Consider the following 115,343-nt stretch of genomic DNA (forward strand, 5'->3'; position numbering starts at 1 on the left):
CGCCGATGGTACTGCCCTGGAGACGGGGTGGGAGAGTAGGACGCCGCCGGACAACCATTCACGAAGGGCCCCAGCCACCAGGCTGGGGCCCTTCGTCGTCTCCTCACCGCCGCCGTCGCCTCGGACGGCGGCCGTGTAGCAGGCGCGGCCGGGAGAGCGCCGGAGCCGATGCCGCGGTCAGCGCCGGCGGGGCTCCTTGGTGGTGGCCCCGACGTTGTCCGCGAACCAGGCGTTGAGCGAGCGGAGGTCGCGCCACGCGTCCCGCACCCGCTCCAGGGCCTCGGGTGTGTGCAGCCACCCCTCCGGGGCCCAGTGGCGCGCGGCGTGCAACGTCTTGTGCTTGAGCAGGTCGGTGCGCGGGTCCTCGGCCCGAGTAGCCGGCGGGCACGCGCACCAGGCGCTCGCCCTCGATCCGCCAGCCGGCGGCCCGCAGGCGGGAGACCTCCTCGGCGAGGCGGGTGCCCTGCAGCGGTTCGGCCACCGCTCGGCGGTTCCTCGCCACCTGGTCGGACTCCAGACGCCAGCAACCACCGGCGACGGTGAGCCCGTCCGCGGAGATCTGCACGTACCAGGCGCCCGCGCCGCGCCCCTCCGGGTTCACCACCGCGCCCTGGTGGTTCTTGTACGGGGTCTTGTCGTGGCTGAAGCGGACGTCGCGGTACGGCCGGAACACCTTGGCGGTCCCGAACTCCTGCGCCAGCGCCTCCACCAGCGCCGTCATGGGGGCGCGGACGTGGGCCTCGTACGCGGTGCGGTGCGCCGTCCAGTACGCCTTGCTGTTGTCCGCCTCCAGGCCCTCGTAGAAGACGAGCCCCTCGTCGGGGAAGCCGTCGAAGGTCATCGGTCCACGCCCTCCGGGTCCAGCGCGACGTGCCACCGCAGCTCCCGCAGCGGCGCCGCCCCCGTGTCCAAGGTGCGGGCCCAGCCGTCGGGGGCCCAGCCGGCCGACTCGTAGAAGCTCGCGGAGGCCTGGTCCGATTCCGCGAGCCAGACCTCGAGCCGGTCCGTGCCCTCGGCGGAGGCGAGGTCGGTGACCGCGGCGAGCAGCCGGCTGCCGTGGCCCCGGCGGCCCCACCGCGGCTCCACCAGCAGCGTGCTGATCTCGCCGGTGCCGGTGCCGGTCGCGACGGCCGCGAAGCCCACCACCGCGCCCTGCTCCACGGCGACCAGGACCCGGTGGTGCGCCGACGGTGGCGTGGTGACGGCCGAGCGCCAGGTCTCGGTGACCGCGGCCTCGTCCCACCCGTCGAGGACCTCCGGAGGCAGCAGGGAGCGGTACGCGGTCCGCCAGGTGATGCCCTGCACCCGCGCGATCGCGGCGGCGTCCTCGGGCCGCGCCGGTCGCACCGACACGTCCGCGGAGCCCGTGAGCCGGGGGAAGGGGATCGAGGTCACCCGGGCAGCGTAGGGGTGCCGGCCGGGGCGGCGGGTGTCGTACCGGCCGGGCAGGATCTCCGGTCGTGACGCCCGTCGAACGGTTGCCCGCCGCGCTGGCCCGGCGCATCGCCCTCGCCGCGCAGGGCTTCGCCGAGCCACGGCCGGCGACCGCCGTGGGGACGCGGCAGCTGCGCCGGCTCACCGAGCGGCTCGCCGTCGTCCAGATCGACTCGGTCAACGTGCTGTCCCGGTCGCACTACCTCCCGGCCTTCAGCCGGCTGGGGCCCTACCCCCGCGAGGTGCTGGACGCACTGGCCAACCGGCGGCACGACCTGTTCGAGTACTGGGCGCACGAGGCGTCGTTCCTCCCGGTGCGACTGCACCCCTTCCTGCGCTGGCGCATGGCGGCGGTGCAGCAGGAGGCCTGGGGCAGCATGACGAGGGTGCACCGGGAGCGGCCGGAGTACGTCGCGTCGCTGCTCGACCGGGTGCGCCGCGACGGGCCCCTCCGGGCCGGCGAGCTCCAGGAGCAGCGGCCGAACCGGCCGGGCAGCATGTGGAACTGGCACGCGGGCAAGGCGGCGCTGGAGTACCTGTTCTTCACCGGCGAGCTGACGGCGTCCTGCCGGACGGCGGGGTTCGAGCGCGTCTACGACCTGCCCGAGCGGGTGCTGCCCGCGGACGTGCTGGAGGCGCCCACGCCCCCCCGTCCGGACGCGGTGCGGGAGCTCGTCCGCACCGCGGCCCGGGCACTGGGCGTGGCCACCGAGGCGGACCTGCGCGACTACTTCCGGCTGACCCCGGCCGACGCCCGGACGGCGATCGCCGAGCTGTCCGACGCCGGTGAGCTGCTGCCGGTCGAGGTGGTCGGCTGGGGTCGTCCGGCGTGGCTGGACCCGGGGGCGCGCCGCCCCCGCTGGATCCGGGCCCGCGCGCTGTTGAGCCCGTTCGACTCCCTGGTGTGGGAGCGGCCGCGGGTCGAGCGGATCTTCGGCTTCCGCTACCGGCTGGAGATCTACACGCCGGAGCACCAGCGGGTGCACGGGTACTACGTGCTGCCCTTCCTGCTCGGCGACCGGCTGGTGGGGCGCGTGGACCTCAAGGCCGACCGGAAGGCCGGCGTCCTCCGCGTGCAGGCCGCACACGCCGAGGACGGGGTGGACCGCTCGGCGGTCGCGGCAGAGCTGGCCGCCGAGCTGAGGCTGATGGCCGGGTGGATGGGGCTGGACCACGTCGCCGTCGGGGACCGGGGGGACCTCTGGCCCGAGCTCAGCCGCGCGCTGGCCGCCGCGGCGTGAGCCCGGCGAGCCGGCGCACCACGGTGAGACCGCCCGGCTCCCCGGGCCAGTGCCGCACCAGCGCCTCGTCGCCTGCCCGCCGCACCACCGACCGCAGCACCCACGCGACGACCACGACGTCGTCGGCGTGGCCGAGGACCGGCACGACGTCGGGCACCAGGTCGACGGGGGAGAGCAGGTAGGCGAGCAGCAGCCAGAGCCGCACCCGCAGACCGGCCGGCAGGGACCGGTCGGCGGCCAGCCGGCGCACCAGCCGCACGACGTCGGGCAGCAGCCGCAGCCCGTCCCGCACGGTCAGCTCGTCGGGCCGGCTCCGCCACAGAGCCGCCAGGAGCAGCAGCCAGACGAGCAGCAGGCCGCCGGCGAGGGCGAGCAGCGGGCGCCACCACTCCACGCGCCCCAGTCTGCCCGGTCGCCGGCCGTAGGCTCGACGGGTGCCAGAGATCGCGCCGCTCCGGGTCCAGGTCGTCGCGCAGACCCAGTTCACCGCCCCCGCGGACGTCCCGTGGGAGACCGACGCCGACGGCGGGCAGGCGCTCGCCGAGTTCGCCGGCCGGGCCTGCTACGAGTCCTGGGACAAGCCGAACCCCGCGACCGCGACGAACGCCGGCTACCTGCGGCACATCCTGGAGGTCGGGCACCTCGCCGTCCTCGAGCACGGGACCGTGAGCATGTACCTCACCGGCGTCTCCCGGTCGCTCACCCACGAGCTGGTGCGCCACCGGCAGTTCTCCTACAGCCAGCTCTCCCAGCGCCACGTGCCCGAGGATGCCGCCGTCGTGGAGCCAGCGGTCATCGCCGCGGACCCGGAGCTGCACGCGCGGTTCGTCGCGGCGACCGGCGCGGCCGCGACCGCCTACGCCGAGCTGCTCGAGGGTCTGGAGCAGCGGCTGGCCGACGTCCCCAACGCCACCCTCCGGCGCCGGCAGGCCCGCCAGGCGGCCCGGTCGGTGCTGCCCAACGCCACCGAGTCGCGGATCGTCGTCACGGGGAACTACCGGGCGTGGCGGCACTTCGTCGCCATGCGGGCCAGCGAGCACGCCGACGTCGAGCTCCGCGAGCTGGCGATCGCCTGCCTGAGGGAGCTGCAGCGGGTGGCCGGGAACGTCTTCGGCGACTTCCGGATCAGCCGGCTGGCCGACGGCACCGAGGTCGCCGCCAGTCCCTTCGTCACCGAGGGCTGACCACCTCGGCGGCACCTCTGGGCACGCCCGTCGCCGGGGTCCCGGCACGTCGGGAGGCGGCCGTACCCTCGGGGCCGTGGCAGCCCCGATCGACACCCAGTACGAGGACCTCCTGCGCCGCATCCTGGCGCAGGGCGCGCCGAAGGACGACCGGACCGGGACGGGCACCCTCAGCCTGTTCGGCGAGCGCCTGCGCTACGACCTGTCCGAGACCTTCCCGCTCGTGACGACGAAGAAGGTGCACTTCAAGTCGATCGCCGTCGAGCTGCTGTGGTTCCTGCGGGGGGAGGGCAACGTCGGCTGGCTGCGGGAGAACGGCGTCACCATCTGGGACGAGTGGGCGTCCGCCGACGGCGAGCTCGGCCCCGTCTACGGCGTCCAGTGGCGGTCGTGGCCCACGCCCGACGGCGGGCACGTCGACCAGATCGCCCAGCTGCTGGAGACGCTGCGCACCGACCCGGACTCGCGCCGCATGATCGTCTCGGCCTGGAACGTGGCTGCGCTGCCCGAGATGGCGCTCGCCCCCTGCCACGCCTTCTTCCAGTTCTACGTGGCCGGCGGGAAGCTCTCCTGCCAGCTCTACCAGCGCAGCGCCGACATGTTCCTCGGCGTGCCGTTCAACATCGCCAGCTACGCGCTGCTCACCCGCATGATCGCCGCCCAGGTGGGGCTCGAGCCGGGCGAGTTCATCTGGGTCGGCGGCGACTGCCACATCTACAGCAACCACGTCGAGCAGGTGACCGAGCAGCTCTCCCGCGAGGTGCGGCCCTTCCCCACGGTGGAGCTGGCGCCGGCGCCGTCGCTGTTCGACTACACCTACGAGCACTTCGCGGTGCACGGCTACGAGCCCCACCCGGCGATCCGGGCAGCCGTGGCGGTGTGACCGGCCCGGCGAGCGAGCGAGCCGGCCGGGGCGGCCTGGCGATGATCTGGGCGCAGGCCCGGGGCGGCGTCATCGGGGCCGACGGCGGCCTGCCCTGGCACCTGCCCGAGGACCTCGCGCTGTTCCGCCGGCTGACCACCGGGTCGACGGTGGTGATGGGCCGGCGCACCTGGGAGTCGCTGCCGCCGCGGTTCCGCCCGCTGCCGGGCCGGGTCAACGTCGTGCTCACCTCCGACCCGGGCTGGTCGGCCGAGGGCGCCCTCGTCGCGCGTTCGGTGGACCAGGTCCTCGCCGAGCACCCGGCGGCCTGGGTGATCGGCGGGGGCACCGTCTACGCGGCGTTCCTCCCGCACGCCGACCGGGTGGTGGTCACCGACGTGGACACCGACGTCGGAGGAGACACGTTCGCGCCGTCCCTGGACGGCGGCTGGGTGCGTGCCGCGCGGACACCGGCCGAGGGCTGGTCGGTCTCGGCGTCGGGCGGGCTGCGGTTCGCGGTGTCGGAGTACGTGCGGGATCCCGTCGGCTCCGCTGGGTAGATTCACCCCATGACCTCCGACCCCGCCCGGCCGTTCGGGCGCCTCCTCACGGCGATGGTCACCCCGCTGGCCGAGGACGGGTCGATCGACCTCGCCGGCGCCCAGGAGCTCGCGGCGCACCTGGTCGACCGGGGCGGCAGCGACGGGCTGGTCGTCCTCGGGACGACGGGGGAGTCGCCGACGACCAGCGACGCCGAGCAGCGCGCCGTCCTCGAGGTGGTGCTGGACGCCGTCGGTGACCGCGCCACGGTCGTCGCCGGCGTGGGCACCTACGACACCGCGCACTCGATCGAGAAGGCGCGGACGGCGGCGGAGCTCGGCGTGCACGGGCTGCTGGTCGTCACGCCGTACTACAACCGCCCGCCCCAGGCCGGCCTGCTGCGCCACTTCACCTCGGTCGCCGACAGCACCGACCTGCCGGTGATGCTCTACGACATCCCGATCCGCACCGCGACGCCCATCGAGGTCGACACGCTCGTGCGCGCCGCCGAGCACCCGCGGATCGTCGCGGTGAAGGACGCCAAGGGCGACCTGGGCGCCATGGCCTGGACCCTCGCCCGCACCGACCTGGCCTACTACAGCGGCGAGGACATGCTGAACCTGCCGATCCTGGCGATGGGCGGCGTCGGCATGGTCAGCGTCGTCAGCCACCTCGTCGGCCCCCGCCTGGTCGAGCTGGTGGCCGCGGTCGAGGCGGGTGACCTGGTGAAGGCCAGGGAGATCAACGACAGCCTGCTCCCGGTGTACACCGGGATCTTCCGCACCCAGGGCGTCATCACGGTGAAGGCCGCGCTCAACGCGCTCGGCCTGCCGGCCGGGCCGGTCCGGCCACCGCTGGTCGACGCCACCCCCGAACAGCTCGCGCAGCTGCGCGACGACCTCGCCGCTGGAGGCGTCACCCTATGAGCGGCCAGGTCACCCAACCGCACCTCGACCTCAAGGCACCCCCGCCGCTGCCCGAGGGCGGCCTGCGGGTCATGGCCCTGGGCGGGCTCGGCGAGATCGGCCGCAACATGGCCGTGCTGGAGTTCGACGGCAAGCTGTTGGTCATCGACTGCGGCGTCCTCTTCCCCGAGGCCGAGCAGCCCGGCGTCGACCTGATCCTCCCCGACTTCGGGGTCATCGAGCACCGGCTCGACGACGTGGTCGCCGTCGTCCTCACCCACGGGCACGAGGACCACATCGGCGCGATCCCCTACCTGCTCCGGCTGCGGGAGGACATCCCGCTGGTCGGCTCGCGGTTCACCCTCGCGCTGGTGGCGGCCAAGCTGCGCGAGCACCGGCTGGACGCGACGCTGGTCGAGGTGGCCGCCGGCGACGACCACCTGGCCGGGCCGTTCCACTGCGAGTTCATCTCGGTGAACCACTCGATCCCCGACGCCCTCGCGGTGGCGGTGCACACCCCCGCGGGCGTGCTCGTGCACACCGGCGACTTCAAGATGGACCAGCTGCCGCTCGACGGCGTCCTCACCGACCTCGGGGCCTTCGCCCGGCTCGGGGTCGAGGGCATCGACCTGCTGCTCGCCGACTCCACCAACGCCGAGGTGCCCGGCTTCGTCACGCCGGAGCGGTCGATCGGCCCGGTGCTCGACGACGTCTTCGCCCGCGCCTCGCAGCGGCTGATCGTCTCCAGCTTCGCCAGCCACGTGCACCGCATCCAGCAGGTGCTCGACTGCGCCGACAAGCACGGCCGCAAGGTGGCCCTCGTCGGCCGGTCGATGGTGCGCAACATGGGCGTCGCCCGCGACCTCGGGCTGCTCAAGGTCGCCCCCGGGCTCATGGTCTCGCTCGACGACGCCGCGTCGATGCCGCCGCACCAGGTGGTGCTGGTCAGCACCGGGTCGCAGGGCGAGCCGCTGTCGGCGCTCGGTCGGATGGCCCGCGGCGACCACCACCAGGTGACCATCGAGGCCGGCGACACCGTCGTCCTCGCCTCCTCGCTGGTGCCCGGCAACGAGACCGCCGTCTACAAGGTCATCAACGGCCTCGCGCGGCTCGGCGCCACGGTGGTGCACAAGGAGACGGCGCGGGTGCACGTCTCCGGCCACGCCCCGGCCGGCGAGCTGCGCACGCTGCTCAACGTGGCCAAGCCGCGCTACCTGATGCCGGTGCACGGGGAGTGGCGGCACCTGCGGGCCCACGCCAAGCTCGCCGAGGAGACGGGCATGGCGACCGACCGGATCCTCCTCGCCGAGGACGGCGTGGTCGTGGACCTCGTCGACGGCAAGGCCGCCATCGTCGGGTCGGTCCCGGTCGGTGACGTGTACGTCGACGGGCTCAACGTCGGTGACGTGGGTGAGGAGTCGCTGCAGGCCCGGCGCATCCTCGGCGACGAGGGCTTCGTCGCGCTCACCGTGGTGATCGAGCCGTCGACCCGGACCATCGTGCGCCCGGTGCACCTGTCCACCAAGGGCTTCTCCGACGACCCGGCCGCGTTCGACGAGGTGCTCGCCCTGGTCGAGGGCAACCTCAAGCGCGCCCTGGCCGACGACGAGGTCGACGCGCACCGGCTCTCGCAGATCATCCGGCGCACCGTCGGCAAGTGGGTGTCGGACAAGCACCGACGGCGCCCGATGATCATCCCGACGGTCCTCGAGGTCTGAGACCGTGAGCAGCCAGGACGTGCTCCGGGAACCGCTGAGGGCGCAGCTGGAGGCGTTCCTCGACGAGCACCGGGAGTCGCTCCGCGGCTGCCTCGACGGCCTCACCGAGGAGCAGGCGCGCCGCTCGCTGGTGCCCTCGCTCACCACGCTGCTCGGCCTGGTCAAGCACGCGGCCTTCGTCGAGCGGGTGTGGTTCGACGAGGCGATCTCCTGCCGCTCCCGCGCGGAGATCGGCATCCCGGAGACCGTGGACGAGTCCTTCACCCTCAGCGACGAGGACACCATCGCCTCGGTGACCCAGGCGCACCGGGAGGCCTGCGAGGCGTCCCGGCGGGCGACCGCGCACCTGGACCTCGACGACGTCGTGCACGGCAACCGTCGCGGGCCGCTGCCGCTGCGCTGGGTCTACCTCCACGTGCTCCGGGAGCTCGCCGAGCACGGCGGGCACGCCGACATCCTCCGCGAGCAGGTCACCGCCGGCCGGCTCAGCTGATCGGGACCGGCGTGATGCCCTCGTCGGCCGGCAGGTCGAAGCCCCACACCTGCGCGTAGAAGGACAGCTCGCCGTCCAGGGCGGTCCGGATGTTCCCCGCCCTGCGGAAGCCGTGCTGCTCGCCGGGGAACAGCAGGTAGGCGTGCGGCACGCCCTTGGCGCGCAGCGCGGCGACGATCGCCTCGGCCTGCGACGGCGGGACGACGGCGTCCTCCTCGCCCTGGAAGACCGCCAGCGGGGTGTCGAGGGCGTCGACGTGGTTGATCGGGGAGCGCTCGTCGTACACGGCCCGCCCCGACGGCCACGGCGCGACCAGCCCGTCGAGGTACCGGGACTCGAACTTGTGCGTCTCGGCGGCCAGCGCGCCCAGGTCGGCGACGCCGTAGTGGCTGGCCCCGGCCGTGAAGACGCCCGGGCGCATCGACAGCGCGGCCAGCGTCGTGTACCCGCCGGCCGAGCCGCCGCGGATCGCCATGCGCGCCGGGTCCACCCGGCCGGCGTCGGCGAGGAACCGCGCACAGGCCACGACGTCGTCGAGGTCGACCACGCCCCACCGGCCCTGCAGCGCCTCGCGGTAGCGGCGGCCGTAGCCGACCGACCCGCGGTAGTCGACGTCCGCGACGCAGAACCCGCGGGAGGTCCAGTACTGGATCTCCAGGTTCAGCACCGGGACGGCGGCGGCGGTGGGGCCACCGTGGACCACCACGACCAGCGGCGGGAGGCTGCCCGCCGGGGCCGACGCCTGCGGGTTCGTGGGCGGGTAGACCAGCGCGTGGGCCTCGCCGATGCCGGTGCCGCGGTCCTCGGTCGGGAACGTGACGTGCTCGGGCCGGGAGAACCAGGCCGGGTGCAGCCCCAGCTCCCGCGCCGGCCGCAGCACCTCGGTGGCGCCGCTGCCGGCGTCCACACGCAGCACCACCGGCTCGCTCGCCGGGCCGCCGGCGACGCAGACGACGCCCGTGCCCTGCGCCGTGACGTACCGGAAGGTGCCGTAGGGCAGGTCCAGCTCGCGCGGCTCCCCGCCCGGGGTCAGCACGGCGAGGCGGTCGCGGCCCTCCCGGCCGTAGGCGACCACCACGCGCCCGTCCGCCAGGAGCGCGTAGCGGGACTGGCCGAACAGCCACTGCGGGCCGCCGATGTCGCTGCCGACGTCGACGACGAGCTCGGGCTGCTCGTGCGGCGGTCTCCGGTACAGCGACCAGAAGTTCGTGCGGTCGTCCAGCCACCACAGCGCGAGGTCCGCGCCCCAGGCCGGCTGGACGACGGACTCGCCGGGACCGCCGGCGAGCACGTGCTCGGTCCCGTCGGCCGCCCGGACGACGAGCTGGGCGCTGTCCCACGGCATGTCGGGGTGGTCCCACTGCAGCCAGGTGAGCGTGACGCCGTCCGGGGCGAGCCGCGGGCCGGCGACGAAGTCGGGGCCGGAGACCAGCACCTCGGTGGTGCCGTCGAGGCCCACGCGCACGATCTCGTCGACCACGTCGGCCGCGGCGCCCGACGCGGCGTGCGTCTCCCGCACGGCGAGCACGCCGTCCGGGACGACGGCCAGGTCGGCGTACCGGACCCCCGCGGGGATCGCCGGCTCCGGGGTGATCGCGGCGGGGGCGCTCTCGCCGGGGGCCAGCCGGTACAGCCGCTGGTCGGAGAAGTCCGTGAACCAGAGGACGCCCTCGGAGACGGTCCAGGACCCACCGCCGTACTCGTGCACCCGGGTGCGGGCGTTCCACGGGGCCGGCAGGGCGTCGGTGACCACGCCGTCCGGGGTCCGCCGCACGAGCGCGGTCCGGCCGCCCTCGGCCGGGCGGGACTCGGCCCACCAGACGTCCGGGCCGTCCACCACCACCTCGCCCAGGCGGGCCGCGGACCGGACGACGAGCCCGGAGGTGACGGGCGTGGGCCAGCTGCCGTGGGGGAGCGGGGTGCTCATGCGTGTGACGTTATGGGACGGCGGTGAGCGGGACACGACATCCGGCCTGCCTGCCGGGGGGCCGTCCCGGGATTACGGTCTGACGCATGCCTGCCCGCACCACGCCGAACCGCCGGCCGGCCGCCACCCGCAGCCGGTCGGGCTCGACGGCGGCGAGCAAGAAGCGCCCCGCCGCCAAGCGGGCGCCCAACCGGCGGCAGCCGGCCCGCTCGAAGTCGTCGTCGTCCGGCGGCTCGATCTGGCGCATCGCCAGCGGGGGCTGGAACCTGCTCGCGCGCGGCGCCGGCGGGCTGGCCCGGTCCGTCGCCCGGCCCGAGGAGGCCGAGCCGCTGGCCCCCGAGCACCGCCGCGACGGGGTCGGCCTGGCCGTGCTCGGGCTGGCGATCGTGCTGGGCGCCGCCGCCTGGAGCAACGGCATCGGGCCGGTCGGCGCCGCGCTGACCGACGGGGTGCGCTGGATCATCGGCTCGCTGGTGATGGTGCTGCCCGTCGTCCTGCTGTTCGCCGCGCTGCGGCTCCTGCGGCGCGGCCCCCGCCCGGAGGCGCGCGGCCGGCTGGCGATCGGCTGGCTGTGCACCGTCGCCTCGGTCCTCGGCATCGCCCACGTCGTCGGCACGCCGGCGGTCCCGCAGGGCGGCGAGCCGGGCTCCGGCGGGCTGGTCGGCTGGGCCGTCGGCACGCCCTTGACCGCCGGCGTGGGGGCGGCGGTCACCGTCGTCCTGCTCGGGCTGCTGGCCTTCTTCGGGCTCCTGGTGATCACCGCCACGCCGGTGCACCAGATCCCGGAGCGACTGCGCGAGGCCACCGACCGCCTCCTCGGCCGGGACGACTCCTACGAGTACGACGAGGACGACGAGGACGAGGAGGAGGAGCCCGCGCCGAAGAGCCGCCGGCGCCGCTCCTCGCTGTCGGAGGACCTGCTCACCACCGGCCCGATCGACCACGGGGCCTACGCGGAGGCGCCGGAGGCCACCCGCACGACCGAGCCCGAGCACACGGTGCTGGCCGCCCCGACGCCGCCCGTGCCGAGCGTCCGCCGCCCCGTCGAGGACCGCACCTCCCCGCCGGAGGACCTGCCGCCCATCACCGAGCCCGAGCAGCTCTCCATCCAGCCGGTCGAGGGCGACTACGTGCTCCCGGCGCTGTCCACGCTGCGGCCTGGCGACCCGCCGCGGGCGCGGTCGAAGGCGAACGACGTCGCCATCGAGGCGATCAGCGGCGTGCTCGAGCAGTTCAACATCGACGCCGCCGTCACCGGCTTCACCCGGGGCCCGACGGTCACCCGCTACGAGGTCGAGCTCGGCCAGGGCGTGAAGGTCGAGAAGATCACCGCGCTGACCAAGAACATGGCGTACGCGGTGGCCAACGACAACATCCGCATCCTGGCGCCGATCCCGGGCAAGTCCGCCGTCGGCATCGAGGTGCCCAACACCGACCGCGAGAAGGTCAGCCTCGGCGACGTGCTGCGCTCGCAGGCCGCCAAGCAGGACCCGCACCCGATGCTGGTCGGACTCGGCAAGGACATCGAGGGCGGGTTCGTCTGCGCCAACCTGGCGAAGATGCCGCACCTGCTGGTGGCCGGTGCGACCGGCGCCGGCAAGTCCAGCTGTGTCAACTCGATCCTGACCTCGCTGCTGCTGCGAGCCACCCCCGACCAGCTGCGGATGATCCTGGTCGACCCCAAGATGGTCGAGCTCACGCCCTACGACGGCATCCCGCACCTGATCACGCCGATCATCACCGACCCGAAGAAGGCCGCGACCGCGCTGGCCTGGCTGGTCGAGGAGATGGAGCAGCGCTACCAGGACATGCGGTCCACCGGTGTGCGGCACATCGACGACTTCAACCGCAAGGTCGAGAAGGGTGAGATCACCGCCCCGCCCGGCAGCGAGCGGGTGTACCGGCCCTACCCGTACATCCTCGCGATCGTCGACGAGCTCGCCGACCTGATGATGGTGGCCCCGCGCGACGTCGAGGAGCACATCGTCCGCATCACCCAGAAGGCGCGTGCCGCCGGCATCCACCTGATCCTGGCGACGCAGCGCCCGTCGGTCGACGTCGTCACCGGCCTGATCAAGGCGAACGTGCCCTCGCGGCTGGCGTTCTCGACCTCCAGCCTGACCGACAGCCGGGTCATCCTCGACCAGCCGGGCGCCGAGAAGCTGATCGGCATGGGTGACGCGCTCTTCATGCCCATCGGTGCGGGCAAGCCGATGCGCGTCCAGGGCGCCTTCGTCACCGATGCCGAGATCGAGGCGGTCGTCGAGTTCACCAAGCGCCAGGCCGAGCCGGAGTACCGCGAAGAGGTCTTCACCGCGGGGGGCGGCGGCGAGAAGAAGGAGATCGACGAGGACATCGGCGGTGACCTCGACCTCCTGCTGCAGGCAGTGGAGCTGATCGTCACCTCGCAGTTCGGCTCGACGTCGATGCTGCAGCGCAAGCTGCGGGTCGGGTTCGCCAAGGCCGGCCGGCTGATGGACCTGATGGAGAGCCGCGGCATCGTCGGCCCCTCCGAGGGTTCCAAGGCACGCGACGTCCTCGTCAAGCCCGACGAGCTCGAGGCCACGCTGTTCACCCTCCGCGGCGGAGGGGACGTCGGGTGATGGTCCGCCCTGCGTCCGGCCTCCCTGCCGGGCCCCGGCCCGAGCCTGCGACGGCCGGGGGAACCTGACGGTCGGGAAGGGCTCCCGGGCAGGGTCCCGTCGCGAGTTCGCGAGTGACGGGGGGCACGGCGGTCCTTCACCTACGATGGTCCGGTGACAGCCACGCCCAGCCCTGCCCGGACCGTGGCCGTGGTGACCCTCGGGTGCGCCCGCAACGAGGTCGACTCCGAGGAGCTGGCCGGCCGGCTCGCCGCCGAGGGGTACGAGCTCGTCGAGGACGCCGACGGCGCGGACGCGGTGCTCGTCAACACCTGCGGGTTCATCGAGAGCGCCAAGAAGGACTCCGTCGACGCGATCCTCGCCGCCACCGACTCCGGCGCCTCGGTCGTCGCCGTCGGGTGCATGGCCGAGCGCTACGGCACCGAGCTGGCCGACGCGCTGCCCGAGGCCACCGTCCTCGGCTTCGACGACTACGCGCAGATCGGCGGGCGCCTCGACGACGTCCTCGCCGGCCGCCCGCTCGTGCCGCACACCCCGCGGGACCGGCGCACGCTGCTGCCGATCAGCCCGGTCGAGCGCTCGGCGGTCCTCGCCGGGGCCGGAGGCCGTGTCGAGGACGCCGGGCCCGCCATCCCCGGCCACGACTGGCTGCGCCGCCGCAGGCTGGCCGCCGGGCCGTCCGCCGCGATCAAGCTGGCCTCCGGCTGCGACCGGCGCTGCGCGTTCTGCGCGATCCCGGCCTTCCGCGGTGCCTTCGTCTCCCGCCCGCCGGCCGAGGTGCTCTCCGAGGCCGCCTGGCTGGCCGGGCAGGGGGTCACCGAGCTGGTGCTGGTCAGCGAGAACTCCACCTCCTACGGCAAGGACCTCGGCGACCTGCGCTCGCTGGAGAAGCTGCTGCCGCAGCTGGCCGCCGTCGAGGGGATCGCCCGGGTGCGGGTTGCCTACCTGCAGCCGGCCGAGCTGCGGCCGGGCCTGCTGGAGGTCATCGCCGGCGGGGGCGGGCCGGGCGCGGTGATAGCGCCCTACTTCGACCTGTCGTTCCAGCACTCGTCGCCGGCGCTGCTGCGCCGCATGCGGCGGTTCGGCGGCACAGACGACTTCCTGCGCACCATCGCGCGGGCCCGCGAGCTCGCGCCCGGCGCCGGGTTCCGCACCAACGTCATCCTCGGCTTCCCGGGCGAGACGGAGGACGACGTGGCCGAGCTGGAGCGCTTCCTCACCGCGGCCCGCCTGGACGCCGTCGGTGTGTTCGGCTACTCCGACGAGGAGGGCACCGAGGCCGTGCGGCTGCCGGGCAAGCTCGACCAGGCCGAGATCGACACCCGGGTCCGCCGGATCACCGACCTGGTCGAGGAGCTGACCGCCCAGCGCGCCGAGGAGCGCATCGGCGAGCACGTCGAGGTGCTGCTCACCGAGGACCTCTCCGCGGAGGAGGGCCCCGGCACCTGGCTCGGGCACGCCGCCCACCAGGACCCGGACGCCGACGGCACGACCACGGTCAGCGGGATCCCGGCCGGCTCGGTCCCGGGGCAGGTCGTGCGGGCCGAGGTCGTCGGCACCGAGGGCATCGACCTGGTCGCCGTCGCCCGCGTGCCGTCCGCCACCGTGGCCGGGCGGTGACCCGGGTGGCGGACGTGGCCCCCGACCCGGCAGCGACGCCGCCCCAGTCGGTGCGCCTGGTCAACCTCCCCAACGCGCTGACCGTGCTGCGGCTGGCCCTGGTGCCCGTCTTCGCCGTCCTGCTGCTCAGCGACGACAGCCTGGACGACACCAGCCGCTACTGGGCCACGCTCGTCTTCGGCCTGGCGATCCTCACCGACCGCTACGACGGCCTCATCGCGCGGCGTACCGGCCAGGTCACCGAGTTCGGCAAGCTGGCCGACCCGATCGCCGACAAGGCGCTGACCGGTACCGCGCTGATCGGGCTCTCCGTGCTGGCGCTGCTGCCCTGGTGGGTGACCGCGGTGATCCTCGTGCGAGAGGTGGGGGTCACCCTGCTGCGCTTCTGGGTCATCCGGCACGGCGTCATCGCCGCCAGCCGGGGCGGCAAGGCCAAGACCGTCCTGCAGTCGCTGGCCATCGGCCTGTACATCCTGCCGCTCAGCGGGGCGCTGGCGACCACCCGCTGGTGGGTCATGGCCGCGGCCGTGCTGCTGACCGTGGTCACCGGCCTGGACTACGTCTACCGCGCCGTCACGCTGCGGCAGACCAGCGCCCGCGCCATGCGCGCCGCCGCCGCGCGGCGGTCGGCCGGGGCCGGCCCCGGCGCCCGCAGCGACACCGCGGCCTGATGGCGGCCCCGGCCACCGGGGCGGCGCTCGAGGAGCTCGCCGCCGAGGTGCACCGGGCGCTGCTGGCCCGCGGCGCGACCGTGGCGGCCGCCGAGTCGCTCACCGCCGGCCTGCTCTGCGCCACCCTCGCCGCGGTGCCCGGCGCCAGCGCGACGCTGCGCGGGGGCGCCGTCGTCTACGCCACCGACCTGAAGACCACGCTCGCCGGGGTGCCCGCCGACCTGCTCGCCACCCACGGGCCGGTCAGCCCGCAGACGGCGGCGGCGCTGGCCGAGGGCATCCGCACCCGGTGCACGGCCACCTTCGGAATCGGGCTCACCGGCGTCGCCGGGCCCGACCCGGTCGACGGGCACGGCCCCGGCACCGTCTACCTCGGCCTCAGCGGCGGGGAGCGGACCGACGTCGTCCGGCTGGACCTGCCGGGCGACCGCGCCGCGGTGCGCGCCGGCGCGGTGGCCAGCGCGTTCGCCGCGCTCCGGGACCGGCTCGCCGGGAACGCCGACCGGGTGGACGGCGTTACGCCATGAGCGGACTCGGCCCCGTCGGTGGGCCGTCGGCGCATGCGCCGCGTACCGTGAGCGCACGGTGCCCGACGGCACCGCCGCTTCCCCGCTCGCAGGACAGGAGACGGCCATGACGCTGCTGCGCACCCAGCTCGGGAACACGCTGCGCGGCCACCGGCTGCGTCAGCACCGCACGTTGCGCGACGTCTCCGGTGCCGCCCGGGTCAGCCTGGGCTACCTCTCCGAGGTGGAGCGGGGGCAGAAGGAGGCCTCCTCCGAGCTGCTCGCCTCCATCTGCGACGCCCTCGAGGTGGAGCTGGCCGACCTGCTCGCCGAGGTGAGCCTCGAGCTGCGCGGTGCCACGGCGGACGTCCGCCCGCTGGCGAGCCCGGCCGAGGCGGCGCCCGCCGACGGGACTTCACCCGCGCCGCAGCCCTCCGACGCCGCCGAGCCCGCCCTGGCGCTGGTCGGCGCCGGGCAGGGTCGCACCGCTCCGCGGCGCGACGCGGTGTCGCTCGCCGCCTGACCCGCCCGCACCGGGCGGAGTGAACCGCACCCGGGCCGAGCTCCTCGCGGGGGCCGCCGAGGCCTTCGCCGCCCAGGGGCTGCGGCGCGCCACCATGCAGTCGGTCGCGGCCGCGACCGGGGTCGCCAAGGCCACGCTCTACAACTACTTCCGCACCAAGGACGAGGTGGCGCGGGCGCTGCTGGCCGCGGAGCTGCAGCGGCTCGCCGACCTGGCCGGGGGCCTGCCCCCGGCTGCCGGGCTGGCCGTGCTCGCCGACGAGCTCGCCACCCACCCCGTGCTGCGCCGGCTCGCCGCCACCGAGCCGGACCGGCTGGTCGAGCTGCTGGCACCGGGCGAGCCGGCATGGGCGGCGCTCACCGGACGGCTGGCCGCCGTGCTCGGCACCGACGACGACGGGGCGCAGCTGGCCGGCCGGTGGCTGGTCGGCGTGGTGCTGCAGCCGGGGCTCACCACGCAGCGGCGCCGGCAGGCGGCGCTGCTGGGTCAGCTGCTGGGTCCCACCGGCTGAGCGAGGGGCAGCCGGCGGGTGAACACCACCCGGTCGGCGCCGGGACCGGCGTGCCCGGGGGAGGGGGCCGGGGAGGCCCCGAACCGGGCGGCCAGCGCGGTGGGCCCGGCGTCCCCGGGCAGGGCGACGCCCTGCGCGACGCGCGCGCCCACCTCCGAGGCCAGGCCGGCGAAGCGCTCCAGCAACCGGGTGGCGACGCCGCGCCCGCGCCAGGACGGGTGGACGGCGACGGCCTGGACGACGGCGAGGCGGTCGGCGCTCACGACGCCGAGCAGGTAGCCCGCGTCGTCGTCGTCCGGCGTGAGGGCGACCGCGCCGAAGCCGCCCAGCTGGTGGAAGAACACCGGGTCGTGCAGCGCCGCGACGGCGTCGCCGTCGAGCGGGGAGCCCGCCCAGAACTCGGCGCGACGGGTGAGCAGCCGGCCGCGCAGGGCACCGGCCGCGAGCTCCTCGAAGCCCACCAGCCGCAGGTCGCCGGCGATCACCCGTCGCCCCGTGCCGCCGCCAGCTCCGCGCGCGTGGGGGGATCGGCGCCGACCCGGGTGCAGTTGACCGCGGCCACGAGTGCGGCGTCGTCGACCAGCGCGAGCAACCGGTCGTCCGTGACGGCGTCCAGGTCGGCGCGCGTGGTGAGCCCGGCGGCCAGCAGGCCGGTCAGGAGCCCGGCGGCCAGGGAGTCGCCGGCCCCGACGGTGTCGACCACGGGCACGCGTGGGATCTCCCGGCGCAGCACGGGCCGACCGGGCCGGGCGATGCGCAGCGGCGCGCCACCGTCGGTGAGCACCACCAGCGCGGGCCCGCGGCCGGCCCAGCGGCTGGCCGCGTCGTCCAGGTCGGTGGCGTCCGGTTCCAGCCAGGCGAGGTCCTCGGCGCTGACCTTCACGACGTCGGCCCGGCGGACGAGCTCGTCCAGGCGGTCGGTGACGGCGGCGCGGTCGTTGCCCAGCGAGGCGCCGACCGGACCGTCGGCGAGCGGGGGGCGGACGTTGGGGTCGACGCTGATCAACGCGTGGCCCGACAGCCGGCGGACCAGCCGCGCGATCGCCCCGCTGCCGGGCTCGGTCCAGCTGGAGATGGAGCCGACGTGCAGCGCGCCGACTGCCTCGGGGAGGACCCCGGCGAGCTCCTCGTCGGTCCACTGCCAGTCGGCGGCACCGAGCACGTGGAAGCCGTAGTCCGGGGAGCCGTCGGCGCCGACGCCGACCACGGCCAGGCTGACCGGTTCGGTGGCGTCGACGAAGCCGGCCGTGTCGACGCCGGCCGCCTCGGCGTGCCGGCGGAGGTTCAGGGCGAGCGGGCCGGTGCCGAGCCGGGCCAGCAGCCGCACCGGGGCCTCGAGGCGCGCGGCGGCGACGGCGACGTTGAGCGCGTTGCCACCCGGGCGGGCGACGTAGTGCGGTGCGGTGCTGCCGGCCGCGGCGCCGGGAACGGGCAGCAGGTCGACGACGAGCTCCCCGAGGACGCAGAGGACAGGCGTGGCAGGCGGCACGCTGGGCACCCTAACCGCGGCGCGGACGGCCCGCGTCGGTTGCCGACGGTGATCACCTGGGACGATGCTGGGTGACGAGCATCGCCGGGCCGGCAACCGCCGGAGCAGGAGGACCCCATGCCCAACCCGTTCGTGAAGCTGTGGAAGTACCTCACCGCTTCGGCCAACGCCCAGATCGACCAGCGGGCCGACCCGAAGATCCAGATCGCGCAGGCGATCGAGGCCGAGCAGCAGCGGCACCAGTCGCTGGCGAACCAGGCCGCCGCGGTGCTGGGCAACCAGCGGCAGCTGGAGATGCGGCTGAACCGGCAGCTGAGCGAGGTCGAGAAGCTGCAGGCCTCCGCCCGCCAGGCGCTGGTGCTGGCCGACCAGACGCGGGCCAAGGGAGATGCGGCGAAGGCGGCCGAGTACGAGCAGGCCGCGCAGGCGTTCGCCACCCAGCTGGTGGCTGCCGAGCAGTCGATGGAGGACCTCAAGCGCAGCCACGACGAGGCGCTGCAGGCCGCCGAGCAGGCGCGCGGCGCGGTCGAGCAGTCCCGCATGCGGCTGCAGACGACGCTGGCCGAGCGCACCAAGCTGATGAGCCAGCTGGAGCAGGCGAAGATGCAGGAGCACGTCGCCGCCTCCATGAAGCAGGTCAACGAGCTCTCCGCGCCGGGCAACACCCCGAGCCTGTCCGAGGTCCGGGACAAGATCGAGGCCCGCTACGCCAACGCGCTCGGCCAGGCCGAGCTGGCGCAGTCGTCGGTCGAGGGGCGCATGCTCGAGGTGCAGAAGGCCACCCTCGACGTGGCCGGTGCCTCGCGGCTGGACCAGATCCGCGCGTCGATGGGCGGCGGCACGCCGGCCGTCGAGGGCAGCAGTGCCGCGGGCGCCATCGAGCAGGGGACGCCGGCACCGGAGCAGGCCACGCAGCCCCAGGCACAGCCCGCGGAGCGGCCCGACCCGGCCTGACCCGACCGGCCACGTCCGGCCCCGCGGCCCCGTGCGGGCGGCGGGGCGGACGGCGTCTCAGCCGGGGGTGGCGACCGGCCGGGGCCTCCCCGGTTCGCCGGTGCGCGCCGTCGGCGAGATGGCGGAGTCCGCCGCCTGGCAGTGCGGGCACCAGTAGGTGACCCGCTCCTGCAGGTGCGGCCCCTGGTCGCCCATGAGGATCGGCGTGCCGCAGCGGCGGCAGGGCTTGCCCTTCCGCCCGTAGACCCAGTGGTCGTGGCCGCGGCGCAGGTCACCGGTGGTGCTCTGCTCGGGGTGCTCGAGGTTTGCCCGCATGAGCCGCTGGGCCCGCTCCAGCAGGGGCGCCAGCCGGGCGTCCACGTCGGCCACGCGTGCCCACGGGTGCAGGCCCAGCAGGAACAGCGACTCGACCTTGTAGAGGTTGCCGATGCCGGCCACGTTGCGCTGGTCGAGGATCGCGACGCCGACCTGCTCGTCGGGCCGGGCGCGGATGCGGCGCAGCGCCTCGTCGAGGCTCCAGTCGGGGGACAGGATGTCGGGGCCGAGGTGGCCGACGAGCCGGTCCTCCTCGGCCGTCGGCACGATGTCGACGTCGTGCAGCCGGTAGCCGACGCACTCCCACTCGTCGGTGGCCAGGACGACGCGGACGTCGTAGCCGGGTCCACCCCGCCAGCGGGCGCCCGGCCGGTAGATGTGCCAGCTGCCGTCCATCCGGAAGTGGGTGCGCAGCGTGCGACCGTCGGCGAGCCGGATCAGCAGGTGCTTGCCGCGGGGGACGACCTCGGTGACGGCCGCGCCGGCGAGGTCGAGGGCGGCCAGCTGGGGGAGCCGGAACTCGCCGCGGCGCAGCGTGCTGCCGGCGAGCGCGGTGTTCATCCGCTTCGCCGCCAGCCAGACGGTGTCTCCCTCGGGCACGCCGACCATGATCCCCGGCAGCGCACGGACCCGCCCCCTGGGTGTGAGAGGCCCGACAACCGGGAAGCGGCAGGTCGCGCCGCGTGCTGCTCCCTGCCGTGAGCGTGCCCCTGCGACTGCGCACCCGGCTCGGGAGCGCACCCACCGCCCCCGACCACCAGCCGGTCACCGTCACCGTCGCCCGCGTGGTGCGACCGGACCGGCGGGCGGCGTTCGAGCGGGCGGCCCGCGCAGTGCTGGCCGAGGCAGCGAACTTCTCGGGCAACCTGGGCGCGTCGCTGCTGCACCCGGGCGAGGGCAGTTCCGAGTACCACCTGGTCTACCGCTTCGCCGACGCCGACTCGCTGGCCGCGTGGGAGCGCTCGCCGGAGCGGCAGGCGTTCCTGGCCCGGTTGCCGGGGATGGTCGAGGACGAGCGGGTCGCGCGGGCGGTGGGGCTGGAAAGCTTCTTCGCCGTTCCGCCGCGGCCGGGGCCGGCCTGGCGCAGCTGGCTGCTCACGGTCCTCGTCGTGCTCGCGTTCACCTCGAGCTTCCAGGTGCTCGCCCTGCCGCTGGTCGAGGGCTGGCCGTGGCCGCTGCGGCTGCTGCTGTCCGCGGTCTACGTCGTCACCGCGCTGCGCCTGCTCATGCCGCGGCTGAGCCGCTGGTGCGCCCCCTGGTTGCAGGGCTCCCGCCGCCGCTGACCCTGGTGCGGCGGCTCAGCCGCGCAGGCGCAGGCCGCGCGGGGTCGCGGCGAAGCCGGCCGCCTGGAGCGCGCCGCTGAGCGGCGTCGACTCGTGCACCGAGGCGCCGTCGGCCTTCTGCACGACCATGCGGCCGAGGGCTCCGGCCGAGACCGCCCCGGACAGCGCTGTCGCCGCCTCCTTGAGCACCTGCTCCTCCTCGGTCCACGACAGCAGCGTCTTGCCGCCGCGCTCGACGTACAGCACGAGGTCGCCGTCGACGAGGACGACCAGCGCGCCCGCCTTGCGCCCGGCCCGGTGCCCGCTCTTCCGGCCGGCGCCGGCGCCCTCGCCGATGTCGACGGCCGCCTCCTCGCTCCCGGGCCGCTCCGGCCACGGCAGGGCGGCGCCGTAGACGTTGGCCGGGTCGGTGGCGGCCAGCACGACGGCGCCCGCCGGCACCCGGTCGGGCGAGGCGAAGCTGCGCAGCCGGTCCACCGAGCCGGGGGTGCCGAACTGGGCCGCGCCGAGGGTCTCCACGAAGTAGCCGCGGCGGGCCCGGCCGTTCTCCTCGAACGCCCGCAGCACCGGGTAGACCGCGGAGAACCCCCCGGCCACCTGCTCCGCCATGACCGCGCCACGGGTGAGGACGCCGTGCCGCTCCAGCAGCGCCTCGGCGCGCGCGGTGGTGCGCCGGGTGGCGTTGGCCTCGCGGTCGGGCAGCCGCGACCAGCGCCCGGCCACCGTGGGCGGCCCGCTGCGGGTGGGCAGGGCGGCGCGGCTCAGCCGCGGCCGCCCGTACCGGGTACGGGTGACCCGCGGGGCGGAGGCCGCCCGCTTGTGGGTGCCGCCGCCTGCCAGCCGGGTGCGCAGCGGGGCCAGGGTGTCGTTGGTCAGGGCGCCGGCCCACACCAGGTCCCAGACCAGGTCGGCCAGGGCGGCGTCGTCGGTGGCGCCGAGGGCGTCGGAGAGGCCGCGGAAGAACAGCGCCTGGCCACCGGCGAGCAGGTCCAGCACCGGCTGACCCTCCCCGGGCACCTCGAGCTGCTCGGGCAGCAGCAGCGGCGCGAGGTCGGCGGGCACCAGGCTGAGCCAGCCGTCGCCGCCAGGCAGGCCGCCGGCCCCGGCCCACAGCACCTCACCGGCGCTGGTCAGCTCGTCCAGCATGGCGGGCGAGTAGTCGCGCACCCGGGCCGGAAGCACCAGCGACTCCAGGGCGCTGGCCGGCACCAGCGCCCCGGCGAGCTGCTCGACGACCGCCAGCACGCCGTCGGCCCCGCGCAGCCGGCTGCCGACCGCCTGCCAGGACGGGGTGAAACGGGCGAGCGTGCCGGTGGGCACCGGCTCGACCTCCTGGCGCAGCTTGGCGAGGCTGCGCCGGCGGATGGACCGCAGCACGTCGGCGTCGCACCACTCCTGGCCGGTGCCGCCGGGGCGGAACTCGCCGGAGACCAGCCGGCCGGTGCCGGTGAGCCGCTGGACCGTCGCGGTCACCACGGCGACGCCGAGGCCCAGCCGCGCGGCCGCCTCGGCCGGCTGGAAGGGTCCGTGGGTGCGGGCGTAGCGGCCGACCAGGTCGCCCAGCGGGTCGGCGACGGGCTCGGTGAAGACCTCGGGCACCCCGACGGGCAGTGCGGTGCCCAGGGCGTCGCGGAGCCGGCCGGCGTCCTCGATGGCGACGTATCGCTCCTCGCCCGCGATGCGGACCACCAGCGCGCGCCGGGCGGCGACGAGTTCGTCGAGCCACTCCTGCGGCACCCCGCGGCGCGCGGCTTCGTCCGCGGTGAGGTCGCCGACCACCCGGAGCAGGTCCCCGGCGCCGTCGACGTCGCGCGGGTGCCGTGACCGGGGGAGCCGCTGCAGCTCCGCCTCGATCTCGGCGATCGCCTCGCCGTCGAGCAGCTCGCGCAGCTCGGAGCGGCCGAGCAGCTCGGCGAGCAGACCGGTGTCGAGCGCGAGCGCCTGCGCCCGGCGCTCGGCCAGCGGGGCGTCGCCCTCGTAGAGGAACTGGCCGACGTAGCCGAACAGCAACGACTGGGCGAAGGGGGAGGCGGTCTCGGTCTGCACGTCCACCACCCGCACCCGCCGGGCCCGCACGTCCGCCATCAGCTCGATCAGCCCGGGCACGTCGTAGACGTCCTGGAGCACCTCGCGGGCGGCTTCGAGGGTGATGGGGAAGGACGAGAACTCGCTGGCGACCGAGAGCAGCTGGGCGGCGCGCTGGCGCTGCTGCCACAGCGGTGTGCGGCGCCTCGGGTCGCGCCGGGGGAGGAGCAGCGCGCGGGCGGCGCACTCGCGGAACCGGCTGGCGAACAGCGCCGAGCTGCCGACCTCGGCGGTGACCTCGCGCTCGACGTCGTCGGGGTCGAGGACGGCCAGCTCGCCCTCCGGCGGCTCGCCGGTGGTGTCGGGCAGCCGCAGCACGATGCCGTCGTCGGAGTGCATGGACGACACGTCGACGCCGTACCGCTCGCGCAGCCGGGCAGCCAGCACGAGCGCCCACGGGGCGTTCACCTGCGCGCCGAACGGGGAGTGGACGACCAGCCGCCAGTCGCCCAGCTCGTCGCGGAAGCGCTCCACCAGCAGCGTGCGGTCGTCGGGGAGGTGGCCGGTGGCCGCCTTCTGCTCGGCGAGGTAGGCGGCCAGGTTGGCCGCGCCCCACTCGTCCAGGCCGGCGGCGCGCGCCCGCTCCAGGCCGGCCTCCGGGGTCGCCGAGCCGACCTCGCGCAGGAACGCGCCGAGCGCCCGCCCGAGCTCCAGCGGCCGGCCGGGGGCGTCACCGTGCCAGAACGGCATCTTGCCGGGCTGGCCGGGCGCGGGGGTGACCAGCACGCGGTCGTGGGTGATCTCCTCGATCCGCCAGGAGGAGGAGCCCAGGAGGAACACGTCGCCGGTCCGCGACTCGTAGACCATCTCCTCGTCCAGCTCACCGACCCGGCGGCCGCCGGTGCCCTCGCCGCCGACGAGGAAGACGCCGAACAGCCCGCGGTCGGGGATGGTGCCGCCGCTGGTGACCGCCAGCCGCTGGGCGCCGGCGCGCGCCGTGAGGGTGTCGGTGACGCGGTCCCAGGTGAGCCGCGGGCGCAGCTCGGCGAACGCGTCGGACGGGTAGCGCCCGGCCAGCATGTCGAGGACGGCGTGCAGCGCCGGCTCCGGCAGCGAGGCGAACGCCGCGGACCGGCGCACCAGCGCCCCGACCTCGTCGACGGTGCGCGGCCGCTCGGAGACGATCGCGACGATCTGCTGGGCGAGCACGTCCAGGGGGTTGCGCAGGTAGCGGATGGACTCGATCGCGCCGGCCTGCATCCGCTCGGCGACCAGCGCACACTGCACGAGGTCGCCGCGGTACTTCGGGAACAGCACCCCGCGGCTGACCGCACCGACCTGGTGGCCGGCCCGGCCGACGCGCTGCAGGCCGCTGGCGACCGTGGGGGGCGCCTCGACCTGGACGACCAGGTCGACCGCGCCCATGTCGATGCCCAGCTCGAGGCTGGAGGTGGCGACGACTGCGGGCAGCCGGCCGGACTTCAGCGCCTCCTCCACGATGGCCCGCTGCTCGCGGGAGACCGAGCCGTGGTGGGCCGCCGCGACGGGTCGGAAAGCCTCCGGCAGCCCGCCGCCGGAGCCGGCCTGCGCCATGAGCGCCGCGGCGTTGGTGCCCGGCGGCACCGGTTCGCCGGTCTGCCGCTCGTAGGCGAGCTCGTTGAGCCGGCTGGTCAGCCGCTCGGCGAGCCGGCGGGAGTTGGCGAAGACGATGGTGCTGCGGTGCGCCTGGACCAGGTCGAGCACCCGTTCCTCGACCGCGGGCCAGATGGAGTTGCGCGGCTGGTGGCCGGCCGCCGAGCCCTCCAGCTCCCCGGTGGGCTGGCCGAGCTCGCTCATGTCCTCGACCGGGACGACGACCGAGAGGTCCCACCGCTTCGTCGAGCCGGGGGAGACGACCTGCACCGGGCGCCCGCCGGCCAGGAAGGTGGCGACCTCCTCGATCGGCCGCACGGTGGCCGACAGCCCGATCCGCTGCGCCGGCCGCTCGAGCAGCTCGTCCAGCCGGTCGAGGGAGACGGCGAGGTGCGCGCCGCGCTTGGAGTCGGTGACGGCGTGCACCTCGTCGACGATCACGGTGTCCACGCCCCGGAGCGCCTCCCGCGCCTGGCTGGTGAGCAGCAGGAACAGCGACTCGGGGGTGGTGATCAGGATGTCCGGCGGGCGGCGGGCGAAGGTGCGCCGCTCGTCGGCCGGGGTGTCGCCCGAGCGGATGCCGACCTTGATCTCCGGCCGGGGCAGGCCCAGCCGTGCGGCGGCCTGGCCGATGCCGGCCAGCGGCGCGCGCAGGTTGCGCTCGACGTCGACGGCCAGCGCCTTCAGCGGCGAGACGTACAGCACCCGGCACCGGGTCCGCTCGTCGGCCGGCGGGGCGGCGGCCAGCCGGTCGAGCGACCACAGGAAGGCCGCGAGCGTCTTGCCCGAGCCGGTCGGTGCCACGACCAGGGCGTGCTCGCCGCTGCTGATCGCCTGCCACGCACCCTCCTGCGCCTCCGTCGGCTGCTCGAAGGCGCCGGTGAACCAGGCGCGCGTCGGCTCGGAGAAGCGGGCCAGGGCGCCGGGCCCCGCGGAGGGGCCGGAAGTCGGGCGGGCGGGCACGCGCTCAGTGTCCCCGCCGTGTACGACACTTCGCTGGTCGGCGGGGGCGCCGGCGGGCGGGGAGCACCTGCCCGGGGAGACGGGAGCGCACGTGGGACCGCTGCAGCAGCCGGAGGTCACGGTCGACGTCGCCCGCGTGCAGCGCCGCACGCTGGGCGTCCTCAGCGGCGGCGTGGCGCTGGCGGGGCTCGGCGTCACCGTCGGCATCACCGCCGGCGGGCTGCTGGCCCGCGATGTCGCCGGCACCGACTCCGCGGCCGGGCTCGGGCAGACCGCCGGTGTCCTCGGCGCGGCGGTCCTGGCGGTACCGCTGGCCCGGATCAGCGACGGCGCCGGCCGGCGGGCGGGGCTGGCCGTCGGCTACGGCCTCAGCGTGGTCGGCGCCGTGCTGACCGTCGTCGCCGCGGCGGCGTCGTCCCTGCTGGTGCTGCTCTGCGGGCTGTTCCTCTTCGGCGCCGCCACCGCATGCGGTCTGCAGTCCCGGTACGCCGCTGCCGACCTCGCGGAGGCCGAGCACCGCGGCCGGTCGCTCTCGCTGGTCGTGTGGGCCACGACGGTCGGCTCCGTCGTCGGCCCGAACCTGGCCGCGCCCGGTGCCGAGCTCGGCGAGGCGCTGGGGCTGCCCGCCCTCGGCGGCGTCTTCGTGGTGTCGGCGGTCGTCTTCGCCGTGGTGGCGGCGGGGTTCCTCCTGCTGCTGCGGCCCGACCCGCTGCTGCTGGCCCGGTCGCTGGGCGGCGGCGCCGGCGGGCCCCGCCCGCGGCAGGCCACCGGCACCGCCCTGCGCGCGGTGTGGGCGACCCCGGCCGGGCGGCTCGGGCTGACCTCGGTCGTCGTCGCCCACTCCGTGATGGTCGGCGTCATGGTGATGACGCCGGTGCACATGGGCCATGCCGGCGGCCCCGAGGGGGCGGTCCTGCGCCTGGTCGGCCTGGTCATCAGCGTGCACGTCGCCGGGATGTACCTGTTCTCCCCGCTGGTCGGGATGCTCGCCGACCGCGTCGGTGCGCCGTCGGTCGTCGCCCTGGGCGCCGCGCTCCTGCTGGCCGCGGCGGCGGTGTCGGGGACGGCGGCCCCCGAGGACTCGGTGCAGCTCGGTGCCGGGCTGCTGCTGCTGGGTCTGGGCTGGTCGTGCGGGCTGATCGCGGGGTCCGCGCTCGTCACCGGGTCGGTGGGGCCGGACCTGCGGCCGACCGCGCAGGGCGGCACGGACATGCTCATGGGCCTCGGGGCCGCGCTGGCCGGCGTGGTCGGCGGCCCGCTGCTGGCCTGGGGCGGCTTCGGCCTGGTGTCCGGCGTCTCCGCGGCGCTGGTGCTCCCGCTGGTCGCGGTGTGGCTGGGGGCGCGGGTCAGCGCCCGCGGTAGTTCCTGATCAGCAGCACGACGAGCGCGACGAGCGCGATCACGATGGCGATCTCGAGGACGGTGTCGAGCGTCGCGGAGCCGGTGCCCGGGATCATGCGCGCAAGGGTAGGGCGGCAACGGCGCGGCCGGGGGCCGACGGGTTAGCGTCGTGGTGTGCGGCTGCAGGAGTTCTGGTCCCGTCTGGACGGTCAGTTCGGGGCGATGCGCGCCCAGAGCGTGGCGCGCGACCACGTGTTCTCGGAGCTCGGCGGGCGCACCGCCGTGGACGCCATCGAGGCGGGCCTGCCCGTGCGCAAGGTCTGGCTGGCCGTCTGCGAGGCCTTCGACGTGCCGGTCAAGGAGCGCTGAAGGCCGACCGGGTGCCGGCCCGGCGTGTCGGCCTGGCGATCGAACACCTGTTCGGCCTACTGTGGCGTCCACAGGCCGGCTGGTCCTCCCCAGCCCGCCCCACGAACCGAAAACTGTCGGTGCCTCGCCCTAGCGTCGGTCCCGACCCGCTTCCCGCGAACCGAAGGTGACGCACCATGGCAGCAACGCTCGACCGCGACAAGGCCCTCGACATGGCCCTCGCCCAGATCGACAAGCAGTTCGGCAAGGGCTCGGTCATGCGCCTGGGCGACGAGACCGCCCAGGCGATCAAGGTCATCCCGACCGGGTCGATCGCCCTCGACATCGCCCTGGGCATCGGCGGCCTGCCGCGCGGCCGGGTCATCGAGGTCTACGGGCCGGAGTCCTCCGGTAAGACCACGGTCGCCCTGCACGCGGTGGCCAACGCCCAGGCCAACGGCGGCATCGCGGCCTTCATCGACGCCGAGCACGCGCTCGACCCGGAGTACGCCCGCGCCATCGGCGTGGACACCGACGCCCTCCTGGTCAGCCAGCCCGACACCGGTGAGCAGGCCCTCGAGATCGCCGACATGCTGATCCGCTCCGGCGCGCTCGACATCATCGTCATCGACTCGGTGGCGGCCCTGGTGCCCCGGGCCGAGATCGAGGGCGAGATGGGTGACAGCCACGTGGGTCTGCAGGCCCGCCTGATGAGCCAGGCGCTGCGCAAGATCACCGGTGCGCTGAGCAACTCCGGCACGACGGCGATCTTCATCAACCAGCTGCGCGAGAAGGTCGGTGTGGTCTACGGCTCGCCCGAGGTCACCACCGGTGGGCGCGCGCTGAAGTTCTACTCCTCCGTCCGGCTCGACGTCCGCCGCATCGAGACCCTCAAGCAGGGCACCGACGCGATCGGCAGCCGCACGCGGATCAAGGTCGTCAAGAACAAGGTGGCCGCGCCCTTCAAGCAGGCCGAGCTCGACATCCTCTGGGGTCAGGGCTTCAGTCGGGAGGGCGGCATCGTCGACGCCGGTGTCGAGCAGGGCATCGTGAAGAAGTCCGGCGCCTGGTACACCTACGAGGGCGACCAGCTGGGCCAGGGCAAGGAGAACGTCCGCAACTTCCTGCGGGACAACCCCGACCTGGCCGACGAGATCGAGAAGAAGGTCAAGGAGAAGCTGGGTATCGGCCCGAAGCTCGACGCCCCGGCGCCGGTCGACGCCCCCGACTTCTGACCTGCCGGTGGACGAACGGCCACCGAACCGCCGGCGCGGCCCCGGGGAGACCCGGGCCGGCCGGCGCCCGCGGACGCCGGGCGGCGACGATCCCCTGACCCCGGACGTCGCCCCCGGTTCCCCGGAGGATGACCTCGGTGACCCGGAGCAGGCGGCGCGGAACATCTGTCTCCGCGCGCTGACCGGTGCGCCCAAGACCCGGCAGCAGCTGGCCGACCTCCTCGCGAAGCGCGGTATCCCGGACGACGCCGCCGAGGCCGTGCTCGACCGGTTCACCGAGGTCGGGCTCATCGATGACGCGTCCTTCGCGCGGGCCTGGGTCAGCAGCCGGCAGGCCGGCCGCGGGCTCGCCCGGCGGGCGCTGTCCGCTGAGCTCCGGGCCAAGGGCGTCGATCCGGAGACCGCCGCGGAGGCGGTGCAGCTCGTCGGAGACGACGACGAGCGGGAGGCGGCCCGGCGGCTGGTGGAGCGCCGGGCGCCGGGCATGCGCCGGCTGGACCGCCAGACGGCCACCCGGCGGCTGATGGGCATGCTGGCCCGCAAGGGGTACAACGGTGGCCTCGCGGCGGCCGTGGTGCGCGAGGTCCTCGACGAGGTCGGCGCGGCGGAGGACGACGGCGCGGACGTGGAGTTCGACGAGGAGAGTGCGCTGCCCTGAGCGGCGGCTCCTCACCCCGGTGCGCGACGAGGCGGCCCGGATCGCCCGGGCCGCCTCGTCGCGTCTCCGCCGTCGCCCCGGCTCAGCCCGTGGCGAGCCAGGCGGTCACGTCGACGGCCAGCCCGTCGGAAGCCTCCTCGTCGTCCACCAGCCAGGCGGGGTCCCGGCGCTGGCCGTCGGCGAGCCACCGGGTGATCTCGCCGTCCAGCGCGCCGGCCGCCGGAGCGTCCGGCCGCCGCCGCTCACCGACGAAGGTCAGGTCGGTCTCGGTGCCGTCCGGGTAGCGGAACACCACGCGGCAGCGCGAGCGCCGGTGGCGGGCCGGCGGCACGACCTCCCGGACGACGGCGCTCTCGGCCCCGGCCGCGTCCGCGAACGCGGCGGCAGCGGCGCGGAGCCGGGTCACGAATTCCTGGCCGGCGTCGAGCCGGGCGGCCGCGGCCAGGACCGTCGGGACGGCCGCCTGCTCGGCGGGCGGGGTCGTCTCGGCCGAGGTCCGGGGGACCGGGGGCAGGTTGCGGCGCCCCGCCGCGTGCATCGTCTCCATCGTGAGGACCAGTGTCCCGACAGTTCCGCCCGTCAGCCGTTCGGCGCGCCCGGCTGGGACGAGTGGGTCGGACGGGAAAGTGCAGGTCAGCGCGGCGAGCCGCGCCGGTCGTCAGGCGCCGTCGCGTACCGGTGCCAGGTCTCCGCGGGCGGTCGCCTTCACGGCGGAACCGCCCCTCGCCTGCCGGGCCTGGATCCACTGGGCCAACCGCCCCAGTGCGTAGTTGATCGCGATGTAGAGCACCGCGATCACGAAGAACGTCTGGATCGGGTTCCCCAGGTTGCGCTGGATGCTCTCGCCCTGGCTGAGCAGCTCGTCGAAGTTGGCGATGAAGGTGACCAGCGAGGTGTCCTTGAGCACGACGATGAGCTGGCTGATGATCGCCGGCAGCATGGTCCGGAACGCCTGCGGGAGCAGCACGATGCGCATCGTCTGCCAGGACGTGAGCCCGGTCGCGAGCGCGGCTTCCCGCTGCCCCTTGGGCAGCGAGGCGACACCCGCCCGCACGATCTCGGCGAAGATCACCATGTTGTAGACGGTGAGCCCGATGACCAGGCCCCAGAAGACCTGCCCGCCGGGCAAGCCGCGCAGGTCGACGCCCACGTCGGGCAGCACGCGGACGCCGATGTACACGAGCACGACGACCGGGATGCCGCGGAAGAGCTCCACCAGGCCGATCAGCGGGATCCGGCCGACCCGGCCGAGCGAGAGCCGGGCCACCGCGATCAGCGTGCCGAGGACGATCGACAGCACCATGGCCACCGTGGCGGCCTTGAGCGTGTTGACGATGCCCTCGCCGATCAGGCGCCAGACGGCGTCGAAGGCGTCGTTGCCCGGATCGATGAGCGGTCCCCACTCCTCCATGGAGAACTGGCCGCGCTCGTCGAGCCGCCGGTAGACCACGAAGGCCAGGCCCAGGAGGGCGATGACCGCCACGACGGTGCCGATCAACGTGCGCCGGCGGGCACGCGGCCCCTGGGCGTCGTAGAGGACGGTCTGCTGCTGGCTCATCGGGCGATCGCCACCCTCCGCTCGAGGACCTGCAACAGCGCACCGGCGGTGAGCGTGATGATCAGGTAGCCGACGGCGACCCCGCCGACGAAGATGGGAAAGGTCTCGTAGCCGAGCGCGCTGGTGAGCCGCTGCCCGGTGCTCCACAGGTCACCGCCCACACCGAAGGCGCCGACGACGGCCGAGTTCTTCATCATGGCGATGACGACGCTGCCCAGCGGCGGGACCACGGTCCGCAGCGCCTGGGGGAGCACGACGTAGCGCAACCCCTGGGTGAAGTTGAGCCCGATCGAGCGGGCGGCCTCCGCCTGGCCCGCGGGGACGGAGTTGATCCCCGAGCGCACGGCCTCGCAGACGAACGCGGACGTGTAGAGCACCAGACCGAGCACGCCGAAGAAGAAGAACGACCGGTTGATGCCGAGTTCGGGGAGACCGAAGGCGCAGAAGACGAGCACCACGGTCAAGGGTGTGTTGCGGAACGTCGTGACCCAGAACGTGCCGAAGGCGCGCAGCGGCGGGATGGGGGAGACCCGGCAGGCGGCGATCAGCACCCCCAGCGGGAGCGTCCCCGCCAGCGCCCAGAGGATGATCTCCAGGGAGGTCAGGAAACCGTCGACGAACAGGTCGATGTTGTCGAGGACAGGACTCACTGGCTCTCTCTCGGCGCCGGCGCTCTCGGATCAGGACGGTGCCCCGCGGCCGGCCGGCGTTCCGGCCGGCCGGCCGCGGAGCGATCAGACGGTCAGGCGCACTCGTCGAACTCGGGCAGCTCGGGGGTCTCGGTGCCCTCGACCTGGCCCGCGGTGGCCTCCCACGCCTCCGTGTAGGCGTCCTCGTTCTCCCGGAGCGTCTCGTGGATGAACTCGCAGAAGGCGACGTCGCCCTTGGGGATGCCGATGCCGTAGGGCTCCTCGGTGAACTGCTCGCCGACGAGCTTGAACTCGCCGTCGCTCTCCGACACGAACCCGAGCAGGATGACGTTGTCGGTGGTGACGGCGTCGACCTGGCCGTTGCTCAGCGAGTCGGCGCACTGCGAGTACTCGTCGAAGAGGACCAGCTGGTCAGGGCTGGCGAGGTACTCGGTGATCTGCTCGGCCGGGGTGGAGCCGGTGACCGAGCACACCGTGGCGTCGGGGTTGTCGGTGAACGACTCCGGCCCGGTGATCTCGTCGTTGTCGGCGGCGACCATGATCTGCTGGCCGGCCGTGTAGTACGGGCCGGCGAAGGAGATCCGCTCCTTGCGGGTGTCGTTGATCGTGTACGTCGCGACGACCATGTCGACCTCGTCGCCCTCGAGGACCTCCTCGCGGACCGCGGACGGCGTCTGCACCCACTCGATGTCCTCCGGTGCGATGCCGAGGCCCCCGGCGATGATCTTGGCGATCTCGACGTCGAAGCCCTCCACCTCGCCCTCGAGGTTCTCCAGGCCGAAGCCGGGCTGGTCGAACTTGGTGCCGACCCGGATGGTGCCGGCCTCGGCCAGCTCCGCCATGGTCGTGCCGGCCTCGAACTCGGGAGCCTCGGCGACCTCGGGCTCGGGCGCGGCCGTGTCGTCCCCGCTGCCGCCGCAGGCGGCGAGGACGAGGGCGGTGGCGGTCATCGTGGCGGCGAGCGCACCTCTGCGGAAGCTCACGGGACGGGTCCTCTCGATCGTTCGTGCGGTCGGTGGTGTCAGTGGGTGAGGATCTTGGACAGGAAGTCCTTGGCGCGGTCCGAGCGCGGGTTGGTGAAGAACGACTCCGGTTCGGCCGCCTCCACGATCCGGCCGCCGTCCATGAAGACGACCCGGTTCGCCGCCCGCCGGGCGAAGCCCATCTCGTGGGTGACCACGACCATCGTCATGCCGTCCTTCGCCAGGCCGACCATGACGTCGAGGACCTCGTTGATCATCTCGGGGTCGAGCGCAGAGGTCGGCTCGTCGAAGAGCATCACCTTGGGTTCCATGGCCAGCGCCCGGGCGATCGCCACGCGCTGCTGCTGGCCGCCGGAGAGCTGGGCGGGGTGCTTGTCGGCCTGGCTCGCCACCCCGACGCGGTCGAGGAGTTCCCTGGCGCGCTTCTCGGCGTCCGCCTTCGACTTCTTGCGCACCTTGGTCGGCCCGAGGGTGACGTTCTCGAGGACGGTCTTGTGCGCGAAGAGGTTGAAGCTCTGGAACACCATGCCGACGTCGGCGCGCAGGCGGGCGAGCTCCTTGCCCTCCTCGGGCAACCGCTCGCCGTCGATGGTGATCTCGCCCTTCTCGATGGGTTCGAGGCGGTTGATCGCGCGGCACAGCGTCGACTTGCCCGAACCCGACGGCCCGATGACGACGACGACCTCGCCCCGGGCGATGTCGAGGTCGATGTCCTGCAGGACGTGCAGTTCGCCGAACCACTTGTTGACGCCGGACAGGCGGACGAGAGGCTCTCCGTTGGGACGGCTGGTCACCCTGGGGACCCTAAGGGCGCGAGGTCGCGGTTCCCGCACTGCGGGATCACGAAGGCGTAACGAACGCGGGCGGGCCGGGCGGTCAGCGGCCGGAGTCCGCCCGTTCGGGTGATCGCCCACCCCGAGTGGTCCCGCCGGTCCACGGGCAGCGGCGTGACGCCTCGGGCAGACTCGAGACGATGACCCCCCGACCGGCAGGCGCCGCCTCGGCGGCCGGCACGAACGCGACCTCGATCGGTGGGCCGCGCGCCGCTCGGCGGTGGACCTCCGTCGCGGGGGCCGTGGGTGCCGTGGTCCTCGCGGCCGGACTGATCCTCAACTACGCGCACATCAACGTCGCGCCCGAGCCCTCGTTCCGGCGCGCGCTCCTGGCAGAGGGGGCCCGCCTCTTCTACGCGGATGCGGAGGGCAACGCCTGGTCCTGATTCTCGGCGGCCTTGCTGGCGGTCCTGGCGGCTGCTCTCGCCGTGCTGTCGATCGCCGCCCGGTCGGAGGGTGGACCTGCGTCGCGGTACCGGGTCCTCGCCGGCGTCGCGCTCTTCCTCTCGCTCGACGAGGGGGCGCAGGTGCACGAGTTCCTGAACCAGGTGGGCGTGCGGGTGACCGACCGGCTGGGAACCTTCAACGCCTGGTTGATCCCGGGCGCGGGTGTGCTGCTCGTCGTCGGCGTGCTGCTCCTGTGGTTGGCGCGGGGCATCGAGCCGGCGCTGCGGCGACGGCTGGTCCTCGCCGGCGCCGTCTTCATGGCGGGTGCGGTCGGCATGGAGGCGCTCGGTGCCGCCTTCGCCCTCTCCAGCGATCTGCCGAACCCGTGGTTGACGGGTCGGTACCACCTGCTCGTCGCCGCGGAGGAGGGGTTGGAGATGGCCGGTGCGCTCATCGCCGTGCACGCGGTCGTGGCGAGGATCCGGGTGGACGTCCCCGGCGACGACCGGCGCCACCGCCGGTCGCGCTGACGGCGGTCGCGGGCAGTCTCGGCGCTACCCACCGGACCGTGGCGGCGCGACGGAGAAGAGCTCGGCCGGCTGGCAGGCCAACGCGTCGCAGATCGCGGTCAGCGTGGAGAAGCGCACCGCGCGCGCCCGCCCGTTCTTGAGCACGGAGAGGTCGACCACGGAGACGCCGACCCGCTCGGAGAGCTCGACGAGCGTCATGCCCCGCTCCTCCAGCAGCCGGTCGAGGTGGCACACCACCCGCTGGGCGGCGTCGTCCGGCGCCAGCGCCCGTCGTGGCGCGGGGTCACGGGGCGGTTCGTCGTCACTCCGCGGACCGTATCGACCGTCGATGGCAACGACCGGCGTTGCGCCCGCCGCGACGTACCCTTCCTCCTGTCATGAGCAGCGCAGCGCAGAGCCCCGCCCGCACCTACCGGGTGCGCACCTACGGGTGCCAGATGAACGTGCACGACTCCGAGCGCCTCTCGGGCCTGCTCGAGGCGGCCGGCTACACCGCCGCGGCGGAGGGGGACGACGCCGACATCGTCGTCCTCAACACCTGCGCGGTGCGCGAGAACGCCGACAACCGCCTGTACGGCAACCTCGGGCACCTGCGCCCGGTCAAGGACGCCCGCCCCGGCATGCAGATCGCCGTCGGTGGCTGCCTGGCGCAGAAGGACCGCGGGGAGATCGTGCGGCGCGCTCCCTGGGTCGACGTCGTCTTCGGGACGCACAACGTCGGCTCGCTGCCTGCGCTGCTCGACCGCGCGCGGCACAACGCCGAGGCCCAGGTGGAGATCGTCGAGTCGCTCGAGGTCTTCCCGTCGACCCTGCCGGCCAAGCGCGACTCCGCCTACTCGGGCTGGGTGTCGATCAGCGTCGGCTGCAACAACACCTGCACGTTCTGCATCGTCCCGGCGCTGCGCGGCAAGGAGAAGGACCGCCGACCCGGCGAGATCCTGGCCGAGGTGCAGGCGCTGGTGGACCAGGGCGTGCTCGAGGTGACGCTGCTCGGCCAGAACGTGAACAGCTACGGCAGCGACTTCGGCGACCGCGGCGCGTTCGCCGACCTGCTGCGGGCCACCGGCCGCATCGAGGGGCTGGAGCGGGTCCGCTTCACCAGCCCGCACCCGGCCATGTTCACCGACGACGTCATCGCCGCCATGGCCGAGACGCCGGCGGTGTGCCACCAGCTGCACATGCCGCTGCAGTCGGGGTCCGACGACGTCCTCAAGCGGATGCGCCGCGCCTACCGGCAGGAGCGCTACCTGGGCATCATCGACCGGGTCCGCGCCGCCATGCCCGACGCCGCGATCACCACGGACATCATCGTCGGCTTCCCGGGCGAGACCGAGGAGGACTTCCAGCAGACGCTGGAGGTGGTCCGGCGCGCCCGCTTCGCCAGCGCCTTCACCTTCCAGTACTCCAAGCGCCCCGGGACGCCGGCCGCCGAGATGGACGGGCAGCTGCCCAAGGAGGTCGTGCAGGAGCGCTACCTCCGGCTGACCGCGCTGCAGGACGAGATCAGCTGGGACGAGAACCGGGAGCTGGTCGGCCGGCGGGTGGAGCTGCTCGTCGCGGCGGGCGAGGGCAGCAAGGACGCCGCGCGCGGCCGGCTCTCCGGCCGGGCCCGCGACGGGCGCCTCGTGCACTTCACGGCGGCCGGGGGCGTGCGGCCGGGTGACGTCGTCGAGACCGTCGTCACCCAGGCCGCGCCGCACCACCTGGTCGCCGACGGCCCGCTGCTGTCCCACCGGCGCACCCGCGCCGGGGACGCGAGCGAGGCCGGTACCCGGCCGACGACGCCAGGCGTCTCGCTCGGCATGCCCCAGGTCGGCGTCCCCGCCCCGCTGCCGGTGCTCTCCAGCGGCTGCTGACCCCGGGTGCCTACCGGCGGGCGGACTTCTCCGCCTCGGCCAGCCACTCCCGGCGGGTCGCCAGGTTGGCCTGCGCCTCCGCGATCCGGCGCTCGTCACCGGCGGCCTCGGCCTTGGCCAGCTGCTCCTCGGCCTTGGTGACGGCGGCCCGCATCGAGGCGACCATCGGGTTCTCCGGGGCGGTGCGCACCCGGCCGGCGTCGGCGGCGCCGCGGACCTTCTGCTCCACGGCCATCATCCGGTCCTCGAGCTGGCGCATCACCGCGCGCGGCACGTGCCCGATGGCGTCGTAGCGCTCCTGGATCTTCCGGAGCGCGTTCTGCGCGCCCCGCAGGTCCTTCCCCGGGTCGAGCTGCTCGGCCTCGGCCAGCAGCTCCTCCTTCGCCTGCTGGTTGGCCACCTGCTCGGCGTCGCGCGCCTTGTCCTGCTCGGCGCGGGCGCTGAAGAAGACGTCCTGCGCCGCGCGGAACTGCTTCCACAGGTCGTCGTCGCCGTCCCGGCCGGTGCGCGGCACGGCCTTCCAGCGGTCCATCAGCGACCGCATGGCGGCGCTGGTGGGCCCCCACTCGGTCGACGTCGACAGCCGCTGCGCCTCCTTGATCAGCTCCTGCTTCGCCGCGCGGGCCTCGCCGCGCTGGGCGTCGAGCTGCGCGAAGTGGGCACCCCGGCGGCGGCCGAAGGCGTCCCGGGCGGCGGCGAAGCGCTGCCACAGGGCGTCGTCGGTCTTCCGGTCGATGCCGCGGATGGTCTTCCACTCCTCGACGATCGCCTTGAGGCGGTCGCCGGCTGCCTTCCACGACGTCGACTCGGCGGCGATCTGCTCGGCCTCGGCCGCGAGCGCCTCCTTGCGGGCCACCTGCGCCGCGCGGGCCGCTGCCTTCTCGGCGCGGTACTCCGCGGCGGCGGACTCGGCGGTCGCCACCATGGCGTGCGCCCGGGCGGCGAGCCCCTCCAGGTCGCCGACGGCGGCGGCGGTGGGGATCGACGACGCGAGCGCTTCGGCCTTGGCCTTGATCTCGCCCGGGTTGCCGGTGTGCGCCTTGAGCCGCGCCTCGAGCAGCGCCACCTCGGTGGCGAGGTCGTCGTAGCGGCGGCCGTAGTGGGCCAGCCCGGCCTCGGCGTCCCCGGCCTGCCAGGAGCCGACCTCGCGCTCGCCGTCGGGGGTGCGCACGAAGACGGTGCCCTGCTCGTCCACCCGGCCCCACTGCGACGGGTCGCTGACCACGGTCTCCGCCGGTGCGGCGGGCGGCGCGGGGGCGGGCGCCGGGGTATGAGCCGCCGGCGGTGCCGGCTCCGCGGCGGGGTCGGCGAGCGCCGCGTCCGCGGGCGCGGGTGCCGCCGGTGTACCGGCCTCGGGGGTCACCGCCTCGGAGCCGCCGGGCGGCGTCGCCACCTCGGGGGCGGGGGTCTCGGGGGTCTCCGCAATCGGCGGAGCGGCCTGCTGCACCCCGTTGCCGGGGTCGTCCGTGCTCGACACGTCCCGCAGTGTCCCACGTCGCATCGGCGACACTGCTGCCGTGACCTCCCTCCCCGGCGGCGTCCCGGCCCCGGCGCCCCGTCCGTCGGCCGCCGTGGCGTTCTGCCCGTGCCCGCCGCTGCTCGTCCCGGCGGTGGAGGGGCGGCCCGCGCCGGAGACGACGGCGCTGCGTGCGGCCTGCGTCGAGGCGGTCACCGCGCTGCTCGGCGCCCGCCCGGAGGTCGTCGTCGTCGTCGGGCCGGGTGCGGCGCGGGGGGAGCGGTTCGGTGCCGGCGACGGCGGTGCCCTGCGCGGCTTCGGGGTCGACCTCGAGCTGCCGTTCGACGGACGGCTGCGGCCGGGGAGGCGCCGGCTCCCGACGGCGCACCTCGTGGGTGCCTGGCTGCTCGACCAGGTGGCGTTCGCGGGCACCCGTGTGGGGATCGGCCCCGCAGACCTGGGCCAGCTGCTGCGTGACCTGCCCCCGACCGTCGGCGTCCTGGCGATGGGCGACGGCTCGGCGCGGCGCACCGTCAAGGCGCCCGGCTACCTCGACCCGGCGGCCGAGCCGTTCGACGCCGCCGTCGCCTCCGCCCTCGCCACGGGGGACGCCGCCGCGCTGGCCGCGCTGGACCCGGCGGAGGGGGCGCGGCTGCTCGCCGCGGGGGTGCCGGTCTGGCGCGCGGTGGGCGCCGCGCTCGCCGGCCGGCACGTCACCGCCCACCTGCGCCACGACGCCGCGCCCTTCGGCGTCGGCTACCCGGTCGCCGACTGGGTCGTGGCGTGACGCCGCCGGTCGTCGCCGTCGTCGGGCCGACGGCCACCGGCAAGACCGCGCTCGCCGTCGAGCTGGCCCGGCGGCTGGGCGGCGAGGTGGTCAACGCCGACTCGATGCAGCTCTACCGCGGCATGGACATCGGCACCGCCAAGCCCGACCTCGCCGAGCGCGCTGGGGTGCCGCACCACCTGCTCGACCTGTGGCACGTGCGTGAGCCGGCGTCGGTGGCGGAGTACCGCCGCCGTGCACGAGCCGAGATCGACCGGCTGCGGGCGGCCGGGGTGGTGCCGCTGCTGGTCGGCGGCTCCGGGCTGTACGTGCGCGCCGTCCTCGACGAGCTGGACTTCCCGGGCACCGACCCCGCGGTCCGGGCCCGGCTGGAGGCCGAGCTCGCCGAGGCAGGCCCGGCGGCGCTGCACGCGCGCCTCGCGGCGGTCGACCCGGCGGCCGCCGCGGCCGTCCTGCCCAGCAACGGACGGCGGATCGTGCGCGCGCTCGAGGTGGTCGAGCTGACCGGAGGGCCGTTCCGCGCCCGGCTCCCCGAGCCGCGCCCGCACTACCCCGCGGTGCTCCTGGGCCTGGACCGCGAGCCCGCCGAGCTCGACGAGCGGATCGCCGCACGCGTGGACCGCATGTGGGCCGCGGGCTTCGTCGAGGAGGTGGCCGCGCTGGCCGCCGACGGCCTCCGCGAGGGCCCCACGGCCTCCCGCGCGCTCGGCTACGCCCAGGTGCTGGCGCAGTTCGACGGCGCCCTGTCGGCCGAGGAGGCGCGCGAGCGCACGGTGACCACGACCCGCCGGTTCGTCCGCCGGCAGCGCTCCTGGTTCCGCCGGGACACCGGCACCTCGTGGCTCGACGCCGGGCGGGCCGACCTGGCCGACGCCGCGGTCGCGGTGATCACCGCGCATACGATCGACCGGTGAGCTCCTCGCCCCGCGTGCTGATCGGCCACGGCACGGAGAACGACTTCGTCGTGCTGCCCGACCCCGACGGCGAGGTCTGGGCCGGCGACCGCCTGGACGCGGCGATGGTCCGGCGGCTGTGCGAGCGCCGGGCCGGGCTCGGGGGCGACGGCGTGCTGCGGCTGGTCCGCAGCGCGCACGTGCCCGACGCGCACGCCGTGCTGGGGGAGGACCTCGACCGGTGCGAGTGGTTCATGGACCACCGCAACGCCGACGGCTCCTACGCCGAGATGTGCGGCAACGGCATCCGGTTGTTCCTGCACGCGCTCGTCGCCGAGGGGCTGGTCGACCGCGAGGGGTGCGCCGACGGACTGCTGGTCGGCACCCGTGGTGGGCCCCGGCGGGTCGGGGCCGGCGCGGACGGTGGCTACTGGGTGGAGATGGGGCCCGCGCGGCCCTTCGGCGAGGGCTCGGCGGAGCTGGACGGCCGGACGTTCGAGGGGGTGGCGGTGAGCATGGGCAACCCGCACCTGGCCTGCCTCACCGACGTGCCCGTCGAGCAGCTGGACCTGACCGGGGCCCCGGCCTTCGACCCCGTGCTGTTCCCCGAGGGGGTCAACGTCGAGCTGGTCAACGTCCTCGAACCGGGCGCGCACGTGCGGCTGCGGGTCTCCGAGCGCGGGGTGGGGGAGACGCGGTCGTGCGGGACCGGCGCCTGCGCGGCGGCCTACGCGGCGCTGCGGGCGGAGGGGGCCACCGAGGGGACCGTCGTCGTCGACGTCCCCGGGGGCCGCCTGTCGGTGCGGGTGGCCCCCGGGACGACGGTGCTCAGCGGGCCGGCGGTCCTGGTGTCGGCCGGCGCGCTCTGCCCGGAGTGGCTCCTCGGCTAGCTCTCGCCTCGCCGGTCACGAGCTGTCGCGGCGGTCGTCGTCGGGCGCCATGGGCACCATCGCGTCGTCGTCGTCCGTGGGCGGAGGGGTCGGCGGCGCGCCCCGGCCGCTGTCCTGGTCCGCCCCCGCACCCAGGGGGTTCCGCGGTGGCCCGCCGATGCCCTTCGGGTCGCGGCCGGGGTCCTCCACGTCGCCGTCGGCACCCAGGCGGGTCGATCCGTGCTCGGTCATCGGTTCCTCCTCGTCGCGGGGCGTCTCGTCGCCGGGACCCCTACCCGTGGCGGCGACCGGGATGCATCCGGGTGCTCCGTGCGTTGCACCGGGCGATGACAACTCAGGTGCTCTCGCCGAAGGACCGTGCCACGCTGGAGACGATGACGACCGCCCCCGATGCCCTGCCCGTGGACGAGCAGGCCGACCCCGCCCCCACCCCCGCTCCCGCCGGGCGGTGGGACGAGGCCGATGACACCACCGGTTCCTACGCGCTCGAGGCGCGCGGTGCCCTCCGCCGGGTGGCCGGCCTCTCCACCGAGCTCGCCGACGTCACCGAGGTCGAGTACCGGCAGCTGCGGCTGGAGCGCGTCGTGCTCGTCGGGGTGTGGACCGAGGGGACCCAGGCCGACGCCGACCGTTCCCTGGCCGAGCTCGCCGCCCTCGCCGAGACCGCCGGGTCGCAGGTGCTCGAGGCGGTGAGCCAGCGCCGGGACAAGCCCGACGCCGCCACCTACGTCGGCTCGGGCAAGGCCGCCGAGATCCGCGACATCGTCGCCGCCACGGGCGCCGACACCGTGATCTGCGACGGCGAGCTGACGCCCGGCCAGCTCAACCAGCTGGAGAAGGTGCTCAAGGTCAAGGTCGTCGACCGGACGGCGCTGATCCTGGACATCTTCGCCCAGCACGCCACCAGCCGGGAGGGCAAGGCGCAGGTCGAGCTCGCCCAGATGCAGTACATGCTGCCGCGGCTGCGCGGCTGGGGTGAGTCGATGTCCCGCCAGGCCGGTGGCCGGGTCGCCGGCGGTGGCGGGATCGGTACCCGTGGTCCGGGCGAGACGAAGATCGAGACCGACCGGCGGCGCATCCGCGCCCGGGTGAGCAAGCTGCGGCGCGAGATCGCCGGCATGGCGACCGCCCGGGCGACCCAGCGGGCAAGCCGCGGCCGCAACGCCGTGCCGAGCGTGGCCATCGCCGGGTACACCAACGCCGGCAAGTCCAGCCTGCTCAACCAGCTGACCGGTGCCGGCGTGCTGGTGGAGAACGCGCTGTTCGCCACCCTCGACCCGACGGTGCGCCGGGCCCAGTCGCCCGACGGCCGGGAGTACACGCTCACCGACACCGTGGGGTTCGTGCGCCACCTGCCGCACCAGCTCGTCGACGCCTTCCGCTCCACGCTGGAGGAGGTGGCCGCGGCCGACCTGCTGCTGCACGTCGTCGACGGCTCCGACCCGGATCCGCTGGGCCAGATCGAGGCGGTGCGCGTCGTGCTCGGGGAGATCGACGCCGCGTCGGTACCCGAGCTGATCGTCGTCAACAAGGTCGACGCCATGGGCGAGGAGGAGATCCTCATGCTCCGGCAGGCGCTCCCGGGTGCCGTCTGGGTGTCCGCGCGCACGGGGACGGGGATCGACGGCCTGCGTCGGCTGGTGGCCGAGCGGCTCCCGCACCCCGACGTCGAGGTCGACGTGCTGGTGCCCTACGAGCGGGGGGACCTGGTCTCGCGGGTGCACCGCGACGGCGAGGTGCTCGGCGAGCGGCACGAGGCCGGCGGGACGCGGCTCACCGCACGGGTCGACGGCGCGCTGGCGGCGGTGCTCGAGCAGTTCGCGGTTCCCGTCGGCTGAGAGCCGACGCGTCGACCGCCGCGGATCACGATCCGGTCACGGGCCGGTACCGTGGCGGCGTGACCAGGGGTGCGGTGCGGGAGACCGGTCCACCGCGCGCGGCTCCCGTCGTCCCGGTCGGCCGGCCACCGTGGTGGCTGGTCGCCGCCGCGCTGCTGGTCACGGTGCTCGTCTCCGCAGACCTGGTCACCCACGGGCCGTCCGAGCGGCTGGACCTGCGGGTGTCCGAGATCGTCAGCGACTGGGGGCTGCGGGACACACCCGGTTACCCGGCGGTCTGGGTGGTCACCCAGATCGGCGGGCGCGTCACCATCCTGGTCGTGCTCGCCGGCCTCATCGGCTACCTGCTGTGGCGGCGCGGGACCTGGCTGCCGGCGGTCCGCGTGCTGCTGGCCCTGGGGCTGCTGACCGCGGGTGTCTATGCGATGAAGCACGGGTTCGGGCGCACGGCGCCGGCGTTCCCCGGCTCCTACTTCTTCCACTCCGACGGCGTCTCGTTCCCCTCCGGCCACGTCGCGAACGCGGTGCTCATGTGGGGCGTGGCCCGGTGGCAGGCCGTCGAGTACGGATTGCCTCCCGCGGTGCAGCGGACCTTCTGGTGGCTCAGCGTCGTCGGGCCGGTCGCCACCGGCGTGGCCATGGTGTCGCTGGACTTCCACTGGGTCAGCGACGCGGTGGTGGGCGCCGCCGTGGGGATCGTCCTGTTGGGCGTGGTTCATGCACTGGACGAGTTGGTTCTGTCACGCTGGGTACGTGCCCGAGCAGGCCGTCCCGGTTCCTGACCGTGCCCGGCGGTGCCGGGCCGTCGCCACGAGCGCCCTGGTGGGCGGCGCGGCCGTGCTCGCCCCCGCCCCGGCGCTCGCGGAGGTGGCGGCGCCCGCGCCCGAGGTGCGGTGCTCGATCACCGATCCACGGCTCGCCGAGCTCTCGGGGCTGGTGGACGTGGGGGAGCAGGTGCTCGCGCTGAACGACGGCGGCGAGCAGGTGGCCGTCCACGGGCTGGACTCCTCGTGCGCGGTCGTCGACGTCCGGACCGCGGCGGCCGACCCGTTCGACCCCGAAGACCTCGGCGTGGCGCCCGACGGGAGCGTCTGGGTGGCCGACATCGGCGACAACGGCACGGTCCGCCCGACCGTGGCGTTGCACGTCCTCCGACCCGACGGCACGGCCGCGCTGCACCGGCTGACCTACCCGGACGGCGCGCACGACGCCGAGGCGCTGCTCCTGGCGCCGGACGGCACCCCGTACCTGGTCACCAAGGAGGTGCTGGGGTCCAGCGGCGTCTACCGCCCCGCTGCGGCGCTGGTGGACGGCGGCACGGTGCCGCTGGAACGGGTGGGCACGGTGAACGTCACGCTGACCGGGACCCCCGGCGGGCCGGTGGGCCGGGCGGGGCAGCTCCTGGTCACCGGGGGCGCGGTCGCCGCGGACGGCAGCGCCCTGGCGCTGCGCACCTACACCGACGCGTACGTGTGGCCGCTCACCGGATCCGACGTCCTCGGCGCACTGGCCGGGGAGCCGGTGCGGGTGGCGCTCCCGGAGTCCCCGCAGGGTGAGGCCATCAGCTTCACCGCCGACGGCCAGGCGCTGGTCGTCGCCAGCGAGGGCCTGCCCAGCGCCGTCGCCGTGGTGCCCGTCCCGGCCGGGGTCGCCGCGACGAGCCCGGCGCCCACCGGGGCGCCGCTGCCCTCCCTCGCCGAGCTGACCACCAGTTCGGACCGCTCGCCGATCGCCGCGGCGGTGATCGCCGCCACCGTCGCCACCGTCGTGGTCTGGCTGACCGGGCGGCTGCGCCGCCGGCCCTGACGGTCAGGCCGGGCGCCCGCCACCGAGTTCCCGGCTGCACTCCTCGGCGGCCCGGGCGACCTGCTCGCCGTAGACCGGCCACAGCCGCCGGGGGAGCCGCTGTGCCGGCAGGGACAGGCTCAGGGTCGCCACCGGCCGCCCTGCCCCGCCGAGGACCGCGGCACCGACGGCCGCGATGTCCGGGTGCCGCGTGCCGACGGTGACCGCGTAACCCTGCCGGCGCACCTGCTCCAGTTCGCGCAGCAGGGCGTCGGCATCGGTGTCCGTGTGAGGGGTCAGCGCCTCGAGCGGCGCTGCCCGGAGGAGGGCCGCCGCCTGGGCCTCCGGCATGGCGGCGAGCAGCGCCTTGCCCGACGCGGTCGTGTGCATGGGGGCGCCGTGCCCGACGACGGCGTTGGTCCGCACGGGGTGGACGCCCTCGATCTTCTCCAGCAGGACGATCCGCCGCTCGTCCGGGACCGACAGGTGCACCGTCTCGCCGGTCGCTGCGGAGAGCCGGTGCATGGCGGGCAGGGCGACGCGCCGGATCTCCTCGTCCCCCCGGTGCCGGGACCCGATGGCCATCGCCTTCGCGGTCAGGGACCACCGGGTCGGCTCCTCCCCGCCGGCCCGTATCCACCCCAGTTCGCCCAGGGCCAGCAGCATCCGCTGGGTCGTGGACTTCGGCAGGCCCATGGCCCTCGACAGCTCGCTGACGCCCACGGGTTGGCGCTCCGACACGGCCTCGAGCACGGCCAGCGCCACGGACACCGACCTCATGTGGTTGACGTCACCCTTCTCGACTCCCTACTGTGGCCGGCGTCATACCGTGCCACTACACGGTTCACCGTTCCACACAGTGGCACAACCGTCAACAGCAGGGAGCGCACGTGTCCGAACCCGTCCAGCCGGGCGCCCTCGCGGGGGTCCGGGTCCTCGACCTCACCCAGGTCATGGCGGGGGCGTACTGCTCGATGCTGCTGGCCGACATGGGTGCCGACGTGATCAAGATCGAGCGGCCCGAGGGCGGGGACGACACGCGGCGGATGTCGCGCGGTCCCGACGTGGAGCTGTCGCCGGCGTTCAACGCGATGAACCGGAACAAGCGCGGCCTGGCCGTGGACCTGAAGGATCCGCGGGGGGCCGAGGTGGTCCGCCGGCTGGCGCGCGACGCCGACGTGCTGGTGGAGAACTTCCGGCCCGGTCTGCTCGACCGGCTCGGCCTCGGGCAGGAGGCGCTGCGGGCGGAGAACCCCCGGCTCGTCTACTGCTCCATCTCCGGGTTCGGTGCCACCGGCCCCTACGCCGGGCGCGGCGGCTACGACCTGGTGGCGCAGGCGATGAGCGGGCTGATGAGCATGACGGGCGAGCCGGGGCGCCCGCCGGTGAAGGTCGGCGTGCCCATCTGCGACCTGAACGCCGGCGTCTTCGCGGCCTACGGGGTGTTGTCGGCCTACATCCACCGGTTGCGGACGGGGGTGGGGCAGTTCGTCGACACGTCGCTGCTGGAGGCGGGGATCGCCTACACCGTCTGGGAGACGGCGATGTTCTTCGGGCTCGGTGACGTGGCCCGGCCGATGGGGTCGGCGCACCGCCTGTCCGCGCCCTACGAGGCGCTGCCGACCGCCGACGGCTGGATCGCCGTCGGCGCGGCCAACCAGCGGAACTGGGAACGGTTGTGCGAGGCGCTGGACTGCCGGGCCCTGGCCCTGGATCCTCGCTTCGCCGACAACCCGGGGCGCATGAAGCACCGGATCGAGCTGGCGGGCGAGCTGGCGACGAGGCTCCGCACCCGCCCCACCGCCGCATGGCTCGAGGTGCTGGAGACCGCGGGCGTGCCGAGCGGTCCGCTCTACGACATCGAGCAGGTCTACTCCGACCCCCACGTGCGGGCCCGGGACATGGTCGTCGAGACGGTGCACCCCCGGATGGGCACGGTGCGCCACATCGGGGCCCCGGTGAAGCTGTCCGGCACCCCGGCCGCGATCCGCCGGCCGGCGCCGCTGCTCGGTCAGCACAGCCGCGAGGTCCTGGTGGAGGCCGGCATGTCCGCCTCCGACATCGACGAGCTGCTCGCCGACGGCGTGCTGCTGACCACCTCCGCGGGGGATCACCCCGGTGCCGCGTCGGAGGCCCCCTCTCCCGAGCCGACGGAGGTATCCGCGTGACCCACCTCGTGATGTCCGGACTGACCAAGAGCTTCGGCGCCGCCCGCGTCGTCGACGGGGTCGACCTCTCCATCGAGGAGGGTGAGGCCGTGGTGCTGCTGGGGCCCAGCGGCTGCGGCAAGACCACGTGCCTGCGGATGATCGCCGGCTTCGAGCGCCCGGACGCCGGCGAGATCCGGCTCCGCGACGAGGTCCTGGTCGGTGGGCGCACGTTCGTGCCACCCGAGCGACGGCGGATGTCGGTGGTCTTCCAGAGCTACGCGCTGTGGCCGCACCTGAGCGTGCGCGAGAACGTCGGCTACGGACCCACGACGGCGAAGGTGGGCCGCGCCGAGGTGCGGCGGCGGACCGACGAGGCGCTGTCGATGGTCCAGCTGGACGGGCTCGCCGACCGGTACGCCCACCAGCTGTCCGGCGGCCAGCAGCAGCGCGTCGCGCTGGCGAGGGCCCTGGTCAACGACCCCGCGCTGCTCCTGCTCGACGAGCCGCTGTCCAACCTCGACACCCGGCTGCGGGAGGAGATGCGGTCGGAGGTGAAGCGGATCCAGCGGTCGCTGGGCGTGACCATGGTCTACGTCACCCACGACCAGGCGGAGGCCCTGTCGCTGGCCGACCGCCTGGTGGTGATGCACGACGGTCGCATCGTGCAGGTCGGCAGCCCCGAGGACGTCTACCGCCGGCCGCGCACCGGGTTCGTCGCCCGCGCCCTGGGAGCGACCAACGTGCTGCCGGCCACCGTCCGCGGTGCCGTCGGCGGAGCTGTCGCCCTCGAACTGCCCGGCGGCGTCCCGGTCGAGGCGGACGCGCCGGCCGACGGCCCGCTGGGCGAGGGCCAGGCCGTCATGGTCTCCGTGCGCCCGGGGGACGTCCGGCTCACCCCGGCCGACCCCGGCGACACCTCCGGTGCCGTGGTCCGCGAGGCCCTGTTCTTCGGCGATCACGTCCAGTACTCCGTGGAGCTACCCGGGCTCACCGAGCCGATCAAGGCGACCGGTCCCAGCGTCGGACGGCTCCAGCCCGGCCAGGCGGTGTCGCTCGGGGTCGACCGCGGGGCCGCCGCCGTCCTGGGCGACCGCCCCGCGGCCGCCACCGAACACGTCAGCGCCGTCCCGGCACCCGTTCCCGGCCGGTCCGCGGCGTGAGCGCCGCCGTCTCCCGATCCCCCCGTCCGAACAGCGTCACCCACCCGAGAAGAGGCCCTGTGTTCTCCCACTGCTCCGCGCGCCGCCTGCTCACCAGCCTGACCGTCCCCATGGCCGTCGTGCTCGTCGCCGCCTGCGGCAACGGCTCGACCACACCGGCGTCGGACGCCGGATCCGGCGGCGAGCCGGCCGCGGTGGAGGGGATCGACCAGGAGCTGGTCGAGGCCGCGCAGGAGGAGGGCGGCGTCGTCCTCTACGCCGGAGGGCACACCCGCCCCGGCCTGGAGCTGCTCCAGGAGCGGATGCAGGAGCTCTTCGGCATCCAGGTCACCTTCACCCGCGAGGACTCGGGCGCGATCGCCAACTCCATCTCCGCCGAGCTGGCCAGCGGGTCGGTCAACGCGGACGTCGTCAGCCTCACCGATCCCGGCACCATGCAGGACTGGGCGGACGAGGGCGTCATCGCCGATGCCGACGTGCCCAACCTCGCCGACATCAGCGAGGGCCTGGACAACCCGGACAACCCGCAGGTGCCCTACAGCCTCGTCCCGCTGGGGATCATGTACAACTCCGCCAACACCGACCCGGCAGACCTCCCCACCACATGGGAGGAGCTGGCCGGCGAGGACCACGGCGCCATCATCAGCGCCGACCCGGGTGCATCGGGCACCGCGCTGGCCTACTACACGATGCTCACGGGCCTCCACGGCGAGGAGTGGCTGGAGCAGCTGGCCGAGCGGCAGGTCTCCGTCACCGACAGCAGTCTCGCCCTCGCACAGCTGGTGCTCACCGGTGAGGCCGACATCGGCATCCCGGCCATCGAGTCGGCCGTGATCAGCGCCGCGGAGGAGGGCGAGCCCCTGGAGATCGCCTTCATGGAGGACGGGGTGCCGTCCTTCGCGTCCGAGCTGGCGATGCTCGCCGACGCGCCGCACCCGAACGCCGCGAAGCTGCTGGTGCAGTACCACCTGAGCGAGGACTTCCAGCAGGCCCTCGCCGACCAGGGCGGGCGCAGCGTGCTCCAGGGTGGTCCCCAGCCGCCGACCGGCGCCGACCTCTCCGACGCCACGCTCCTGACCGCGGACCTCTCGGAGATCGAGGAGCGCGGCGAGGACGTCGTTGCCCGCTTCGCGGAGCTGTTCAACCGATGAGCCGCCGACCGAACGGCTCCACCGCACCCCCGGGCCGCCCGTCATGGCGCTGACCAGCTCCGCCGCCCCGGCCGCGTCGGGCACCGACGCGGCCGGGGTGCCCCGGGACACCGGGGCTCCGCCCCGCCGCCGACGGCAGGCCCATCGGCGCGGCACCGGCTTCGAGCGCGCCATGCGCTGGGTGTGGGTGGTCGCGATCGTCGCCCTCATCGGCTACCCGGTCGCGCAGGTCTTCGGCCAGAGCTTCGTCGCCGACGACGGCGGGTTCACGCTCGGCAACTACGGGCTGCTGGCCAGCGAACCCCGCTTGGTCGAGGCGATCCTCAACTCGCTGTGGATCGCCTCGGGCACCGTGGTGGGCAGCCTCCTGCTCGGCCTCCCCGTCGCCTGGTTCGCGGTGCGGACGGATCTGCCGTTCCGGCGCTTCTTCCGCGGCACCGCGGTCCTCACCTTCGCCGCGCCCAGCTTCATCGCCGCACTCGGGTGGATCCTCCTGCTGGGGCCGCGCAACGGGCTGCTGAACACCACCTTGATGTCCCTCTTCGGCCTGGAGTCCGCGCCGTTCGACATCTTCAGCCCGTGGGGGATCATCTTCGTCCTCTCCCTCTTCCTCTACCCCCTCGTCTTCCTCCCGGTGTCGGCCGCGCTCGAGGGCATCGACCCGGCGCTGGAGCACGCGGCGGCCAGTCTCGGTGCCTCCCGGGCCCGGGTGCTCCGGACGGTGACGTTCCCGGTCATCGCGCCGGCGCTGATCGCCGGGTCGATCCTCGTCTTCGTCAGCGCCGCGGTGATCTTCGGCCCGGTCGCCATCCTGGGTGCGCCGACCGGGTTCCAGACCATCCCGACCGTCCTGCTGAGCCTCATGCAGTTCCCGCCCCGGATCGAGGCGGCGGCGGTCATCTCCGTGCCGATCCTCGTGATCATCGCGGGACTGCTGCTGGTCCAACGGCGTCTCGTCGGGGGGAAGAAGTTCACCGTCATCGGAGGCAAGCCGGGGCGGCAGGAGCTGACCCACCTCGGTCCCGCCGGCCGGGTCGCGGGGCTGGCCTTCTGCACGCTGGTCGTCGTCCTCAGCATCGTGCTGCCGTTCGGCATCCTGCTGGCGACGTCGTTCCGCGAGGCCCTCGGGCGACCGTTCGGGGCGGACAACTTCACGCTGACCGGCAACTACGAGCAGGTGTTCAGCCAGCCGCTGATCACGGCGGCCATGGGCAACAGCTTCTTCCTGGCCGTGGCGGCGACGGTGCTGGCGCTCGCGCTCGCGCTGCTCGCTTCGTGGCTCGTGCACCGGACCAGGGCGCGCAGCAACGCGGTGATCGCACCGGCGATGGCGGCCCCGCTGGCGTTCCCGGGCGCCGTCCTCGGTATCGGGCTGATCATCGCCTACGCCGCGCCGCCGTTCGGTCTGGGCGGGTCGCTCACCATCCTCCTCATCGCCTACGTCGGCAGCGCGCTACCGCTGACCTTCGCCTACGTGCACGCGGGCATGGGGCAGATCGGCGCCGAGGTCGAGGAGGCGTCGCGGAGCCTGGGCGCCTCGTGGGCTCGCACCTGGCGGCGCATCACCGTGCCGTTGCTGCGCCCGTCGCTGCTGGCGGCGGGGCTGCTCAACTTCGTCCTGCTGTTCCGGGAGCTGGAGATGTCGGTGTTCCTCTACACCGGCGCCAACCCGACCATCGCCACCGTCCTCTACAACCTGTCCAACGAGTCGCTGTACCAGCGGGTGGGTGCTCTCTCGGTGGTCATCCTGCTGATCAACATCGTCGTGGCGGTCATCGCCATGCGACTGCTCGACCACCGGCCCGGCGAGTCCCGCCGTCGCCGGACGACGCCCCGTCCAGACGCCCACGCATCCTCGGAGGAAGCCGCATGACCGTGACCACGACCGACGTAGGCCCCGGGGTCCACCTGCGCTACGAGACCCCGCACATCGCCGTCCTCAGCCTGGACAGCCCGCCCTCGAACACCTTCAGCTGGGAGAGCCGGCGGTCGTTCATGAGGGCGCTCGACATCCTGGACGCCGACGAGCAGGTGCGCTGCCTGGTCATCACCGGGGAGGGGCGGGCGTTCACCGCAGGTGCCCACCTCGGCGAGGACCAGTCCATGAGCGACGAGCAGCTCGAGGACTACCTGGCCGGGTTCGGCCGGGTGCTGAACGGGGTGCAGAACTTCCGGGCACCGGTGATCGCCGCGATCAACGGGGCGACCATCGGCGGCGGGCTGGAGTTCGCGCTCTGCTGCGACATCCGCATCGCATCCACCGAGGCGTTCTTCGTGGCTGCCGGGGTGAACGTGGGGCTCATCGTGAGCTTCTGGCGTCTTCCGCGTGTCATCGGCCTGGGGCCGGCCAAGGAGATCCTGCTGACCGGGGCCCGGTACACCGCGCAGCAGGCGCTGAACTGGGGCCTGGTCACGGAGGTGCACGAGCCGGCCGACCTCATGACGGCCGCGCTCGCGAAGGCCCAGCGGATCGCCACCCGTGCGCCGCTGTCCGTGGAGGCGACGAAGGAGGCGGTCACCGGGGCGTTCGAGATGGACTTCGCGCAAGGGCAGGCGCTGCAGACCAAGCGCTTCCTCGAGATGTTCCGCACCGACGACCACCAGGAGGCGCTGCAGGCCTTCTTCGAGAAGCGGGACGGGAACTACCAGCGGCGCTGATCACCGCGCCCGTGCACGTCGGTGGCCGGCCGGCACGAAGCCCCGGCCGGCCACCGACGTCGTGTCGTCAGACCCGGCGCAGGACCGAGACCACCCGGCCGAGGATCGTCGCCTCGTCGCCCGGGATGGGCTCGTAGGCCGGGTTGTGCGGCAGCAGCCACACGTGACCGTCCCGCCGCTTGTAGGTCTTGACGGTCGCCTCGCCGTCGATCATGGCGGCGACGATCTCCCCGTTCTCGGCAGTGGGCTGCTGGCGGACGACGACCCAGTCGCCGTCGCAGATGGCGGCTTCGACCATCGAGTCGCCGGCCACCTTGAGCATGAAGACGGTCCCCTCGCCCACGAGCTCGCGGGGGAGCGGGAAGACGTCCTCCACCGCCTGTTCGGCCAGGACCGGGCCACCGGCGGCGATCCGCCCGACGAGCGGGACGTACGTGGGGGCGGAGGCCTGCTCGCCGTCGGCGACCACCGGCGGCTCGGCATGCGTGGCCGCGCCCCGGCCCGTGTCACCGGGGAGCCGGACGTCCAGCGCGCGGGGCCGGTTGGGGTCGCGCCGCAGCCAGCCCTTTTTCTGCAGCACGGACAGCTGGTGGGCGACCGAGGACGCCGACGACAGCCCCACCGCCTCGCCGATCTCCCGGACCGACGGCGGGTAGCCCCGGCGGTCGATGGAGTCGCGGATCACCTCGAGGACCCGCCGCTGCCGCTGGGTGAGCCCGTCGCCGTCAGCCGTGCGATCGGGGAAGGTGCGCACCGACGCGGTGCCGCCCGCCTCCGGGGTCGCCCCGCGCGTGCCGCGCCCACCGCCGGAGGTCCCGCTCGAGTCCGCCACGTCTCCTCCTCGCCGGCTGCCCGTGCAGCGCTCGACCGTCGTCGTCCGCTGAACGGTAGCGCCGATCCCGGGCCAGTTCAAACACACGTTCGAAAGTTCTCCGTGTCGCATCGCTTCTGTCGGCATCGTCCGGTAGACATCGGACAGGCGTTCGAATCGAACAGGTGTTCGGGCCGGCGGGGTGCCGGCCAGGAGGGCGGGAGACATGGACAGCGGTGCTGCGTTGCGCGTCCGCGCGGAGTCGTCGGTGGGCGTGGCGCACGGCAGCGCGGCGCGGGTGCCCGCGCGCCACCTGAGGGTCCTGCCACCGCCCCGCGCCTACGCGGAACCCGTCGCGCCCGCGACCCGCCAGGGGGAGTCCCGGCCGGCGGGCCGCGCCCGGACGGTCGCCGGCCGGGCGGTGCCGCCGCCGGTCCCAACGCTCCGGCTGACGGCGCGCGGGCGCCGCGTGGTCGCGGTGGCCGTCCTGCTCCTGGGTCTCGGGGTGGTCGCCCTCGTCGGCGCCGCCCTCGGCGAGGACGGGGGCGGGCTGGAGCTGATGGGCACGACGAAGGTGATCGTGGAACCCGGGGACACGCTCTGGTCGATCGCGGGTGCAGCAGCCGGGGGGCGCGACGTGCGCGACGTCATCGTCGACATCCGCCGGCTCAACGAGCTCGGGAGCGCGGCGATCGCTCCCGGTCAGGTGCTGCTGCTGCCCTGATCGGCCGGTCCCGTGCAGCCGCGCGGCCATGGCGAGAGGTTCACAATGCCCGTTCGACGACTTCGTCAACCCTCTGTGTCGGCGCGTTCACGCAGTGTGCTCATGGCCCGCCTACGGTCATCCCGTGTCCAGCGTCATGGAGAGTCGCGCCGCGGTGTTCACCAGCCAGCCCCAGGTCGTCGAGGTCCACCAGGCGGGGAACTGGTGCGCCGGCGAGCTCCTGGGCTGGCGGCACGACGACGCGGGCGCCTGCCAGATGTGGGTCCGCGTCGTGGTCGACGGTGTCGAATGCACGGCCTGGACCGATCTGGCAGCGGTGCGACTGCCCGAGCCGCCGCCCGCCGAGGCCGTCCCGGCGACGCGGGTGATGCCCGCGCAGGCGCCTTCCCCGTCGCAGGAGGCCGGCCCGGTCGCCCATGACGAGACCGCCGGTCTGCCGCTGGAGCGGGATGCGGGCGTCCGCCCGGCCACCGCTCGCCCCGAAGGGCGTCGGCGAGCTCCCGAGGTCGCCGAGAGCCCGGCCACTCCGAGGCCGGCGACCGCGGCCGGTCGTCACCGGGCCCCGGCGACCGCTTCCGCCCCTGCCGTCGGTCGGCACCGGGCCGCCGACACCGGTCACCTCGAGCCGGTCGTGACGGGTGGGCCGGTCGTGGCGCGTGGCAACCGGTCCGGCGCGTGGGCGGTGCCCGCGGCGCGCGCCGCCCACCCGGTGGAGCGGCGTCCGGCCGGGCACGGCTGGACCCCTCCCGCGGACGTCGAGCCCGACCTGCTCACCCGGCCGATGCGCCTGGGGAACCAGGTCCCGCACTCCCGGCGGCCCCGGTTGGACGGCGCCGTCCACGTCTGACCCGCTCGCGCCCCGTGACGGAGGCCCGGCGGCCGGCCTCGCCCTGCTGCCGTACATGGCCTCCGGGTGGTCGTCGGCCGGGTGGCCGGCGCGCTCGCGGTGTGTCGGGTGTGCGGTCGACCGTGCCCGGCGCGACGGGTGCCCTCCCGCGGGGCGTTCGTCGGCGTGTCGCCGCGGTGCCGCTGTGACGGCTGGGGGCCGCTGTTCCGCCTGCGCACCGCAGTGTCGGGGCGGAACACGCCGGAGAAACGATCACTTGCACATCTTGTGGGCGCCGTCCTAGGGTTCCCCTACATCTAGTAGTTACACAGCTGTAAGCCCGTCCACAGGCCCATCCTCAGGTTCTCCCCGCGGCGTCCACCGGATGTCCCCAGGGAGCTCCACAGGCAGCCGGTGGCGGGCGCCCGGCGGAGGAGGTGAACCATCGTGCGCTGCCCGTTCTGCCACAACGCCGACAGCCGGGTGATCGACTCGCGGGAGGCCGACGAGGGCGCCACGACGCGTCGTCGCCGCTCGTGCCCTGCGTGCGGCCGGCGGTTCACCACCGTCGAGGAGGCGGTGCTCGCCGTCGTCAAGCGCAACGGCGTCAGCGAACCGTTCAACCGCAGCAAGGTCGTCGCCGGCGTCCGCCGGGCCTGCCAGGGCCGGCCGGTCGACGAGGACCAGCTCAAGCTCCTCGCCCAGCAGGTGGAGGACGCCATCCGCGCCAGCGGCGCCGCGGAGGTGCCGAGCCACGAGGTCGGCCTGGCCATCCTCGGCCCGCTGCGCGAACTGGACGAGGTGGCCTACCTCCGGTTCGCCAGCGTCTACCGCTCCTTCACCTCGGTGGCCGACTTCGAGCGGGAGATCGCCGAGCTCCGGGCCCGGCAGTCCGGCGGCGCGCCGCCGGGGGAGGAGGGGCCGCCCGCACCCCGTCAGCCGGTGCCGTCCGGCACCCCCGCCGGCACCTGAGAACTGTCGGTGCCACCCGATAGACAGCAGTTCGAGCAGTTACCGATCGCGGCTCTTCCCCAGCCCCCGATCCGCCACCGCGCAGCACCACCGCGCAGCCCCGCGATGCACCACGCGACACACGACCAGGGAGAGCTCCACACCATGACCGAGACCGACGACCGCGTGGCCGGCGCCCGCACCCGCCGCAGCGCCAAGACGCCCAGCCGTGCCAAGGGCCTCAAGATCAAGCGCGTCTTCACCACCGCTGGTGTGCACCCGTACGACGAGGTGACCTGGGAGCGTCGCGACGTCGTCATGACCAACTGGCGGGACGGCTCGATCAACTTCGAGCAGCGCGGTGTCGAGTTCCCGTCCGAGTGGAGCATCAACGCCACCAACATCGTCACCACGAAGTACTTCCGCGGTGCCGTCGGCACCCCGCAGCGCGAGACGAGCCTGCGCCAGCTCATCGACCGGGTGGTGCTCACCTACACCGAGGCCGGCCGCGAGCACGGCTACTTCGCCTCCGAGGGCGACGCCGAGATCTTCGAGCACGAGCTGACCTGGATGCTGCTGCACCAGTACTTCAGCTTCAACTCGCCCGTCTGGTTCAACGTCGGCACCAGCGCGCCGCAGCAGGTCAGCGCCTGCTTCATCCTCGCCGTCGACGACGAGATGGACTCGATCCTCAACTGGTACCGCGAGGAGGGCCTGATCTTCAAGGGCGGCTCCGGCGCCGGCCTGAACCTCTCCCGCATCCGGTCCTCCAAGGAGCTGCTCTCCTCCGGCGGCACCGCCTCGGGCCCGGTGTCCTTCATGCGCGGCGCCGACGCCTCCGCGGGAACCATCAAGTCCGGTGGTGCCACCCGCCGCGCCGCGAAGATGGTCGTCCTCGACATCGACCACCCCGACATCGAGGAGTTCATCGAGACCAAGGCGCGCGAGGAGGACAAGATCCGCGCGCTGCGCGACGCCGGCTACGACATGGACCTCGGCGGCAAGGACATCACCAGCGTCCAGTACCAGAACGCCAACAACTCCGTGCGCGTCTCCGACGAGTTCATGCGCGCGGTCGAGGAGGGCGACGAGTTCGGTCTCCGGGCCCGCCTCGACGGCTCCGTCATCGAGACCGTCGACGCCAAGTCGCTGTTCCGCAAGGTCACCCAGGCCGCGTGGGAGTGCGCCGACCCCGGCATCCAGTACGACGACACGATCAACGACTGGCACACCAACCCCGAGACCGGCCGCATCAACGCGTCCAACCCGTGCTCGGAGTACATGAGCCTGGACAACAGCTCGTGCAACCTGGCGTCGCTGAACCTCATGAAGTTCCTCAAGGACGACGGCACGTTCGACGCCAAGAACTTCGTGAAGGCCGTCGAGCTGGTCATCACCGCGATGGACATCTCGATCTGCTTCGCCGACTTCCCGACCGACCCGATCGGTGAGACCACCCGGGCCTACCGCCAGCTGGGCATCGGCTACGCCAACCTGGGCGCCCTGCTCATGGCCACCGGCCACGCCTACGACTCGCGCGGTGGCCAGACGCTGGCCGCGGCCATCACCTCGCTGATGACCGGCACCGCCTACCGGCGCTCGGCCGAGCTCGCCGGCATCGTCGGTCCGTACGAGGGCTACGCCCGCAACGCGGACGCGCACGCCCGTGTGATGCGCAAGCACGCCGCCGCCAACGACGCCATCCGCCCGGTGGGTGCCGACGACGCCGACGTGCTGAAGGTCGCCACGCAGCAGTGGCAGGAGTGCCTGGAGATCGGCGCCGACAACGGCTGGCGCAACGCCCAGGCCTCGGTGCTGGCCCCCACCGGCACGATCGGCTTCATGATGGACTGCGACACGACCGGCATCGAGCCGGACTTCTCGCTGGTCAAGTTCAAGAAGCTGGTCGGCGGCGGCTCCATGCAGATCGTCAACCAGACGGTGCCGCGGGCGCTGCGCAGCCTGGGCTACCAGGAGGAGCAGATCGAGGCGATCGTCGAGTACATCGCCGAGCACGGCCACGTCGTCGACGCGCCGAGCCTGCGCCCCGAGCACTACGAGGTGTTCGACTGCGCGATGGGTGAGCGGGCCATCTCCCCGATGGGTCACGTCCGGATGATGGCCGCGGTGCAGCCCTTCATCTCCGGCGCCATCTCCAAGACGGTCAACATGCCCGAGACGGCGACCGTCGAGGACGTCGAGAACATCTACTTCCAGGGCTGGAAGATGGGCCTCAAGGCGCTGGCGATCTACCGCGACAACTGCAAGGTCGGCCAGCCGCTGTCCGACGCCAAGGCCAAGAAGGCGGAGAAGGCCGTCGAGGCCGAGGTCGCGCCGAGCCCGGTCTCGCACCCGGTGCGCAAGCGGCTGCCCAAGAAGCGGACGAGCGTCACCACCTCGTTCAGCGTGGCCGGCGCCGAGGGTTACATGACCGCCGGTATGTACGAGGACGGCAGCCTCGGCGAGGTCTTCCTGAAGCTCGGCAAGCAGGGGTCGACCCTGGCCGGTGTGATGGACGCCTTCTCCATCTCGCTGTCCATCGCGCTGCAGCACGGTGTGCCGCTGGAGACCTACATCCAGAAGTTCACCAACATGCGGTTCGAGCCGGCCGGCATGACCGACGACCCGGACATCCGGATCGCCCAGTCGGTGATGGACTACATCTTCCGCCGCCTGGCGCTGGACCACCTGCCGGTGGAGAAGCGGGCCACCCTGGGCATCTTCACCGCCGAGGAGCGGGCGGCCCAGGTCGCCGGCTACGGCACCTCGGCGTCGACGGCCACGGTCGTCGAGGAGGACGAGGTCGACCTGGAGCAGCTGCGCGGCTCCGCGCCGATCGAGACGGCTCCCGCCCAGGAGAAGGTCACGCCGGAGGGCCCGAAGTCGGTGAAGGAGGCCCACTCCTCGGCCGAGCTGCTCGAGCTGGTCACCGGCACCGCCACCGACGCGCCGCTGTGCATGACCTGCGGCACGAAGATGCGGCCGGCCGGCAGCTGCTACGTCTGCGAGGGCTGCGGCTCCACCAGCGGCTGCAGCTGATGGGAAATGTGAAGGTAAATGAGACTGGAATCGCGGCTCCGTGAGACTCCGATAACGCCGCGGTGAGACTCGGATGTGAACGGAACGAGACCCGAATAACGTGATGAGACCGCAGATGGCCCATTTTGGGTCATACGGCGGAGCAGGGTCTCGTTCCGTCACAGACGAAACAACCTGTTGAAGGGGGTGTTGATCGGTGACCAAGAATGATCGGCACGTCGTGCCGCGCAGGGGTGGCGGCTGGGATGTGCGGGCACCGGGCGCGTCGCGGGCGAGTGCGCACACGCGGACGCAGGCTGAGGCCACGGACCGGGCGCGCGAGATCGTCCGCAACGCCGGTGGCGGTGAGGTCCGTATCCATGGCCGGGACGGCAGGCTGCGTGATTCGGACACGGTGCCGCCGGGCAATGACCCGAACCCGCCGCGGGACCGCAAGTAGGTCATGGATCGCTGGCTGTGGACGTGGAGCGGCGCATCGTTCGGATTCCAGGACGGTGACCAACTCTTCGGCCAGGACGGCTCCCATGTCGGCAAGTTCGTCGAGTCGGAGATCTTCGACGCGCGCACTGGTCGGTATCTCGGTGAGGTCATCGACGATCGGCTGATCCGGAAGGTGAGCAAGGCGCACAAGGTGCGTACTCCGCCGAGTCCACGAACTCGGAGCGCGAGGGCACCGAGGGCGCCGCGCAGTCCGCGGGTCATGCGCGTGGGCTACGAGGACTGGCCGCTGGGCTGAGGCGGGCGGTGGCGAGGGGTGGCTGTGGCTGCCCCTCGCCACCGGCCGGCCCTGATGCGCTGTAGCGAATCTCGGGGTCGAAAAGGGGAGGGGGAGTGGTGGCGGCGCGGCTGGCAGGGATCTCGGTGCGCGGGCTGCGCTGCCTGGACGGGTTGGAGTTGTCGTTCGATCCCCTGACGGCTCTGATCGGCGCGAACGGTGCCGGGAAGTCGAGCACGGTTCGGGCGCTGCAGTTCCTGTTCGGTCAGGTCGAGTTGGATGACGACGACGTCACCGACGGACTGGCGGAGCCGGAGGTGTCGGTGACCGGCACGATCACGGACCTGCCCGGGGAGTGGGCCGAGCGGCTCGGGCCGTGGCTGAACGCGGACGGCGATCTGGTGATCACGCGGTCGCGAGTGATCGGGGAGAACGGTCGCCCCGTGGTGGCGTGGTCGTGTGAGCGGGCGCAGGTGCCCGAGTTCGTCGAGGTGCGGACCGCGGTGTCGGCCGGTGCACCGGCTGCCACGGTGAAGGAGATGTACGCCAAGGCGCGTGCTGCGCTCGATGACGGTCTGCCGTCGTGTTCGAGCAAGCAGGCGGCGGTGGAGGCGTGCGATGCGTATGAGCGCGCGCATCCGGAGAAGGCCACTCAGGCTGGCCCGGATGCGACCCTGCGGTTCGGGGGCGGCGGCGACTTCGACCTGAGCGGGCTGCTGGAGTTGCTGGTGCTGCCCGCGATGCGGGACGCGGCCGATGACGCGTCGGACGGCAAGGGCAGCACTCTCGGGCGGCTCGTGGAGATCACCGTCCGGTCCGGGCTGGACCTCGACGGTGAGTTGGCGGAGTTGTCGTCGCGGACCGCTGTTGAGTACGAGCGGATTCTGGCCGACGGGGCAGGGACGCGGTTGACGGATCTGTCGGCGAGCATCACCGAGCAGATCGCGGCGTTCGCGCCTGGAGCGCAGGTCACGTTGGCGTGGGAGCCGCGGGTGCCGTCGCTGGCCGCTCCGCCGGTCCGTGCCCGGATCGTCGAGTCCGGGCACGAGGCCGACATCGGTCGGCAGGGGCACGGGGTGCAGCGCGCGTACGTGTTCTCCCTCCTGCGGGCGCTGCTCGACGCGCGCCGCGGGGACGGCGCCGATCAGCCTGGCCTCCTGCTGGTGATCGAGGAGCCGGAGGTGTACCAGCATCCGGTGCGGGCCCGGTACGTGGCGCGGGTGCTGGCCGACCTGGCGCGGGACACCGCCCGGTCAACGCAGGTCGTGTACACCACGCACAGCCCCTACTTCGTCGGGGTGGACGACATCCCGGCGGTCCGCCTACTGCGGCTGTGCCCGACCGGCACCGACGGTGGTGTAGGGCCGGCGGCGTGCACGCGGGCCTACGTCGCCAGTCTGCCGGTGATCGCAGAGCGGCTCGATGCGGCGCGCAACGGTGCCGGGAAACCGTGGACGGCGCAGCGGGTCGCCGCGCAACTGCCGGCGCTGCTCGGGTCGGCGGTGTCGGAGGGGTTGTTCGCCGACGCGGTGGTCCTGGTCGAGGGCGACGAAGACGTCGGCCTGATCGATGGTGCCGCGCAGGCGGCCGGCACCGACCTGGCCGGCGCCGGGATCGCGCTGGTCGCGGTCGACGGCAAAGCCAACCTCGTGCTGGCCGCGGAGATCATCCGCCAGTTGGGCGTGCCGGTGTTCGTCGTGTTCGACACCGACGAGAAGCCGGCGGGGCAGCCGAGTGACCCGGACGCGCTGCGGCTCAACGCGATGCTGTCCCGGCTGGCCGGCGGGCCGGGGGAGGAGCGGCCGGTCACGCAGGTCACCGGCGGGTGGGCGGCGGCCAAGCCGAACCTGCGGACCGTCCTGGACGCCGAGATGCCCGCGGCCGCGGTGCGGGGCGCGTACGTGGACACCGCCCGGGCGATGGGGCTGCCGGAGTCGACGACCAAGAACGGGCACCTAGTGCGCACCGCCGTTCACTGCTTGTACCGCGAGGGGCACCGGTCCGCCACGCTGGACGCCATCGTCGCGGCGGTCACCGCGCTGACCGGCACCGGCAGCCGGTGACCGTCCGGCTCCAGTTCTGTCGGAGCCGGTCGATACACTTCACTGCGACGGACTGCGTAGGCGGGAACCGTCACCTGGAGCCGGAACTGCGTAGGCGGGAACCGGCCCGGGCAGCCGGCCGGCTGGCCGGAAGTGGAGGCGCCCCCCGGCTGGGAGGGCGCCTCCGCCGCTGATGGGAGGAACACCGGCGTGTACGTCCTGGCCCTGGACGAGTCGGGCACACACACCGGGGCACCCGTGCTGCTGCTCGCCGGACTCGCCGTGCACGAGGCCGACGTCCGCCGCCTCGAACACGCCCTGCACGGCGTGCTCGCCCGCCACCTGACCCCCCTGGGCCTCGACCCCGACAAACACGAACTGCACGCCAAGGAGCTCAAGACCCCGTCCCGTGGCCGGCCCGCCCGGCCGCCCTACCCGGCCACCCCGCCGAGTGAATGGCTCACCGTCCCCTCGGCGGTCCGGCTCGCCATCCTCACCGACGTCTACACCGCGATCACCACCCTGCAGCCGACCGACCCCGGCTACCCGCCGCGCGTCTTCGCGGCCGTCGTCGACCGCAGCCACCACCGCTACGGGCCAGTCAAGGCCGCTGACGCCTACGCCTACGAGCACGTCCTGCACCGGTTCGACGAGATGCTTGGCCGGATCAACACGACCGCCCCGACCCACCAGCGCGGCGTGGTCATCCACGACCGGCGGCAGCAGCACGAGCGGCGCATCCAGGAGCAGGCCACCATCTGGCAGCGCAAGGGCGTCGGGCTGGCCGCGCTGCTGCAGGTGCCGCTGTTCATCGACAGCCGGGCGAGCCGCCTCATCCAGGCCGCTGACCTGGTCGCGTACGCGTTGTGGCGCCACTACCAGCCGACCAGTGACGACAAGTACTCCACCGGGCTGTGGCCGCTGGTCGACACCAACGACGACGGCGAGCTCAGCGGCGTCATCCACATCACCCCGAAGTTCCGGCAGTGCACCTGCCCGCCCTGCCGTAGCCGCACCGGCTCCTGACCGCGGCCGGCGTCGCACGCGTGCATGCATCAGGGTCAGCGGCAGCTGCGGAGCGCATGCAACGGGGCCGCACCAGGGTGGTGCGGCCCCGCTGTTCGTGCAGGTCAGGCGAAGTCGAACCGTTGGTTGTTGCCCTCGGTGACGCCGTCCTCGGACAGGCAAGCGGTGTCGACGTAGGACCGCAGGCCGGGGTTGACCAGCGGCAGGTGTGTGGACTCGAAGTCCCAGGTGTCGCCCGTCCGGTAGCCGCGGAGGTTGTTGTTGGGCAGGCCGCCGAACCAGACGTGGCACTCGATCTGCTGGTAGATCGAGTCGGCCAGCGCGTTGTACAGGCCCGGCACGCAGGACTGGGTTGCGTGCCAGATCGCGTTGGTCATCGCCCGGGACCTGTTGGCGTAGTCGGTCCAGCCGTTGTCGCGGGCGTACTGCGTGGGCTCGACGCTGATCTTGAAGGAGCCGTCGGCGTAGTAGTAGGTCGTCAACGATGCGATGAAGTCGTCGCTGTAGGAGCAGCCGAAGATGTGGTGGGGGGACTGCTCATCGTCGGCCTGGCTGATGCCCGGCGCACCAAAGAGCAGCAGCAGGATCGTCCCTGCAGCCAGCGCGATCCGCGTGAGCAGGGTGTGTGCTCGGCGCGTGCCGCGCCGTCGGGTGTGGGTGTGCATGACCATCCCTGAGGTCGGGTGCTGACCTACCCTCAGCGGGTCGCTGCGGGTAGGGCAGGCCAACCTGGGTGCATCCACATGCGCGGACCATGCCCAGGCGGACCTGTGTTGCCGTCACCTCCCGGCGGCCGGTGCACTCCCTCGGGTGGTTCACTCGACCCCTGCTAGAAGGCCGGGCGGAAGCACGCGCGGTTGTCGTGAGGTTCGAGCATCGTGGCATGCGGCACAGGGGTCGGCAAGGCTGTGCCGGGGCAACTTCAGGTTCCCCTACACCGGGCCCCGGTGATCGGAAGGTCACGCCGTGTGAGACGGCGCTGTCAGCGTCCTAGAGCGCGAAATGCCCCCTGGCTAGCAGACCAGGGGGCACTCGTCGGCGCTCGCCAGGCGAGCCCGAGAACCCTAGGCGTCGACACGGCGCCCGGGGGTGACGGCAACACGGTCGCCTGGTTGGGCGATCGCGCTGATCTCCCGAGGGAACCCCCGAGAGATTGGTGAAGATTAGCGACCTCGGCGGGGAACGCAAGAGTTGAGGGCCGCGTGGCGCCGTCCCGTCACCGGGCCGGGGGAATCGATCGATCGGGTGTCTGCCGTAGCTCCGCGGCACGCCGGTGGGCCGGAGGTGTCGGTGCCGCGGCCTACCGTCGGTGTCGACGACGCCGCACGAGCAGAAGTCCCAGGTGAGCGACTCGCGGATGCCTCCCGATGTGGGGACGTTCCGGTTTCTGCTGTGCTGGCCGAGGAGTTCACCTCCAATGACGGCCTGCCGCACATCGTGGTCATGGACGAAGACGCCCAGGACTACTGGGGCGTTCGGCAGGCCGGCGTCAGTCTCACCTGCCGCGGCGTTCGAGACACCGCCCTCCGTCGCCGCGAGCCGGTGGAGGGCCTGACGTGGCCGGAGGTCCACGCCATCGCCTGGTGGCGTCCCGTTCGGGACGCCGAGGACGCCTGGACGTTTCTGGCCGAGCACCAGCACTGTGTTCGCCGTCCGCGCCTGGACATCGGGATCTCCTGGCAGTGACCGGTTGGTACCGGTGGACGCGGGGGCGCGTCGAGCGCTTGCATGGTGGGCCGGCACGCCACGCCCTCGGCGCAGCCCCAGCGGGAGGCGGCCGCCACGTCTCGGTGGGCGCCGTGTCGGGAGAGCGCGCCGCTGGTTCCGATCCCGGAGCCAGGCAGCGCCGACGCATGCGGGCCGTGGCTGCTGGGCCGTCGGCTATCCGGCCCAGGAGCCACGCCAGCAGGCGTCGGCCGCTGGCTGTCACGCGTCGAAGGCGTACGCGGCGTCGGGGGTGAGGCGGTGACTGTTTCGGCCGCCGTTGTTCTCGTGGTAGACGATGCCGAGATTCATCAGGCCGGCCAGCGGCATGAGTTTGTCCTCCTGGATGCGGCTGCTGTGCAGTTGGCCGGTCATGACGTCGTGCAGAATCTCGGCTTGGCGGACGTCCATGCCGTCGGAGGCGACCCGCTGCGAGGACACGCGGTCGGCGTCGTCGTCACCGCTGCTGTCCAGTGGCCGCAGCGTGATCGCCCCGTTGAGCTCGTGCACCGCAATGCCGGCGGGACGCAACTGCGCTTCGAGGCCGTCCTGGGCGGCGCGCAGGCGAGCCCGGTCCCACTGGAACACCGTCGCGATGGCGACCTTGCGGGTCAACCGCGGCTCCTGCAGCAGCAGGCGGCCCAGGCGGCTGACGTCCGCGGCGAGCGTTGACTCGTCGCCGGGTTCGTACGGGTTGTCCGCGTGGGAACAGGCCTCGGACGTGGGGCGCTGCAGCAGGTCGGTGACCGGAATGCCGAGGACGTCGGCGATGCGGGTCAGCTGGTGCAGCGGGGTTTCGCCGGGAATGTGGTTGGTGGTCTCGATCGACCGGACGCTGGGGCCGGTCAATCCGGTGCGGCGCGCGAAGGCGCGCAGGGTGCCCTGATCGCCGAGCATCTGCCGGCGACGGCGGATGATGTGCCCGTTGATCGGTTCCGATTTCACGCTGCGGCTCCTTCCCGCAGTCGATGCACGCTGAGGTCCAGGTCGGTCACGAACGGGTGAAGGCGGGTGGCGTCGCGCCACCGGGGAATGGTCAGCGGAAGCCCGAGGTCGCGGCGGGCGGCGTGCAGCGCGGTGCGGATGGCCGGGGCCTCGCTGGTGAACAGCCGGGTGGTGGCGGCGGTGCGGCGCTTGGCCTCTTCGGCGAGGCGCTCGAAGCGGAGGGCGCGCAGATGCAGTCGGCCTTCGTCGCACAGCGGCACGGGCCCGTCGGCGGTGGCCACGGCGCCGGTCTCGGTCACGTCGCTGAGCTGCAGCGCAAGCAGTTGATCGATGGAGTGTTCGGCGTCGGTGAGCACGACCGCGGCGGCCTTCCACGGGGCGTAGAGGCGGCGGACCAGCCGCAGCTCGTCGCCGGTGAGCCGCCGGTGGGTGGCGTCGGCGATGAAGTAGCCGAGGCTGCTCAGATCGATCTTGAGCAGGATGCCGTTGACGAACGCCGCGGCCTGGCAGGCCCGGATGATCGTGGCGGCGTGCGCCGGATTGACCACGATGGCCATCTGGATGCGCAGAAACTCGATCACCTCGGCCTCGGTGAGGTCGCCGGTCAGGATGGCCCGCGCGCTGCGGAACGCGAAGACGTAGGCGTTGTCCACCTGCCGGAACTCTTGTGGACTGAGCAGTCGTCGGCAGGTGGCTCGGAACAGCGGAAAGTCCACGTGCGGGACCTCGGGGGGAAAGGCGTAGGCGTTCCGCCGCTCGCTGACCGGGGCCGGCGCGTGGAAGCGGCGCGGGTCCCAGTCGAGCAGTTCTCCGCCGGTGGCGGCGACCCAATTGCGCGCGGTGCTGTTCCGGTCGAGCTCGCTGACCAGGTCCAGGTCGAGATCGTGCTCGTCGGCCAGTTCCAGCAGATAGCCCAGGCCTTCGTCGCGGGTGCGGGCCCGCGCCCACTCGCAGTGCACGACCACGAGCCGCCGGATGTCGTGGGCGTGCAGGTAGGCCTTGCAGACGCTGCGGTCGTCGGCGACCGACTGGGTGCGGGCGGCGGCGTAGTCGCGGTCTTTGCCCATGGCGGCCAGCAGGTCCCGGAACACCCAGTTTCCGTACTTGCTGCCCGGGCGCATGCTGATCGCCAGCGTGCCGGCGTCCGGGGCGTTGAGTTCCAGCAGTCGACTGGTCGGCACCTCGACCGGGTTGTAGGCGTGCGTGATGCGCATCAGGCCACGTCCTGGTCGGTGGCGTCGATGATCTCGTGGCGATCGACCCGCAGCAGCAGCTCGTCGGCGAGCGCGCCGCTGATCCGGGTGGCCTCGGGGTAGTCGGTGTCGAGCAGCAGCAGGATCTGTGACCAGTCGCGGAGCCGGCCGCGGCAGTGCCGCTGGTCGAGTCGGGCGAGGATGCCGGCGGCGGTGCGCTTGAGCCGCGGATCCAGGTCGTGCAGCACGGTGATGAGGTCCTCGCCGGTGAGCCGTTGGAAGTGGGCGCGGACGAGGATGCGGTCGTCGAGGGCCGGTTGGGTGCGGATGGCGGCCTCGACGCCGTTGCCGACGAGCAGCAGGCCGAACGATTCGCGGGTGACGTCGTGGATGTAGCGCAGCTCGCTGATGCCTTGACCGCCGATGGTCTGCACCTCGTCGACGATGAGCAGGCCGTTCCAGTCGCGCAGCAGGTCGATGGCGGCGTCTTCGAGGGCGTCGCCGCTGGCGTCGTAGACGTCGCCGGTGAGCGCGCGGACGATCTTGCGCAGAGCGGTGAGCTTGGCCGGCCGCGGGGGCATCACCAGGTTGATCGTCGGTGCCTGCTGCTGGCTGGCCACCCACTCGGCGGTGGTGGTCTTGCCGGTGCCGACCGGGCCGTCGAACAGGCCGATCGCCTGGGTGTCGAGCACGGTGGCGGCGGTGTCGATGCCCTCCAGCAGGGAGGGAGTGTTGACGACGGTCTCCGGCATGCCGGACAGGCGGCGGCGGGGCATCGGGCTCACTGCTCCTCGGGGGTCTGGGGTGGCGGGGTGTTGGACGGGGTGCTAAGGCCACGGCGGGCCAGGCGGGCGGCGGCCTTGCTCGTGCGTGCCTTGGCGACGGCCGGCTGCTCGCCGCGGGCCGGGGCCGGCGGCAGCGGGGCCTTGCGGCGGACGACGGGGCCGCGGCGGGTCAGTTCGGTGTTGATGACGGTCACCGAGCCAGCCGTCGGCTGCTCCGGCGCATCGCTGGGCGCCGCGCTGGAGTCGGCGTCGGCGCTGGAGCCGGTCTCAGCATCGGGGGTGTCCGGCTGGCCGGCGTCGGGTGAGCTTGCGCCGTCAGGCGCGGTGGCGGGTCGCGGTGTGTCTGCCGTGCGGGCCGGGCGTTTGCGGGGCGTGCTGACCGGCGAGGGCGCAGCCGCGGGGGCGCCGGCCGCGTCCTGCCGGGGATCCGCGGCGCCGGGGGCGTCCGGGACCTCCGGGGGCTGGTCGTCGGGCGTCCAGTCGTCGGCCGGGTCGACGGCCGAGGATTCCGCGTCGCTGCGGTCCGCGACGGCTTCGGCGTGCATCCGGCGGGCGGTGGCGTCGGCGTCGATCCGCCGGGCCTCCTCCTCCTGCCTCGCCCGGTTCTCCAGCAGCTTGACGCGGTTGGCCGGAGTGATGCAGTCCTCGTGGATGGCGAAGGTGAAGAAGTTGAACTCCCGGGTGGGGCTGATCGCGATGAAGTCGCGGTTGCGCTCCAGGTACCGGACGTAGACCTCGGTGCCGAGCCGGGCGTTGTCGTCGACGGGGGTGTAGTAGCTGTTCCGGAAGAAGACGCCCTTGGTGAGGATTTTGTGGCTGGCCGCCTCCTTCATCATGTTGGCGACGAGGGAGTCCTCGCTGATCTCGACCAGTTCGGTGTTGTCGGCGCCGAACTTGAGCACCGGGGGCCGGCCTTGCAGGACGCTCTGGGTCCGCGTGATGTTCCAGTGGTCTCGGAACGAGTCCAGATGGCGGGCCAGCCGTTCGATGCCCCACAGGTCGCCGCGGTTGGGGGGCATGAACCGGGGCTGTCCCGAGCGGGTACGCCCACCGAGGGTGACCCCGGGCACGCCGCGCAGCGCCTCCCGCTGCAGCAGGCCGATCTTGGTTTCGGTTTGGCCGTTCTGCCAGTGGGCGTGGTTGTCGATCGGCACCCCGACGATGCCGAGCCGGCCGATGCCCTTGGCGACCGCCTCGCCCAGATGCTCTTTGGCGTTGTCGTACTGGACCTGCACCGGCAGCCCGCCGATGAAGGTGCCGTCGTAGTCGCGGCCGACGGCGGCTTCGGTGAGGGCGGCGGCCACCGTCTCCACCGTGGGCCTGCCGATGATCAAGACGATGGACAGCAGCGCGCGGCTGTAGAAGTCGGTGACGATGGTGACCCACGGCTTGATCGGGTCCTTGTACCGCGGGATTGTCACCCAGACCGGCAGCTCGGTGTGGTCGAAGCCCCAGGTGTGGTTGCGGTGCAGTGGCTTGCCGATCAGGTACAGCCGGTTGCGGACGAGCGCCTCGTTGCCGCGCAGCGCGGTTTCGAACAGGCCGCGGTCGACTTCCCGCAACCGCCGGCAGTAGGTCTGGTAGGTCACCGTCACGGCGCCGGACTCGAAGCGTTCCCGCCACGCTTCTTGCACGGTCAGGTTGGTGGCGACGGCCACGTAGTCCTCGTGCGCGGGCATCCAGCCCCGCTCGCTGGCCGGCTCCGGGAAGCCCTCGGCCAGCCAGCGCCGCAGGGTGGAGTAGCCGACCTGGTACAGCTCGGCGATCTGCCGCAGGGAGTCATTCGACCAGCTGCCGTCGCCGCGGCGCAGCCGCAGAGCCGCCTCGTAGGCCGCGGCTCGCTCGGACCAGGAGGTCACGCCGCCGCCTCCATTTCGGGCAGCACCGCCAGGTCGCCGCCGGCCGCGATGAGCGCGTGCTGCTGCTGGCGCAGCGCCACCGGCGACAACGCGGTGGCCGTCAGCGGCGCCACGACCCCGTCCGGACGGTGTAGCCGCGCGTCGGCCAGCGCGCTGACCGGCAGCAGCCGCACCCCGGCGCAGGCCGACCCGTAGGTCGCCGACCCGCGAACGAAGCGGTCCAGTTGCGCCACGGTGGCGTCGTCGAGCAGAAGCCGGGGGTTCTTCCAGGTCTTCAGCTCGTCGAAGAAGATCCCGAGCGTGGGGTGCTCGTAGGTCAGATCGATCCGGCCGGCCCCGAGGGTCTGCTCGGCGCCCAGATAGGCCACGAAGCTCGGCGGGGCCAGGCGCTGCACGTAGTGGCTGGCCAGGGAGGTGATCCGGGTCTCGACGGCCTGCCGGCGACCGCGGACGCCTTCCTGCGCGACCAACGCCGCCGCCTGCGGGTAGAGCAGGTCGACCAGCGCCGACGGGCTCAACTCGCGGGCGGTGTCGAGGGTGTCGGCGAGCAGTTGGTGGACCAACTTGCCGACGATCCGATCGAAGTCCAGCGACGCGCTGCGCGGCGCCGCGATGTCGTCGAGCACCGACCGGCGGCTGCGGCGCAGGTGGCCCGCGCGCACGTGCGGCGGCCGGGTCGGCGCGACCGTGCGCGGGCGGGGCGGCAGCGGCTCGCTCATCGGACCCACCGCCTCGGGCAGGCCTGCGGTCCGGCGGTCCGCGCCGAGCCGACCGGCAGCGTCCCCGGAGGCCGCTGCCGAGCCCGGGGCCTTGCCCCGGTGTCGCCGTAGATCACGAGGTGTCTACGGCTGCTTCCGGGTCGGCGCTGAACACCGACGGTGATCGAGGCACTCCCAAGGGGGAGGTCAGCCCGGGGGCGCGCCGGTACCCGGCGGGCTGGGCTCGATACGTCCGGCCGCGGTCCGCCGTGGCCGCCGGCCGCTGTGGAGCAGGGAAGCCGGTGGCGGTCGCCGACCGCCGTCGGCGGCACCGGGGCCGTGGTGCGGTGGGAGGTCGAGCAGCCGGGCCGGTGCGCGCGGACGAGAAGCCGCGCCGGAGGTCGGGCTCTCGGCGCGAACGGTGCGCCGGGACGCGCCCGCCGGTGGCGTGCCGCGGCGCCGGGTTGCCAGCGCGCGCGCTGATCAGGGAAGATGGACATGCCAGATCACTTCCTGTGGGTTGACGACCGAGGTGAGTGGTCTGCATGGGGCGTCTGCGACTCGCGATCGCAGGCGCCCCTCACTTCTTCGTCCGTCCGGGGAACGGAGGAAGGAGCCGGTGTGGCCGCTGGCTCAGGCGGAGGGCTGTGGCCGGTGGTCGCCGGCCGCGGCGCGGGCGGAGGTGGTGGCGGCTCCCTCGTGGCGTTCGGTGCTGGGCATCGGTGGATGCGCTCGGCCGCATGCGGTACACGCGGTGTCTCAGTCCTACCACAGGGCCAGGCCTTTAGCGCGCGCGATCTCTATGGTTCATCGCGCCGGACCGCGCGGGCGGTCCCAGTTCGCCGCGCGACCACCACACGATCCTTGACGTTATGTATGCATCACGGGTCTGTTGTCACTATCGCTCGGAGCTTCGTGCTAGCGGCTTCATCGCGCGCACAGCAGCAGTTTCATCGCGCACGGCGAGCGGTTAGCATGCGCTCTGAGCAGCAGCTTCGTTCGAGCGGTTCTGGGAGAGCAGATGACCGAAAGTGCGGGAACCGGGGACGGCCCGCGGCGGGACTGGCCACCCCTCGACGCCCCCAAGGCGTCCTGCCTGTACCCGTGGTGCACTCGCCGGCTGAAGTTCCGCACCGAGGGCTCGGGTCGCCAGCCCCTGTTCTGCGGGCGCGCGCACCGCGACCTCTACGGCCGAGAACGCCGCTCGCTGGAGCGGCAGCTGGCCGCCGCCCGAGCCGGCGGGCAGAGCACCGCGATCAGCATGCTGGAGTGGAAGCTGCTGCGGTATCCCACCCTGCGCGTCCCGCCCGGCTCGGACGGCAGCTGAGCGCCCACGACCGGCTCCCCGGGGCACGGTCCGGCCAGCCGCCCGCCACACCAAGCCGGCAGCGCGCACGGGGTGTGCCGCGGCGGCCGACCGGCTGATCGGGGTCGACGGCGCGGGCGACGAAGCCGCACGGCGTCGCCGCTCTCCGGTCGCCTCCGGCGGTGGGCCCCGGCTTCAGAGGTACTGGCCGCCGTCGGGGCGCGCCTGCAGCTGCTGTGGCATCGCTCCCAGCACCGCCTGCCGACGCATCTCCTCCAGCTGCGCGCGGGCGGCCATCTGCTGAGCGAACAGCGCCGTCTGGATGCCATGGAAGACGCCCTCCAGCCAGCCGACCAGCTGTGCCTGGGCGATGCGCAGCTCGGCATCGGAGGGGGTGGCATCCTCGCTGAAGGGAAGGGTGAGCCGCTCCAGCTCCTGGCGCAGCTCCGAGGACAGACCGGCCTCCAGCTCGCGGATCGACCGGGAGTGGATGTCGCGCAGCCGGGTGCGGCTCGCGTCATCCAGCGGAGCGGTCCGCACCTCCTCCAGCAGCTGCTTGATCATGGTGCCGATCCGCATGATCTTCGCCGGCTCGGCCACCAGGTCGGCCACCTGTGGTAGGCCGTCGTGATCGCCGTTAGCGCCGTTGCCTGCCGCCGCTGACGGTGTCTTGGTGGCGTCGGCCGGTGGCCCGTCAGATCCCACCACCAGCCCCTGCGGGGGACGCGCGCTGCCGTTGGCCGAAGCGGTCATGCCTTCATCCCTTCTCGTGCTGGACGGTCGCTTTCCGGATCGGGCGACGCGGCCTGCTCCTGCAGTAGACCTACCAGTTCCGTCGGCCGTTCGCGCCTCCCCGTGGCCGCTGTACCACCCCGCAGGACCGGCCTGCGCATCGGCGCGACGTCACGGGCCGAGCAGCGCTAGGGGCACCACGGCGATCCCGTCGGCTCGGCGGTAGGCGTCGGGCCCGGTGGTGATCACGGCCGCGTCGACCAGGTCCGGACCGAGCTGCTCGGTGAGCCAGCGCAGGTGTCGGACATCGCTGTCGGACACGGCGTGCGTCAGCTTTCCCTCCAGAGCAAGGACCCGACCGGTGGGCCCGGTGACGATGAAGTCGATCTCTCGCTCCCCGCCCTTGGTGCCCAGGTGGGCCACGCTTGCCTCCGCGGCTTGGGCGAACACCCGCGCGTGCAGGGCGACCAGCAACTCGAAGAGGGCGCCGAGGTAGGTGCCGTCCCGAGGGAGGGGCTGGCTGGGATCGCGGCCGTCGAGAGATCGGCGGGCGAGGAGCCGGTCAGCGCTGAGCAGGAACCGTTCGGGGGAGTTGTCGGCATCCATTGCCCGGCGCATGACGTCCCAGGAGGTGGGGTAGCGCTGCCACTCGTCGACCAACGTCGGTGGCGGGCCGGCCGTCAGCCGGGAAGGATCGGCGCGCACCAGCCTCGGCGGTGACCGCGTCACTGAGGGCGAACACTGTCACCGCCCGACACGAGGCAGTGGCGGTCTTGCCCACACCCTTGGGCCCGTCCAGGCTGACTGCTGCGACGCCGGCCAATAGCTGGTCGAGTCCCTCGTCGACGACCCGTCGTCGGTAGGGCGACGCAATCCCTCCTCGGATCGGGGCGTGGACGCCCGTGGTCGTGAGCCTGCGCTACCGTCGGTCGGCCCTTCACGCGACTGATGGTCGAGCCCTGGGGCTACGTCGGTCGGCTTAGCGTTGGCCCAGTGGGTGGCGCCATGACTGTGTCGGCGCTGTGGCACCTGCCCGCCCGGCGTCGTGTTGTATCGGCGAGCACCGGTTGCGATGACATCGACTCGCCCGATCATGAGATTCGTCGGGGCGGGCTCACCGACGATCCCGTGCGGGCGGTCGATGGGTGCTGTCCGGGCTCGTGGGTTGCCGAGCGAGTCGCTGGGAGGTCGGGATGCTGCAGATCAGTGGAAGCGTCTGGGTCCTCACCATCGGAGTGATCGTGGGCCTGCTGGCGCTGGACCTGGCGTTGGCCGCGGCGCGGCCGCACGCGGTCCGATTCCGCGAGGCGGTGGCCTGGTCTGTCTTCTACATCGCCGTGGCGGTCGTGTTCGGGTTGGTCCTCACGGCGTGGGCGGGCGGGGAGTACGGGGCGCAGTACTTCGCCGGCTACATCCTGGAGAAGAGCCTGTCGGTCGACAACCTGTTCGTCTTCGCGGTGATCATGACCGCGTTCGCCGTTCCCGAGCAGCATCAACACAAGGTGCTGACCTTCGGGATCGTGGCAGCCCTCATCATGCGCGCCCTCTTCATCGCCATCGGCGCCGCGTTGCTGAATCTGTTCTCGTTCATGTTCTTGCTGTTCGGGGTGCTGCTGCTGTGGACGGCCGTGCAACTGTTCCGGCACCGCAACGAGGACCCGGAGGTCCAGGACAACGGCATCGTCCGGCTCGCCCGCCGCACGCTGCCCCTGACCGATGAGTACGTCGACGGCAAGCTGCTCGTCCGGCTCGACGGGCGACGGGTGGCCACGCCTCTGCTACTGGTCCTGCTCGCCATCGGTGGCACAGACCTGCTGTTCGCCCTGGACTCGATTCCCGCGGTCTTCGGCGTGACGCAGGAGCCCTACCTCGTCTTCGCCGCCAATGCCTTCGCGCTCCTGGGCCTGCGGGCGCTGTACTTCCTGGTCAAGGGACTGCTGGACCGGCTCGTCTACCTGTCCACCGGGCTCGCGGTGATCCTGGCCTTCATCGGCGCCAAGCTGATCCTGCACTGGGGGCACACCGTGGACAACCGCGTGCCCGAGGTCCCCACCTGGCTCTCGCTCGCCATCATCGTGGTCATCCTGCTCGTGGCCACCATCGCCAGCGTGCTCAAGGTGCGTCGGGATCCGGAGGCGCGCGCGCACGCCGGTTCGCTGCACGAGCGCTCGCGGGAGGCGGAGCGCGCTGCGCGGCCCCGTGCAGATGCCTGAGGCGACGGCCGGTTGCGGCGTCGCGGATGTGGTGTTAGTCGAGCCCTGCGGCCGGGAATCTGCTCCACATCGACGCCGGCGGACCGGCAGGTCCGGCGGGAGGCAGCTCGGCTGGCGGCAGCCGTCCAGTGGTCGGGGAGTGTCGGGAGGAGGCGCAGCAGTGACCGGCCGGCAGGAAGAGGTCGTCGACCGTGGCCCCGGGATCACCCGGCGCGAGCAGCGTGAGCAGGACGCCGGCAGGAGCCGGCGATGGCGTCCGCCGTGGCGGGTGGAGGGCGCCCGCCCGGACACCGAGTCCGACCGGTGGGCCGACAGCTGGCGCCGCCCCGGCGGCAGCCGGTTCTGGCTCGTGCTGGCCGGACTGCTGCTGGCGAACTGGCTGCTGTCCGGTCTGCTGCTGGCGCCGCCACCACGGCTCGACGTGCCCTACACCGTCTTCCGCGAACAGGTGGAGGCAGGCAACGTCGCCGAGGTCACCACGGTCGGCGACACCATCGAAGGACGCTTCGACGAGGCGGTGACCTATCCGCCCGACGACCAGGACACAGCCTCCGGCGAGGGCGTCGTGCCGCAGCTGGGCGGCCAGCCGCGCAGCTCGACGCTGTTCACCACCGAGCGGCCGTCGTTCGCCGACGACGGGCTGATGAGGCTGCTGCTGCGGGAGAACGTGACGGTCAACGCCGAACCGCCGGACCGGGTCCCGGTCTGGCAGCAGCTGCTGTTCGGCTTCGGCCCCACCATCCTGCTCGTGGCGCTGCTGGTGTGGCTGGCTCGCCGCTCGGCCGCCGGTGCCGGCCTTGGCGCCGGGCTGGGACTGGGCAAGTCCAAGGCCCGCCGCTACAGCCCGGAAGCCGGACCGCGCACCACCTTCGACGACGTCGCGGGCATCGACGACGTAGAGGAGGAGGTCCGGGAGATCGTCGACTTCCTGCGCAACCCCGACCGCTACCGCCGCCTCGGCGCCCGCGTGCCCAAGGGCGTGCTGCTGTGCGGGCCTCCGGGCACTGGCAAGACGCTGCTCGCCCGCGCCGTCGCCGGCGAGGCCGGGGTGCCGTTCTTCTCCGTCTCCGCCGCCGAGTTCATCGAGATGATCGTCGGCGTCGGCGCCAGCCGGGTGCGCGACCTGTTCGAGCAGGCCAAGAAGGATGCCCCGGCGATCATCTTCATCGACGAGCTCGACGCGATCGGCCGGGCCCGCGGCAGCGGGGCCGCCGTGGGCGGGCACGACGAACGCGAGCAGACGCTCAACCAGATCCTGACCGAGATGGACGGGTTCGACGGCAGCGAAGGCGTCGTGGTCATGGCGGCGACCAACCGCCCGGAGATCCTCGATCCGGCGCTGCTGCGGGCCGGCCGGTTCGACCGCCGGGTGACGGTCAATCCGCCCGACACCACCGGCCGCCAGCAGATCCTGGCCGTGCACGTCCGCGGTGTGCCGCTGGCCGACGACGTCGACCTGGCCGTGCTCGCCTCCGCCACTCCCGGCATGGTCGGCGCCGACCTGCGCAACCTGGTCAACGAGGCCGCGTTGCTCGCCGCCCGGCGCGACCACGAGCGGGTGCAGATGGCCGACTTCACCGACGCCCTGGAGAAGATCGTCCTCGGCGCGGAGCGCAAGATCCTGCTCAGCCCGGAGGAACGGGAACGCACCGCCTACCACGAGTCCGGGCATGCGCTGCTGGGCATGCTGACCCGGGGCGCGGACCCGGTCCGCAAGATTTCGATCATCCCGCGGGGCATGGCGCTCGGCGTCACTCTGCAGAGCCCCGAGACCGACCGGTACGGCTACAGCCGCCGCTACCTGCAGGGCCGGATCGTCGGCGCGCTCGGCGGTCGCGCGGCCGAGGACCTGATCTACGGCGACATCACCACCGGGGCGGAGAACGATCTGGAACAGGCCACCAAGATCGCCCGGCAGATGGTCGGCCGATGGGGCATGTCCGACGCCGTCGGACCGGTCTCGGTGCTGCCTGATCCTCGCACCGAGCAGCCCCTGGCCCTTGACGGCAGCGGGCCGGCGCCGGCCACCCGCGAACTGGTCGACGCCGAGGTGCGACGCATCCTCGACGAGTGCTACGCCCAGGCCCGCGCCACCCTGACCGAGCACCGGGACCGGCTTGACCGCCTCGCCCGGGCGCTGCTGGCCGCCGAGACCCTCGACGCCGACCAGGCCTATGAGGCCGCCGGGCTGCCCCGGCAGGCGCCGGAAGAGATGGTGCCGCCGACCTCACCAGGCCAGCAGCCCTCGGGTGCGCCCACCCCCGGTACCGGCCAGCCGGAGGTGGTCGGTGCCCGGTAGCGCGACGACGCGAGATGCCCCGGCCTCGCGCTTCCTCACCGGCGCCCGGGCCGCTCGGGTGGCCCGTCCGGGCACCGTTACCGCCGGCGCACCCGGACGGGCCGGCCCACGACGCGACCGTGAGCAGACAGACACGTCCACGACATCGCCAGGGTGTTGCGTTCTCCTCCACCGCGGTTAGCAGATCGCCATGGCTCAGCAACCCGTGATTCTCATCGTCGGCGGTGGCTACGTCGGCCTCTACACCGCGCTCCGCCTGCAGCAGCGGCTCGCCCGCAAGCAGGCCGACATCGTGGTGGTCGACCCGCAACCGCACATGACGTATCAACCCTTCCTGCCCGAGGCGGCGGCCGGTTCGGTCGAGCCCCGGCATGTTGTCGTCCCGCTGCGCCGAGTGCTGCCCCGCTGCCGGGTTATCACCGGCGCGGTGACCGAGCTCAGCCACGCCCAGCGCCGGGCCCAGATCGCCCCGGTCGAGGGTGACCCCTTCGAGCTGTCCTACGACATCCTCGTGATGGCCGCAGGCTCGGTGGCCCGCACCCTGCCCATCCCCGGGCTGGCCGACCACGGCATCGGCTTCAAGACCATCGGCGAGGCCATCTATCTGCGCAACCACGTGCTGGCCCGGCTCGACGCCGCCAGCTCCACCGACGACCCCGCCGTGCGGCAGCAGGCTTTGACCTTCACCTTCGTCGGCGGCGGCTATGCCGGCATCGAGGCGTTGGCCGAGCTGGAGGACATGGCTCGCTACGCCATCGAGCACGACCACCCGCGGCTGTCCCCGGCCGACATGCGCTGGGTGCTGGTCGAGGCCGCCGGCCGGATCCTGCCCGAGGTCGATGCCGATCTAGCTGCCTGGACGGTCCGCCAACTGCAGGCCCGGGGCATCGAGGTGCGGCTGAACACCCGGCTGGAATCCGTTTGCGACGGGATCGTCCGGCTCTCCGACGGCGACCAGTTCCCCAGCGAGACGCTGGTCTGGACGGCCGGCACGAAGCCCCACCCGGTGCTCGCGCACACCGACCTGCCGGTCGACGACCGCGGCCGAGTGCGGTGCGAGGCGACGCTGCAGGTGGCCGACGTTCCCGACGCGTGGGCGGCCGGGGATCTCGCCGCCGTCCCGGATCTCACCCAGCCGGGCGCGATGACCGCCCCCAACGCCCAGCACGCCGTCCGGCAGGCCAAGCGGCTGGCCGACAACATCGTTGCGGTGCTGCGCGGCGGCCAGCCCGTCCCGTACCGGCATCGCTATGTCGGGTCGGTGGCCAGCCTGGGCCTGCACAAGGGCGTGGCCCAGGTCTACGGGATCAAGCTCACGGGATGGCGGGCTTGGTTCATGCACCGCGCCTACCACGTCAGCCGCATGCCCACCTTCAACCGCAAGGTCCGGATCGTCGCCGACTGGCTGTTGGCCTCGCTCTTCCGTCGGGAAGTCGTCGCCTTGGGCCAGGTGCAGGACCCGCGGCGCGAGTTCGTCTCGGCTGCGGCCGGTGTCCGCAGGCATCGGGAGTCACCGACGGCCGTGTCGACGCCCGCTGCGGCGGGCAGGTCAGACCGGGCGTCCGCCCGGGCCGCGGGCTGATCCGACAGCCGCTTCGCCCTCAGAGGGAGGGGGCAGGCGAGGCGGCCGCGCCGGTCGACTTCCGAACCGCCTCGCCGCCTCTAGGCCTGGCGCGCCGGGCACCCGGTGTGCATGACGATGCGGACGGCGACGACGCCGGATCCGCACGCCAGGCACGGCCGCTGGGCGCCGGGAAGGCCCGCGGCGAGGGCCGTTAGTCGCTCGGTGCGACCGACGGGCCCGCCGACTGGATCGCCGGTTCGGCCCGGCCACCGGCCGGCACGCAGCCCCACGCCCCCGGGCCGCGCTCGCAGCCATTTGACCTGCCTCTGGAGGGGCAGACCGGACTACGTGACGACCCCCGGCTCTCACGCGGACCCGCCCCCCGGGCCCCGGTCCCGCCGCCACTCGGCACTAGCCACGGCGGCCTCGCCGGGACGTCCGACGCACCGACCCGGCCCGCCACGGGCGAGCCGGGTCCGACCTCCCGCTCGACGGCCAAGGCCGTCGGGCGCACCACGGCCCTCGCGCTGCTGCTGTTCGTCACCGTCGTCCTCGTGCTGTTCGTCGTGTTCAACACGCAGACCGTCGACATCAGCCTGGTCTTCGGCAACGTCGACGCCCCGCTCGTCCTCGCCCTGCTGATCGCGGCGGTCCTCGGCGCGCTCATGGCAGCCTTGGCCCAAGCCGTTCTGCGCGCCCGCCGCCGCAACCGCTGATCTGCGGCGGCCTCGGCAAAGACGGACGACCTTGTCGCCGCCGGGGCCACACCCCACGGTGGCTTCCGTGCACCGGCCGGCGAACCGGCCGAACCCGACGGCGGGGGGAGCCGTCTTGGGGCAGGCAGGGGAGACGATGGAGCGGATCACCGCTGCGGCCATCGCCGCTTATGCAGCGGCGCCTCGACCGACCGGGAATCTCCAGCGGCCGCTGTAGGTTTAGGTGGGCGTCGACTGGACATTCTCCAGTCGCAGTCCACATCCTTCCGGTTCGAAAGGAGGCTGACTCAGATGACACTGCCTGTCCGTTCGCGGCCGCGCGCAGTCGCCGGCTGGGACCCCTTCCGCGAGCTGGACGAGCTCACCCAGCGCGTCAACTCCCTGTGGGAGACGGGCCTCAACGGCGACCTGCACGGCTGGGCCCCGCTGGCTGACGTGGAGGAGACCGACGACGCCTACGTCGTCGAGATCGACCTGCCCGGCGTCAAGCGCGACGACATCGACATCCAGCTCACCGACCGGCAGCTGACCGTCTCCGGGGAGATCAAGGAGAAGGAGCGCACCGGCATCCTGCGCCGACGCACCCGCCGGGTGGGGCAGTTCCAGTACTCGGTCACCCTGCCCGCCGACGTCGACCCGGACAAGGTCACCGCGCACCTCGACGACGGCGTGCTGACCGTGCGCGTGCCCAAGCCCGAGCAGGCCAAGCCCCGGCGGATCCAGATCAGCAGCTGACCGGGATGCGGTCGCACCGCGCATCCCGCCGTCCCACGGGTGGTCGCCCACCCGGCCGCCCGGTCTTCGTTCCGGGTCGACGCCCACGACGGCGCCGACCCGGGACGCCGGGCGTTCCTGCCGTTCACTGACGAAGAGGTGTGATGCCATGACGTCAACTCCTCCGATGCCTGTGGCGCCCCGTCGGCTCCAGCAGCTGGAGGAGCGTTTCGCCGAGCTGGGGGACCAGCTCGACGACTCGCCCACCACCGAGGCCCTCTCGGTCCTGCACGCCATCGTGCAGGAAGTGGCCCGGCAGACCCCACCGCCGGCGAAGGACCCGACGGGAGTCGCCGGCACCACGCTGCAGGACGTGGCCGACCTGTATCTGACCGCGCCGCCGATGAGCGGAGCGGCCGAGTCGACCGGCCTGCCCGTCGGCACCGCTGCACCCGAGTTCACCCTGCCCGACATCAACGGCCAGCCAGTGAGCCTGTCCGACTTCCGCGGACGCCCGGTCGTGCTGGTCTTCTACCCGCTGGACTGGAGCCCCGGATGCAGTCGCCAGCTGGAGCTCTACCAGCAGGAGCTGGCCGAGTTCGAAGCCCGCGGCGCGGCGGTGATCGGCGTATCGGTCGACTCCATCTACAGCCACGGCGCCTGGGCCGCGGTCCGCGGGATCACCTTCCCGCTGCTGTCGGACTTCCACCCCAAGGGTGACGTCGCCCGCCGCTACGGCGTGTGGCGGAACTCCGACGGCTTCAGCGACCGTGCGCTCTACGTCATCGACACCGACGGGGTGATCCGCTACGCCGACGTCTCCCCGCGGGTGGAGCACCTGCCCGACATCTACGACCTGTTCGCCGCCCTCGACCAGCTGACCGGCCAGCGGTCGGCGGCGTGAGTGCGCGTCCTTATCACAACGACCCAGAGGAAGGGAGGTGGCACATGCCCACGCCCGTCATGACCGGTGTCCGCCCGGCCGTCGCGACCGCACCGGTCACCGTGTACGGCAACCGGTGGTGCGGCATCACGCAGATGACCCGCCGGATGCTCGACCGCGCCGGGGTGCCCTACCGCTACGTCGACCTCGACCTGCACCCGGAGATGCACCGGCGGCTGCGGTGGATGGCCGGCGGTGACCTGCGCAACCCGGTGGTCAACGTCGCAGGCGAGTGGCTGGAGCAGCCGACCCCGCGCGAGCTGCAGTGGTCCCTGGCCCGGCACGGGCTGATCTGACCCGACCGCCGACCCAGCCACCGCTGGCCATCACCCGGCGACCACCCAAAGGCACCGAACCACCCAGCGGCACGAAAGGAGTGTCATGCGATACGACGAGTTCCTCGCCAAGGTCCGCGAACACGGCGAGTACGCCGACCAGGCCGAGGCCGACCGCACGACCCGCCTCGTGCTCGGCCTGCTCAGCCAGCGGCTGGTGGACGGCGAACGCAAGGACCTGGCCGCCCAGCTGCCCGCAGAACTGCAGGACGCGGTCCTCACCGCCGCGCCGCAGGAGGCCTTCGGCGTCGAGGAGTTCCTGCGCCGGGTGGCCGGCCAGCTGTCCGCTACCGAGGAGACCGCACGGTGGGACGCCAGCGCCGTGCTCACCACACTCGCCGAGGCGATCAGCGGCGGAGAACTCAACCAGATCCTGACCCAGCTCCCGGCCGGCTACGCGCCGCTGTTCGGCAAGCCCGACCTCGCCTGAGTCCGCCGGCCGGTGACCACCGCACCCGATCCATGTACCCCATCATCGTCAACGACCGCGTCGTCTCGACCGAGCGACGCCAAGGAGGGATTCGCGTATGGCCCTGATCAAGAGCCCGCTGCCCGAGCACGTGCAGAAGATCGCCGGTGAGGCGCTGCAGGGCACCCTGGTCGACCTGATCGATCTGAGCCTGATCGCCAAGCAGGTGCACTGGACGATCGTGGGGCGCAACTTCCGCAGCATCCACCTACAGCTGGACGACGTCGTGGACACCGCCCGGCAGTACACCGACGTCGCCGCCGAGCGCGCCGCCGCGATCGGCGTGCTGCCCGACGGGCGCGTCGACGCCCTGCGGGCGCACAGCCAGGTGCCGCAGCCCCCGGTGGAGTGGATTCAGGCCGAGGACGCGATCCGGTTCTTCGTCGACGTCTTCGACCAGATGGTCGCCCGGATGCGCGACCGCATCGACAAGACCGCGGACGACCAGGTGACCCAGGACCTGCTGATCGAGATCACCGCGGCCCTGGAGAAGCACTACTGGATGTGGCAGGCGGAGAACCAGTCCCGCTGACGCACGCATCCGCGGAGCGGTCGGCCCCGACACACGGGTCGGCCGCTCCGCGTCCCTGCGCTGGTTCGCATCGGGGCCGCCCCGTCGCCCGCGGCGCCGCGACCGGAACGCGGTCAGCACTTCAACAGCACCTCCAGGTCGGGAACCACCACGTCCGCCCCGTAGGCCCGCAGATCTGATGCCTGCCCCACGCGATCCACCCCGACGACATAGCTGAACCCGCCGGCCCGGCCGGCGGCCACGCCCGCCAGCGCATCCTCGAACACCGCCGCCTCTACCGGCGGCACTCCCGCCGCCTCCGCAGCGGCCAGGAAGGTGTCCGGCGCCGGCTTGCCGCGCAGCCCCCGCCCGGCGGCGACGATGCCGTCGACGCGCACGTCGATCATCTCCGCCAGCCCGCTGGCCGCCAGCACCTCGACGGCATTGGTCGAGGCGGTCACCACACCGGTGACCAGGCCGGCGGCCTTGACTGCCCGCAGGTAGCGCGCCGACCCGGGATAGACCTCCACACCGCGGACGGCAAGCTCGCGCAGGAACACCTCGTTCTTCCGCCGGCTGAGGCCGTGCACCGTCTGTGCGTCCGGTGGGTCGTCCGGGCTGCCTTCGGGCAGGCGGATGCCTCGACTGGCCAGGAAGTCACGGACTCCGTCGGTGCGGGGCTTGCCGTCGACGTAGCGGGCGTAGTCGCGCTGGTCGAAGGGTCGTTGGGCGGGGTGTGCGGCGGCGAGGAAGTCATCGAACGTTCGCTTCCACGCGGCTTGGTGCACCGTTGCGGTGCGGGTCAGGACGCCGTCCATGTCGAACAGGCAGCCGCGGATCGATTCGGGAAGCCCCAGCACCGGGGCGAGGCTAATCGGGCCTTCACCTCCTCACCCAATCCATTCCAAGCAGTCCAGTCACTCGGCCCTCTGGGCGGTAGCACAGACACCAACCGCCTGGCGACCCGCCGCCGCGCGGCCGACCCGCTTCTCACTGCGCCGGTGCGGCACCCGTGTGCGGCGGGGAGACACCACCAGCAGCCGGCCTGGCTCCGCCGACCGGGTGGGGGAGCGCTGAGGTCCGGAAGCTGGGCGGGCCGCGAGCAATAGCAGGCGCCGTTCGCGCGGTTCGGTCGCGGACGGGCGCGCCCCGCCGGTCGATGCTCGGGGGCGGTGGGCGCCCCGCCGCCAACGGAACATGGCCACTCACATGTGTCAGACAACCGCCAGGCTTGCGTGAGAGCTCAACCAGATGCGGGTAGGACCGGCTCGCCACCCATTTCTGAAAGGAGGAATGACATGAGCGTGGCTCGGTTGGGTGCGCGCGCCCTCATCGGCGGACTGTTCATCGGGCACGGCACCCAGAAGCTTTTTGGTTGGTTCGGCGGCCCCGGGCGAACCGGCACCGAGGCGATGATGGAGTCCAGCGACATGCGCCCCGCCAAGGTGCACGCGGTGCTGGCCGGGGTGACCGAGACCGTCGGCGGAAGCCTGCTGGCCGCGGGGCTGGGCACACCGGTGGCGTCAGCGGCGCTCACCGGGGTGATGACCACCGCGATCAAGAAGGTTCACCTGCCGCACGGCCCCTGGGCGGCCAACGGCGGCTGGGAGTACAACGCGGTGCTGATCGCCGCGCTGGCCGCGCTGACCGAAGCCGGGCCCGGCAAGTTCTCCCTGGACCACCTGCTGGGCACCGAACGCAGCGGCACACGCTGGGCCCTGGCCGCGCTGGGGACCGGGGTCGCCACCGCGCTGCTCACCATGGCGCTGGGCCGCCGAGGCGCCCCGGCTCTGCCGCACAGCGGCACCGACCAGCCCCGGGACGAGAACGCACCCGCGGCCGAAGGTGACAACGCGCCCACTGCGGAGCCGATCGCCGCGTAACCGGTCGGCGCACACCGCCGACCGACCTCGGTGCGGTCTCGCCCGCTCGGCCGCCGTCCGCGTCAGTGCGCGCGGCCGGCGGGCGAGACTCCCCGGCGACGCGTTGCGCCGCGCGTTCCCGCCGGGTCCTCGGCCAGCGGCTCCTGCGTGCCCGAGGATGAGGCCGTGGAGATCTGGCCGGGCACTGCCTACCCCCTGGGCGCCACCTACGACGGGACCGGCACCAACTTCGCCCTGTTCTCCGAGGTGGCCGAGCGGGTCCAGCTGTGCCTGTTCGACGACGCCGGCACCGAGAGCCGGATCGAGCTCACCGAGGTGGACGGGTTCATCTGGCACTGCTTCTTGCCGGCCGTGGGGCCGGGGCAGCGCTACGCCTACCGGGTGCACGGCCCCTACCAGCCGTCCGCCGGTCTGCGGTGCAATCCCGCCAAGCTCCTGCTCGACCCCTACGCCAAGGCTATCGAGGGTCCGCTGGACTGGAACGAGTCGCTGTTCGGCTACCGCTTCGGCGCCCCCGACGTCCGCAACGACGACGACTCCGCCCCTCATCAAACCCGCTGCGTCGTGGTCAACCCCTACTTCGACTGGGGCCACGATCATCCGCTGCGCATCCCGTACAGCGAGTCGGTGATCTACGAGGCGCACGTGCGCGGGCTGACCATCGGCCATCCCGACCTGCCGCCGCAGCTACGCGGCACCTATGCCGGGCTGGCGCACCCGGCGATCGTCGAGCACATGCAACGCATCGGCGTCACCGCCGTCGAACTCATGCCGGTGCACCAGTTCGTCGACGATCACCACCTGCTCCAGCAGGGCCTGTCCAACTACTGGGGCTACAACACCGTCGGCTTTCTCGCGCCCTACCACCGCTACGCTGCCCGCGGCTCCCGCGGCCAGCAGGTGCAGGAGTTTAAGGCGATGGTGCGCACCCTGCACGAGGCCGGCATCGAGGTCATCCTCGACGTGGTCTACAACCACACCGCCGAGGGCAACCACCTCGGCCCCACCCTGTCCTTCCGCGGCATCGACAACCGCGCCTACTACCGCCTCGCCGACGACCCGGCCTACTACGCCGACTACACCGGCACCGGCAACACCCTCAACGTCCGGCACCCGCACTCCCTGCAGCTGATCATGGACTCGCTGCGTTACTGGGCCACCGAGATGCACGTCGACGGGTTCCGGTTCGACCTGGCCGCCGCCCTGGCCCGCGAGTTCCACGACGTCGACCGGCTCGCCGCCTTCTTTGACCTGGTCCAGCAGGACCCGATCGTCTCTCAGCTCAAACTCATCGCCGAGCCCTGGGACGTCGGCGCCGGCGGCTACCAGATCGGCAACTTCCCGCCGCTGTGGACCGAGTGGAACGGCCGCTACCGCGACGCCGTGCGCGACTTCTGGCGCGGCACCCCCGGCACCGTCGGGGAGTTCGCCTCCCGCCTCACCGGCTCCAGCGACCTGTACGAGTCCAGCGGTCGACGGCCCTTCGCCTCGATCAACTTCGTCACCGCCCACGACGGGTTCACGCTGCATGACCTGGCGTCTTACGACCACAAGCACAACGAGGCCAACGGTGAGGACAACCGCGACGGCACCGACGACAACCGGTCCTGGAACTGCGGCGCGGAGGGTCCCACTGACGACCCTGGGATACAGGCACTGCGGCGGCGGCAGGTGCGCAACCTGTTGGCCACCCTGCTGCTGTCGCAGGGCGTGCCGATGCTGCTGGCCGGCGACGAGTTCGGGCGCACCCAGGGCGGGAACAACAACGCCTACTGCCAGGACAACGAGCTCTCCTGGGTCGACTGGGCCCGGGCGGAACAGTTCGCCGATCTGACCGCCTTCGTCGCCCGGCTGACCCGGCTGCGCCGCGAGCACCCGGTCTTCCGCCGGCGCCGGTTCTTTCAGGGCCGACCGGTGCGCGGCACCGATTTGGAGGACATCGCCTGGCTGACCCCGGACGGGCAGCCCATGACCGACGCCGAGTGGACTTCCGGACACGCCGGCGCCCTGACCGTCTTCCTCAACGGCGGCGGCATCCCCGAACCGGACCGTCACGGCCGCCGCATCAGGGACGAGTCCTTCCTGCTATTGGTCAATCCGAGCGCCGAAGCGCGAATCTTCACCCTGCCCGGCGCTGTCTACGGCCTCGCCTGGGAGGTTCAGCTGGACACCACACGTAGCACGGGAGCAGACGACGACGGCGACCCGGCTGGGCGCGTAGCCGCAGGGGACACCCTCACCCTCAGCGGACGGTCCCTGTGTCTCCTGCGCCAGGTTGCCTAGGCATCGCCTGCGACCGCGGTCGGCACGCCTCGTCAGCCGCGGTTGAGACGCTGCTCACTGTGGTGCCGAAACGCTCTTCACCCCCGAGTCGCCGATGGACTACCGTCCGGATCGGTCACACATTGCGCTGCACGTTCCTGTCCGGCCGCAGAGCCGCACCGTGGCCGATCTAATCGCGACGGGGGGACGAGCAACATGTTGGGCCGGACGGACCCGTGGGCCAAGGCCGCCTGCACCGGACGCAGCCGGTGAGCGAATCAGCGGAGCTCGAAGCGAGCCTGCTGAGACTCACCTCGTTGAGTCCCCGCAAGCCCAGCCAGCGGGCCGACGCGAATCTCGCGCGGGCGGCTTCACCGGTGCTGTTCGAGACCCTGGCGTCGCTGCACGCAGGGCTGACCTCGCGGCAGATCTTGGAGCGCGTCGTGCACGCGAGCCGTCAGTTGGTCGACGCCCGCTTCGCCGCCCTGGGCATCGCCGGCCCGGACGGCACCCTCGTCGAGTTCATCCACGAGGGGATGGACGCCGAAGACACCCTGCTCATCGGCCGGCCCCCGCAAGGGTTGGGCCTGCTGGGCGATCTGCTGTCGGCCACCGACCCGGTCCGCGTCGTGGACGTGGCGGCCCACCCCAACAGCGTCGGCCTTCCGGCGGGCCATCCGCCGATGCGCACCTTCCTCGGTGTGCCCATCCGGGCCGGCCAGCAGCCGATCGGCTCGCTGTACCTGGCCAACAAGCGCGGCGACGCCGTGTTCACCGTCGCCGACGAACAGAACGCGCAGGCACTGGCCGGAATCGCCGCGGCGGCGGTGATGAATGCCCGGGCCACGGAAGCCACGCGTCGCCAGCAGCGCGCGGTGGAGGCCCTGCACGGCATGTCCAGCGCCCTGCTCCGCGGAGCTCCGGTCGACGCAGTGCTGCACCTGCTTGCTCAGCACGCCAAGGACCTTGCCGGTGCCGACGCCACCTCGGTCACCGTGACCGACCGGCGCCGCACCAGGCTGACCGTGCGGGCCCACGCCGGCGACCTCGGCACCGAGTTCGTCGGCGCCTCCTTTCCCCATGCCGGCACCGTGCAGGGCCGGGTGGTGTCGAGCGGGCAGACCGCGGTGCTGGCCGATCTCGCCAGCGGCGCGGAGACCGCAGGCCCCCTGGGCGACGCGGTGGCCCTGGGACCGTGGATGTCGATCCCGCTACGGGCCGCCGGCCAACCCTTCGGCGTGTTGTCCTTGGGGCGGCTGCGCGGCCGGCAGCCCTTCGATGCCGCCGACACCGCGCTGGTGGAGGCGTTCGGCTCCCAGGCCAGCGTCGCCATCCAGTATGGCCAGGCCCACCACCGGGTGGCCGTGGTCGCTGACACCCTGCGCGCCAGCCTGCAACCCCAGGCGCTCCCCGTGATCAGCGGAGTCGATCTAGCCGCCCACTACTGGCCGCAGACCGACGACGTCGGAGGTGACCTCTACGACGTCTTCCCCCTGCCCGACACCGGCCCGCAGCGTCCTCGCTGGGCGTTCGCCATCGGGGACGTCACCGGATCCGGGCCGCAGGCGGCCACCTGGACGGCGCTCATCCGGCACACCCTGCAGACCGCGGCGATGATCGACGCCGACCCGGTGCGGGTGATGCGGCTGCTCAACCGCAGGTTGGTGCACAGCACCGATGAGCATCGTCTTTGCACCGCGGTCTTCGGTCTGCTGTCGCCAACCGGCAAGCAGGTCGACGTGTGCCTCGTGCGTGCCGGCCATCCCTATCCCCTCCTGGTGCGGGCGGACGGTTCGGTGCGGCCACTGCAGCCGCGGGGGCCGCTGCTAGGCCTCACCGACGAGCCGCACTTCAGCGCCCTCACCGTCACGCTGGACCCGGGGGATGCACTGGTGCTCTACACCGATGGGGTCACCGAGGCCCGCGCCGGTCAGGAACAGTTCGGATTGCAGCGCCTGATCGACACCGTTGGGTGCGCGGCCGGCCAGCCAGCCGCAGCCCTGGTAACCGCGATCGACACCGCCGTGCACGCCTTCGCCGACACCCCGATCGACGACCTCGCCATCCTCGTTCTGTCGGCCGACCCCGCGGGGGGAGCGCGTCGTTTACCCCCGTTGCCCGATCTGGCCTAGCCCCAGGGCCTGTCCTGCGGATCATGCGCGCCGCCGACCCGCGCCGAGTCCGCGCCGGAGGAGGCTTCCGCGGCAGCAGAAGGCCGGGCCTCGCCCGGTGGCGTACCGCGAACCCCGAAACGGATGCTCTCTGCCGCACACCGGGCAAGGCCACAGAGGTGTAGCCCAAATCAGCACCAACCGAAACCCGTCAGCGCCGCCATCGCCGCCGGTGAAGGAGTTAGACGAGGGACAACCTCGCGCGGCGCCATTGGTCAGCGTCGGCCGTCGCTCCCCTCGGGCAGCGACCCACGGGGTGTAGAGGCGACCGAGTCGCCCGGAGGTGTATGGGTCTGCCTCTGGTCAGGACCGTCATCGACGGCTGGGCGCTTGCGTGCGGGTGTAGTCCAGGCGCGCCCAGACCACTTTCCCGCCGTCATCGAGCGGCTCCCAGCCGTGGGCGCCGCTGAGGCTGGCGACTAGGTCGAGACCAAGGCCCCCGAGTGCCGGGTCGCGCTCATCGTCCGTCGTCGGAGGCCTGCTCCCGGCCTGGTCGGTGACTTCGAGCAACCAGGAGTGCCCGGTGGCCGTCACGCGGGCCCGCACGGGTGACTGGCCGTGGCGCACGGCGTTGCTGACCAGTTCCTCGAACGCCAGCAGCAGCCGCTCGACGGCGTCCTCGGTGGCCGCCGGGGGGCGCGCCCCGTCGTGGACGGCGGCACTGAGCCCACGCCTACCGGCGGTGATGTCCGCCGGCCGGGTCGGATTCCAATGACCAAGGAGGTGCGCCTGCGGCCCGTGAGGCGGCACCGCGCGCAACACCCACTCCAGCCGCGTCATACCCGTTCCTTTCGAGCAGCGGCTACTGATGCCCCGAGGCCGGTTCGGCAAGGCGCGTCTACGGCTCAGTCGCCACCCGAAGCAGGACGCGGAACCTCCCCTCATCCGCGCCGGAGACGACGCTACGCCCGGCATCGGGCTCCGTCGAACTCCGGCAGCGGATCGCAGCGGCCCTCAACGCCCGACTGCAAGGCCGATCGACAGACCGACCAGCAGGCCGTCAGACGCGGCGAGGTCCGTGCTCGCGAGGGCCGGTCCGGGCCGATCATGTCGATGGCGCGGTCGAGGTTCGGGAAGTTGAGCGGTCGAGGTTCGGGAAGTTGATCAGTGTCGACCCTCGGAGGTGAGGACGCCGGTCTGCGTGAGGTTCGCGGCAACCTCGATCAGTTTGCGGTTGGTGTCCTGGCTGGCCTTCGCGAGCACGGCGAACGCCTGATCTTCGGTGATCTTGTACCGCTCCATGAGCACGCCCTTGGCCTGACCGATCACATCCCGGCTGGCCATTCCCAGTTCCAGACTGTTGATCTTCTGCGCCTGAGCGAGCGCGACGGCGGTGTGGCTGGCGTACAGCAGCCCGATGCGCTCGGACTCGTCGGTGAACGCCCGCGGATGGCGGGACAGGACGTTGAGCGCGCCCAGGTCATCTCCATGCACGAACAACTGGAAGCACAGCATGCTCCGCAAGCCCAGTTCAGCGGCTCGGCGACCCAGATCAGGCCAGCGCTGGTCTGTAGCCAGGTCGTCGACCCGCACAGTCTCGTGCTCGTACATGGCATCCATGCATGGACCTTGACGGGTCTGCTGTTGCAGGTCGTCAAAGAGCCTTGCCAGATTGCCGGTGGCCACCGCCGAGACCACGCGGCGGCGCGCCTGCACCAGGCTGATCGTCGCCTCCTCGGCGCCTGGAACGGTGCCCGCGACCGAGGCGACAATGAGATCCAGCACCGCCGGGGCATCCGCCTGCGACTGCATCTCCCGCGCCAGATCGGCCAGCCGCTGCGACAAGTCATCGCGAACCGCATCGCCGCCCGCAGAACCCGAGGGTCGCCCTCGACTCCCGGATGGCTCGGGTGTTGCCGTACCCATGTCACCACCCTGGCACGGCCGACACCCCTCTCCCAGAGGGCCGACGCAAGGCGGCCCCACGCGCCGAACGCTTAGACGCGCGGGGCCTAACCCGTCGCCGCGCCATGGCACCACGAGGGGCTGCGATGAGCGCACCATAAAGCCGCGGGCACTACCAAGAGCGGTATCCCAGCCGAGCGGACCATCGAGAAAGCGACATGAGCCGATGCGCGCTGCCCACCACAGACAAGATCGTCAGGACGGGCACTAGTCGCGCCTCGGTGGTCACCGCCCCTCGCCGGTTCCGTCCCCGGGGACGGAACCGCGCCAGCCCGCCCGCAGCGTCTCGACGAGATTGACGGCCAGTTCGTCATCCCGCGGCGGCCCCTTGTACTCGATGAGCAGCAGGCTGGCGTCGTCGCTGGTCCGGCCGTAGCGGGCGGCCATGAGCGCGTGGGAGAGGCGACGGACGCTCTCGGCGACCGGAAGCCGGTCGCCGCTGGTGCGCTCCAGGATGTGGCGCAGGCGGGCTTCGCCGAACTGCTCGCCGCCCTCCAGGCGTTCCTCCACAACGCCGTCGGTGAACACCAGCACCCGGTCACCGGGCTGCAAGTGCGCCGCCATCACTTGGGCGCGCGCGCCACCGAAGCCGATCGGGCGGGTGGTGGTGCCGGTCAGCTCGCCGATCACCCGCCCGTTGCGCACCCACAGCGGCGCGGGATGCCCCGCGTTGATCCAGGTCAGCTCGCCCCGTTCGATGTCCAGCTCGCCGATCTGGGCGGTGGTGAATCGGCCGGGAAAGGTCTCGGCGACGATCCGGTCCATGGACGCGTACAGCTCCGGCAGTCCCGCGCCGCTCAGGCGCCCATGGCGGTACGCGGCGATGACCACTGTGGCCATCGTGGCCGCCTCCAGGCCGTGACCCATCGCGTCGAACATCCCGAAGTGCAGGACATGCTCGTTCATCGCGTAGTCGAAGCTGTCGCCACCCACCTGGTAGGCCGGTTCCAGGATGCCGGCGAGCTCCACGTCCGGGTTGGTCATGGTCAACGGCGGCAACGCCCGCCGCAGCAGGTGAGCAGCCAGGCTCATCGGCTGCGCGGTGCGGAACCGAGCGAAGGTGTCGGTGTACCCGGACTTGGTCACGATCAAGTCGGCCACCAGGCCGGCCAGCCGTCTCGCCAGCCGCCGGTCGGCGTCATTGACGGCCGGTAGCCGCAAGGACAGGACGCCGATCCGGTCGGAGCCGTCCAGCATCGGCAGATACATCCGCACCGCACCACCGGCGAGGTCCTCCTCCACCGGGGTGTCGGTGGTGAAGGCGCGCCCGGCCAGACTGCTGTCGATCAGGACCCGACCTCCGACCAAGCCCTCGCCCTGCAGCGGCTGCAGGTGCACCTGGTCGTAGTCCTGCAGGTGAATGGCGACGTCGCTGCCGCCGATCGCCTCGATCTCCTGCGCCACCAGCGGGCCCACCAGCCGCGGCGGAATCAAGTGCGCCCGGTCCAGCAACGAGCCCAGCAGCGCCTCGCCCATGCTCTCTGCCGTCGGCTGCCTCACCACCCCGCTGCGGAACCCAATCGGCTCAGAGGCATCCATCGTGGCGTCAGCAGGCATAGCACGATCATGAACGCCGGCGACCAGCGGCAAACCCGCCGCTCGTCTGGTGCTAAACGTCGCGGGGCCGCCAGGCACCGGCTGTGTTTAGCCGCCAATGTCGCGGAACAGAAGTGTGACGCCTGCGCTGCACCGCAGGCGTCGGTGTCAGGCGGATCAGGGAGAAGGCATGCTGGTCTGGTTGATCGGCACGGTGTTGGGCTTCCTCGCGCTCAACGCGCTTGTCATCGTGCTCGGCGCGGCCTCGACCGCCCGCTACGAGGAGGAACGTCGCGACCTGGCGCGGCTCAGCGCCGGCCACGGTGAACGCGACATTTTGGTTGCCGAGGCCTGAACCCCGGCCCGGCCACACGCCTCGGCAACTGTCACCGACTGCCGCCAGCTGCGGCCCGTCGACCGGCCGCGCCGCCCCTCGGCCAAGGAATGGCGGCCTCGGTGAGCGAGGGCCGGCAGTGCTCGTGCGACTCCTGCGGCAGGTCCGGAGCTCTTGGACATGACTGAATCGCTGTGGCCTCGCCAACCGCCTCCCGCCCCGGGCGAAGATGCGACCACGTTGGGGCGCTGGCGGGCAGAGACCCTGCAGCAGCTGACCAGGTTCCGTCAGCATCTGGCGGCGGTGTTGCACACGGCGGCACGACCGTCCGCTGCTGATGAGGGTGCGGTGGAGCGGCTACTGCTCGTCTTCGAGGAGCTCGGCTCCAACGCACTGCGGCACGGCCGCCCTGCCGTCGCCATCGAACTAATCGACTCCGCCGCCGGTTGGCTGCTGACGGTGAGCGACGCGGCAGTCGAGTCCCGCCGGTGCCGGCGGTCGGTCGCGACGCCGCCGCGGCGGTCTCGGGCTGTACCTGGTGGGTCGCGTCAGCGACGCCCACGGGTGGACGGTCGCCGGCAAGTACAGGGTGGCCTGGGCGCGGATCGACTACCGCTCCGCCGAGGGGTCGTCCGGCCGCCCGGTGCGCCCTCCTCCGCCGCAGCCTCGAAGCCAGTAGCCGCAGCCTCAACCTCAGCGGGGCGAGCGCAGGTATCGGCGCACCGCGGGCTGCTCGCAGCGCGACGTTTCGCCACGACGACTCCAGACGCGTTCAGCGACGCCGGGCCCCGCATGCAGACAACCGCCTGCAGGCGCGGCGCTGCCGCCGACCGCGCGGCGCACCACCGACCACTCAAAACTTTCTTGGCTGTTAGAGGGAATCTACGTTAGCCACTGCAGGTTCTGGGTAGTGCGTGAGCACCACGACAGGGTTTGAGAGGAGTCACGAGGAGGTCGCGGTGGCAGGGCGACTCGTACTGCCATCTCGGAGCAACACCGGGCTGTGGGCGCGTCCGCGGTCCGTCGATGTCGGCGCAGCCACCGGTCGGCACAGCCAACAGCACCAGCGCTCCGCCCGGCTCGACCATCACGCCGCCACGGTGCTGGCGCGGGGCGGCCTGGCGCTGCTGTTCGCACTGCCGACGCTGCTGTGGCCGAATCCCACCGTTCAAGGGCTGACCATCGCCTTCGCGCTGTACGCGGTCCTAGCCGCCGCCGGCATGGTGGGCACCGCCGTCACCGACGCCACGGACCCGCACCAACCCCGAGGGGCATACCTCGTGGCCGGGCTCGTCAGTGCGCTGGCCGGACTCACGAGCCTACTGTGGCCACAGATCACCGAACTCACGTTGGCCATGGTGATCGGCGCATGGGCCATCGCCGTCGGCCTGCTGGAGATGACCGCAGCCCTCGCCCATCTGTTGGAAGAGCCGCCCGCACGGAGGAAGCGTCGGGCACGCACCGGGGAGTGGCTGCTCGCGGTCGCCGGCATCACCTCGATCGTCGTCGGCATCGTGGTGTTGCTGCGACCGGAGGCCTCAGCCGCCGCACAGGCCACGGAGCTGGGCGTCTACGCCTTGATCTCCGCGGCTGTGCTGCTGGTCGCCGGATGGTGCCTGCACGCTGACCCGTCACCGCGGAGGTGAACGCATCGATGTCCGCGACGGCCTTCGCCGGGACGCAGCGGTCCCGTCCACTGCTCGGCGACATGCAGCCTCCCGAGCGCGTCACAGGCTTCGTGCCCGCGCGGGGCGTGGGCACGAACTCACCACACACCACCCACAACCGTCAGGAAGGAGAGCGATCATGAGCGTCACGCGTTTCGACCCCTTCGGTGACCCCTTCCGGGGTCTTGACCGGCTGACCAGCCAGCTGGTGTCGGGCCGGCGGACGCCGATGGGCATGCCGATGGACGTCTGGCAGGCCGACGACGGCTACCACGTCGCGCTCGACCTGCCGGGTGTCGATCCGGGCAGCGTGGAGATCACCTCGGAGCGCAACATGCTCACCGTCCGCGCCGAGCGCCGCGCGGAGTACGAGGAGGGCCACAACGTCCTGCTCGCCGAGCGCCCGCAGGGCAGCTTCACCCGCCAGCTGCAGGTCAGTGACGCGCTGGACACCGGCAAGGTGACGGCCACCTACAACAACGGCGTGCTGGTGCTGACCATCCCGGTGGCGGAGTCGGCTCAGCCGCGCCGCATCGAGGTGCAGACCGGCGGGGGACAGCAGCAGCTGTCGGCCGGTAACGGTCAGAGCGGCAACGAGCAGTCCGGCGGCCAGTCTGGTGCCGGCGCCGAGGCCGGCAGCAAGAGCCGCCAGAAGAGCTGAGCGGCGCGGTGGGCGGTGCGTGAGCCCGCGGCGGGCGCACCGCCCACCCCCCCGACATCCCAAGCAAGGCAGCGGCGGGGCAGAACCAGCGTGCACCCTCCTCCCCGCCGCTCATCCACGAGAGCAGCACCGCGACGGCGAGCGGAGGTGACATGAGGTGCTCAAGGAACTGGCGGTGGAGCGCTACCGCTTCACCTGCGCCGGCTGCGGGCACACCTGGAGCGCCGACTACGACGTGCAGCACGTCGAGGACGGGCATGGACTGACCTGGGAGTACCACTCCCTCAACGGCATCCCGGTGACGTCCCCGACCGCGCCCGGCTCACTGAGCTGTCCTCGTTGTGGCGCGACCTGGATCCACTTCGAGCTCGTGGCAGTGCGCCCGGTGCCGATCGCCGACCTCGCCCACGGGCAGACGGACCCCGACCGTCCTCGCCAGCGGCTGGACGCCGACCGGCAGGCGGCCCGCCGTCAGGCGCCGCTGCTGTCCGGTGAGCAGCTCGTGTTCGGCGAGACGGTTCCCGGCGTGCCCACTGCCGAGCCCTGATCTCGCACCCGCATCAGCGGTGCACGCCTTCCACATCCCTACGAACATCCCTACGAACTCACTCACTTGGCTTCCTAGCGAGCACGACAGGAGGTTGAGATGGCAAAGGCGGTCGGTATCGACCTGGGCACCACCAACTCGGTCATCGCGGTGACCGAGGCCGGCAAGCCCACCGTCATCGCCAACGCCGAGGGGTCGCGCACGACCCCGTCGGTGGTGGCGTTCACCGAGTCCGGGGAGCGGCTGGTCGGCCAGCTCGCCCGGCGGCAGGCGATTCTGAACTCCAAGGGCACGATCTCCTCTGCCAAGCGGTTCATCGGCCGCCGGTATGAGGAGGTGGCCAGCGAGAAGGACGCGGTCACGTTCGACGTCGTCCCCGGGCCCGAGGGCGCGGTGCGGTTCGACGTCCGCGGCAAGCAGTACGCCCCGGAGGAGATCTCGGCCCAGGTGCTGCGCAAGCTGGTCGAGGACGCGTCCAAGTACTTGGGCGAGAAGATCACCGAGGCGGTGATCACCGTGCCGGCGTACTTCAACGACGCGCAGCGGCAGGCCACCCGTGACGCCGGGCGGATCGCCGGGCTGAACGTGCTGCGGATCGTCAACGAGCCCACTGCGGCGGCGCTGGCCTACGGCCTGGACAAGAAGACCAACGAGACGGTGATGGTGTTCGACCTCGGCGGTGGCACCTTCGACGTCAGCCTGCTCGACGTCGGCGACGGTGTCGTGGAGGTGCGGGCGACCGCCGGTGATGGGCACCTGGGTGGTGACGACTTCGACCGGCGGATCGTCGACCACCTGGCCGAGGAGTTCCAGCGGGCCGAGGGCATCGACCTGCGCAAGGACCCGCAGGCGCTGCAGCGGCTGTTCGAGGCCGCGGAGAAGGCCAAGGTCGAGCTGTCGACGGTCACCCAGACCACGGTGAACCTGCCGTTCATCACCGCCGACGCCAACGGCCCCAAGCACCTGAACACCACGCTGATGCGGTCGACGTTCGAGAAGATCACCGCAGACCTGGTGGAGCGGTGCATGGGCCCGGTGCAGCAGGCGATGGCCGACGCCAAGGTGACCGCCAACGACATCGACGAGGTCATCCTGGTCGGCGGCTCCACCCGGATCCCGGCGGTACAGCAACTGGTGCGCCGGCTGACCGGCGGCAAGGACCCGAACATGTCGGTCAACCCCGACGAGGTCGTCGCGCTGGGCGCAGCGCTGCAGGCCGCGGTCATCAAGGGCGAGGTCAAGGACGTCCTGCTGCTCGACGTCACCCCGCTGTCTCTCGGTGTGGAGACGATGGGCGGGGTGATGACCAAGGTCATCGAGCGCAACACCACCATCCCGGCCCGCCGCTCGGAGGTCTTCTCCACCGCCGAGGACAATCAGCCCGCCGTCGACATCGTGGTGCTGCAGGGCGAGCGCGAGCGGGCCAGCGACAACCGGGTACTGGGCCGGTTCCGGCTGGAGGACATCCGTCCGGCGCCGCGCGGGGTGCCGCAGGTCGAGGTCACCTTCGACATCGACGCCAACGGCATCCTGAACGTCACCGCGAAGGACAAGGACACCGGCAAGCAGCAGCAGATCACCATCAGCGAGTCCTCCAACCTGGACAAGGCCGAGGTGGAGCGGATGGTGGCCGACGCCCAGCAGCACTCCGCTGAGGACGCCCGGCTGCGCGAGCTGGTCGAGGCCCGCAACACCCTGGACTCGGCGGCCTACCAGGTGGAGCGGCGGCTGGGCGAGCTCGGCGACGCGGTGCCGGTGCACGAGAAGGCCCGCGCGGAGATGCTGGTCGCCGACGCCCGGCAGGCGGTCAAGGACGACACCGCGCCGATCGACCGGCTGCGGTCGCTGACCGGTGAGCTGCAGCAGATCTTCCACGGCATGGCCGCCGGCTCGTCTGGTGGAACCGGCCCTGCCTCCGGTGGCGGACCGTCGTCCTCGGCCGGGTCCGATGACGACGACGTGATCGATGCTGAGGTCGTCAACGAGTGAGGTGAGCACGATGGCCGACCAGGACATTCGCCCGGCCCGGCCCGACCCGTCCACCTCCGGGCCCCGCGCCACCGGCGCCGCCGGCGGCGCGGGGCCGCAGGACGGCGACGCGCACCTGCCGGTGACGGAGGTGCAGGAGCAGATCGCCGACCTGGAGCGGCAGGTGGCCGAGCTGCAGGACCGGTGGCGGCGGGCGGTGGCCGACCTGGACAACCTGCGCAAGCGCTACGAGCGTGACGCCGCGGCCCAGCGCGCCCGGGAGCGGGCGCAGGTCGCTGCCGCGTGGCTGCCGGTGGTCGATCATCTGGAGCTGGCCCTGGCGCACGCCACCGCCAGCCCGGCGTCGATCATCGACGGGGTGCGCGGTGTCCGCGACCAGGCGCTGGCCGTGCTGGCCGGGCTGGGCTATCCGCGGCGCGAGGACGTGGGCGCGACGTTCGATCCGGCCCGGCACGAGGCGGTGGCCGCCACTCCGACCCACGCGGCGCCGGCCGGCACGGTGCTGGAGGTGGTGCGTCCCGGCTACGGGGAGGGCGAGCAGCAGCTGCGTCCGGCGGCCGTGGTCGTCGCCGCCCGGCCCGAGAACCCCGACGAGGCTAATGACGTGCGGCCGGATGCGGGAGCGCGGTGATGGCCGACCGGGACTACTACGCAGCCCTGGGCGTGGCGCGCGGCGCCAGCGCCGAGGAGATCCAGCGGGCCTACCGCAAGCTGGCCCGTCAGTACCACCCCGACGTCAACAAGGACCCCGGCGCGGAGGAGAAGTTCAAGGAGGTCTCCGAGGCCTACGACGTCCTCTCCGATCCGGAGACACGGCGGCGCTATGACGCCTTCGGTCCGGACTTCCGTCAGGTGCCCGAGGGCATGGATGCCGAGACCTGGCGGCGGGCCCGCGCCGGCGCGACCGCCGGCGCCGGTGCCCGGCCCGGGCCGGGCTGGTCATCGGGCTGGCCCGGCGGCGCCGACGGCGAGCAGGTCTTCGTCGGCGGCACCGGCTTCGGCTCCGGCGGGTTCGACACCGGCTTCGGGGAGGGCATCGACCTCGATGACCTGCTCGGCGGCATGTTCGGTGGCCGGGCGGCCGGCGCCCGCAGCGCCGGTCGCGCCCGGCGCGACTGGGGCCGCGTCGCCGGCGCCGACCAGGAAGCCGAGGTGCAGCTGACCGTCGAGGACGCCGTCCGCGGCGGCCGCCGGTCGCTCACGCTCTCCGGCCCGGACGGGCCGCGGACCCTGGAGGTCAACATCCCCGCCGGGGTGACCGACGGCCAGCGGATCCGGCTGGCCGGGCAGGGCGGAGCCGGCAGTGGCGGCGCACCGGCTGGCGACCTGTACCTGGTCGTCCGGCTGGCGCCCCACCCCCGCTACCGGGTGGAGGGCCGCGACCTCTACGTCGACCTGCCGCTGGCGCCGTGGGAGGCGGCGCTGGGCACGTCGGTTGCGGTCGACACCCCCGGCGGGGAGGCGAAGGTCAAGGTGCCGGCCGGCACCTCCAGCGGGCGGCGGCTGCGGCTGCGGCACCGGGGGCTGCCCAACCCGCGTGGGGAAGCGGGTGACCTCTACGCCGAGGCGCGGATCGTCGTGCCGCACCGGCTGAGCGAGAAGGAGCGCAGCCTGTTTGCCGAGCTGGCCGCGGCCTCGACGTTCGACGCGCGCAGGCAGGCCAGGAGGTCGAGATGAGGTACGCCCTCGTGCGCCGGAGCCGGGCGCCGCTGCTGGAGCTCGACTCGTTCGCGACCCGGGCGCGGCTGCACCCGGACCTGGTGCGCCGGCTGGTCGCGCTCGGACTCCTGGAGGCCGAGCGCGACGCGGGCGGCCGGCTGTGGCTGGCGCCGACGGAGCTGGCGACGGTCGCGCGAATCCAGCGGCTACGGGCCGGGTTTTCGCTGAACTACGCCGCTGTCGGCCTGGTCCTCGATCTGCTCGACCGCATCGAGGAGCTGCAGACCGCGCTGCGGCGCGCCGGCCCGGCGGCCGGCAGGACAACTACGCACAGCACAACAGATCAGACCACGACACGGAAGTTCATCGGAGGCTGACGTGGACCTCAACCGACTGACCCAGAAGTCTCAGGAGGCCCTCCACGACGCGCAGACCAAGGCGCTGCGGTTCGGCCACACCGAGGTCGACGGGGAGCACCTGCTGCTGGCCCTGCTCGACCAGCCCGAGGGCCTGACCGGTCGGCTGCTGTCCCAGGCCGGCGCCGACCCCGACGCGCTGCGCGCCGACGTGGAGGCCGAGCTCGGCCGCCGGCCGCGGGTGACCGGACCGGGTGCCGCGCCCGGCCAGGTGTATGTGACCCAGCGGCTGTCGCGGCTGTTCGACACCGCCGAGCGGGAGGCGCACCGGCTCAAGGACGAGTACGTCTCCGTCGAGCACCTGGTGATCGCGCTGCTGGAGGAGGGCAGCGGCACCGCCGCCGGACGGCTGCTGCGCTCGGCCGGCCTGACCCGGGACAAGTTCCTGACCGCGCTGACCGACATCCGCGGCAACCAGCGGGTCACCTCCGCCATGCCCGAGGTCGCCTACGAGGCCCTGGCGAAGTACGGCCGTGACCTGGTCGCCGAGGCCGCCGCCGGAAAGATGGACCCGGTCATCGGCCGCGACACCGAAATCCGTCGGGTGGTGCAGATCCTGTCCCGCAAGACCAAGAACAACCCGGTGCTCATCGGCGACCCCGGCGTCGGCAAGACCGCCATCGTGGAAGGGCTGGCCCAGCGGATCACCCGCGGCGACGTGCCCGAGGGCCTGCGGGACAAGACCATCTTCGCCCTGGACATGGGCTCGCTGGTGGCCGGGGCGAAGTACCGCGGCGAGTTCGAGGAGCGGCTCAAGGCGGTGCTCAACGAGGTCCGCGCCGCCGAGGGGCGGATCATCCTGTTCGTCGACGAGATGCACACCGTCGTCGGCGCTGGCGCGGCCGAGGGCGCGATGGACGCCGGCAACATGCTCAAGCCGATGCTGGCCCGCGGCGAGCTGCACATGATCGGCGCCACCACGCTCGATGAGTACCGCAAGCACGTGGAGAAGGACGCCGCCCTGGAGCGCCGGTTCCAGCCGGTGATCGTCGACGAGCCGACCGTGGAGGACGCCGTGTCCATTCTGCGCGGCCTGCGCGAGCGGCTGGAGATCTTCCATGGCGTGAAGATCCAGGATTCCGCGCTGGTCGCCGCGGTCACCCTGTCGCACCGCTACATCTCCGACCGGTTCCTGCCGGACAAGGCCATCGACCTGGTCGACGAGGCCTGCGCGATGCTGCGCACCGAGATCGACTCCATGCCCGCCGAGCTCGACGAACTGACCCGGCGGGTGCGGCGGCTGGAGATCGAGGAGGCCGCGCTGGCCAAGGAGAGCGACCCGGCCAGCGGCAAGCGGTTGACGGAACTGCGGCGGGAGTTGGCCGACCTGCGCGCCGAGGCCGACGCCATGCACGCCCAGTGGGAGGCCGAACGCTCGGCCCTGCGCAAGGTGCAGGCGCTGCGCGAGGAGCTGGAGCAGGTGCGGCTGGACGCCGAGGCCGCCGAACGGTCCTACGACCTGAACCGCGCCGCCGAGCTGCGCCACGGGCGGCTGCCGGAGCTGGAACGGCGGCTGGCCGCCGAGGAGGAGCAGCTCGCGGCCAAGCAGGGCGGACGGCGGCTGCTGCGCGAGGTGGTGACCGAGGCCGAGATCGCCAACATCGTCTCCCGGTGGACCGGCATCCCGGTGTCCCGGCTGACCGAGGGGGAGCGGGACAAGCTGCTGCGCCTGGACGAGATCCTGCACGAGCGCGTCGTGGGCCAGGACGAGGCCGTGCAGCTGGTCGCCGACGCCATCATTCGTGCGCGGTCGGGCATCAAGGACCCGCGCCGGCCGATCGGCTCGTTCATCTTCCTCGGTCCCACCGGCGTCGGGAAGACTGAGCTGGCGCGCACGCTGGCCGCGGCGCTGTTCGACACCCCGGACAACGTGGTGCGGCTGGACATGAGCGAGTACCAGGAGCGCCACACCGTTTCCCGGCTGGTCGGCGCCCCACCGGGCTACGTCGGCTACGAAGAGGGCGGGCAGCTCACCGAGGCCGTGCGGCGCAAGCCCTACTCGGTCGTCTTGTTCGACGAGATCGAGAAGGCCCACGCCGACGTGTTCAACACGCTGCTGCAGGTGCTCGACGACGGCCGGCTCACCGACGCGCAGGGCCGCACGGTCGACTTCCGCAACACCGTCGTGATCATGACGTCGAACATCGGGTCGCAGTACCTGCTCGACGGGGTCACCGACAGCGGCGAGATCAAGCCCGAGGCGCGCGAGGCGGTGATGGCCGAGCTGCGCGGCCACTTCCGGCCGGAGTTCCTCAACCGCGTCGATGACATCGTGCTGTTCAAGCCGCTGACCCTGGCCGAGATCGAGACCATCGTCGAGCTCATGGTCGGCGACCTGCGCACCCGGCTGGCCGAGCGGCAGATGCGCCTGGAGCTGACCGAGGACGCCCGCCGGTTCATCGCTGCGCAGGGCTTCGACCCCGTCTACGGCGCCCGGCCGCTGCGCCGGTTCATCGCCCGCGAGGTCGAGACCCGCATCGGCCGTGCCCTGCTGACCGGGGACATCCTCGACGGGGCCACCATCCGCGTCGACGCCACCGACGGCCAACTCGTCATCCGGTGGGAGAACGAAAACCCCGCCGGCAGCGAGCAGGCCGTCGCCTGAGGAGGACAGCGATGACGTCACCCACCGTCGTGGCCTGCCCGTCCTGCGGCCGCCGCAACCGGGTGCCCGCCGACGCGGCGGGCACCCCCCGCTGCGGGCAGTGCCACACCCCGCTTCCCTGGATCGCCGACGCCGGTGACGCCGACTTCGCCGCCGTCGCCGAGCAGGCCCCGCTGCCGGTCCTGCTCGACCTGTGGGCCCCCTGGTGCGGCCCCTGCCGCATGGTCAGCCCCGCCCTGGAGGAACTGGCCCGCACCTTCGCCGGCCGGATCAAACTGGTCAAGGTCAACATCGACGCCGCGCCGCAGATCGCGCAACGGTTCACGGTGCAGGCCGTGCCCACGCTGATGGTCCTCGACCACGGGCGAGTCATCAGCCGCCAGGCCGGCGCGGCACCCGCACCGGCCCTGCAGAGCTGGCTGGAGCAGGCACTGTCGGAGGTGGGCACCCCCAGCCGATGAGGCTGTGCCAGTTGCGGGCCGGACGTAGGCACCGCACCAGCGGCTGTCGACCGTCCGGCCCCTGTCTGTCGCGGAGGTGCTGATGTGTTGCTCTCGATGTGGTCACTGCAACCCTGCAGGCAGCCGCTTCTGCGTCGGATGTGGAGCCGCGCTACCCCCTGAGCCGTCCCGCCTTCCCACGAACGCGATGTCGGCCGTCGAAGAGATGTCGGCCATCCGAGAACAGCCTGGTCCACCGGCACACGTATTCACGCCGTCGGCGGAGCATGCCCATGCCGACATGATCGAGGAGCTGCCGGCCGGGGCGGCGCTTCTGATCGTCACGCGCGGGCCGACCGCAGGCAGCCGGTTCGTGCTCGACCGACCTATGCTCACCGTCGGGCGTCATACGGAGAACGACATCGTCCTCGACGACGTGACAGTCAGCCGCCGGCATGCGGAGTTCCATCGTAGGGATGGCGGCTTCGTGGTCCACGACGTCGGCAGCCTGAATGGCACCTACGTCAACCGCGAGCCCGTGGCCGAGGCGACGTTGAGTTCCGGGGACGTGGTGCAGATCGGCAAGTTCGGGCTCCTCTACCTCAGCCGACAGTCCTCGACGAGCAGCCCTGCCGGTCTCCAGTGACGAACGGCAGCCGAACTGCGGATACGGGTGACCCATGCCCGCAAGGGATCAGGACCCTCAGCCCGCCAGTGCAGCCGTGCCCCGAAGGCACGCTCCACCGCAACGCGGAGAGATCGCCGCTCGGCGACGCGGGACATTACTGCTGGCTGCCAGGTGTGTCCGCAGCGCGGGCGCGCCGTGGATGCTCAACCCGACCCGTAGACGGGCGGCGCGGCGGCGGCCTGGGCCAGTCGCGCCGAGCAGGCCCGGGTCATCGCCCCAGGAGCCGACGTCGCCGTCGAGCGCCTGGGCGACGCGCATGGCGACATCTACGGAGAGCCCGTTACCTGTAGGTCCGGCAACAGGCGGGCGACCCGACCGGGGCGGGCCGAGCCGTACCGGCTCAGCGTCACCGCCATGTCGAGCCCGCCCAGCGGGCCAGCGACGGGGAACTGCTGGCGGGTCGTCGAAGCCGCTGCATGTCCCGCTCTGTCGGGGCGCAGCCATCTGTGTAGTGGAACTGGACGAGCACCCGTCGAGCCACCTGACAGCCGCGCTGAGGTGGTAGCGGGGGCACCGCTCCCCAGTGAGCCGTTCGCTGACCATGTCTTCTCTCGGGCGCTGATGTGCGAACCGGAGAAGGGGACCGCCGACCGTGGCTTCCACTCGTACTGATTCCCGCTGAGGGCGACTGCCGCACCCCGCACGCCGAGGGCGCGAACCCAACGCCCGCTGGAGTGAGTCAACCCGAGGGTCTGATGGGGAGCGTTTCGGGGCGAAGGCTGGTAGCCGCGGTAGGAAGCCAGGACACCAGTAGGGCTGGACGTCCCCGGTCCGCGCCACAGTGGACCGCAGGTGGCCGGGGGAGGGGGCCGCGGCCGTGCTTGATCAGAACTGGTTGCGCAGGCGCATCCGCCACGGCCGGCCGTCCGGGTCGTACGCCAGGTCGTAGAGCGGAGCGGCCAGTCGACGGCTCCATCGTTCGCCGCGGCGCCGTGGATGGCTGCGCAGGCGCCCCCGCGGCCGCAATCCGCGGTATCCCTCCACGTACCAGGCATCCAGCTGCGCGGCCGCATCGCGGACCGCGTCGGCCGCGCTGTCCGGATCGAGCAGATCCTTGTGGTCACCGACGGCGCGGCCTAGCTAGGTGCTCGCGCATCAGAGTCAGTCGCAGCTCCCGAGCGAAACGGCGGGCACCGTCGCCCAATCCTGCTGGATCCAACGGATGGCGGTCGTCGAGCTGTTCGTCGACAACGGCAGCCGTCAACTCAGAATCGTGAGTCCACGATCGCCGGTTGAGGTTGGCGCTGCCCACGGCGGCCCAGACATCGTCGACGATGCACACCTTGGCGTGCACATAGATCGGACGCCCGGCCTCGTTCTCCGGGTTGACCACTTGCACCCGGTGCCCGCCGGCGGCCAGCACGCTGTGCAACGCGGCGGACTGCCCGAAGGAGTACGCCGGCAGGTCCAAGCGTCCTTCTTGGTCGGGATAGCGCGGCACCACGATGATGAGCTGCAGCGACGGCGAGCGGCGAAGCGCCGCGGCGAAGACGTGCGCCACCTCCCGAGACCAGAGGTACTGGTCCTCGACGTACACCAGTCGCCGCGCCCGGGTGAGCGCCTTGGCGTAGCCTCGGGCCACGCTGCGTTCCCCGTGTGGGGCGAACGGATAGGCGGGATGCCGCCGCGGATAGCTGCGCAGCAGCTGGACGGTGCAGCTGCCAGCGGGTGCGGCCGGCGCAGCCGGTGGCGGGAGCGGCCCGGCTGTTCGCGGCAGCCCGGACAGCCGAGCGGGGATCGTGTGCCAGGGCAGCCGGGTCAAGCGGGCCGGATCGGTCCACCGCTGCCGGAACACGGTCTCGACGTCGCGGACGACCGGACCGCGCAGCGCCAACTGAACATCATGCCAAGCCGGCGTGGGCCCGTAGACCCGGCTGAAGGTTCGCGTCTGGTGGTCGCCCGCGTGGGACGCGTCGTCTCGGCGGGCGTGCGCGACGTCAATCCCGCCGAGGAAGGCCACCTCCGCGGGACCGGTCACCACCACGAACTTTTGGTGGTGACTGCCCAGGGCGCGGACCCGCTGATCGAGCAGGATCTGCCCGCCCGCAGCGGTCACTGCGCGGGCCAGCTTGCGGTGCGCGTCGAGGCTGTAACCCCAGGCCGCCAGATGGGAGTGCCAGAGCAAGCCCCGGACCACGACGCCCCGCTGTGCCGCGGAGACGAGCATCCCGGCGACCGAGGGGCCGCCGTCATCGAGCAGTTGATCAGGGTCGGCCCGCCACCCGGCCAGGAGAACGACGTCCCCGCTGCGCGTGTGCGCCACCGCATGGGCAAGTGCGGGCAAGTAGGCGCGCCCGTGCACCAGCGCCTGCACGTCATTCCCCTCATTCCACGCGCTCATCCCAGAGGCGCCGTTGCCGCGCTCGGCCGCAGACAGCAGCCATGGAGTCGTCCGGTCCTGCAGGCGTCGTGCCCATCTCGGCCCCCTTCGGCGCCCCAGCGCTCGATCAATGGCAGAAAGAGCGCGGGGATGCACAGCGGGAAACCTCTTCCTTGTCGTTGCCACCAGCCTGCGTCGCAGCCGAACAACCGACAACCGCTCGCCGCCAGGCCGGTAAGCGGATGTGGCGCGTCACGGAACCGTCGCACATGCACACGCCGGCCAGGGAACGGCAGCCACCGCCAACCTCACCAGGCCGTGCTCGGTGCAGCCGCAATCCTTCATCAAACAGAGGGGTCACAGGGAACGACAGCGATCCGCTGGAATGCCACCGCGCGGATCCAATGAAGCGCTGCACCTACACACACCTCGAAGGCGCGCGGCAGACTCGCGCCAACCCGGGCGAACTGCTGCGCCGCCGGGCCATCCGACCGGTGCCGTCGCGGGGCGGCACCGATGTTGGGCTTCCGGACGACCAGCAGCCACCGCCCGTGGTCGCCGGCCGGCAAGTACCCGGTCGCCAGCAGGCGGGCCTGTCCCCGGGGGACCGGTCGAGCGGGGCGTCATGAGCGGTCGGGCAGCCCGGGCAACTCACCGGTCTGCACCAGGCGCGCAGCGACGTCGCACACCTCGGTGTTCGTCTGCTAGGAGATTCGAGTCAAGGTCGGGAACGCCTGATCGGCGGCCAGCCGCAACCGCTCCATCATCATGTTCTTGCTCGGTCACCGCACGCGACGCAGTCTGCAGGTTCTGGGCCCGCTCCCATTCGCTCGGGTAGGCGGAAACCGACAGCGAGCCCAAGCACCCCTGCTCGACGGTGTGCGCACCGCTTGTCGTCGCGACACGCGTCACGTACGTTGCGCGCAGGGTTCAACAGCCAGAGCCCGGGCAGATCGCCCGCTTGAGTGCACCATTCAGACCGACGCTGCCGGCGTGCACATCGCTGGACTCGCCGCCCGGGAGCTTGCAGGTGCCAGTTCGCCCTCCGTCACGGCCCGTTCTCACAAGGCGTCAGCCCCCCGGTGAACTCTTCGTGAGCATCGACCTGGTCGCCGGCCGCATCTCCCTCGGCGGAGAACTCAATCGGCACACCGTTCACCACCTGCTTGACGCAGCGCGCACCCTGAGCGCGGTCCCGCATCCGCGATGGGTCATCGAGGCCGACGACATTCGATCCTGCGACTCGACCGGGCTGAGGGCGCTCAGCGCGTGCTATCGCAAGGCGCTCAGGCACGGCGCGACGATGAGCATCACGGGGCCCAGTCCTGCGTTGCGCCGCGCGCTGGCCTCCCTCCGGCTGGACCACCACCTCATGGACGGCGGCGACGCCGCGGCGGCCAAGGTGATCGTCCCCACGACCTATCCCCTCGCCAAGGTGTACGAGATCGCAGCGGTGCCATCGCCGGCCCCAGTGCCGCTCTCGTGACCGGTCTTGTGTCAGGCGTGGTGTTGGTCGACGCGCATTGAGGTGGGGTGAGGGCCCACCTGAGGAGACGCTGCGCGACGCCGGTCCCGGGCAGAAGGTGCCGTTCACCGTTGCCCACTCCGAGGGCGGCAACAGTGACATCACGGTCGGGATCAAATGCGTCGGCGGCTGGCCTCAGGGATTGGCGGCCAAGAACAAGAACGCGGCGCACAGCACCAGGTGAACGGCAGCCTGCAGCAGGGTCGACCGTCCGGGCATGACGGTGAGGACGCCGACCGCTGCAGTGAGCACCAGCAACGCAATCTGCAGCGGACCCAGGCCGAGCAGCAACGGTCCGGGCAGCCAGAAGGACGCCACCGCAATCGTCGGGATCGTCAAGCCGATGCTGGCCATCGCCGAACCCAGCGCCAGGTTCAGGCTGATCTGCACACGGTCACGGCGGGCGTTGCGCACCGCGGCCAGGGTCTCGGGCAGCAGCACGAGCACGGCGATGATGACGCCGACGAATGAGGCCGGAAGCCCGGCACCGGTCACGGCTTCTTCGATGGTCTTCGACTCCACCTTCGCCAGCCCGACCACGCCGATCAGGGCTGCCATGAGTAGCAGCAGGCTGGTCAGGGCCGACCGGGTCGAGGGCGGCGCGGCATGCTCACCGGCGCGACGTCGCCGATGAGCGCTGCGAAACTCGTCGGAGTCCTCATCGCGGGGCGGCAGGAAGTAGTCCCGGTGGCGGATGTTCTGCACGAACACGAACAGCCCGTACAGGGCTAGCGACACGACGGCGGCGAACACTAACTGGGCCGGGGTGAACGTCGGGCCGGGCGCGCTGATCGTGAAGGTTGGCAGCACCAGACACAACGCGGCCAGGGTGAGCACGGTGGCCAGCGCTGCGCCGGTGCCTTCTGCGTTGAACCGCGCGACCCCGTGGCGCAGCGCGCCGATCAGCAAGGCCAGCCCGACGATCCCGTTGCAGGTGAGCATCACGGCGGCGAAGACGGTGTCGCGGGCCAGCGAATCGGTTCCCGGCCCGCCGGAAAGCATCACACTGACGATCAGTCCGACTTCGATGATCGTGACCGCCACGGCCAGGATGAGCGACCCGAACGGCTCACCCACCCGCAGGGCGACCATCTCGGCGTGGTGCACCGCTGCCAGGACCGAACCGGCCAGCAGGCAGGCCACCGCCACCTGCGCCAGCGGCGACAGGTGCGGCCGCCCCCAGACGGCAGCCAGCATGCCGACGGCCAGCAGGGGAACGACGACGGTCGCCCAGCGTGCGAGCCGGGCGGGCAGGCCAGCCGCGGGGGAGGCGGCTGGGGTACCCGCCGTGGGCATGGTGGTGGCCGGGGGCTCATCCGTTCCGACTGCTGGTGGCGTCGTGCTGCGGCGCACCTTCGGTCCTCCCTCCACAGGTCGCTACCTCGACGCGCAAGTGACTAGGCGGCTTCCCGTTCCGATCGCTCGGTCGGATCGCCGGGCCGCCAGCCGGCGCGTCAGAAGTCGATGATCGGTTCGCGGGGCAGCGGCTCGGGCGCCGGCGCCACAATGGCCGTCACGGTGACCTCACCGGCTCGGGCGAACGTCAACGTCACCGGCATCGACTGTGCGGCATCGATCGTCCTGGTCAGCCCGGTCAGCACCACCGAGGGACCACCGCTCATGCCCAGGTACACCGCTTCGTCGGCCGGCAGCGGGATGTTCGCCGTGCCGGTCGCACCTGTCGGCGGCGCGGTCACCGGCTCGGCCTCCCCGCGTCGCGCCGCGATCAGCGTGTCGGAGGCGACAGGCGGAACGGTCGCGGTCGCGGCGGGCGCTCCGGTGACGGTGACGCCGGTGAAGAAGTCGCCGGTGATGGACAGCAGCTCATCGTCCTGGCGGCCACTGTTCACGATCGCCATGCTCAGCTCGGCCTGGTCACCGGGTCGGTAGATGCCCTCCGGGGGATAGGCCAGTTGCACGGCGCGAATGGTCACATCGCCGACAGAACCGAAGCCGCCGGTCTTGTCCCGTTCCTGTGTCGCAGTTTGCGTCACCTGACCGGCGCTGCACGCGCTGGCCATCATCAGCAGCGGCAGAAAAAGTGCGAGAATAACCTTTCGAACGGTGCGGCTCACAATGGTTCACCCCTTCCGGCCTGCGGTACGCAGAAAAGGTATGGGGAATCAGCGGGGCCAGGAGTCCGGGCCCGGTGGCGCGCCGGAACGCGCTGGCCCCGCTCGACCGTGGTCGGCCGGCCGCTTCACGCGACCCGGTGGTCGACCAGGCGCGCGATGCGGTCCGCGACCGGCGGATGGGTCATGAACAGCACCGACAGCGACCGCCGGCTGCCGCGCAGCGGATTCACCAGATACTTCGAGGACTGCGACGGCTCCACCGACATCGGCACGTACCGGGCAGCATGGTCGATCTTGGCCAGGGCGCTGGCCAGCGCCTGTCCGTCGCCGAGCAGGGCCGCGCCGGTGCGGTCGGCCTCGTACTCCCGGCTACGCGACAGCGCCAGCTGCAGCAGCGCAGCCGCGATCGGAGCGACCAGCGCGGTGACCAGCATCGCCAGCGGCCCGGGATCCTCCTCGTCGTCGGAGGAGCCAAAGAACGGCAGCCAGCCGATCACGTTCGCCAGAAAGCTGATCCCGGTCGCCAGCGCCGCGGCCACCGAAGTCAGCAGGATGTCCCGATTGCCGACATGCGCCAGTTCATGCGCCAGCACTGCCTTGAGCTCGCGCGGGGTCAGCAGATCCAGCAGGCCCTGGGTGACCGCGACCGCCGCGTGCCGCGGATTGCGACCGGTTGCGAAGGCGTTGGGCTGCCGGTCCGGGGTGACATACAGCTTCGGCATCGGCAGCCCGGCCTCGACGGCCAGCTCCTGCACGATGCGGTGGTAGGCCGGCAGCTCGCGGTCACTGACGGGCACCGCCCGGGCGGCCAGCAGCGCCAGCCGGTCGGAGAACCAGTACGAGCCGCCCACCGCGGCCAGGCCGGCGACGAGTCCGATCGTCGTGCCGACGTTGCCGAACAGCGAGCCGAGGCCGACCAGCAGCCCGCCCAGCGCGGCCAGCAGGACGGCCGTCTTGACACCGTTCCAGCCGACGCGCGCGGTCGAGAAGTACGAACGGCGGCGAGACGGTGGGGAGAAAGAGAGCTGGCCGCGCTCGTTCCTGTCGTGCGGCCAGGTCCTTCGGGGCGCGAACTCCGAGTAAGGCAGGGAGTCGCGCAGTGCTGGGGCCATCAGATCCTCCTCTCACGCGAAAGCCCAAGCACCGCCGCGCTCGCGACAGTGCACATCCTGCATTGCTAGAGACGTCGACAGTTATTGGCTTGTTCCCGGTCGTCAGCCCCTCAGTGATGGTTAGCGCCGTGGAATAAAGCTGCCCGTAATCGGGTATACCGGCTTCTTCCGGCCATTCCTATCAGCTGGAAAGTCGCGTTCGTGAACGAGGCAGAGCACAGCCGCACCTATGCGCGCCGTGCGCGTGGTGTCGCTCCCCGCGGGCGGTCGCTCAGGGCCGCTTCTGCGCCCGCGGGAGCGCGCGGGCGGCGGAGCCGTCCAACCACCAGCGAGTTGTGCTGACCCCGTGCACGCCCGCCGCGGGCAGCAACCGTGCATCGGCGCCGGACAGGGCAGCGGTCACTGCCGCCGCCTTGTCCTGTCCGGCGACAACCAGCCACACCTCGGCAGCGGTGTTGATGGCCGACAACGTCATGCTCAGGCGGGTCGGCGGAGGCTTCGGGCAGTTCCGCACCGCCACCACGAGCCGGTCGTCGGCCAGGACCGTCGGGCCGGGAAAGATCGAGGCCACATGTCCCTCGGCGCCCACGCCCAGCAGCAGCACGTCGAAGCGGGGCAGCCGTTGTCCCGGCGCAGCCGCGGCAGCCAGCCGCCCGGCGTACCACGCGGCGGCGTCCTCCGGCCGGGCAAACCCGCTGTCGGAGGCGGGCATCGGGTGCACCCGGTCCGCCGGCACGCCGATCGGATCCAGCAGCGCCCGGCGGGCCTGCAGGTCGTTGCGTTGCCGGTCGTCGGCGGGCACGAACCGCTCATCGCTCCACCACACCTCCACCGCCGACCAATCGACCGGCCGGTGATCAGCAGGGGGCAGGGTGGCGACCCGAGCCAAGACGGCGGTGCCGATGCCGCCACCGGTGAGCACCAACGACGCGGTGCCGTGCACCGACTGTGCCGCGGCCAGCCGGGCGGTCAACGCCGACGCGACCGCCCGCGCCAACTGGTCCGGATCGGCCAGAGTAAGGACGTGCGGCCGTGTCCGGCCGCCCGGCCCGGTTTCGCTCGGCGCTCGGCCGGGATGGGACGGGCTCATCGACGCACGAGCTCGGGCTCACCCGGATCGCGATCGGTGGCGGTCCCACCACCGGCCGCCGCCGGGTCTGAAGTGGTCGCTTCGTCACCACTCCCGCGGTTCCGTTCATGCTGTCCGGGTGTTCCCTTGCCCCTGGTCGCCGGCTGCGTCGGGTCCACCCAGATGTGCTGGCGGGTCCGGGGCCGGCCGGCCAGGCCGGTGCGGCCGGTGGCGGTCTCCAGGGCCTGGCCGTAGGGCTCGTCCGGATCCAGCCGGCGCAGCTCTTCACCGAGCAGGTCGCCCAGACCGCGCTCGGGCAGGGGCACGGTCGTGTCCGCTCGGCCGGGCTGGACGATGACCGCTCGGCCGGGCCGGTCGGCCGAGACGCGGATCTCCTCGTCACGGTCCAGGTGCAGCGTGACCGCGGTGAGGCCGCTGGATCCGGCGGGTCGGCCGCTGCTGACCACGTCGATCGCGCAGCCGCACCGCCATCGCAGCCAGCCGGCGACCAGCGCGGCGGTGGCGTTGCGCGGATCACCCTCGATGCGGCCTCCGCGCAGCCGCAGCGGCTCCGCGCTCCGGGCGGCGGCTGCGTCCAGCGTGGAGGTGAGGATCGACCGCCACAGGGTGCTGCGGGTCCAGGCCAGATCGGTATCGCCGGGAGCATAGTCGTCGGCGCGTGTCCAGAGGGCGGCCAACGGATCGTCGGCCAGCGCGCAGTCGGTGATCCGTCGGTCGGCAAGGACGGCGAGCGCGTCGGTGGCCAGCATCTCCGGCGGCGGGGCATGCCACCACGTCACCACCGGCACGTCCGCGGCCAGCAGCGGAACGACCACCGACTCGGCGTGCAGACCCAGGCGCCCGTACATCCGCATCACCACGGCCTCAGCGGGCCCGAGTCGGCCTCCCACCAGCACCTCGGCGTCCAGCCGCGGCGGGGCGTCGACCTGCCGGCGCACGACCAGCAGGATTCGGCAGGGGTGTTGCGCGGCTGCGGTCGCCGCGGCTTCCTCGGCCTCTGCCACGTTGGCTTCGTCGGCAATGACGATCAACGTCAGTGCGAGACCAGAGATCGCGGCGCCGCCGGTGTGCCGTTGCCGGGCCAGTTCGTTCACGATGGCCGTGCCCGTGGTGTCCCACAGCGTCGTCATCGCGTCTCCCGTTCGAGATCAGCATTGTTCGACGGAGCAGGTGCCCGAGGCTGTGCGCCTGCAGGCGACACGGGTGTTTCCGGCTCGGCCCGATTTCATGCGCGGTCGAACAAAGGGCTGCGCCGGCCAGAGTGCCGTCCCAGACCGCTGGGTGCCCGACTCGGACCGCCGCGGGCCACGCCGAATCGGTTCGAAGGCGTCTTGGCTGCGCGGGGTTGGTCGTGCGGCCGCCGCGGTCGCGGCGACAAGTGCACCCTCGGGCGAGGCCCTTCTGCCTGTCTGTCGTTGCCCTGGTCGCCGAGCAGCGGCGGCATGACCGGCACGGTCGCCGGGCGCACCTGGCGACGGCCGACGCCGTCGAGGCGCCACGGGCGGGAGGGCGCTGTTGGTTTGTATCGCCGGTCCTGTCGCAGGGCCAACGCTTCGTACTCGACGGTGACGTGATCACCGTGTGTCGGCATGCCGGCAGCGACATCCTGCTCGACGATGTGACTGGCACTTTCATCACGCGGAGGTCTATGGCGACGCCGTTGGGTCCGCCATCACGACGTCGGCAGCCTCAACGGCACCTCCGTCAATCGCCGTTCGGTGCACATCGCCAGGCGTGGCTGCGGTAGCCAGGTGCAGATCGGTGTCTTCCGGTTCCTCCACGTCACCTCTCCTGATAGGGATCAGCCGGCAGGCGGTAGACCGGCACACTTCGGGACGGGCGATGCTCGATGAGTCATGGGCCAGCACCCACCTCAGGTCACGGCGGGGTGAACTTGGGCAGAGGGGACAGTTTCGGCCTGCGGTTGGGGTGCGTTCTCCACCGGCCCATGGGCCGGGGCATCACAACGTGGGGATCCTCCGCGCTGGCAGCCGTCGGGTGGCACCAGGACGATGTCAGCTGCTCGGGCTCAGGCGCGGTCACCCTGGCTGGGCCTGTCGGGTCCAGCCAGGCCGTCTCAGCTCGGTGGGGGAGAGCCCGGTGGGCGAGTGAGCAGCGGTCTCGGTGGCGAGACGGTGAGCGAGAAGAGGAGGACAGGTGAGCGACGTCGTGCAGTGGGGCGCGACTCTGAGGGATCTGCTGGTCGATGGGCACGACGCCCGGCCGATGCGGATTCTGACTGTGCCGGGTGTCGAGTACGTGGGCACCGTGCTCCACCTCGGCAGTGACCACGTGGTGTTGAAGACCGAGTTCCATGTGGTGACGATCGTTCTGGCACACATCGTCAGCGCGCAGCTGGACTTGCCGTGAGCGCGTTCGTCGAGATGGGTGCAACCGCCTCAGCCCGACGCGGTTCGGCAGCTTGTCGGGCGCCGAGGTAGCCGATTCGGCGCTGCCTTCTACCAGCGGCGGCCGTGCCAGCCGACATGGTGGCGTGTTGAGCGAAACCCGGAGGGTGCCGAGTGCCGCTCTGCCCCAGTCGCGGCGCGTTTCGGCAGGATGCGGATGGGCCATCCCGCGAAGGTCTCGTGACCTTGGCGGAGGAACACAATGGGTCGGGATGTCGGTCCACTGCTCGTCGTCTTAGGGCTCTCGGTGGCTGTGGTTGGCCTGTTGGCGTGGAGCGGCGGGCTCACCTGGTTCGGACGCCTGCCGGGAGACATCCGGATCGAACGCGAAAACGTGCGCGTGCACATCCCAGTGGTCTCGATGCTCATCCTCTCGGTGGTCGCCAGCGTCTTGCTGTCCTTGTTCCGACGATGAGCGGCACAGTCGGGCTGACCTGCGCTGGGCCTCGCCTCACCCGAGCAGAAGCCTGCGCTCCGCTGACCTCGACAGATGCTGCGAGGCGGGGATACCCGCTCGCGGGTGATCTTGGATACCCTGCGCGGTGAGGAGCCAACACAACAGGGCGGGCACGACGTCCGCGCGGCGCAGTACCGGGTCACCTGACCGGCGCATGCCCCTGTGAGGCGTGCACTGGGAGGTCCAGGCGTGCAGTCCCCGGTTCGGCTCGCCGCCCACCATCACGAGGAGCCGCTGGCAACGCAGCTAGATGTCAGTGTGGACACCAGCCGCGGCTCTATCACCTTGGTCGGCGAGCTGGACCGCCAGACCGCCCGTCAGCTGCTGGACGGAGCCCGGGCCTTGGCTGCTGCCGGACTGAGCCACTGGGTGGTCGACGCCCGGGGGTTGCACTTCTGCGATGCCAGCGGGTTGCGGGCCATCAGTGTGACCTACCGCAGGGCGCTCCGGAACGGTGCGACGATGACCGTGGTGGGTGCAGGCCGGTGGCTGCGCAGGGCGCTGGCCACGATTCGGCTGCATCACCATGTGTTCGCCGATGCCGGCCGGGCATGGGGCGCACCTGTCGACAGCCATGTGCCGGTGGCGAGTGATGTGCCGGCGGCCTACCCCCTGGCCAAGTGCTACACCCTCTGACGGTCGGCCGCGCCGCTGAAGGCTGCCCGCTCGCGCGGTCTCGTGCCCTCCCTGCCCCTACCGGGCGCCGTCGCGGCAGGGAGCGACTGAGCGGCAGAACGGGCACCTGTGGTGGAAGCCGCTCGGCGACCGTGTCCTACGTTGGCCAAGATGTGCGCCACGTCGGGCCCATCCGTCTGCGAAGTCATCCGATCCTCGACCGGTTCCGCAGCGATGTTGGCTGAGAAGGAGAACGCGCGCGCTGGATCGTCGGCAACCAGGCGCAGCGCCTCATCCAGTTGATTGGTCAGCAGGCGCAGGAACTCCCGCACGCCTTCCTGCCGGCCGAGCAGCAGCTCCAGCCGTTGCTCGGCGTCGGCTACTCGCGCGGCTGCCTGTGCCTCGGCGGCCTCACGAGCTTCGCGCGACCGCTCCTCCTCGGCAGCCAACTGCTGCGCCGCCGCAGCCGCGACACGAGCCCGGTCCTGCGCTGCCTGCTCATCGAGTCGCTGTCGTTCGGCGGCCGCCTGCTGCCGGACGCGCTCGGCGTTGACCAGCGCACGCTCCATCGAGGCCTTGGCGTCGGCCCGGAGGCGTTCGGCTTCGTCGAAGCGGGTGGCTGCCTCCGCTTCCAGTTGCTGCGCCCGTCGCTTAATCAGGTCCGCTTCGACGTGGGCCTGCGCGACAATGTCGGCGGCCTCGGCCGCCCCGGCAGCCCGAGCGGCGTCGGCCTCCTCCGCCGCCAAGCGCAGCATCTCGGCGACCCGGTCGGAAAGCGCGGTCAGCTCCCGGCTCTGTGGGGACTGCGCCAGCACCTGCTGAGCGCGCTGCAGTTCCGCCTCGCGGCTGCCCAGTCGCTTCACAAGCTCGCTGATCGCGCGACGGGAGGCGAGCAACTCGTGCTCCGCCCACGCGACGTAGTTGTCCACCTGCAACCGGTCGTATCCGCGCAGCGCCGAGGTGAAGGCAGGACCGGATTCGAGCATCGACCGCAGGTCGCCCGACAGGTTCGGTCGACCTCGCTGCGACGACGGTGACGGCGCTGCTGAGACCGACGCCTGGACCTCGACGGGCGTGACTTGTTCCTGCTGCACGGTCATCGACGCTCTCCACGGGCTTCGCCAACATGATCTTTGCCGAGCGGATCGGAGTGTAAAGTCGCTGCTCAAGGCGCACCGGATGAGGCGGCAGCTTTGGCATTGCCCGGCCGGGGTGCCGGCAACCGCAGCGTGATCGGTCCCACAGCTACTGGTTCGCGACCGCACCCACGACACATGGTGCGACCGCAACTGAGCCGCTGCGGGCCGGTCGAGTTGCTCAGCTCGCCGCTCGGCTGCTAGATCAACAGCTGTGGGTGAGCGGCGTGCCCTGTCGCTGCCGGCTCACCCAAGCCCCCCTCGGACAGTGCCGTCCGTCTTCTGGTTCAGAAGTCCTTCGCGGAGGATCCCTGTGCTGGTTGACCTGGAGAAGCAGTCTCCCGACCTTTGGGCCCGCTCCATGCGACGGAGCGTCGCCTCCGACTGCCATGTCCCGCCGCTGCGGGTCGCGCTGGTGGCCCCGCCCTACTTCGAGGTTCCGCCGGGCGGCTATGGCGGCGTGGAAGCCGTGGTGGCCGACCTGGCCGACGCGCTGGCCGCTCAGGGCCACCACGTCACCCTGCTGGGCGCCGGTCGCTCGACGACCCGGGCGGAGTTCGTGCCGCTGTGGCCGGAGCCGGTGCCGCAGCGCCTGGGAGAGCCGACGCCGGAGATCGTGCACGCCGCCGCGGCCCGCAACGCTCTCCTGCAGCTGGCCGACGCCGGCGAGCTCGACGTCGTGCACGACCACACGCTGGCCGGCCCGCTCAACGCGGCCGTGCTCCGGCGGCGCGGCATCCCCACGGTGCTCACCGTGCACGGCCCGGTCGATGCGGACATGCACCGCTACTACCGCGACCTCGGCGCCGACGTCGGACTGATCGGCATCAGCCACCGGCAGCGCGAGCTGGCACCAGACCTGAACTGGCTCGGCGTGGTGCACAACGCCCTGCGGCCGGAGGACTGGCCCTTCCGCGCCGAGAAGGGTGACTACGCACTGTTTCTCGGCCGGTTCCACCCGCAGAAGGCGCCGCACCTGGCGCTGGACGCCGCGCATGCGGCGGGTGTGCCGCTGGTGCTCGCCGGCAAGTGCAGCGAGCCGGTCGAGCAGGAGTATTTCGATCGTGAGGTGCGGCCCCGGCTGCGCAGCAGCGACCGGCTGATGGGTGTGGCCGACGCAAAGACGAAGCGGGAGCTGCTCGCTCATGCCCGTTGCCTGCTCTTCCCCATCCAGTGGGAGGAGCCCTTCGGCATGGTCATGATCGAGGCGATGGTCTGCGGCACGCCCGTGGTCGCCCTCCGCGGCGGCGCGGTCGCCGAGGTGGTCACCGACGGCGTCACGGGCCTCGTCTGCGACCACCCCGACCAGTTGCCCGCTGCGCTGGCCGCGGTAACCGGCCTGAACCCGCACGACTGCCGGGCCAGCGTGATCGAGCGGTTCTCCGCCGACCGGATGGCCGAGGGCTATGTCGCCGCCTACCGGCAGGCCATCACTGCACAGACCCAGAAGGCGACCGGTTACCGGCCCACCCTGGCCGCTGACACCTTCCTCGCCGAGGTGGGCTGACATGACCGCGCCGCTGAACGCCGCTGAACCCGTGGTCGTCTCGGCCGGCAGCGGACTGGTCACCCTGGTCGACGGCGCCACGTTCTGCCTGTCCGAGGCCACCGGGGACGTCATCCCCGGTGGCGCGCAGGGGCTGTACTTCCGCGACGCTCGCGTGTTGTCCCGATTCGAGCTCCGCCTCGACGGCGCACCGCCGTCCCCGCTGTCAGTGCTGAGCCAGGAGGCCTACAGCGCCCGGTTCCTGCTGCGCCGGCCGCCCGTTCCCGGTCGGGCCGACAGCACCCTGCTGCTGGTTCGGGAGCGGCTGGTGGCCGACGGCCTCCGCGAGGCCCTGACCGTGGAAAACCTGGGGACGGAGGCCACGACGGCCAGCCTGTCGCTATGGGTGACTGCCGACTTCGCCGACCTCTTCGCGGTGAAGGAGGGCCGACCCGGCCCGGGGGAGGGGAACGTCCAAGTCGACCACGACTCTCTCGTCCTGACCTCGCCCGATGGCGACCGCGGACTTCTGCTTGCCGCTACCGAAAACCCCATCGTCACCCCCGCAGGCTTCACCTGGCGGGTGGTCGTGCCACCACGCGCCACCTGGTCGGCCGAGGTCACCGCACAACCGATGCTCGACGGCCGCGTACTGCAGCCCAGGGCAAACCGCGGAGAAGGAGTCGAGAC

Annotated in this window: 109 protein-coding genes (1 of these 109 running past the window's edge); 72 read left to right on the top strand and 37 right to left on the bottom strand. The window is 72.6% G+C overall.

Annotation, left to right across the window (positions count from 1 at the left end):
* Positions 1–103: 103 nt before the first annotated feature.
* Complete coding sequence (locus tag E9565_RS00005; protein ID WP_236833710.1) at positions 104–841, bottom strand: DUF2461 domain-containing protein; 738 nt, start codon at positions 839–841, stop codon at positions 104–106.
* A complete protein-coding gene (locus E9565_RS00010) occupies positions 838–1,395 on the bottom strand; it encodes a GNAT family N-acetyltransferase (protein WP_236833711.1) in 558 nt (185 codons plus the stop codon). Before E9565_RS00010 ends, E9565_RS00005 begins: the two co-directional genes overlap by 4 nt.
* A gap of 65 nt (positions 1,396–1,460) precedes the next feature.
* Between E9565_RS00010 and E9565_RS00015 the strand changes: the two genes are divergently transcribed.
* Complete coding sequence (locus E9565_RS00015; protein ID WP_236833712.1) at positions 1,461–2,675, top strand: winged helix-turn-helix domain-containing protein; 1,215 nt, start codon at positions 1,461–1,463, stop codon at positions 2,673–2,675.
* Here E9565_RS00015 and E9565_RS00020 read toward each other — a convergent pair.
* Complete coding sequence (locus E9565_RS00020) at positions 2,647–3,069, bottom strand: DUF1232 domain-containing protein (RefSeq protein ID WP_236833713.1); 423 nt, start codon at positions 3,067–3,069, stop codon at positions 2,647–2,649. The two genes, E9565_RS00015 and E9565_RS00020, sit on opposite strands and share 29 nt — an antisense overlap.
* Positions 3,070–3,109: 40 nt before the next feature.
* Here E9565_RS00020 and thyX point away from each other — a divergent pair, with 40 nt between their 5' ends.
* The 6 genes from thyX to E9565_RS00050 all read left to right on the top strand — a co-directional run bounded on the left by thyX (position 3,110) and on the right by E9565_RS00050 (position 8,377).
* Positions 3,110–3,859 carry an FAD-dependent thymidylate synthase gene (gene thyX, locus E9565_RS00025; RefSeq protein WP_236827878.1) on the top strand — a complete coding sequence of 250 codons (750 nt, stop codon included), beginning with the start codon at positions 3,110–3,112 and terminating at the stop codon, positions 3,857–3,859.
* A gap of 76 nt (positions 3,860–3,935) precedes the next feature.
* The gene (locus E9565_RS00030) at positions 3,936–4,742 is read left to right on the top strand and encodes a thymidylate synthase (RefSeq protein WP_308113127.1); all 807 of its coding nucleotides are present in this window, start codon (positions 3,936–3,938) and stop codon (positions 4,740–4,742) included.
* On the top strand, positions 4,739–5,281 hold the full coding sequence (locus E9565_RS00035) for a dihydrofolate reductase (protein WP_236833714.1): 543 nt from the start codon (positions 4,739–4,741) through the stop codon (positions 5,279–5,281). The genes E9565_RS00030 and E9565_RS00035 overlap by 4 nt, the downstream gene beginning before the upstream one ends.
* 9 nt (positions 5,282–5,290) lie before the next feature.
* Complete coding sequence (gene dapA / locus E9565_RS00040) at positions 5,291–6,187, top strand: 4-hydroxy-tetrahydrodipicolinate synthase (RefSeq protein WP_236827880.1); 897 nt, start codon at positions 5,291–5,293, stop codon at positions 6,185–6,187.
* Complete coding sequence (locus E9565_RS00045) at positions 6,184–7,884, top strand: ribonuclease J (protein WP_236833716.1); 1,701 nt, start codon at positions 6,184–6,186, stop codon at positions 7,882–7,884. Before dapA ends, E9565_RS00045 begins: the two co-directional genes overlap by 4 nt.
* A gap of 4 nt (positions 7,885–7,888) precedes the next feature.
* Positions 7,889–8,377 (top strand): DinB family protein, encoded by a 489-nt coding sequence (locus E9565_RS00050; protein ID WP_236827882.1) that lies wholly within the window; start codon positions 7,889–7,891, stop codon positions 8,375–8,377.
* Here E9565_RS00050 and E9565_RS00055 read toward each other — a convergent pair.
* Positions 8,370–10,304, bottom strand: coding sequence for a S9 family peptidase (locus tag E9565_RS00055; protein WP_236833718.1), 1,935 nt, complete (start codon positions 10,302–10,304; stop codon positions 8,370–8,372). The two genes, E9565_RS00050 and E9565_RS00055, sit on opposite strands and share 8 nt — an antisense overlap.
* Before the next feature lie 86 nt (positions 10,305–10,390).
* On the opposite strand from E9565_RS00055, the gene E9565_RS00060 reads away from it, so the two are divergent.
* The 6 genes from E9565_RS00060 to E9565_RS00085 all read left to right on the top strand — a co-directional run bounded on the left by E9565_RS00060 (position 10,391) and on the right by E9565_RS00085 (position 16,738).
* Positions 10,391–12,907, top strand: a complete 2,517-nt coding sequence (locus E9565_RS00060) for a DNA translocase FtsK (RefSeq protein ID WP_236833720.1) — start codon at positions 10,391–10,393, stop codon at positions 12,905–12,907.
* 153 nt (positions 12,908–13,060) lie between these two features.
* Positions 13,061–14,527, top strand: coding sequence for a MiaB/RimO family radical SAM methylthiotransferase (locus tag E9565_RS00065; RefSeq protein ID WP_236833721.1), 1,467 nt, complete (start codon positions 13,061–13,063; stop codon positions 14,525–14,527).
* Positions 14,524–15,198 (top strand): CDP-diacylglycerol--glycerol-3-phosphate 3-phosphatidyltransferase, encoded by a 675-nt coding sequence (gene pgsA, locus E9565_RS00070; RefSeq protein WP_236833722.1) that lies wholly within the window; start codon positions 14,524–14,526, stop codon positions 15,196–15,198. The genes E9565_RS00065 and pgsA overlap by 4 nt, the downstream gene beginning before the upstream one ends.
* Complete coding sequence (locus E9565_RS00075; RefSeq protein WP_236827887.1) at positions 15,198–15,725, top strand: CinA family protein; 528 nt, start codon at positions 15,198–15,200, stop codon at positions 15,723–15,725. Before pgsA ends, E9565_RS00075 begins: the two co-directional genes overlap by 1 nt.
* Positions 15,726–15,831: 106 nt before the next feature.
* Positions 15,832–16,227 (top strand): helix-turn-helix domain-containing protein, encoded by a 396-nt coding sequence (locus E9565_RS00080; RefSeq protein ID WP_236827888.1) that lies wholly within the window; start codon positions 15,832–15,834, stop codon positions 16,225–16,227.
* Between the two features lie 19 nt (positions 16,228–16,246).
* Positions 16,247–16,738, top strand: coding sequence for a TetR/AcrR family transcriptional regulator (locus tag E9565_RS00085; RefSeq protein ID WP_236827889.1), 492 nt, complete (start codon positions 16,247–16,249; stop codon positions 16,736–16,738).
* Here the strand turns inward: E9565_RS00085 and E9565_RS00090 are convergent.
* Together E9565_RS00090 and E9565_RS00095 are read right to left on the bottom strand one after the other, a co-directional pair.
* A complete protein-coding gene (locus tag E9565_RS00090) occupies positions 16,714–17,223 on the bottom strand; it encodes a GNAT family N-acetyltransferase (protein WP_236827890.1) in 510 nt (169 codons plus the stop codon). The two genes, E9565_RS00085 and E9565_RS00090, sit on opposite strands and share 25 nt — an antisense overlap.
* A complete protein-coding gene (locus E9565_RS00095; RefSeq protein ID WP_236833723.1) occupies positions 17,220–18,227 on the bottom strand; it encodes a PfkB family carbohydrate kinase in 1,008 nt (335 codons plus the stop codon). The genes E9565_RS00090 and E9565_RS00095 overlap by 4 nt, the downstream gene beginning before the upstream one ends.
* Positions 18,228–18,344: 117 nt before the next feature.
* Here E9565_RS00095 and E9565_RS00100 point away from each other — a divergent pair, with 117 nt between their 5' ends.
* Positions 18,345–19,181, top strand: coding sequence for a PspA/IM30 family protein (locus E9565_RS00100; RefSeq protein WP_236827892.1), 837 nt, complete (start codon positions 18,345–18,347; stop codon positions 19,179–19,181).
* Positions 19,182–19,238: 57 nt separating this feature from the next.
* On the opposite strand, the gene E9565_RS00105 is transcribed toward E9565_RS00100, so the two are convergent.
* Positions 19,239–20,096, bottom strand: a complete 858-nt coding sequence (locus E9565_RS00105; RefSeq protein WP_236827893.1) for a DNA-formamidopyrimidine glycosylase family protein — start codon at positions 20,094–20,096, stop codon at positions 19,239–19,241.
* A 98-nt stretch (positions 20,097–20,194) separates the two neighbouring features.
* Between E9565_RS00105 and E9565_RS00110 the strand changes: the two genes are divergently transcribed.
* Positions 20,195–20,779, top strand: a complete 585-nt coding sequence (locus E9565_RS00110; protein WP_236827894.1) for an antibiotic biosynthesis monooxygenase — start codon at positions 20,195–20,197, stop codon at positions 20,777–20,779.
* A gap of 15 nt (positions 20,780–20,794) precedes the next feature.
* On the opposite strand, the gene E9565_RS00115 is transcribed toward E9565_RS00110, so the two are convergent.
* Positions 20,795–25,399, bottom strand: a complete 4,605-nt coding sequence (locus E9565_RS00115; RefSeq protein ID WP_236833725.1) for an ATP-dependent helicase — start codon at positions 25,397–25,399, stop codon at positions 20,795–20,797.
* A gap of 91 nt (positions 25,400–25,490) precedes the next feature.
* Between E9565_RS00115 and E9565_RS00120 the strand changes: the two genes are divergently transcribed.
* The 4 genes from E9565_RS00120 (at position 25,491) to E9565_RS00135 (ending at position 28,981) form a co-directional block, all read left to right on the top strand.
* On the top strand, positions 25,491–26,768 hold the full coding sequence (locus E9565_RS00120; protein ID WP_236826179.1) for an MFS transporter: 1,278 nt from the start codon (positions 25,491–25,493) through the stop codon (positions 26,766–26,768).
* Between the two features lie 146 nt (positions 26,769–26,914).
* Positions 26,915–27,109, top strand: a complete 195-nt coding sequence (locus E9565_RS00125) for a DUF3046 domain-containing protein (RefSeq protein ID WP_236826176.1) — start codon at positions 26,915–26,917, stop codon at positions 27,107–27,109.
* Between the two features lie 176 nt (positions 27,110–27,285).
* Positions 27,286–28,323, top strand: a complete 1,038-nt coding sequence (recA, locus tag E9565_RS00130) for a recombinase RecA (RefSeq protein WP_236826175.1) — start codon at positions 27,286–27,288, stop codon at positions 28,321–28,323.
* Positions 28,324–28,330: 7 nt separating this feature from the next.
* A complete protein-coding gene (locus E9565_RS00135) occupies positions 28,331–28,981 on the top strand; it encodes a regulatory protein RecX (RefSeq protein WP_236826174.1) in 651 nt (216 codons plus the stop codon).
* A gap of 82 nt (positions 28,982–29,063) precedes the next feature.
* Here the strand turns inward: E9565_RS00135 and E9565_RS00140 are convergent, their stop codons facing one another.
* The 5 genes from E9565_RS00140 to E9565_RS00160 form a co-directional block, all read right to left on the bottom strand.
* On the bottom strand, positions 29,064–29,528 hold the full coding sequence (locus tag E9565_RS00140) for a hypothetical protein (RefSeq protein ID WP_236826173.1): 465 nt from the start codon (positions 29,526–29,528) through the stop codon (positions 29,064–29,066).
* Between the two features lie 111 nt (positions 29,529–29,639).
* Entirely contained in the window at positions 29,640–30,539 is a 900-nt protein-coding gene (locus E9565_RS00145) for an amino acid ABC transporter permease (RefSeq protein WP_236826172.1), read from the bottom strand.
* On the bottom strand, positions 30,536–31,189 hold the full coding sequence (locus E9565_RS00150; RefSeq protein ID WP_236826171.1) for an amino acid ABC transporter permease: 654 nt from the start codon (positions 31,187–31,189) through the stop codon (positions 30,536–30,538). Before E9565_RS00150 ends, E9565_RS00145 begins: the two co-directional genes overlap by 4 nt.
* A gap of 92 nt (positions 31,190–31,281) precedes the next feature.
* A complete protein-coding gene (locus E9565_RS00155; RefSeq protein WP_236826170.1) occupies positions 31,282–32,172 on the bottom strand; it encodes a glutamate ABC transporter substrate-binding protein in 891 nt (296 codons plus the stop codon).
* Between the two features lie 38 nt (positions 32,173–32,210).
* On the bottom strand, positions 32,211–32,966 hold the full coding sequence (locus E9565_RS00160; protein ID WP_236826169.1) for an amino acid ABC transporter ATP-binding protein: 756 nt from the start codon (positions 32,964–32,966) through the stop codon (positions 32,211–32,213).
* Between the two features lie 179 nt (positions 32,967–33,145).
* On the opposite strand from E9565_RS00160, the gene E9565_RS00165 reads away from it, so the two are divergent.
* Both E9565_RS00165 and E9565_RS00170 read left to right on the top strand, forming a co-directional pair.
* On the top strand, positions 33,146–33,391 hold the full coding sequence (locus E9565_RS00165; RefSeq protein ID WP_236833727.1) for a hypothetical protein: 246 nt from the start codon (positions 33,146–33,148) through the stop codon (positions 33,389–33,391).
* Between the two features lie 12 nt (positions 33,392–33,403).
* On the top strand, positions 33,404–33,922 hold the full coding sequence (locus tag E9565_RS00170) for a hypothetical protein (RefSeq protein ID WP_236833729.1): 519 nt from the start codon (positions 33,404–33,406) through the stop codon (positions 33,920–33,922).
* 24 nt (positions 33,923–33,946) lie between these two features.
* On the opposite strand, the gene E9565_RS00175 is transcribed toward E9565_RS00170, so the two are convergent.
* On the bottom strand, positions 33,947–34,159 hold the full coding sequence (locus E9565_RS00175) for a helix-turn-helix domain-containing protein (protein WP_308196064.1): 213 nt from the start codon (positions 34,157–34,159) through the stop codon (positions 33,947–33,949).
* A 140-nt stretch (positions 34,160–34,299) separates the two neighbouring features.
* Between E9565_RS00175 and miaB the strand changes: the two genes are divergently transcribed.
* Positions 34,300–35,778: a tRNA (N6-isopentenyl adenosine(37)-C2)-methylthiotransferase MiaB gene (gene miaB / locus E9565_RS00180; RefSeq protein WP_236833731.1), complete on the top strand. Its 1,479-nt coding sequence runs from the start codon at positions 34,300–34,302 to the stop codon at positions 35,776–35,778.
* A 10-nt stretch (positions 35,779–35,788) separates the two neighbouring features.
* On the opposite strand, the gene E9565_RS00185 is transcribed toward miaB, so the two are convergent.
* Entirely contained in the window at positions 35,789–37,255 is a 1,467-nt protein-coding gene (locus tag E9565_RS00185; RefSeq protein WP_236826166.1) for a DUF349 domain-containing protein, read from the bottom strand.
* A 40-nt stretch (positions 37,256–37,295) separates the two neighbouring features.
* Between E9565_RS00185 and E9565_RS00190 the strand changes: the two genes are divergently transcribed.
* The 3 genes from E9565_RS00190 to dapF are packed head-to-tail and all read left to right on the top strand — an operon-like array spanning position 37,296 to position 39,804.
* The gene (locus tag E9565_RS00190; protein WP_236833732.1) at positions 37,296–38,021 is read left to right on the top strand and encodes a hypothetical protein; all 726 of its coding nucleotides are present in this window, start codon (positions 37,296–37,298) and stop codon (positions 38,019–38,021) included.
* The gene (miaA, locus tag E9565_RS00195; protein WP_236833734.1) at positions 38,018–38,935 is read left to right on the top strand and encodes a tRNA (adenosine(37)-N6)-dimethylallyltransferase MiaA; all 918 of its coding nucleotides are present in this window, start codon (positions 38,018–38,020) and stop codon (positions 38,933–38,935) included. Before E9565_RS00190 ends, miaA begins: the two co-directional genes overlap by 4 nt.
* Positions 38,932–39,804: a diaminopimelate epimerase gene (dapF, locus tag E9565_RS00200; RefSeq protein WP_236833736.1), complete on the top strand. Its 873-nt coding sequence runs from the start codon at positions 38,932–38,934 to the stop codon at positions 39,802–39,804. Before miaA ends, dapF begins: the two co-directional genes overlap by 4 nt.
* A 15-nt stretch (positions 39,805–39,819) precedes the next feature.
* Here dapF and E9565_RS00205 read toward each other — a convergent pair whose 3' ends face one another.
* On the bottom strand, positions 39,820–40,035 hold the full coding sequence (locus E9565_RS00205; protein ID WP_236826162.1) for a hypothetical protein: 216 nt from the start codon (positions 40,033–40,035) through the stop codon (positions 39,820–39,822).
* Between the two features lie 143 nt (positions 40,036–40,178).
* Between E9565_RS00205 and hflX the strand changes: the two genes are divergently transcribed.
* Genes hflX through E9565_RS00225 form a run of 3 tightly spaced genes read left to right on the top strand, consistent with a single transcriptional unit; the run spans position 40,179 to position 43,448 of the window.
* Positions 40,179–41,642 (top strand): GTPase HflX, encoded by a 1,464-nt coding sequence (gene hflX / locus E9565_RS00215; RefSeq protein WP_304505864.1) that lies wholly within the window; start codon positions 40,179–40,181, stop codon positions 41,640–41,642.
* A gap of 59 nt (positions 41,643–41,701) precedes the next feature.
* Positions 41,702–42,424, top strand: coding sequence for a phosphatase PAP2 family protein (locus tag E9565_RS00220; RefSeq protein ID WP_236826160.1), 723 nt, complete (start codon positions 41,702–41,704; stop codon positions 42,422–42,424).
* Positions 42,396–43,448, top strand: coding sequence for a hypothetical protein (locus tag E9565_RS00225; protein ID WP_236833738.1), 1,053 nt, complete (start codon positions 42,396–42,398; stop codon positions 43,446–43,448). Before E9565_RS00220 ends, E9565_RS00225 begins: the two co-directional genes overlap by 29 nt.
* Before the next feature lie 3 nt (positions 43,449–43,451).
* On the opposite strand, the gene E9565_RS00230 is transcribed toward E9565_RS00225, so the two are convergent.
* Complete coding sequence (locus E9565_RS00230) at positions 43,452–44,207, bottom strand: IclR family transcriptional regulator (RefSeq protein WP_236826158.1); 756 nt, start codon at positions 44,205–44,207, stop codon at positions 43,452–43,454.
* A 110-nt stretch (positions 44,208–44,317) separates the two neighbouring features.
* Here E9565_RS00230 and E9565_RS00235 point away from each other — a divergent pair, with 110 nt between their 5' ends.
* The 5 genes from E9565_RS00235 to E9565_RS00255 are packed head-to-tail and all read left to right on the top strand — an operon-like array spanning position 44,318 to position 50,546.
* Positions 44,318–45,595 (top strand): CaiB/BaiF CoA-transferase family protein, encoded by a 1,278-nt coding sequence (locus E9565_RS00235; RefSeq protein WP_236826157.1) that lies wholly within the window; start codon positions 44,318–44,320, stop codon positions 45,593–45,595.
* The gene (locus E9565_RS00240) at positions 45,592–46,737 is read left to right on the top strand and encodes an ABC transporter ATP-binding protein (RefSeq protein WP_236826156.1); all 1,146 of its coding nucleotides are present in this window, start codon (positions 45,592–45,594) and stop codon (positions 46,735–46,737) included. Before E9565_RS00235 ends, E9565_RS00240 begins: the two co-directional genes overlap by 4 nt.
* A 59-nt stretch (positions 46,738–46,796) precedes the next feature.
* Positions 46,797–47,888, top strand: coding sequence for an extracellular solute-binding protein (locus E9565_RS00245; RefSeq protein ID WP_236826155.1), 1,092 nt, complete (start codon positions 46,797–46,799; stop codon positions 47,886–47,888).
* A 43-nt stretch (positions 47,889–47,931) separates the two neighbouring features.
* The gene (locus E9565_RS00250; RefSeq protein WP_236826154.1) at positions 47,932–49,761 is read left to right on the top strand and encodes an iron ABC transporter permease; all 1,830 of its coding nucleotides are present in this window, start codon (positions 47,932–47,934) and stop codon (positions 49,759–49,761) included.
* Positions 49,758–50,546 (top strand): enoyl-CoA hydratase/isomerase family protein, encoded by a 789-nt coding sequence (locus E9565_RS00255; protein ID WP_236833739.1) that lies wholly within the window; start codon positions 49,758–49,760, stop codon positions 50,544–50,546. The genes E9565_RS00250 and E9565_RS00255 overlap by 4 nt, the downstream gene beginning before the upstream one ends.
* 67 nt (positions 50,547–50,613) lie before the next feature.
* On the opposite strand, the gene lexA is transcribed toward E9565_RS00255, so the two are convergent.
* Complete coding sequence (gene lexA / locus E9565_RS00260; RefSeq protein WP_236833741.1) at positions 50,614–51,378, bottom strand: transcriptional repressor LexA; 765 nt, start codon at positions 51,376–51,378, stop codon at positions 50,614–50,616.
* 205 nt (positions 51,379–51,583) lie between these two features.
* Between lexA and E9565_RS00265 the strand changes: the two genes are divergently transcribed.
* The 8 genes from E9565_RS00265 to E9565_RS00300 all read left to right on the top strand — a co-directional run bounded on the left by E9565_RS00265 (position 51,584) and on the right by E9565_RS00300 (position 60,680).
* Positions 51,584–52,081 carry a LysM peptidoglycan-binding domain-containing protein gene (locus E9565_RS00265; protein ID WP_236833743.1) on the top strand — a complete coding sequence of 166 codons (498 nt, stop codon included), beginning with the start codon at positions 51,584–51,586 and terminating at the stop codon, positions 52,079–52,081.
* Positions 52,082–52,205: 124 nt separating this feature from the next.
* Positions 52,206–52,928: a hypothetical protein gene (locus E9565_RS00270; protein ID WP_236826150.1), complete on the top strand. Its 723-nt coding sequence runs from the start codon at positions 52,206–52,208 to the stop codon at positions 52,926–52,928.
* Positions 52,929–53,354: 426 nt separating this feature from the next.
* Complete coding sequence (nrdR, locus tag E9565_RS00275) at positions 53,355–53,879, top strand: transcriptional regulator NrdR (protein WP_236826149.1); 525 nt, start codon at positions 53,355–53,357, stop codon at positions 53,877–53,879.
* Positions 53,880–54,023: 144 nt separating this feature from the next.
* Complete coding sequence (locus E9565_RS00280) at positions 54,024–56,897, top strand: vitamin B12-dependent ribonucleotide reductase (protein ID WP_236826148.1); 2,874 nt, start codon at positions 54,024–54,026, stop codon at positions 56,895–56,897.
* Positions 56,898–57,093: 196 nt separating this feature from the next.
* Positions 57,094–57,336, top strand: a complete 243-nt coding sequence (locus E9565_RS00285; RefSeq protein ID WP_236833744.1) for a DUF2188 domain-containing protein — start codon at positions 57,094–57,096, stop codon at positions 57,334–57,336.
* 3 nt (positions 57,337–57,339) lie between these two features.
* Positions 57,340–57,633 carry a hypothetical protein gene (locus E9565_RS00290; RefSeq protein ID WP_236833746.1) on the top strand — a complete coding sequence of 98 codons (294 nt, stop codon included), beginning with the start codon at positions 57,340–57,342 and terminating at the stop codon, positions 57,631–57,633.
* 98 nt (positions 57,634–57,731) lie between these two features.
* On the top strand, positions 57,732–59,675 hold the full coding sequence (locus E9565_RS00295) for an ATP-dependent endonuclease (RefSeq protein ID WP_236833747.1): 1,944 nt from the start codon (positions 57,732–57,734) through the stop codon (positions 59,673–59,675).
* Positions 59,676–59,864: 189 nt separating this feature from the next.
* Positions 59,865–60,680 (top strand): DUF3800 domain-containing protein, encoded by an 816-nt coding sequence (locus tag E9565_RS00300; protein WP_236833749.1) that lies wholly within the window; start codon positions 59,865–59,867, stop codon positions 60,678–60,680.
* Positions 60,681–60,784: 104 nt separating this feature from the next.
* On the opposite strand, the gene E9565_RS00305 is transcribed toward E9565_RS00300, so the two are convergent.
* Entirely contained in the window at positions 60,785–61,345 is a 561-nt protein-coding gene (locus tag E9565_RS00305; protein WP_236833751.1) for a hypothetical protein, read from the bottom strand.
* A 727-nt stretch (positions 61,346–62,072) separates the two neighbouring features.
* Here E9565_RS00305 and E9565_RS00310 point away from each other — a divergent pair.
* Entirely contained in the window at positions 62,073–62,366 is a 294-nt protein-coding gene (locus E9565_RS00310; RefSeq protein WP_236833753.1) for a hypothetical protein, read from the top strand.
* Between the two features lie 240 nt (positions 62,367–62,606).
* Here E9565_RS00310 and E9565_RS00315 read toward each other — a convergent pair whose 3' ends face one another.
* The 5 genes from E9565_RS00315 to E9565_RS00335 are packed head-to-tail and all read right to left on the bottom strand — an operon-like array spanning position 62,607 to position 67,885.
* Positions 62,607–63,329 carry a helix-turn-helix domain-containing protein gene (locus E9565_RS00315; protein WP_236833754.1) on the bottom strand — a complete coding sequence of 241 codons (723 nt, stop codon included), beginning with the start codon at positions 63,327–63,329 and terminating at the stop codon, positions 62,607–62,609.
* Positions 63,326–64,543: a hypothetical protein gene (locus E9565_RS00320; protein WP_236833756.1), complete on the bottom strand. Its 1,218-nt coding sequence runs from the start codon at positions 64,541–64,543 to the stop codon at positions 63,326–63,328. The genes E9565_RS00315 and E9565_RS00320 overlap by 4 nt, the downstream gene beginning before the upstream one ends.
* Positions 64,543–65,298 carry an ATP-binding protein gene (locus E9565_RS00325; protein WP_236833758.1) on the bottom strand — a complete coding sequence of 252 codons (756 nt, stop codon included), beginning with the start codon at positions 65,296–65,298 and terminating at the stop codon, positions 64,543–64,545. The genes E9565_RS00320 and E9565_RS00325 overlap by 1 nt, the downstream gene beginning before the upstream one ends.
* Before the next feature lie 5 nt (positions 65,299–65,303).
* A complete protein-coding gene (locus E9565_RS00330) occupies positions 65,304–67,166 on the bottom strand; it encodes a hypothetical protein (protein WP_236833760.1) in 1,863 nt (620 codons plus the stop codon).
* Positions 67,163–67,885 carry a hypothetical protein gene (locus tag E9565_RS00335; RefSeq protein ID WP_236833761.1) on the bottom strand — a complete coding sequence of 241 codons (723 nt, stop codon included), beginning with the start codon at positions 67,883–67,885 and terminating at the stop codon, positions 67,163–67,165. Before E9565_RS00335 ends, E9565_RS00330 begins: the two co-directional genes overlap by 4 nt.
* A gap of 1,000 nt (positions 67,886–68,885) precedes the next feature.
* Here E9565_RS00335 and E9565_RS00340 point away from each other — a divergent pair.
* The gene (locus E9565_RS00340; RefSeq protein WP_236833762.1) at positions 68,886–69,191 is read left to right on the top strand and encodes a hypothetical protein; all 306 of its coding nucleotides are present in this window, start codon (positions 68,886–68,888) and stop codon (positions 69,189–69,191) included.
* 174 nt (positions 69,192–69,365) lie between these two features.
* On the opposite strand, the gene E9565_RS00345 is transcribed toward E9565_RS00340, so the two are convergent.
* Together E9565_RS00345 and E9565_RS00350 are read right to left on the bottom strand one after the other, a co-directional pair.
* A complete protein-coding gene (locus tag E9565_RS00345; protein WP_236833763.1) occupies positions 69,366–69,923 on the bottom strand; it encodes a bacterial proteasome activator family protein in 558 nt (185 codons plus the stop codon).
* 150 nt (positions 69,924–70,073) lie between these two features.
* Positions 70,074–70,607: a DUF4143 domain-containing protein gene (locus E9565_RS00350; RefSeq protein WP_236833764.1), complete on the bottom strand. Its 534-nt coding sequence runs from the start codon at positions 70,605–70,607 to the stop codon at positions 70,074–70,076.
* 488 nt (positions 70,608–71,095) lie between these two features.
* Here E9565_RS00350 and E9565_RS00355 point away from each other — a divergent pair, with 488 nt between their 5' ends.
* The 9 genes from E9565_RS00355 (at position 71,096) to E9565_RS00395 (ending at position 79,687) form a co-directional block, all read left to right on the top strand.
* A complete protein-coding gene (locus tag E9565_RS00355; protein ID WP_236833765.1) occupies positions 71,096–72,115 on the top strand; it encodes a TerC family protein in 1,020 nt (339 codons plus the stop codon).
* Positions 72,116–72,275: 160 nt separating this feature from the next.
* Positions 72,276–74,414 carry an ATP-dependent zinc metalloprotease FtsH gene (gene ftsH, locus E9565_RS00360; protein WP_236833766.1) on the top strand — a complete coding sequence of 713 codons (2,139 nt, stop codon included), beginning with the start codon at positions 72,276–72,278 and terminating at the stop codon, positions 74,412–74,414.
* Between the two features lie 190 nt (positions 74,415–74,604).
* The gene (locus E9565_RS00365) at positions 74,605–75,996 is read left to right on the top strand and encodes an NAD(P)/FAD-dependent oxidoreductase (protein WP_236833767.1); all 1,392 of its coding nucleotides are present in this window, start codon (positions 74,605–74,607) and stop codon (positions 75,994–75,996) included.
* Between the two features lie 536 nt (positions 75,997–76,532).
* A complete protein-coding gene (locus E9565_RS00370; RefSeq protein WP_236833768.1) occupies positions 76,533–76,694 on the top strand; it encodes a lipopolysaccharide assembly protein LapA domain-containing protein in 162 nt (53 codons plus the stop codon).
* 291 nt (positions 76,695–76,985) lie between these two features.
* The gene (locus tag E9565_RS00375; RefSeq protein WP_236833769.1) at positions 76,986–77,429 is read left to right on the top strand and encodes an Hsp20/alpha crystallin family protein; all 444 of its coding nucleotides are present in this window, start codon (positions 76,986–76,988) and stop codon (positions 77,427–77,429) included.
* Between the two features lie 166 nt (positions 77,430–77,595).
* A complete protein-coding gene (locus tag E9565_RS00380) occupies positions 77,596–78,312 on the top strand; it encodes a peroxiredoxin (RefSeq protein WP_236833770.1) in 717 nt (238 codons plus the stop codon).
* Between the two features lie 44 nt (positions 78,313–78,356).
* Positions 78,357–78,647 (top strand): glutaredoxin family protein, encoded by a 291-nt coding sequence (locus E9565_RS00385; RefSeq protein WP_236833771.1) that lies wholly within the window; start codon positions 78,357–78,359, stop codon positions 78,645–78,647.
* Between the two features lie 85 nt (positions 78,648–78,732).
* Positions 78,733–79,116, top strand: a complete 384-nt coding sequence (locus tag E9565_RS00390; RefSeq protein WP_236833772.1) for a DUF2267 domain-containing protein — start codon at positions 78,733–78,735, stop codon at positions 79,114–79,116.
* Between the two features lie 97 nt (positions 79,117–79,213).
* Positions 79,214–79,687 carry a Dps family protein gene (locus tag E9565_RS00395; RefSeq protein WP_236833774.1) on the top strand — a complete coding sequence of 158 codons (474 nt, stop codon included), beginning with the start codon at positions 79,214–79,216 and terminating at the stop codon, positions 79,685–79,687.
* A gap of 113 nt (positions 79,688–79,800) precedes the next feature.
* Here E9565_RS00395 and E9565_RS00400 read toward each other — a convergent pair whose 3' ends face one another.
* The gene (locus E9565_RS00400; RefSeq protein ID WP_236833776.1) at positions 79,801–80,526 is read right to left on the bottom strand and encodes a beta-phosphoglucomutase family hydrolase; all 726 of its coding nucleotides are present in this window, start codon (positions 80,524–80,526) and stop codon (positions 79,801–79,803) included.
* Positions 80,527–80,964: 438 nt separating this feature from the next.
* On the opposite strand from E9565_RS00400, the gene E9565_RS00405 reads away from it, so the two are divergent.
* The 3 genes from E9565_RS00405 to E9565_RS00415 all read left to right on the top strand — a co-directional run bounded on the left by E9565_RS00405 (position 80,965) and on the right by E9565_RS00415 (position 85,943).
* Positions 80,965–81,549: a DoxX family protein gene (locus E9565_RS00405; protein ID WP_236833778.1), complete on the top strand. Its 585-nt coding sequence runs from the start codon at positions 80,965–80,967 to the stop codon at positions 81,547–81,549.
* Positions 81,550–81,714: 165 nt separating this feature from the next.
* Positions 81,715–83,832 carry a glycogen debranching protein GlgX gene (glgX, locus tag E9565_RS00410; protein ID WP_236833779.1) on the top strand — a complete coding sequence of 706 codons (2,118 nt, stop codon included), beginning with the start codon at positions 81,715–81,717 and terminating at the stop codon, positions 83,830–83,832.
* 248 nt (positions 83,833–84,080) lie between these two features.
* Complete coding sequence (locus E9565_RS00415) at positions 84,081–85,943, top strand: GAF domain-containing SpoIIE family protein phosphatase (protein ID WP_236833780.1); 1,863 nt, start codon at positions 84,081–84,083, stop codon at positions 85,941–85,943.
* 351 nt (positions 85,944–86,294) lie between these two features.
* Here E9565_RS00415 and E9565_RS00420 read toward each other — a convergent pair whose 3' ends face one another.
* From E9565_RS00420 to E9565_RS00430, 3 genes are all read right to left on the bottom strand, one after another.
* Positions 86,295–86,762, bottom strand: a complete 468-nt coding sequence (locus E9565_RS00420; protein WP_236833782.1) for an ATP-binding protein — start codon at positions 86,760–86,762, stop codon at positions 86,295–86,297.
* A gap of 324 nt (positions 86,763–87,086) precedes the next feature.
* Complete coding sequence (locus tag E9565_RS00425; RefSeq protein WP_236833783.1) at positions 87,087–87,767, bottom strand: GAF and ANTAR domain-containing protein; 681 nt, start codon at positions 87,765–87,767, stop codon at positions 87,087–87,089.
* A gap of 345 nt (positions 87,768–88,112) precedes the next feature.
* Positions 88,113–89,444, bottom strand: coding sequence for a PP2C family protein-serine/threonine phosphatase (locus tag E9565_RS00430; RefSeq protein ID WP_236833785.1), 1,332 nt, complete (start codon positions 89,442–89,444; stop codon positions 88,113–88,115).
* 169 nt (positions 89,445–89,613) lie between these two features.
* Between E9565_RS00430 and E9565_RS00435 the strand changes: the two genes are divergently transcribed.
* From E9565_RS00435 to E9565_RS00490, 11 genes are all read left to right on the top strand, one after another.
* A complete protein-coding gene (locus tag E9565_RS00435; protein ID WP_236833787.1) occupies positions 89,614–89,778 on the top strand; it encodes a hypothetical protein in 165 nt (54 codons plus the stop codon).
* A 938-nt stretch (positions 89,779–90,716) separates the two neighbouring features.
* The gene (locus E9565_RS00440) at positions 90,717–91,403 is read left to right on the top strand and encodes an HdeD family acid-resistance protein (RefSeq protein ID WP_236833789.1); all 687 of its coding nucleotides are present in this window, start codon (positions 90,717–90,719) and stop codon (positions 91,401–91,403) included.
* 160 nt (positions 91,404–91,563) lie between these two features.
* Positions 91,564–92,085 (top strand): Hsp20/alpha crystallin family protein, encoded by a 522-nt coding sequence (locus E9565_RS00445; RefSeq protein WP_236833790.1) that lies wholly within the window; start codon positions 91,564–91,566, stop codon positions 92,083–92,085.
* 157 nt (positions 92,086–92,242) lie between these two features.
* Positions 92,243–92,632, top strand: coding sequence for a hypothetical protein (locus E9565_RS00450; RefSeq protein ID WP_236833792.1), 390 nt, complete (start codon positions 92,243–92,245; stop codon positions 92,630–92,632).
* 99 nt (positions 92,633–92,731) lie between these two features.
* Positions 92,732–94,621: a molecular chaperone DnaK gene (dnaK, locus tag E9565_RS00455; RefSeq protein WP_236833794.1), complete on the top strand. Its 1,890-nt coding sequence runs from the start codon at positions 92,732–92,734 to the stop codon at positions 94,619–94,621.
* 10 nt (positions 94,622–94,631) lie between these two features.
* Positions 94,632–95,252: a nucleotide exchange factor GrpE gene (locus tag E9565_RS00460; protein ID WP_236833796.1), complete on the top strand. Its 621-nt coding sequence runs from the start codon at positions 94,632–94,634 to the stop codon at positions 95,250–95,252.
* A complete protein-coding gene (locus E9565_RS22865; protein ID WP_304505865.1) occupies positions 95,252–96,298 on the top strand; it encodes a DnaJ C-terminal domain-containing protein in 1,047 nt (348 codons plus the stop codon). The genes E9565_RS00460 and E9565_RS22865 overlap by 1 nt, the downstream gene beginning before the upstream one ends.
* Positions 96,295–96,657, top strand: a complete 363-nt coding sequence (locus E9565_RS00475) for a chaperone modulator CbpM (RefSeq protein ID WP_236833797.1) — start codon at positions 96,295–96,297, stop codon at positions 96,655–96,657. The genes E9565_RS22865 and E9565_RS00475 overlap by 4 nt, the downstream gene beginning before the upstream one ends.
* A gap of 1 nt (position 96,658) precedes the next feature.
* Positions 96,659–99,301, top strand: a complete 2,643-nt coding sequence (gene clpB, locus E9565_RS00480) for an ATP-dependent chaperone ClpB (RefSeq protein WP_236833798.1) — start codon at positions 96,659–96,661, stop codon at positions 99,299–99,301.
* 11 nt (positions 99,302–99,312) lie between these two features.
* A complete protein-coding gene (gene trxA, locus E9565_RS00485; RefSeq protein WP_236833799.1) occupies positions 99,313–99,762 on the top strand; it encodes a thioredoxin in 450 nt (149 codons plus the stop codon).
* 280 nt (positions 99,763–100,042) lie between these two features.
* A complete protein-coding gene (locus E9565_RS00490) occupies positions 100,043–100,387 on the top strand; it encodes an FHA domain-containing protein (protein ID WP_304505866.1) in 345 nt (114 codons plus the stop codon).
* Positions 100,388–101,489: 1,102 nt separating this feature from the next.
* On the opposite strand, the gene E9565_RS00495 is transcribed toward E9565_RS00490, so the two are convergent.
* A complete protein-coding gene (locus E9565_RS00495) occupies positions 101,490–102,743 on the bottom strand; it encodes a phospholipase D family protein (RefSeq protein ID WP_236833800.1) in 1,254 nt (417 codons plus the stop codon).
* Between the two features lie 1,099 nt (positions 102,744–103,842).
* Here E9565_RS00495 and E9565_RS00500 point away from each other — a divergent pair.
* Positions 103,843–104,235: an STAS domain-containing protein gene (locus tag E9565_RS00500; RefSeq protein WP_236833801.1), complete on the top strand. Its 393-nt coding sequence runs from the start codon at positions 103,843–103,845 to the stop codon at positions 104,233–104,235.
* A 174-nt stretch (positions 104,236–104,409) separates the two neighbouring features.
* Here the strand turns inward: E9565_RS00500 and E9565_RS00505 are convergent, their stop codons facing one another.
* The 5 genes from E9565_RS00505 to E9565_RS00525 form a co-directional block, all read right to left on the bottom strand.
* Positions 104,410–105,627 (bottom strand): calcium:proton antiporter, encoded by a 1,218-nt coding sequence (locus E9565_RS00505; protein ID WP_236833802.1) that lies wholly within the window; start codon positions 105,625–105,627, stop codon positions 104,410–104,412.
* Between the two features lie 101 nt (positions 105,628–105,728).
* Positions 105,729–106,349: a copper chaperone PCu(A)C gene (locus E9565_RS00510; protein ID WP_236833803.1), complete on the bottom strand. Its 621-nt coding sequence runs from the start codon at positions 106,347–106,349 to the stop codon at positions 105,729–105,731.
* 125 nt (positions 106,350–106,474) lie between these two features.
* A complete protein-coding gene (locus E9565_RS00515; protein ID WP_236833804.1) occupies positions 106,475–107,461 on the bottom strand; it encodes a M48 family metalloprotease in 987 nt (328 codons plus the stop codon).
* 271 nt (positions 107,462–107,732) lie between these two features.
* Positions 107,733–108,551 (bottom strand): 6-phosphogluconolactonase, encoded by an 819-nt coding sequence (pgl, locus tag E9565_RS00520; protein ID WP_236833805.1) that lies wholly within the window; start codon positions 108,549–108,551, stop codon positions 107,733–107,735.
* Positions 108,548–109,681 carry a glucose-6-phosphate dehydrogenase assembly protein OpcA gene (locus E9565_RS00525; RefSeq protein WP_236833806.1) on the bottom strand — a complete coding sequence of 378 codons (1,134 nt, stop codon included), beginning with the start codon at positions 109,679–109,681 and terminating at the stop codon, positions 108,548–108,550. Before E9565_RS00525 ends, pgl begins: the two co-directional genes overlap by 4 nt.
* A 1,027-nt stretch (positions 109,682–110,708) precedes the next feature.
* Between E9565_RS00525 and E9565_RS00530 the strand changes: the two genes are divergently transcribed.
* From E9565_RS00530 to E9565_RS00535, 3 genes are all read left to right on the top strand, one after another.
* Positions 110,709–110,921: a hypothetical protein gene (locus E9565_RS00530; protein WP_236833807.1), complete on the top strand. Its 213-nt coding sequence runs from the start codon at positions 110,709–110,711 to the stop codon at positions 110,919–110,921.
* 240 nt (positions 110,922–111,161) lie between these two features.
* On the top strand, positions 111,162–111,374 hold the full coding sequence (locus tag E9565_RS23465; protein WP_374201712.1) for a DUF2905 domain-containing protein: 213 nt from the start codon (positions 111,162–111,164) through the stop codon (positions 111,372–111,374).
* Positions 111,375–111,605: 231 nt separating this feature from the next.
* On the top strand, positions 111,606–112,052 hold the full coding sequence (locus E9565_RS00535) for an STAS domain-containing protein (protein ID WP_236833808.1): 447 nt from the start codon (positions 111,606–111,608) through the stop codon (positions 112,050–112,052).
* Here E9565_RS00535 and E9565_RS00540 read toward each other — a convergent pair.
* On the bottom strand, positions 112,040–113,131 hold the full coding sequence (locus E9565_RS00540) for a DivIVA domain-containing protein (RefSeq protein WP_236833809.1): 1,092 nt from the start codon (positions 113,129–113,131) through the stop codon (positions 112,040–112,042). The genes E9565_RS00535 and E9565_RS00540 overlap by 13 nt on opposite strands.
* Before the next feature lie 397 nt (positions 113,132–113,528).
* On the opposite strand from E9565_RS00540, the gene E9565_RS00545 reads away from it, so the two are divergent.
* The gene (locus tag E9565_RS00545) at positions 113,529–114,674 is read left to right on the top strand and encodes a glycosyltransferase family 4 protein (protein ID WP_236833810.1); all 1,146 of its coding nucleotides are present in this window, start codon (positions 113,529–113,531) and stop codon (positions 114,672–114,674) included.
* A gap of 1 nt (position 114,675) precedes the next feature.
* Positions 114,676–115,343 carry the start of a glycogen debranching N-terminal domain-containing protein gene (locus E9565_RS00550; protein ID WP_236833811.1) on the top strand. It continues 1,459 nt past the right edge of the window, so only the first 668 of its 2,127 coding nucleotides appear in the window; its start codon is at positions 114,676–114,678; its stop codon lies beyond the right edge, outside the window.

Origin of the sequence: Blastococcus sp. KM273129, assembly GCF_021698995.1 — a bacterium.
Classification (GTDB): Bacteria; Actinomycetota; Actinomycetes; order Mycobacteriales; family Geodermatophilaceae; genus Blastococcus.

Coding starts and splice junctions, on each gene's coding strand:
- E9565_RS00005 (WP_236833710.1), bottom strand. CDS start 841: ATGACCTTCGACGGCTTCCCCGACGAGGGGCTCGTCTTCTACGAGGGC.
- dapA (WP_236827880.1), top strand. CDS start 5,291: ATGACCTCCGACCCCGCCCGGCCGTTCGGGCGCCTCCTCACGGCGATG.
- E9565_RS00045 (WP_236833716.1), top strand. CDS start 6,184: ATGAGCGGCCAGGTCACCCAACCGCACCTCGACCTCAAGGCACCCCCG.
- E9565_RS00055 (WP_236833718.1), bottom strand. CDS start 10,304: ATGAGCACCCCGCTCCCCCACGGCAGCTGGCCCACGCCCGTCACCTCC.
- E9565_RS00060 (WP_236833720.1), top strand. CDS start 10,391: ATGCCTGCCCGCACCACGCCGAACCGCCGGCCGGCCGCCACCCGCAGC.
- E9565_RS00075 (WP_236827887.1), top strand. CDS start 15,198: ATGGCGGCCCCGGCCACCGGGGCGGCGCTCGAGGAGCTCGCCGCCGAG.
- E9565_RS00080 (WP_236827888.1), top strand. CDS start 15,832: ATGACGCTGCTGCGCACCCAGCTCGGGAACACGCTGCGCGGCCACCGG.
- E9565_RS00100 (WP_236827892.1), top strand. CDS start 18,345: ATGCCCAACCCGTTCGTGAAGCTGTGGAAGTACCTCACCGCTTCGGCC.
- recA (WP_236826175.1), top strand. CDS start 27,286: ATGGCAGCAACGCTCGACCGCGACAAGGCCCTCGACATGGCCCTCGCC.
- E9565_RS00140 (WP_236826173.1), bottom strand. CDS start 29,528: ATGGAGACGATGCACGCGGCGGGGCGCCGCAACCTGCCCCCGGTCCCC.
- E9565_RS00145 (WP_236826172.1), bottom strand. CDS start 30,539: ATGAGCCAGCAGCAGACCGTCCTCTACGACGCCCAGGGGCCGCGTGCC.
- E9565_RS00165 (WP_236833727.1), top strand. CDS start 33,146: ATGACCCCCCGACCGGCAGGCGCCGCCTCGGCGGCCGGCACGAACGCG.
- miaB (WP_236833731.1), top strand. CDS start 34,300: ATGAGCAGCGCAGCGCAGAGCCCCGCCCGCACCTACCGGGTGCGCACC.
- E9565_RS00205 (WP_236826162.1), bottom strand. CDS start 40,035: ATGACCGAGCACGGATCGACCCGCCTGGGTGCCGACGGCGACGTGGAG.
- hflX (WP_304505864.1), top strand. CDS start 40,179: ATGACGACCGCCCCCGATGCCCTGCCCGTGGACGAGCAGGCCGACCCC.
- E9565_RS00230 (WP_236826158.1), bottom strand. CDS start 44,207: ATGAGGTCGGTGTCCGTGGCGCTGGCCGTGCTCGAGGCCGTGTCGGAG.
- E9565_RS00250 (WP_236826154.1), top strand. CDS start 47,932: ATGGCGCTGACCAGCTCCGCCGCCCCGGCCGCGTCGGGCACCGACGCG.
- E9565_RS00255 (WP_236833739.1), top strand. CDS start 49,758: ATGACCGTGACCACGACCGACGTAGGCCCCGGGGTCCACCTGCGCTAC.
- E9565_RS00265 (WP_236833743.1), top strand. CDS start 51,584: ATGGACAGCGGTGCTGCGTTGCGCGTCCGCGCGGAGTCGTCGGTGGGC.
- E9565_RS00280 (WP_236826148.1), top strand. CDS start 54,024: ATGACCGAGACCGACGACCGCGTGGCCGGCGCCCGCACCCGCCGCAGC.
- E9565_RS00290 (WP_236833746.1), top strand. CDS start 57,340: ATGGATCGCTGGCTGTGGACGTGGAGCGGCGCATCGTTCGGATTCCAG.
- E9565_RS00305 (WP_236833751.1), bottom strand. CDS start 61,345: ATGCACACCCACACCCGACGGCGCGGCACGCGCCGAGCACACACCCTG.
- E9565_RS00320 (WP_236833756.1), bottom strand. CDS start 64,543: ATGCGCATCACGCACGCCTACAACCCGGTCGAGGTGCCGACCAGTCGA.
- E9565_RS00325 (WP_236833758.1), bottom strand. CDS start 65,298: ATGCCCCGCCGCCGCCTGTCCGGCATGCCGGAGACCGTCGTCAACACT.
- E9565_RS00335 (WP_236833761.1), bottom strand. CDS start 67,885: ATGAGCGAGCCGCTGCCGCCCCGCCCGCGCACGGTCGCGCCGACCCGG.
- E9565_RS00340 (WP_236833762.1), top strand. CDS start 68,886: ATGACCGAAAGTGCGGGAACCGGGGACGGCCCGCGGCGGGACTGGCCA.
- E9565_RS00345 (WP_236833763.1), bottom strand. CDS start 69,923: ATGACCGCTTCGGCCAACGGCAGCGCGCGTCCCCCGCAGGGGCTGGTG.
- E9565_RS00355 (WP_236833765.1), top strand. CDS start 71,096: ATGCTGCAGATCAGTGGAAGCGTCTGGGTCCTCACCATCGGAGTGATC.
- E9565_RS00365 (WP_236833767.1), top strand. CDS start 74,605: ATGGCTCAGCAACCCGTGATTCTCATCGTCGGCGGTGGCTACGTCGGC.
- E9565_RS00375 (WP_236833769.1), top strand. CDS start 76,986: ATGACACTGCCTGTCCGTTCGCGGCCGCGCGCAGTCGCCGGCTGGGAC.
- E9565_RS00380 (WP_236833770.1), top strand. CDS start 77,596: ATGCCTGTGGCGCCCCGTCGGCTCCAGCAGCTGGAGGAGCGTTTCGCC.
- E9565_RS00385 (WP_236833771.1), top strand. CDS start 78,357: ATGCCCACGCCCGTCATGACCGGTGTCCGCCCGGCCGTCGCGACCGCA.
- E9565_RS00390 (WP_236833772.1), top strand. CDS start 78,733: ATGCGATACGACGAGTTCCTCGCCAAGGTCCGCGAACACGGCGAGTAC.
- E9565_RS00395 (WP_236833774.1), top strand. CDS start 79,214: ATGGCCCTGATCAAGAGCCCGCTGCCCGAGCACGTGCAGAAGATCGCC.
- E9565_RS00405 (WP_236833778.1), top strand. CDS start 80,965: ATGAGCGTGGCTCGGTTGGGTGCGCGCGCCCTCATCGGCGGACTGTTC.
- E9565_RS00420 (WP_236833782.1), bottom strand. CDS start 86,762: ATGACGCGGCTGGAGTGGGTGTTGCGCGCGGTGCCGCCTCACGGGCCG.
- E9565_RS00430 (WP_236833785.1), bottom strand. CDS start 89,444: ATGCCTGCTGACGCCACGATGGATGCCTCTGAGCCGATTGGGTTCCGC.
- E9565_RS00435 (WP_236833787.1), top strand. CDS start 89,614: ATGCTGGTCTGGTTGATCGGCACGGTGTTGGGCTTCCTCGCGCTCAAC.
- E9565_RS00445 (WP_236833790.1), top strand. CDS start 91,564: ATGAGCGTCACGCGTTTCGACCCCTTCGGTGACCCCTTCCGGGGTCTT.
- dnaK (WP_236833794.1), top strand. CDS start 92,732: ATGGCAAAGGCGGTCGGTATCGACCTGGGCACCACCAACTCGGTCATC.
- E9565_RS00460 (WP_236833796.1), top strand. CDS start 94,632: ATGGCCGACCAGGACATTCGCCCGGCCCGGCCCGACCCGTCCACCTCC.
- E9565_RS22865 (WP_304505865.1), top strand. CDS start 95,252: ATGGCCGACCGGGACTACTACGCAGCCCTGGGCGTGGCGCGCGGCGCC.
- E9565_RS00475 (WP_236833797.1), top strand. CDS start 96,295: ATGAGGTACGCCCTCGTGCGCCGGAGCCGGGCGCCGCTGCTGGAGCTC.
- trxA (WP_236833799.1), top strand. CDS start 99,313: ATGACGTCACCCACCGTCGTGGCCTGCCCGTCCTGCGGCCGCCGCAAC.
- E9565_RS00490 (WP_304505866.1), top strand. CDS start 100,043: ATGATCGAGGAGCTGCCGGCCGGGGCGGCGCTTCTGATCGTCACGCGC.
- E9565_RS00515 (WP_236833804.1), bottom strand. CDS start 107,461: ATGGCCCCAGCACTGCGCGACTCCCTGCCTTACTCGGAGTTCGCGCCC.
- pgl (WP_236833805.1), bottom strand. CDS start 108,551: ATGAGCCCGTCCCATCCCGGCCGAGCGCCGAGCGAAACCGGGCCGGGC.
- E9565_RS00525 (WP_236833806.1), bottom strand. CDS start 109,681: ATGACGACGCTGTGGGACACCACGGGCACGGCCATCGTGAACGAACTG.
- E9565_RS23465 (WP_374201712.1), top strand. CDS start 111,162: ATGGGTCGGGATGTCGGTCCACTGCTCGTCGTCTTAGGGCTCTCGGTG.
- E9565_RS00540 (WP_236833809.1), bottom strand. CDS start 113,131: ATGACCGTGCAGCAGGAACAAGTCACGCCCGTCGAGGTCCAGGCGTCG.
- E9565_RS00545 (WP_236833810.1), top strand. CDS start 113,529: ATGCGACGGAGCGTCGCCTCCGACTGCCATGTCCCGCCGCTGCGGGTC.